We start from the raw sequence: 115,343 nt of genomic DNA, 5'->3' as shown, positions 1-115,343 counted from the left end.
TCTATGGCTTTATCAAGCAGATACTTACCAAGTCCATGCCTTTGGAATTTGTTCTTTATATAAATCCTCTCTAACTCAAGTGATTCATCACCCATCTCCTCAGACTGAGCCTCATTGGTATTGACCTTTAAATAGCCAGCAACTTCATCGTTGTAGTAAACAAAAAAGAATTGGGAGGAAATATTGGATAATTCTTTTTTTAATTGTTTTAAGTTAAATGCCTTTTCCAGATAGTTTTTCATATTTTCGGGTGAATTCTGGTCCTTAAATGTCTCATCAAATGTTCCATAACTAATTTCATGAAGTATGTGTAAATCTTCAATTGAGTGACCCCTTTCTCGGATAAACAAGGATGAAATTAAAATAAAGATTTAGTAGACTATACCCTATCATCCGGAATTTATCTTTGAACGAGTATATCTATCTCATTTCCATGTTTTTTTTAAAAAAAGAAACCCTTGTAATCGTACGAAGATGAGTCAAGGCACGCTAAGGCTATAAAGCTGGTCAATAAAACTCCACGTCCTGAGGCTGCACATTGTCCACTTCACCAAAAATGACCACCAATTTGATGGTCATTTTCGCTTATGTTTTTATGCTGTAATTGGCAATGAAACCCGCTCTGTTGAACTAAATTTTTTGATAAACGTTTGTGTTACTTATATTCATACCTCACCCGTTCAACTTCATCTATTTTCTCACCATCTTGATCAAATCGAACTGCCCGGTAATAGGCATCATGGTAAAAGGTATACCATGCCTGTTTCTCATAACCCAAATTCATCCATTTTTCCTTTTCATGGACAGATGTTACTGGATAATCATCATAGGCAAGCGCCCATAGTTTATTCTGGTGGCCGTGTGTTGGCATAATATCAGCCATGTGGATAAAGCATTCATCCCCTTCTTCAAAAATAAGAATACAATGACCATCACTATGCCCCCCTGTATGAATCATCCGAAGTCCAGGAACAATTTCAATTTCATCTTCAAATGTTTTCATCTGGTCCACAATTGGCTGCCAGTTCATTTCCCAGTACGTGTTTCTGGACCGGATATTGGGATTTCTCATTTCATTCCATTCCACAGCTGACGTATAAATCGCTGCATTTTCAAAAACAGGTGCGTATGTATCCCCGGTTTTTTTCGTCAACCCACAGGCATGATCAAAGTGAAGATGTGTCATTAAAACTGCATCAATATCATTAACAGTCAGGCCAATCCCCTCAAGTGATTGTTCAATGGAGGACTCTTCCAGAACTCCAAAGTTCCGTAATTGCTTATCTGTTAACTTGTCATTTCCCATTCCTGTATCAATCAGATAATTTCTTCCGTCAATCTGTAGTAAAATCGGGTCTGTGCGTAGCTCAATCAGGTTTTTATCATTATGTGGATACTTCCTGCTCCACAATGCCTTTGGCACAACACCGAACATTGCTCCGCCATCAAGGAAGTTAACTCCCCCATTGAGCCATGTTAAACTTGCTCTTCCTACCTGAAGTTTCTCCATTTATTCATCCTCCTTGCTCTCTATATAAACAGTTTATAGCAAAGTCGACTATTTCTGCAATCGCTGTCATTGTTTTTCGGTAAAACGACATACCGTTTAACGCACAAATAGTACATCCATTAACATAGTTAATAGCACTCCTATTTTTGTTGATATTTCAATGTTTTTAAAGGAAATATAATAGAGGAAGTATAGCAATTAGCACCCTTAACAGCGTATTGACAATGGATATTGTTAGTGTGAGGATAGGGATGCTATTTTAGTTGTTAATTGGTATGTCAATTCTGACCAAATTAAAAATTCAAGAGTGATATCATTTTATGTTAAAATATAATAAAAGATTTTGAATATTATGTTCTCCAACTAATGCTGATTGTTTAAGAGGATTTTTAAAAAGGGAAGGGATGTTGAGATTGTCAATTACCTCCGAAAGACTGTTATTTCGCCCATATAATGATAATGATTTTGAATTTCTTATGTCATTATTGTCGGACCCTGAAGTAGTGAGATTTATTGGAGATGGAAAGACGAGGGATAAAAACGGTGGGAAGAACTTTTTGAATTGGATATATAGTACATATGAATTTGGTGAAGCTATGGGATTAATGGTTTTAGTTAATAAAGAAGATAACACTCTAATTGGACACGCGGGTTTAGTTCCACAAACAATTGATGGTAATAAGGAAATAGAAATAGGTTATTGGATATCCCGTAAATATTGGGGAAAAGGATATGCAACAGAAGCAGCTAAGGCACTATTGAAATACGGAAATAAACATCTTGATAAACAAAGATTTATTGCATTGATTCAACCTAATAATTTGTCTTCTCAAAAAGTAGCAAGAAAAATAGGAATGGAGTTAGATAAAGAGATTGTATTAGGCGAACAAGACGTAAATGTTTATTCCAACAAATAACGAATGTTTCTTCAACTAACCGCCCATTAACAAAAGAAGCGATATTGAGGTAACTAGCAGTTTAGTGGAAGACCGATGTTTAACTTGTGTTCCACAATCGGGCCGTTTTACGGAATAAATAACCTATACTGAAATGGGGTGCATAAAGTGAGTCGGCTAATTGGTAGTGTGGTTATAATTATTTATTTAATTGTTATAAATGGGTGTAGTGGGGATGAGGGGAATGAGAAATTTAAAATTTCCGATGGAGATCCAGTTGTTTTGACTCACGATATAGAAGGCGGTATGGATGAAGAACTTAAAGGTGTTCTTGAATACGATAATGAAACGAAATGCTTGTATATTAAGAGCACCATCAAAGATGATTTAAATAAAATGAAGGTACCCATTTGGCCAAAGGGTACTACTGCATATACAGAAAATAATCTGCATGGTGTTAAAATTCCAGACCATGGAACCGTCCTTGATGGAGATACTGTAGAAGGTGGTGGTGGAGTTGATGCTTCGAATTTAGAAAGTGACTGTCTGGAAAAAGGTATAACTTTTGGAGTTACAAGCATCAATAAATAAAAAGTATAGTTCCAGAATCCGGTTCTTTAATTAAAGAACCAACAAACTGCATTAATGTCAAAAAGCTTGAGGTTGAAAAATTCCCTCAAGCTTTTTTGTGTGCTATTTGTATCGTAAATTGGATGGCTAATTCATATGCTATTTATCCTGTGATTTAGGATTTTCTCCACGTTTTCTGAACTACTTGGATAAATAACTAACCATTTCATTCCAGTATAGTAACCGTTACTGTCCTCCTCCCCCAGCTATATGCTTCACTTTTAGTTGGCAGATGCACATCGATTCGATTTCCATTAATTGCCCCGCCTGTATCAGCTGCAACGGCATAGCCATAGCCCTCCACATACACTTCTGTGCCAAGTGGAATTACATTTGGATCAACGCTTATAACTTTTGCATGTGGATTTGCTTTCAAATTAACACCAGTTGCAGTGATCCCTGAGCATCCTGCGCAATAGGCTGTGTATGCTGTTGCTTCAACCGAAAACGTTCTGCCCTCAGGCTCTGACTGTTCACTTGCCTCCTCTTTCTTTTCCGGTTTTATATCTTTCTTGCTTGGTTTCGTTTCAAGATTGCCGTCTGTTTCGTTAGACTCAGACTCTGAGCTTGCAGTTTGTGCTTTCTTTTGACTTTCTTCTTTGACAGGCTTCTCTTGTATAACAACTTTACCTGCATCTTTCCCATTAACAATAAGCTGCTGACCAGTTATAATTAAATCTGAGGTGAGATCATTCCATTCTTTCAATTTCGCAACCGTTACATTATCATCATATGTCTTGCTGATTTCGCTTAATGTATCTCCTTTTTCTACTATGTAATACTCTATTTCATTTTCATTTATTTCCAATTCCTGTTTTGGATGAATTACTGTAGATTTCAATTCATTTAATTCCATGATATCTTCAACCGTAGTATTATTTTCAATCGCTATATCCCAAAGGGTGTCACCTTTATTAACCTCATAAGAATCTGCGGAAACGGTAATGACAGAAAAACCAAAAATAATTAAACCTACAAATAAACCTGCTAATTTTTTCATTATGTAGTCCCCCTTTTAATTATCAAAATAATCGTAACATGTAAACTGCCTCCCTGTGGTTACAGCATGTTTAAAAGAGAGTGACATAGATTACAAAATAGTGGGACAATATTAAATATTAAATAAATTATAATTTATTAGTTCTACTTGTACCAGTTGCTGCATAGAATATAATAGAGCCTTCTACGGAATGCTTTATTTTTATGGATTTCAGTCCCGAGAATGATGTTTTTTTTCATAAAAAAACTCCGGAAGAAAGAAAACCTCCGAAGTTCTAATAGTTATCTAAGTTTATTCACATACTGCCGCTTATTATCAGCTATTCCTGCCACACAGATTGCTGCAGGATCCTTTTCTATATCAAGTTCCATTGCTGAGCCATCAACAGGCAATGTATCCTCAAAAATTTCTTCGTATTCAGCTACGGTTACTTCCTGCCTGGTTGAAAATAACTTCCTATGCTGGTCCACCTGCAGAGATTTGCGGTAATCTTCTTCCAAAATTCCTGTAAAGAATTCTCCTACCGCTCCGGAACCATAACTGTATAATCCAATTCTTGAACCTGGTTTCAGATCCTCCTTCAGCTCAAGTAGTGACAGCATACTTAAATACAGTGACCCCGTATAAATATTGCCAACGTTTCTATTATAGGTTGTACTGATCTTATAATTTTCTGAGATTCGTTCCTTATCTTCCTCCGTACGCTCATCCCAAATTGTCTGCAAGGCTTTTTTTCCCATCTTCGTATATGGAAGGTGACAGCAGATAGCTTCAAAGTCTTCCAATCCCAATCCTGATTTCTCTTTATACTGCTCCCAGACTTTTGAGAAAAAAAGGATATACTGTTCGTTGGAGAATTTGCCGTCAACAAAGGCTTTATCAGAGTACACCGGACGCCAGAAATCCATAATATCATTCGTCATGAACGTGCTATGTTCCTCGAGCGCCATAATTTTAGGATTGGCACTGATCAGCATGGCAACAGCGCCTGCTCCCTGTGTGGACTCTCCCCCAGTTTTCAATCCATATCTCGCAATATCAGAGCCGAGCACCAGTACTTTGCTTTCCGGGTTCAGTGCAATATGTCCTTTTGCCATTTGAATACCGGCAGTAGCACCATAACATGCCTGCTTCACTTCAACTGTCCGCGCATATGGATTGATGCCAAGCAGATTATGTACATAAACTCCCGCAGATTTAGAATTATCAATTCCAGATTCTGTTCCAAAAATAACAAAATCAATCTGCTGCTTATCTTCTTCACTCAATATTTCCAATGCTGCATTTGCTGCCAGTGTAACTGGATCCTGTGTAATCGGGGCAACCGCCATTTTTTCCTGCCCAATACCGATAGTAAATTTCTCCGGCTCCACATTTCTCTCCACCGCTAATTTATTCATATCCAAATATAAATGAGGTGCAAAAAATCCTATTTTGTCGATACCTATTTTCATGTGATTTCTCCTCACTAGCCTAAAGTTTTACATGATGCAACTGTTTTGAAGGCAGCACGTGAAGTACTGCACAATATAATTGTCTCTATTTTACACCAATAGTACAATAATAATATAAAGCCGTATGAAAAACAATTATATAATATGCAATATATTAGAACGCTAAAATACTTTCTTTCTTATTATTCGTTATACCCCTGTTTTTCCAATAATGCCATAAAACGTTACAAAACTCCCACAATACAATCTAGCCAGGATATAACTTTAGCCTTTCCACTTTACCGTACATGATGCATAAACTGTACTAAGGATTCTGCTTCACAAATCAAAGGGGGTGGTTGTCATCAAAGAGATTGAGTCAAGACAAAAGGATACAGAATTGGAAATACATGAGCTGAAAGAAAGAATACAAGAATTCGAGGAAAGCATTCAGGAAAAATCAGCTGAAAATAAAATGCGTGTTTCGTTTGAAAAATTGATTATGGATAAGCAGCTCATTACAAAATCTGAGCTCGACAGATATGAAGAAAGAATGCGTACCCTCGTTCAGGAAAATCAGGTGAAATTATTGAAATGGATTGTGGGTACAGGTCTAAGTACAATCGCAGCAATCACCGGCATTGTCGGCATCTTTTATCGATAGGGCCTTGTTTAGTCATTTCGGTAAAAGATGTACGTAGCAGAATCCTTATTTGATGAGGACTAGTGAATGAAGTGAGCAGTAACTATAAAATGCGACATAACTGCTCTGTAGATTTCAACTTCGGACGGATGTTTCGCTGGTTGAACGGATTATCAGGAATTGGGTACTTCTCTAAGCCCAAATAGCATGACACAAGTAGCTAACGGGCACATAGGCTTCATCTCTATGCCCAAACAAACTGAAACAAGTAGCTAACGGTCACATAGGCTCCATCTCTATGCCCAAACAAACTGAAATAAGTAGCTAACGGGCACATAGCCCGCATCTATATGCCCAAACAAACTGAAACAAGTAGCTAACGGACACATAGCCCGCATCTATATGCCCAAACAAACTGAGATAAATAGTTAACGGTCACATAGGCTCCCTCTCTAAGCCAAAACAATCTGAAATAAGTAGCTAACGGTCACATAGGCCGCATCTATATGCCCAAACAAACTGAAATAAGTAGCCACCGGTCACATTGAGGATATTTCGGTGTATGGCTGATATGATAATGGAAGTATGGTTATATTTCCTGAGCGGCCGATGGAATTATCATCGTTAATTTTACTTCGCAGTTCCCATCAACTACCAATCCAGATAATCCATACACAAAGAGCCAAAAGTAAATCGGCCATTTCATCAGAAAAGACCGGTTTACTTGTTACTTAACCATAAAGTTCGTCCTGCTGAAGCCTTCCTTTGTTTTCTTCACCTCAAGAATTGCCGGGAACATTGCTTTCAATTCCTGTACGTGCGAGATGACTCCAATCATGCGGCCGGATTGCTGCAATTCAATGAGCGTATCAATGGATTTCGTTAACGCTTCTTCATCCAGTGAACCAAAGCCCTCATCAATAAACATCGTGTCTATTGCTATATTGCCCTGGAAGCTTTGAATGACGTCAGACATCCCGAGCGCAAGGGACAACGAGGCATTAAACTTCTCTCCGCCGGATAATGTTTTCACATCACGTGTCTGTCCAGTATAAGCATCGTATACATCAAGTGATAGGCCGCTCTGTTTGCCACGGGATTCCTGGCGCTCACTTCGGATCAGATAAAATTGTCCATTGGATAAACGTCTGAGTCGTCCGTTTGCCGCCTCAATGATTTGTTCCAGATATTCAATTTGCAGGTATCGCTCAAAGGAAATTTTTTGGCTGTTATTTCCTCTGATCACATCATACAAGTCTGTTATCATGGAAAGCTGCTTTTCATGTTCAGCTGCTTGCTCATTTGCATGGATGATATTTTCTTTTAACTTGATAGCTTCTGCATGATTTTCTTTAGAAAGATTCAATTTATTTAATGCAAGCTCATAGGCCTTTTTTAAATTATCTAATTCCTGCTGCTGATTATCTAAATCAACGCGCGTCTTCTCTTTCAATGTTTCCTTTAATTCAATCACTTGCTGGTTCAGCGCTGAAAGCTGCTGATTAAAATGCAAAATTTCTTCCTTGCCCTTCTGCTGGTCTGATTCAGGCATTTTTGCATGCTGATAAGCTTCCTCTGATTCAAATTCTGCTTTCTTTAAGCCCTCTTTAAACTCATTTTCTGCAGATTCACGCTTCTCTTTCGTTTCCAGCAGCTGTTTATTTGCGTGGACTTCATCCGAGGCTGCTTTGGTTTGTTCCTCTTTTGCTTTTTGCAGCATTTTCTGAACTTCTTCCCATGCTTTTTCCAGCTTTACTTTCTGTTCTTTTGTTTCACTGATCTGTCTCTCTAATTCAGCCAGCACCCTCGCCTCTTCTGGGATGTTTTTCAATCTTTCCTGATAAACTGCCTGAGAGGTTTGATAGGTATTTATTTGTTCATGATACGTGTTTTCAAGCTGCTCTTTCTTAGGTTCCAGCTGCTTGATGTCTTTGGTCAGCTGAGCTTGAAAATCCTTTAGCTTGCCAAGCTCTTCCTGCATTTTTTTCAGCTGAATTACTTCCTGCTTCAGCTCGCCGCCTGCTTTTATCAGATTATCATTGAATGCTTCCACATCCTCTAATGGGATCTGAAGATTCACAATCTCTTTCTCTTTATCCTCAATGGAATTACGGTTTGCTTTCAACTCTATTTTTGCATCGCTGAGGAGTTGGTATTTCTCTTCCTGCTTTTTCTTACTTGCCTCAAGCTGCTCTTTTGTAAGCCCATCATCTCCTGCAGCTGCTTTATTAGGATGCTCCAGACTGCCGCATACGGGACAAGCTTCCCCATCATGCAAATGATTAGCTAAAACGATGGCCTGATTGTTCAACCATGCTTTTTCCATTTGTCGATATTCGTTGTTCAGCTTGTCATAATCTTGCTCTCGTTTAAGGACATTTCTTTCCAGAACCACCTGCTTTTTCTTCAAATCTATGTAAGAATTCAATAGATTCACTTGATTTCCCATTTCTTGCAGACGCATTTTTTTATCCGGCAGCTGGCTGACCTTCTCATCAAAATGTTTGATCTTCTCATCATTCTCATCAGACGTTTTATTTTTTTGACTTATATCCGACTTCATTTTTTCCAAATCTCCGGCGGTTTTTTTACCTTTCCTCATAAGCTCTTCCAGTTGTTTTTTTCGTTCATCAATATCTTTTACAACCGGCAGGTGCTCCTGCAGCCGATCAAGCTTTTTCGAGGTTTCTTCACGCAGATCCCTTTTCTTTTCTTCTTCCTGATAGTTTTTTTCTGTGTTCAACAGCCGTTCATCGGAGGTTTTCTTTATGCGCGACGTTTCCTCCACCTGTTTTGATTTCACATCTTCTTCATTTCGCCAATTCTTTGCCTGTTTCTCATAAAATTCAATTCTGCCCGCACGCTCTGCTGCCTGCAGCTTTCTTTCCTTTTCAGTATAAACAGAGGTTTGATTTTGCAGATCCTTTAACCTGTTTTCTTTATTTTCCAATTCCTCAAAACGCTCATTCAATGCCTTTGCCTGGTGGAATTCTGATTGTTTTTTGGAATGCTGATTGTATGCTTTCTCATACGTTTTACGGTCTAATTCCATTTGATTCAGGTAAAATTGAATTTCTTCTTCCAGTCCAGAAATGACTTGCCCTGTGTTATAATGCTCCGCTGAAAGCACCTGGAACAACTGGGAATCCTCTCGCTGTGGCAGGCCTTGTCCAATATGCTGAATATAATTATCCCTCACATGCTTCACCTGGTTAAAATCTTGCTCAACGGCACTTTTCTTATTTTTCAGCAGCTCACTCATCTGTTTATAACTCTCTGTTTTAAAAAGTCTTCGCAGGATCGCCTCTTTATTTTCCGTTTCAGAAGTTAATAGTTTGCGAAATTCTCCCTGTGGCAGCATAACAATCTGTTTGAACTGATCCTGTGTCAATCCGATAATCGCTTCCACCTTACTGTTAATTTCCGAAACCATTTGCCTGTCCACACAAGGGACTTCCCGTCCATCTGCTTTTTCATAAAACTCATATCGTTCACCGGTCTTTGATTTATTCCCCTTCTTCACATGCCCCAATTGACGCAGAATCCGGTAGATGCGGCCATGCAATTCAAATTCCAGCTCAACAGATGTATGAATATCATCCTCAGCAAAGTGACTGCGAAGCATCCGGTTGTCTTCCCGGTCTGAACCACTGGCACTACCATATAATGCAAAACAAATTCCATCAAAAATCGTCGTTTTACCGGCACCGGTGTTTCCGGAAATAACAAACAGATTGCTCGCTTCAAGCTCTGAGAAATCAACTGTTTCCGTATTTTTATAGGGGCCAAATGCGGTCATTGTTAATTTTAAAGGTTTCACGTTTTTTCGCTCCTTTCTCCCTGAAATGTTTAATTCCGGATATATTCCCGCTTCCGGCTTATCTTTCCGGTCTCATTCTCTTCTTTTAAAAGCTCATCCAGAACTTCTTTAAAGATTCCTTCCGTTTCCTCCGTCACTTCTTCCCCTTTTACTTCTTTATAGAAAGCTTTAAAAAGCTCCAGGTCACTCATTTTACTGCGATTGACTGTTTTTCCGCTTTCATTGGACATCGGAGAAAGTGAGTGGTTTTTACGCTCAACATGCATGGCATTTGGATAAACGGAGCGAACTTTTTCCATCGGTGAAAGTACTGGTGCCTCATCCAATAAACGAACAAAAACATAATCCTCATTGATTGGCTGGTTTAATAAATCCTCCAGTGTCGTTTCAACTGTTCGAATATCTCTTCTTGGGGCAAGCAGCTTTTTTTCAAGCGAAACCTCACCAGCAGCATCCATTTCCACAATATGATAGCCCTTTTTATGATTTTCCTCTGAGATGGAATATTTTAAAATAGATCCAGAGTAACGAATCGTTTCATCCAGTACATGATGTGCCTGATGCAGATGGCCAAGTGCTGTGTAATGAAATGGCGAAAAATGATGGGCATCGACATATTCTGCACCGCCAATGGAAAGCGGCCGTTCCGAATCACTCGTATTCTCCTCTTCCTCACCAAATGGCGTCACAAAAGCATGTCCTACAAATACATGCCTGCTGTTCGGATCCATTTTGCTTCTTATTTCCTCCACAATCTTTCTTGCAGCATCATTATGTGTACGAACCACATCATCTTCAAATACAGTCCGAACAATACTCGGGTCACAATATGGAATCAGATGAAAATGCACTTCGCCATGCTCATCATGCAACACAACAGGTTCCAGGTCTTTGGTAAGATTCCCAACAATATGAAAGCCATTTTTCTTCATGATTCTGCTTCCAAAATTTAAACGGCTTGGGCTGTCGTGGTTCCCAGCTACCGCAAGCACCGGCGTTTTCAGTTTCATGACAATTGTCTCCATGACCTCATCCAATAAATGGACTGCATCCGTAGGTGGAACCGCACGATCATACAAATCCCCTGCAATAATGACAGCATCCGGTTTCTCCTGTTCAATTGCCTGTACAAATTGTTCGAGCACATAGCGCTGATCCTCAGTCATGTATACACCCTGAACCAGTTTTCCCAGGTGCCAATCCGCTGTGTGGAATAACTTCATATATCTCTCCCCTTTTGATAGGTAGTTTTATAGAATTGATTGTTAACTTCGCTGGCAGTTTTCTCTACTATATATTTTAGCATGTTTGGAAGGTGATTTGGTTTGGAGATTTCAGGGAAGGAATATACTGTTACGAAATGGTCACAATTAGCTATTTTACAAATGAAATAATTTCAGATTGATGCTTAGTATGTGTTAAGCTGAAACTACGTAAATGTTGAGAGGAGGAGTCACAGGACTTATCTCTGTGCAGACAAACATGAAAATAATTGTAACCGAACAGGCAAATAAATGGTTTGAAGAAGAGTTGGAGCTGGAAAAAGGGGATGCCGTCCGTTTTTACGGCAAAGTATATGGAAAAACAGAAGTCCATGATAATTATTCCGTTGCCATGCAAGTGGCAGAACCGAACGATGTATTGGCTAAAGCAACAGTCAACGGCATTACTTATTTTGCCGAAAAATGGGATGAGTGGTTCTTCAGCGAATACGATTTTAAGATTGAATATGATGAAAAAGCGGATGAAATCAGGTATCGGTTTTTGAGCTGAAACGGCAAAGTGCACCTTAATTGGGGTGCATTTTTGTTTATCACCCATCTATAAGAATTTGTTTCAATTCCAAGCTCACACTTGCAAATTCATCTTCCAATACTTTAATTTCAGGTTCAACCCATGAAAATCCATCCTTTAAAAACCGAGGAATAACATGCATATGATAATGCTCGACATCCTTAAATATTCCATTATCCTGCATAATCGTAATGCCATCCGTATCTAATAGCCTCTCAAGAGCTTCAGCTATTTTTTGGGCTGTGAGTATAACCTGGCTTAAACTCTCCTTGTCAACATCCGTAAATTCCGGATAATGTTTCTTTGGAATAACCAGGACATGTCCCTTGTTTATCGGATATTTATCCAGAAAGCAGCATACATGCCCATTCTCAAATATAAAATATGCATCTGCTTTTTTAGAAATGATGTCACAGAAAATACAATCCATAATCATGTTCCCGCCTTTCGCTAGGGCATTTCAGCGCAAAATTCTTTTTAGAATAATACGCCTTTATATAAAGATCTAAGATTCCCTTTTATTCTCCTCTTGAAAATCCTTGCCATATTCAATTTTTTTCATTTCTAACTCTACCTTTCTTTCTTCTAATTTTAATTCTTTCTCTTTTAAATCATAATCCCTTTTCTTAACATATCCGTAATATATTAAGGAAAATCCAACAATAATCGTAATGTAAAAGAACATATCCACAGCATCCACCTCCCTGATTATCTTCCATATTATTTTCTCACTTTGTCGTCCTCTGCATTAATTCCGCATCTTCAGTGCCGTCTTCCCGGTAAAAGAACTTCTTATTTGGCTTCAATACGTAAACTGAAAAGATGAAGGATGAGAGCAGCATCACAAGTGCCAGGGTGACAATTGTAATCCGCAATGAAACAATATCTGCCAGAAAACCAATTGCCAGAATAAATATTACCTGAATCGCACTTTGAATAAGCTGATAAATGCTCGTAACTCTTCCCATTATTTCAACCGGCACATTATTTTGATAGAAAGTCATAATTCCTGCATTTAAAAACACATTAAAGAATCCTAATATGACAAATCCTGCAACAATTGATGCAAATGACCAAGAAAATGCATAAATCACATAGCCAAGCGTCATCATGGTAAGGCCAATAACGATCATAAATCTTAGTGAAAGTTTATTTGAAAAAAATGACAGTAAAACAGCACCTGCAACAGAGCCGATTCCAGTTATGCTGATCAACAGGCTGTACTCCATTTCGGAAAGGCCGATGACCTGCTGTGTAAATACTACTTCCTGTGCATCCATTGCAAAGGAAAAAATCATCACCATAATAAAGCCAAAGTAAATAAAAGCTGCATATTTATTGGCTGACATGAATTTCTGAACAACCGTAAAATCGCGAACCACCTGTGAAAAAGTCAATGCTGGAATCGTTTCTTTATCGATGTTCTCTTTTTCAGGGAGAAATAATAATAAAATTGCTGAGAATACAAAGAATAAGGAATTGATCCATAAAGCAGTTTCAACAGATGCTGCTAATATAAGTGATCCACCAATTGCGGGACCGATAATAAATGCTCCAGAACTTGCAAAGGAACGTATCGAGTTGAACCGTTTTCTTTGTTCTTTCGGAATGAGAATTGCGACATAAGTCATGGATGATGGATTAAAAAATGCCTTTGCGACACTTAAAATTACCAGAATCCCGTAAATCACTGCTATATTTGGTGCAAATGGTATCAGGCAGATGAACACTGCCCGAATTATGTACGTTGCGACCATTACTTTTTTCTTGCTTCGATAATCGATAAAACTACCGGTCCAGAACTTCGTTGCAATATTTGTAAATGGCCCAATAATCCAAAGTCCTGCAACAGCTGCAGCAGACCCAGTCAGTTGATACACAATGATATTAATCGCAACCAAGTAAATAAAATCTCCGATACTTGAAATTCCAATTGAAAATAATAAAATCGCTGGATCTTTCCAGTTTTTCATCATGCAAAATCTCCTATTTTGTACAATCATACGTTAATATGAAACTAATTATAATACTAGAAAAGTATGTGGAACTAAACTCATTTAATGCTATTTCATCATTTGATCTATAGAACTTCATATGATAATTCCTCACGTTACTACAAGCTTCGACATTAAAAGCGTTAATCCTTCTCTCTAATGGAACTTTATTACAGTAAAATATATTTACTTCGATAAGAAATATGCGAGATTGTCTATATAATCTTCTGCACATGCTGAGGACTATGCGATATGGTTTGACGAGGAGAATCGTGCCTTAAGGTATTGATTTTGCTATAATGACCACAATGTAGCTTTAATTTTAAATAAATAAGGAGTGGTATATTGGAAAATAACGTTTTTGAACAGCTAGCAAAAAGATATGATACGGAAGAAAGAATGGCATTGGCTAAAGTTATCGTTAAGGAAGTAAGACCGGAATTACAAAATAGTAAATCAAAATCTTTAATCGACTATGGAAGCGGTACGGGGCTAGTTAGTTTAGAATTATCAGATTTAGTGGACTCTATTTTGCTGGTAGATTCATCCGAACAGATGCTGGAAGTTGCGAAAGTTAAAATCTTAGACAAAGGAATTACCAATGCTAAAGTACTTTATTCAGATTTTACTCAAGAAACTCCTGAACTTAAGGCAGACATCGTTTTAATGTCACTTGTCCTTCTCCATATTCCTGATACCAAAAGGATTTTACAAGCACTGTTCAACATTTTAAATAATGAGGGCAAGCTAATTATTATTGATTTTGACAAAAACGATAAAATAAGTCATCCAAAAGTTCATAACGGTTTTTCGCATGAAGAACTGAAAAAAGGATTATCAGAAGCTGGTTTTAAATCAACTGAAATCAAGACATTTTATCATGGAAATCGTATTTTTATGAATCAAGATGCTTCAATGTTTATATCCAGCAGTATAAAGTGATTTCTTGTTTCTGAACTGCACCTCCAATTGATGGACATATTCTAACAATTGGAGGTGCAGTTTCTCTATGGCAAAATATGTGTTGATGAAAACCCTTGGCAGTTACACGGTATTTGGAAGGTATAGAAAGTTCTGACATTTGACCTGACGTTGTAAGGTGCTATATAACAATTTCTCCACCACTTAGACTTTTCTGTAAATTTAATGGAGCTATTCCCTAACTTATCACAAATAACATAAAATAGACTTTTCGATCCAATAGGTAAATACCGTATCAGGGCTCCGTTTTTCATATGTTTTCATTTTTAAATACATATCGATTCCATCAGAGACATCATGCCATAAATCTGTAAATGCAAAGTCGTATTTGCCCTTCGCCATGTGTTTTTGTGCATATTCAAAGGCATCGGCCTTGATAATCTTAATTTTGTGCGCATTTTTGAATTGTGGCAGGATATATTTTTTAAATAAATCAATTACATCCTCATTGCTTTCAACCACTGTAATCCCCTCGACATTATCCTTTTCCGAAACCATATAGACATAATAGCCAAGCCCAAGTCCAAATGTAAGTACACTGCCAAATGCCTTGTCAACCGGTTCTCTCATCGTTTCTATTTCATTCGGTGTAATCGTCATCCAGATTCTGTCATTTTCCAAAATTGCCGGGAACTTAAATTCCGCATCAAAAAATCCGATTTGCGGGATTTGCCTGCCAGCTTTGGTTTGGATGATATCATTACAGACAAAACCTTCAAATGGCTTATATTTTTCATACTTCAGTTCACTATTGCCGATATTTATTGCTGGTATTTTAATGTTTTTATAATAAGGATTGTTATAATAGTCATTTGCATCCAGTTTATGAATCATCTTATTAAAATAATTGTAGAAAAACTCCTTTTCATCAGCTTTATCTACAATATCGAGTCCGAAAGCGGCAGCTAAAATCACACCAAAAGCATATTCGTGCGAGACTCCGGTTTGAATGAGATCATCGATTTCTTCTTCATCAATAAAGTCAGGTGCATGATTCAAATAATTGCTCAGTAATGCAAAAACTTTATAATTATCTTCTTTTATCATTTTATTGCCTTCCATTTCCTCACCTGGTCTTCTCATGTTTTTATCGTTTACAGTCAATTATAGCAAAAAAATGACCACCAGCTAAGTATAGCAGTTGATGGTCGTTACCGGTTCTATATTCAATTTGTTTGCTGAAAAACTCCCAAAACAGCGTACTGCTCCTGAATTTATGAAAATATGTCATGCACTTAGTTTGATCATGCTCTTAATTTTTGCGGATATTTTATCATAAGATGTATTCAAGGATGCAGCGAGTTCATGGAACATAATATTTTGAGTTTGATCTAAGAGCTTCTGATCCTGGACGCTCATTTTCTTTTGGTTTTCGCGGATCTCTTGTTTTTTCCTCATTAACGTGCTTATAACTTTGGTAATATCAGTGCGATCACCCGTATTTACAAGGCTGGTATACTTCTTTATTCGCTCTCTCGAATCATCGATCCATTCAATACCCGGAGTCTGGAACGATTGCAGCAGACCCTCCGCTTCCTTTTTCTCCATAATCGCCTGCATATTCTTATTGCCAATATCTATCGGAATGCTGATCGTTAATTCTGGATCATCAACCGGATGCATCACGTAATAGGTTCTGGAAACATTTTTAAATTCTTTATCACAGATGTCAACAACCTCACATAATCCATGCGTTGAATAGATAATCAAATCTCCAACATGAAACATTTAGACAGCCTCCATTTTCAAATCGTCAACTTAGTTTACAATATAAGTATACTCCTTATTAACTAAATTGTCAATTCAGTTGACAACATAGCACTATTTTTTGTATAGTATTTTTCGAAACAATCGGGGGAGTGATTACATTGAGTTCAGAATTTGAAAATCTGGATTTACTAGATGTATTAAGTGAACGTCATCTGCAGCTGCGTAATATAATTGAAGAATTATGGAATGACCACAGTGATATGAAACTGTCAAATTCTGAGTGGTTCATTATGGCAAGAACATATAAAAAACAGCCCACCATTGCGTATGTCGCAAAGAATGTAGACATAACCAGGCAGGCAACACACAAATTTATAAAAAAACTCGAAACAAAAGGGTTAGTAGAAATTAGTAACGTGAAAAACAATAAAAAAGTTAAATCCATTCGATTAACTGAATTTGGAGAAAAATGCTATGAAAAAAATCAATCACTGAAGGCAGATCTGGAGAGAAAAATCGCTGAAAAAATCGGTGACGATCAATTACAGTTTTTTAAGGATATTTTGAAATCAGATTGGGGATTATAGCTGGCTGGTGAATTTATACAACAGCTATAGTTCCCGCTTCTCAGCTGTAATAGCCGATTAAGTTGAGAAGGATAACTCCAATAATTGTAACACCCAATCCAGCCAGAAATACGATACCTGTCGATTTAATTCCTTTTGTTTCAAACCAAACAACAAGTGTAATGATTAATGTAGAAATAATCCCGAAAAATATGGAAGCGAAAGGATTGGTTGGCTGAATCCAGTCATACCAGTTTATGAAATCCATAGAATCACTCCATTTCAGTGGAATTGTAAAGGTTAGTTTAAAAAGAAACCTTGTATGGCAACAAAAATATTAAAGAGCCCGACAATAACCAGCAAATACCCGATCGCCTTTTTCCCGGCTTTCAGCTGCTCTCCTCCCATTACTAGCAGCAAGATCCCAAGCAGAGGAATTGTCATAGATGTCACATCTGACTCGGGATTAAATATTCCATATCCTGATAATGCAATAACAATTAGTGCTAAAATAATTTGAATGATGTTCATAAAAGTCCTCCTGCACGTCAGTACCGCGTCTTATAATTGATAATAGTTACGTTCACTTTTCATACGTCTTTAGCAAGTATAAGTTTCATTAATTATTAGTCTGCGAAGTCTCCGTCATCTCTGTATTCCAAAATATCGCCAGGCTGGCAATCCAAAGCTCTGCAGACAGCTTCCAATGTTGAGAATCGAACCGCTTTTGCCTTTCCATTCTTCAAAATGGAGAGGTTAGCCATTGTTATTCCTACCCTTTCAGATAATTCGGTTACACTCATCTTTCGTTTTGCCAGCATCACATCAATGTTGATTATAATAGCCATTATTCTCACCTCAGACCGTTAAATCATTTTCCGATTTAATTTCTATCGCATTTTTCAGCAAATTTTCAAGAACAGCAGCAAAAACTGCAATAACAATGGAAGCAAACGTAATGGTAAAGCCAATCAGTGCAATTCCAGGATGCAATGCATTTAATGCAATGAGAATAATACTGCCCGCCACATATAAACCACTTATTGTATATGCACAATATTTTATACCTTTTATAGCGTTAACAGACTGCTCCGCAAAAGCACTCTTAACCCCAATATAATTTAACAGCTTAAAAGCCTGATACAAAGCAACGAAAAATGGAATAGCCGTTAAATATAAACCAATTAATACAGGAAATTGCAGATATGCAAACTCCGGAGCTATTTCGCCTGCTTCATTAGAGAGCCAGGGTAACCAAAACATGCACAACGCTAGTACCGTAACCCCGATTAGAACAACAGCTATTTTCAATGAGAGAATTGTTAACTGTTTCAAAAAAACACCCCGTTTATTTTTATCGTTTGTTTAATTATATACTTTTATTTATCGATTATCAATAAAATATTATTTATTTTCAATATAATACTTAACAAAAAAAGCGCCACAATGTAATAACCTTTTACACTGTGGCACCTCTAACAAAAATAAGAATTTTATCCTACTCTTCCATCATCGAATTCATTAGCTCTTCCGCTAATACCTTTGCTGACAGGACACCGCCAAATACTGGCGTGTCTCCTGGGATGTGATGGGTGTTGCCTTCTTTCACAAAGCTCAATTCTTCCCACACCGGATTTCCTTTCAGCTGATTTTCAAAAACATTATCGTCATCTTGCACAACATACAGAAATTGCATACCATCCTTTTGGAAATTTTGCAGTGCCTCTATTCCAACTTCGTTAAAGCCATATTGGGCCGTCTGATCTGTTTTATAGGCATTTTCAAAACCAAGTTTCCCCATTACCTGGGACACAATCGAATTTTCGGTATACAATCGCAACACAGGTGAGTTCTGTGTAGAGAAAGCAAGTGTCGCTATGTATTCCGCACCCATCAATCCTGCTTCCTCCACCTTTTGCTTTTGATCGTCATAAAATTGATCCAGCTCATCAAGTTCTTTTTCTGCTTCCTCTTCCTTATCCACAATTTTGGCTACCGTTTTAAATTCATTCATCATCTCATCATAAAGATTTGCCGATCCTTCTTCGCTGTACGGTGCAAAGGTAACAGTTGGGGCAATTCCTTCTAACTGCTCCAATATATCCTCATGCCGGAACTTCGCAGCAATGATCAAATCAGGGTCCAACCGGGAAATCGCCTCCAAATTCGGCTCCGCACGTGTACCAACATCCTGAACACTCTCATCCAGATCCTTATCAATATTGATCCAGTTTTTGTACTCATCAATATTCGGCACACCTGCAGGCTGCATGCCAAGTGCGAGTAAATGCTCTGCAAAGAACCACTCCAGCACAACAATCTTTTTCGGTGTACCCTTAATAGTTTGTTCCCCCATCGCATCTTCTATCGTAACCGTTCTTTCTTCCGCCCCATTTTCATTGGTACCTGAATTGTTCTCCGATTCATTATCACTGCCCCCACAAGCCGCCAGCAATGTAAGCAGGAACAGACTCCCGATAATCATCCATTTCTTCATATGTACCCTCCCTTTCAATTCCCCGTATTGTCAAATTAGCACTTGATAATGAGAATCGTTTTCATTTATAATAAAACTACACTATGCTTTTAATGTCAACTGTCTTATTAAAAAAATTAAAATTACATAGAAAATACAATTAGTTGGAGTGAGCAATTTGATGGATAACGAATGCTTTGACGTAACGATAATCGGAGGCGGTCCTGCTGGATTATTTTCAGCCTTCTATAGTGGTTTACGGGAGATGAAAACTAAAATAATTGAATATCAGCCATATCTTGGCGGTAAAGTTCATGTATATCCGGAGAAAATAATTTGGGATGTTGGCGGCCTGCCTCCTGTCCCGGGCTCTCAGCTAATTGATAATATCGTTAAACAGGGACTTACCTTTGATCCAGAAGTTGTCCTGGAGGAGAAGGTGACTTCCATAGATAAAAATGATAAAGGAATATTTGAAATTCATACTGCTTCAGGCTCGGTGCATTTAAGCAAAACAGTCATCGTTGCTGCAGGTGGCGGGATTTTGAACCCGGTGAAAATTCCACTTGAGGGTGCCCAAGCGTTTGAATTAACAAATCTCCATTATACGGTGAAATCATTGGCTCGATTTCGCGGGAAAACAGTCATCATTTCAGGTGGAGGAAATACTGCCATTGACTGGGCGAATGAACTAGCTCCACTTGCTGAAAAGGTTTATCTGACCTATCGCAAAGATCAGCTGAATGGACATGAAGCGCAAATATCCAAGCTCCTGACCAGCTCTGTAACGTGTCTGGCCAATACCGCTATCACAAAACTGATTGCTGGCGGTAAGCACGATTTAATTAAAAAAGTAGAAGTGACCAATAATCAAACTGGGGAATCAGAAGAGTTGACGATCGATGAGGTTATCGTCAACCATGGCTATGAACGTGATATAGATTTACTGGAAAATAGCCCGCTGGAAATTGAACGAAAAGACAATTACTTTATCCATGGAAATGCAATGAGTGAAGCATCGATTGATGGCCTTTATGCTGCTGGAGATATCCTGCACCACGATGGCAAGCTGCATTTGATTGCAGGTGCATTTCAGGATGCAGCGAATGCAGTGAATCATGCAAAGCAGTTCATCCAGGGAGACGCTGAACAAATTGCCATGGTTTCCTCACATAATGACAGATTTAAAGAAAAAAATAAAAAAATTATTCAGGAAATGATGAAGTAACCCTGTAAGTCGCGCGGCTTGGCTGAGAGTATGCAACTCTGACTGACTGAATGTCGCGCGAGACTGGCTTAAAGTCGTGCGACACCTCAATTAAGTGGTGATATTGCACGACTTTTTCTGGTTATTGCACAACTTTCCCTAGTTATCGCGCGACTTTCTCCGGCTTTCGCACGACTCTTTCTGGCTGTTGCGCGACTTACCACAGCCGTTGCACATCTCACAATTTAGCACCAGTAATTAGCACTTCGGCAGCTGGTTTTACTCAAACATCGACAAATCAATCGATTCCGCCATTTTCTCATACCCTTCATCATTCGGATGCAATTGGTCCCCGGAATCATATTCAGACTGGAAACGTTCCGGGTCTTCCGGATCTCTTAATGCTTCATCAAAGTCGATCACCCCGTCAAATTCTCCACTCGACCGGATCCAGCTGTTAACCTCTTGCCTGGTCCTTTCCCCTTTTGCAGAATACATTCCAGATCCTTTAAAAGGTGTTAATGTTGCACCATAAATTTCAAGCCCCTGTGCATGAGTAGTGTTTATAATCTCCTGCATCCGCACAATAATCTTTTCCGCATCATATTCCGGGTGATGTCTAATATCGTTAAGTCCTGCATGCAGAATAACCCCCTTAATTCCAGATTGACTAAACACATCACGATCAAGCCTTGCCAGTACATGCTCTCCTTTTTCCGGCGGGCTGTTGAGCAATTGATTTGCAGTAATTCCTGCATTTAGAACAGACATGTTTATATTAGATCCCGCATGATTAAACCGTTTTGCTAGAAAATCAGGCCAGCGATGATTCGCATTTAATGTTGAATAGTTCCCATTTGCAATCGAGCTTCCCACTACTGCAATAGCTCCCTTCACGGATGAATCAGGAATAACATCCACTCCGTCCAGCCAAAACCATGCTTCTTCTTCCGTATCAAATTCTGAAGCATTATTGTCCCGAGCATGATCGCCTGAACTGATATAGCTTGTTTGAATTGACCGCGGATGCCAGGATGCTGGTCCGGATTTTTCACGGACATATATGCTGACTGCTATCTCCTCATCACTGTCAACCGCAAAGTCAATCGGATCACTAAATACTTTTTCGCCAGAAGGAATGGTTACTTTCTTATCGGCTTCAAAGGTAAGCTGTTTGTTCGTGCCCTGGACAGTTTCAGCTCCATCTTTTGAAACCGCAATATGAACTTCATTTATGGTCAGTGGTTCTGAACCAAATACATTTGACAATCGAATTCGCATCGCTTGTCCATCTATATGGGGTTGTATGATGAATCTTAGCGTTTGATCTTCAAATCCCTCCGCAGAAACGCCATCTTCAAAAGGGGCCTGCAGACTTGCGGTCCATGCTCCCACCCATTTTTCGCCACTAGATTTTACGATATCTGATTCGGTTACACCTGGCTTTTCCTTATTAATAGCTATCCATTCCCGTAGACCATACATACTTATGGAAATAATAATAATCACCGAAATAACTATATATATAAAACGCTTCATGAGATTCTCGCCTTTCATGCTGTTGTTAATTGCTGTCAATATAATATATCATTTCGGAAATTTAAATGAAAATGATGGTGGGAACCTTTAAAGAGCTGGTTTTCTTTTCGAATACCAGCTCTTTAAATTCTTCAACAACAACTATATTATACGTTTCTTCACAATCAAAAATCATGTTTCTATTATGGCCGCTTTTCCCAAGGCTCAATTTGGCCAATGATATGTACGCTATCTTTCTTTATTATCGCTTCGATAACACCATCGGAAATCTCCTTATTTGTTAACCACCTGGAGTTGCTTTCTTCATCAACATAGCCTAGCTGAATTTGATAATAAGAATAACTCGGAGCTGCATGAACTTCTTTCTTAATTTCCCCTAATTCGGAGCTGCTTCCTAAGATATGAAATAATTCCCATTCCGTGCTCTGATATGAAACCTCTTTTGTTATTAGTTGAAGCGCACGTTCTGAATTAGAGTGAATCCATGCTATAACCATATCAATATTTCCAAGCTGATTCATGGCTATATTTACTTTCTCTTTTAATTCAGTATCATTTCTATAATCCACGAGTATTGGGGTTATATGCTCTCTAAAACTTGATCTTTCTACAAGGCTTTCCATTCGTTCAGCATTCCTGGCAATGATCGATACATGAAAGCCACTTTCCAATAGCCAGAGTGATACCCCTGACAGCATCCCTGTTCCACCAACAACTAAAGCGTGCTTCATATGCCATTCTTCCTTTTCTTCTCACGAACGGATAGAATAGGGGACGCTGCACCATATTTATCACGAAAGTTTTTCCTTGCTTCTGCTGGTGTTCTGGCGATAACGCAGCTGATTTGCTCTCCCTCGTCTGCTTCGATTTTAACGAGAAAGCATTTTGCTCCACATCTCATTTGAATACCACCTTATTATATCGTCAGACGCAAATTAACGTCTGAATATTCAGAAATATCGAGAACGTCCTCATGCTTCCTGCTTAACCTTTTCCATTTCTTCTTTACTGAGCCCAGTAACCTCTTTAATTAATTCCTCTGGCAGGCCTTTACTTAACATAGCATGAGCAATGTTCCTTTTTTCCTCTAACTTACCTTCTTCTCTTCCTTCTTCCTTTCCTTTTTCTTCCCATGAAATTGGCAGCTCAAAGATTTTCTCTGCCTCATCCAACTGTTTAATATTTTCCATCAGCTGTTCCTCCTCCCTTTTCTCCAATGTTAAGTACTGCTCAAAAAAACCATAAATCAGTCTCGTTTTTGCTGGATTTAATTCCATTCTGGTCATCATACGCAGAAATTCTAATCTTACCTGTACCCTTTCTTTCATGCTGAAATTCATTTTACTTAATAATGCCGCAGCAACCGGGTTGTTTGAATCGATGTATTCCCGGCAATTCATTTTTCTCACTTCCAGCTTTAAAAAATTAAACGTTAAAACTTTAAAAAATGGAAATTTTATTGTAAATTCATCCTGCTCATTCTTATTTTCATCATAACTGAAAACTGCAATTGGCAAAATGGGCTTTCGATACCTATTATACAAAAGACTGAAATAATGATACATACGCTCATTGAATTCTGGTTGTGTATAACTCTGTGGTTCTACATGAATAATTAATACAGTATCTTCCCCTTTTAACTTTGTTTCAAGAACAATGTCTGCTCTTCGGCTCTCGCCATCGATCAAGTCTGTGAATACTTCTTCAGATAATGGTTTAATTGCGGTATAGTCTATATGGTGATGTACTTCCGGAAAGAAAGCTTCAAGAAATTCCGCAAAAAAATTGATCGTGGTGTGTATACTCGGAGGATTTTTCTTTTACTAACGTGGACAGTGACATGTGAACACATCCTTTATGGGGTATTGGAGGACTTACGGAGGAGTTTCTCTATTTATAATATATCAAGATAATATAATACAGACAATCTTTATCACATAGGATCCGGGAGAGGCATGGGATCCACGCTTCACGCCTCTATCATCCCTTCAAGTGTTTTCGGCAGTTTCGCATTTCCACTAAGCCATTCACCAAATCGAAGTACATATGGCTTACAATCTCCACCAATGCCTATAATCACACTTAAATCGTCCGGACAATAAACAACCGTATGCAATGTACCAAAATACTCTTTATAGTATTTGAAAAACAATGGAGAACTCTCATCATTAAAGATTTCATATGCAGTAATTGGTGTTACATTTTCATTCTCTAATGATTGCAAATACCTTTTACGATGCAATGATCCATCGATATACTCTCTGTTTTTATTCGTTAAACTCTCAGACTCAAAGTGGTTCGTGCAGACAAGCGGAGACATGTATCGAACTATCTGCTCTTCAGGAGAAGCCTCAACTTTTGCCATGTTCCCACTTTTATCCATAATGGAAAAATTAAAGCAATACTGGTGTGGCACCTGTTTAATGAGTGCTATTGCTTCTTCTGTTGTGGCACATTGATCCAGAATAAGCCGGCAAATGGCAGTTGCCAGAAAGCCCTTTTGTGATATGTTTTCATTCACCAAATGCAACCCCACCACAACTCCCTGCTCATTCATACCGTCAAGCCTGCCGATAATCTGCTGACTAAATCCAATGCTTGCATATCCATGATCTGGCTTTGAAACTACCAGTCTTGCATCATACAAATCATCACTGAAGTCATAATTTCGCGCATAGAAAGCAGCATTAGCCAGTGTTGTGCAGCCCATTGCAGGCATTGCGATATCATATCCGCTCCACCGTTGAATTGATGTATTTTCCTTAACCCCAAGCCCTGCTGCTAACCCTTTTAACTCCATCAATAGACTTGGCGAAACCTCTTCCAAATGCTGGCTTGCTTCTTTCACATCTGAATGTGTTTTTAATTCAACTCTTTCTATAAAATTTGGGTCTGACTTTAGAATAGAACCTTGCTTAACCCCTATCCCATAGGGACTGCCAATTAACTCAATCACTTCTGCCTGCAGCCTTTTTCTTATACTCATTGTTTTCCCCCATTTGTATGACCGGTATTACGATATCTGCTGCATCTATCTGATCACCACGATACCATTCAAGAATCGAACCAGCAGGAGTAAAATCATGCTCCATGCAGTACTGAACCAATTTGCGGTATGCAGCCTCAATCGTTGAAAAATTATCCTGAAAAGCAAGACCGATACATAGACCTTCCTTCATTTCCTCTGAAATTGCCTCAGGTATACGAGAATTCACCCGACTCGGCACACCAAAGCCAATTTCTGCCTGAATTAATTTTCTATTCCCTGATAAATATCTTAAATACGTATTCTCAACTGGAATATTGCACTGTCTAAGCTGCTCGCGCCTAAACATTAATGCAGGGCTAAACTTTCCAGGAGGGGATTGGGCTTGAAACCAAATTACTTTTTCTGCATTTCGCTTGAATATATAAATATCTTTTTCGGCCAAATCGCTTTCTAAATAGCGGAGGCTCATTTCCAGCTGTTTCTGATTTTCTTTTATCGTTTTGATCCATTCCTGCTTCATTTGTTTCTGTGTATTCTCATCTGCTTTTACATAAAGCTGAATATCCCTGATCGCTACATTAGCTGTACGCAAACTCGCAATCAGCCTGGCAAGCGGGACTTGTTCCTCTGAATACATACGATAATTGCTTTCATTATTTCGTATGGGCATCAAAAGCTTTTTCGCTTCATAAAAGCGCAGTGTACTTTTGGGTATTCCGCTCATCGTCGAAAACGCTTGAATCGTCATAAAGCTGCTCATTTCACCACACCCTTGTAACTCAACATAAACCTTAAAGCAACTTGAATGTCAAGTACCTTTCGGAAAATTTGTTTGCTGCACATGCAGCCTTATTGGAATAATGATTCTTTTTCTCTCTAATGCTCCAAACGAGCTTTTAAGAAGGAGGTATAGAATGGGGAAATAGGATCGAACAAAAAGGATTAACCTATTCGTTAATCCTTTTTGTTATGATCAATTTTTCCGGTTATATAATATTTTCAATCTCTTTTAAAAGTTCATAAGCGCCTTCTGATTCATTGGAACAGACTACGATTGTCGTTTTCGTGTCAGGATAATATACTGCACGAAAGTTTACACCTGGATCATATCCCATCTGAATAAACTTAACTACCCTTTCATCATCGTCCAATTCCATATAACCGCAATAGCCATAATATATATCGTCCTCAGCTGCAACTGCTTCACGCGGTTTCAATAATGTTTGGGTCATCTCTTTGGACAGCAGCTGGTGGTTCGTTAATGCCTCCCAGAATCTGAACATGTCTTCAGCTGTGACATACGCTCCCCCATCTGGTCCGCCTTTTGCTGGCAATGAATAAATATTTGTTTTCCAATTCCCCTCCGAATCATCAATATAGCCCAGCGCAGTCATTTCTGGCAAACGATCTATTTCGAAGTATCCGGAATTCCTCATGCCAGCTTTATGAAAAATTTGTTCCTCCACGAATTCGGAAAAACTGCATTTAGCCACTTGTTCAACAATTAGACCCAGCAATATATAACCAGTGTTGTTGTACTGAAACGAACTGCTGATAGGTGCTTGCATCCTTTCATACTGAAACATGGGCAAGAAATCTTTTGGAGAACGAATCTGATATACTGGTCGCGATTTCCACAGCAATTCGAAATCATCCATTATTTCTTCATTAAAATAATCATGCACACCTGACGTATGTGTCAGTAAGTGGTGGATGGTGATATTCTTGTCAAAATACGGAAAATCTATATCAAGGCAATCCTTTAACCTTGATTTAAATGAAATTTTTCCAGCCTCAACCAGTATACATATAGCAACTGATGTGAATATTTTACAGCCAGAAGCGATCGCAAATCTCGTATTCAACTGATTATCAATTTTTTCCGAACGGTTGGCAAATCCACTGCTTCCTTCCAGGATTTCATTGCCTTTTGCAGCGTAAAAAGTGCCAGAAAAACGGAGTTCCTCCTGTTTTTCTCCTAAATAGTTCAATTTGTTTTCTTCATTCATTATAATTCCTCCTGAATTCCTCTTTATTTTTTCTGCATTTTTTTAAAGGAATTCAGTTAATTTGTTCACACCATATAACGAATCACATGATCTCCTCCTTCTTAGCTGAATCTTAGTTAAATTGTATATAATTATTTAATAATTTGCAATTCAAATTTTTAGTCATTTAAGCTGCTGCCAAACCCCTGGTGAGCCGGATCGATCATGAACTTCTGTTTCCTTTCCTCTTTTTAAAAAAATTGGCTTATCGAGATTTGATAAGCCAATTCCTGAAAATATGATGCTATTTTGATAATGCGATTTTTATATGTTCCAAGTGATGCTCTTCATGCCAAGCTAATTTTGCTACTTTTGTTGCAACTGTTATTTTACCGTTTATCTGGTGAGTAAAGATGCGATCTAGTTGCTCCTCAGTTAAACGATGACCCAAAGATACAATGCGCTCATTTATGCCTTCCAGCATTTTAATAGAACTTTCTACAGGAAGCTTTGTATCAGGTTGAACAGCCCACTTTTCTTGATCAAAAGCTGGTACTATTGGATTCTCATCTGTTAAAGCCAGTTTCAAACGTTGATACATGTTCAACTGGGAATCTGCGATGTGATGAACAAGCCCGCGAACTGTCCAGCTGCCATCACGATAAGTTTTGCTTAATTCCTCATCACTTAATGTGTCGACAGTTTCTCTTAAGCGAATTGTGTAAGTTTCGATTTGCTTTAACCATTCTTGAATATTTTCAAGTGTTACCTTTTCGGGTACTTGCAATTCGCCAATTGGGTATCTTACATCCATTCTCCATCCTCCTTTTTCCTATTACATTATATTTCGGTATTAACCTACAATATACCTAATCTACTTATCTCTTGTAAACTAATTGGCGTAGTCCGGAACCTGCTTGGACAATTCCTATTTAATTATCACTTCTTATTAGTTGAAGCAGTTTATAATTTCAGAGTTACTTTTCAAGACGATTAGCTTGCTATCATAGGGGTTTAACATATCAAAAATTTCTGGCTTGCTTCTATATTCAAAAACAGTATTGTACTTATATAGATCCTTTAAAATTTTAAAAGTTGGTTTATAATTTGCTTTTTCCAGACCTATTTTCTGCATAAAAAACCTCTTAATTATTCGAAGTCGCCTTGTTGACATTCTAGTATCTAAAAATAAAATAACGTCAGCATTTTGAAAGCACGGAGAAACCCATTTATGATGAACTCCTTCAGTAATCCAGTTATTAGAGTTAATGATTTTATTTAAATATTCATCTCGTTTTTCATCAGTCCGTCTAATATCTCCAGTTTTAAACCTTTCCCAAACAACATTATCTAATTCATAACAGGGAATGTGTAACTGAGCAGAAAGCATCTTGGCCAAGGTTGTTTTTCCACTTCCAACCGAACCTATAATATGTATTCTTTTAGGAATCGCCCTTTCCATATAACCACCCCTTTGCTCAATAAGGAAAGGTTCTGCTTAACAGTTGAATTTTCACCTTTTTCACCAGTTTGTTTAATTAAGTGCTGGAAGAGGGAGACTTCTTTCGAAAAGCTGTTAAATACTCATTGCCTTATAAAAATAATAGTTGCACCAAGTTTTAAAGGTGCAACTATGTTTTCTCAATAACAAAATGTTTTTTTTATTAATCCATCTAACTCAACTTTGCGAACGCTACTAAAGAACCCTTATCGCAAGATTGGAAACCATTCTTTTCATAAAAATGTCTTACATCAGGTGCTTCTTCGGTTAATAAAACTTTTTTGGCGAACATTTTTGTATTTTTTCAGAACCTGTTCCATCAGTTGAGTAGCAATTCCTTGATTTTGATAAGCATTTAACACAAGAATATCTTGAATATAGATTATTGTTAAGCCATCACCAATAATACGAATTAACCCAACTAATTCTTCACCATTCCAAGCAGAAATAACTTCTAATGACTGTTCTATTGCGTGTTGAAGAACCTTTAAATCTTGTGTATAAGCATACCATTCTACATCATTATACAATCTTTCTAATTGCTCTTTATTTATATTTTTACTATTAATAAAATTTATCGTCATTCATTTTCCCTCCTCAAAATATATCATTTCGAAGAGTTGTTCCATAATTTCTCCACTTTCTTATGCCTCCTTTCGATCTATTGCCGTATATTGTTGTATATTACTATTTCGACATTAATCATCATATTCCTGCTTACTGCCAAAGAATTATCTTATTGATACGACCATTAGCATAATCCAGTTAAAATCGAAGGTACTCCCTTCAATCGATCAATTGGTCAATTCCCCTTTCCCCAAATCCACAAACCGCCCATACTCCTTCTGAAACGCCAGCTCCACCGTACCAGTCGGGCCATTTCGCTGTTTTGAAATAATCACTTCGATTTTACTTTGTTTCTCCGTACTGGACTGATAATAATCCTCCCGGTACAGAAAGAAAATAACATCCGCATCCTGTTCGATATTGCCGGACTCCCTTAGATCAGACATAAGCGGCCGTTTATTCTGACGCGATTCCACACCGCGTGAAAGCTGGGAAAGCAAGACAATCGGAATATTTAATTCAATCGCAAGCAGCTTTAACTCACGCGTTATTTCCCCAATCTCCAAATCACGACGCTCGCGTCTACTCGCCGTAATCAGCTGTAAATAGTCAATGATGACAAGATGATTTCCATCCGGGTTGTCAAAAATTTTCTTCCGAATGGCTGAACGAATGTCGAAAACTGTACGTTTGTTGTCATGAATCCACAGCTTCCATTCAGAAATTTCGCCAATTGCCATCATTGCCCGTTTAAGGTCATCAACCACAAAAGACATATTTCGCCATTTTTGCCCATTAAGCCGTCCCTTTGCCGAAATCATGCGCTTCAGTAAGGATTTTGTTCCCATCTCCAAACTGAAAATCGACGAGGCTCCCCCATTTTTGCAATGTGCAGCGGCTAAATTGAGTGCAAAGGCAGTCTTCCCAACAGATGGTCTTGCAGCGACAATTAACAGATCCCCACGCTGCAAACCGCCAGTCATTTCATCCAGATGTTCAAACGAGGTCATACAGTTTGCTTGTTCCTCAGGGGGACTGCTCATTTCATTCGTGATCTCAACCAAATAATCAAATGTCTCCTTTTCCTGTGTGACTGCACCTGCGTCGCGGTAGTTCTGCAAGCTGGAAATCAGCTCAGCCAAATCCGCTTCACTTGGATTATCACTATATCTGATCGCAGCTTCCCTGGTTTTTCTCATGCGATATGCATCAAAGATCAGCTGTTCATGTTGTTCGATATTTGCTGTACTGGCCACGGCTTCAGCCAGGTTCAGCAAATATCCGGTTCCCCCAATCTGATGGATGGCATCTCCCAGATTTGTTGTAACAACTACCAGATCGATAAATGCATCACGCTCATCTGCCTGCTTCATTGCCCGAAGGATTAATCGGTGCCGGGAATCATAAAAATGATCTTCCTCGACTGTCAGCTGTCGGATAAGCGTTCCATCAACCAGGACTGCCCCAAGCACTGCTGCTTCTGCCTCGTAATTCTCAAGTCTCATGACAGGACTTTTCCTCAATTAGTTTCAGCAAAGCTTCTCTGAACCGCTCCTTAATCTCCACGGGCACCTTTGCAGCTTCTCTTTCCCACATTTTCATCTCCTCCAGGTGGGGATTTTCTGCTGAAGGGAACACAGCAATTTCCGCAATCGTTGGGGGAAAACGACTTTCAGCAATATAAGCATCCAGCTTCTTCATTACTCCTTCAAAGTCCATCTTTTCCAGCTGCGGCATCAGGATATCTCCCTTTTTCTTTGTAAGATTAAATGTTGGATAAACCCCGTCAATCATGTCCAGAACATTAAGTGCCTCTTCTTTTGTCATAATAACCCATGCTCCCTTCTCATTTCGTCAATCACACGGCTATCTCTCTCACCAGTTCGTTTGGCAAATGGAATAGTATTCTTTCTGTTTGCAGCCTTTTGCTTTTCATATGCCAGCACCTGGTCCAGCGATCCCAGCTTGGCATTTGCCCATTCATTTAAAATTTGCTCAATGTATCCAAACGTATATCCGCCTTTTTTGATTGTAAGCCGCATCCCCTCAATCACAACATCATCTCCAAGTTCACGGCACCAGCCGATTAATGAATCTTTTACAATTGGACGCAGTATCCCAAAGTTTTCTCTGTAGATTTTAAAAGGATTTTCACTCGCATGCGTGCTGCTGCTTTTTTGTTTGGGTTTTTGTTTATATTTAAGTATGTTCCCGGTATCGGTCCCTGATGGATTCCTGAATTGATCCTCATATTGATCTCCGGATTGGTTTTCAAATTGGTTTCCTGATTGGTATATTGATTGGTTCATTATATTTGCAACGGAGACCATTTCATAAACAGGTGCTTTAACTTTCGTGCCCCTATGGTAAATAATCAGTCCATTATCCAGAAGCTGTGAGCGTGCTTTGGAGAGACTGCTTTTGGATAACCCTGTCAGTTGGAATACAAGTGAATTAGTTGCATTAAATTCCTTCTTCCATCCGGCCATATTGTTTATGGACATTAATACATGCCACAATAGAGTCGCTCCACTGGATAGTTTGTTTAACATCAGCCAATTTCTGAACGCATTCAATTCCTTTATATAATTCATTTAATAAACAACCCCTTCTACTTTTCTACATCTGAAAAATTCAGCGTATCATCATAATAATTCTTAAGCTCCTGCTCTCGAATCCATGCCTCTACGATAACTTGTGAGAAGAAAATCTTTCTGCGGATCTTATAATGCGGCACTTCATTCAGACGCACCATTTCATACACTGTGTCTGTATGTACTCCCAGATATACAGCCATTTCCTTCACCGTCATTGCTTTTCTTTCCATTAAAAAAACCTCCCTTTTTGTTCTTTCAATCTTACAATCGAAAGAAAAGGAGGTTATGGGGTGCTTTCGGTTTATTTTTTAAAAAACTATTTTCGAGGATGCTTTTATAACTTATATTTCTATTATCGAATCAGCGGTTTTGCCTGGCTGTTTCATGTCAGGATGAATAATTCCTCTTCCAATTACTCAAATTAATTCTGGGAGGTGTATCACTTTGGGAAAAGATCGCCAGGAAAAGAAATTACGTGAAAGCGGCCGTGTCGAATCCGACCGGGATGTCAATCTCCGCTATAAAGGAACAGCAAAAATGTCCGGGCCAGAAGAAGCCAGGAAATTGAATGATGGAAGGAAGTAGCGGGAAGTGCATGGGAGCACGGGGACAGATCTCTTGCCTCCATGTACTTCACTTAAAAATGAAGCACGAGAAGCGTTCCACTTTTTCTCTTGGAATATCGATTATGGTTTAGTAAACTTTGTGTTGGGGTAAGATACAGTATGTATTATTATCTGTCATTCGATTTACATAGTTAATACTAAAAAAAATTTTGGGGGATGGGAAGGTACTTTATGAAAAAAAAGGAATCGTATAAGAATCCGGTATTTTTTATTTCAGCAATAGTCGTTGGGTTATTAGTTATCATCGGGGCATTCACGCCGGAACAATTTGGGGCTGTCGCCCAGACACTTTTCGATTTTACAACGCTTAATTTCGGGTGGTTTTATTTATTTGCAGTATTTATTATCATTCTGTTCCTTGTTGGCATTTCGGTTAGTAAACACGGGAAAAGGCGTTTAGGACCTCCGGATTCGCGGCCGGAATATCCATTTTTCACATGGGTTGGCATGCTCTTTTCAGCAGGATTTGGGGTTTCCCTTATCTTCTGGAGTGTCGCAGAACCGATGAGTCATTTCTTTATCACTCCATTTCCTGAACTGGAAGCTCAGACAGAAGAAGCAGCAAGAGTAGCAATGGGTTATTCCTTTTTTCACTGGGGGATTAGTCAGTGGGCCGTCTTTGCACTTGCAGGGTTGGCGATAGCCTTTCTCCAGTTTAGAAAAAATAGAAGTGGGTTGGTCTCTGCTGCTATAGAACCAGTAGTAGGTAAAAACAAGGGAATAGCAAATACGGTTAATATTTTGGCGGTAATTGCGACTGTCATGGGTGTTGCGACAACCGTCGGCCTCTCGTTTATTCAGCTGAACGGCGGGTTGTCGTCTGTATTTAATGTACCAAATAATATTGGAGTACAGGTAATTATAGCGCTAGTCATGCTGGTAGCATATCTGGCATCCAGTGTTACAGGGCTGGATAAAGGAATTAAGTGGCTGAGTAATATCAATTTAGGGCTGGCTCTTCTTATAATGGTAATCGTATTTTGCTTAGGGCCAAGTGTATTCATTTTAAACTCCTTTGTACTTGGCATGGGTGATTATATCTCCAGTTTTGTACAGTACAGCTTGCGCCTGTCACCATATACCGGCGGTGATTGGGTTTACCAATGGACCATATTCTATTGGGCATGGGCCATCGCCTGGTCACCATTTGTAGGGGCATTTGTTGCACGTGTGTCCAGGGGCAGAACCATCCGTGAATTTGTCGCTGGTGTAATGGTCGTACCTCCGGCCATTGCCTGTATCTGGATTGCAATATTTGGCGGTACTGCTGTATATAGTGATTTAAACAACGGAACACAAATTGCCGAGGCTGTAAACGAAGATGTAACAGTAGCCCTATTTGAAGTCTTAGGTGTTGTACCGTTTTCAGACATTCTATCCATTATATCGATAATACTTATTTTCACATTCATGGTAACATCTGCTGACTCTGCTACTTATATTTTAGGCAGTATGACATCTAAGGGAAGCCTGAATCCAGCACTGATAACCAAAATTATCTGGGGTGTCCTTATCACAGCAATTGCCCTTGTATTATTATTTACAGGTGGATTGGAGTCACTGCAAACTGCATCATTAACAGCAGCATTGCCATTCACAGTTATACTTCTGATCATGACTGTTTCAATATTTAAAGAGATCAATAATAAAAATAGCGAAAAGTAAGGATAGAAGCAGGCAAAAGATGATTCTTTTGCCTGCTTCTTTTCTGTTTGATTTGGGGATGATGAGACTGGCTTCTTATGAGGAGTGGTGCAGCCCTTTGTAGGTACGGATATGTATGATAAATTAAGATTGATGATTTCCTTCGGTATGTTGACCAGCATTTATCTAGTCTAATAAAAAAATTATAATCCTTCATGCGATAAATGAAGCTCGAGAACGTCCCTCTGCCTCTCCCTTTTCCATCTACTTTTGATGCTCATAGCAATAAATTTTACCTTTGAACTCTTTTTTAGAAGAGCAAAAATCAACTACTTTTTGAGATACTGGCTTATTGCATACTGCACATTTTGATTTACTGTCTTTCTTAGTATTATTTTCTATTATACTGTCTACATGCATCTTTCTTATTTTTGGATCCGTAATATTTGCCTTGGCAAGCGTCTCGTAGATTGCTAAAATTTCATCCTGGCTAAGAAAAGCTTCCGTGCTCTTAAGTTTAAGCATTGATACTTTTCTAAGTATGGTTTCAGTCAAATAAAGGTCGTAAATAACTAACTCTTCTGAATGAATATCCCGCAAGTCCAAATCGATTTTTAAATTACAGCGCTTTGTAAAAGATACTAAAGATAAAAAGCTCCTATGAAATTTTTTATCAACAAATCTTTTAAGAGCTTGGATATGACCATAATTTTGTATCAATGGATTCGGCATTTTAAACTTCCCATTAATTAGCCATGTTTTTCTGTTCCTACCTCCATAAATACTTCCTTGATAATTTTTGGTTTCAATAACAAAAATTCCATAAGGGGTCAGAACCACATGATCTATTTGAGAAAAGCCAGAAGCTGTTTTTGTATTTTCAATCATTAAATCATTTAGATATTTATATTCCTTTGGCAGCTGAGAAAGCTGAATATCAATTTTATATTCGCCAATTTCCCCTTTTCTATTTGCAACGTGTTCTGTGTTTTTATTCTTCACAGAATTCTTTGCAGGTTTTATTTCCTTCTTCTTTTTAAATAAATTCAAAAGAGCAAGCATAGTAAACACTCCTATATTATAAGTTCTATACTTTTTATCGGTTATAATTTATTAACTTAAAGCTATATAGCTGATTATAAAGCAATTGAATAAACAGCTGTTTCTATGCCCATATTGGATACTGAGGTGAAAATTATGGAAGTATTAATTATATTTGTTGAATTTCTTATAATTGGCGGATTAATCTGGTATATAAAAAAGCGTAACGAACATGATGCATCTTTGATCGCACAAAAAATTGAATCTGGTCAAAAGATCAAAAGAACCATGGCAATGGGATTGGCCTACAGATTTAATTTCCCAGTAATCAAAAATGATAACAATGAAAGGTTTTTTGAAAAATCTACAGAGTTATTTCTTAAAGAAACTCAATATGAATTTGAAAAGTTTGTCTCAGACATAATGGCAAAAAGGTTTGGAGGTACTTCCTTTACAACTGTAAAAACTGGGGATTTCGGTGTAGACTTCGAACATAATCGAGAAGAAGGCTTATACCTTGGTCAGGTAAAAGCTTATAAAAATGATTTGGGTTACCAGCCGATAGCTCTCGTACACTCTAATATGATTAAGAGAAATGCTAAAGGCGGGTATGTCATAACAACAAGTGATTTTACTGCCTCAGCCAGAAGCTATGCCAGAGGTTTAAATATTGAGCTAATTGATGGGGTGGATCTAGTTACCTACTGGTTAGAAACAATGGATTTAAAAGTTTATGTACCAATTAATGAAACTATTTAGACTTAGAGTTTTCGAAAAAAATCACCCTGCGGCTATTAGACCACAGGGTTCATGAAAGTATTTTAAATCATAATTAAAGACTCAAATTGAACATATCCAATTTAATTTATTTAGATTTAATTCATATTCGTACACGAATCCCTCTCTACTGACCTCCGTGATTATTAAGTCCTGATTTTCCTATATTCTTCACGTATTTTGTATTTTAACAGTTTACCTTGAAGACTGCGCGGCAATTCCTTTACAAATTCTACAGCATGCGGAATCTTGTATTTTGCTAATTTTCCATTACAAAATTCAAGAATCTCAGTCTCTTCAGCAATTTCATCATTGTTTAAGACGATAATTGCAATGGGTACCTCTCCCCATTTTTCATGGGGTACACCAATGACTGCGACATCAGCAATTTTTGGATGTTTATGCAAGACTTCCTCTATTTCTGTAGGATATACATTGATTGCACCCGAAAGAATCATGTCTTGCTTTCTATCCACGATATAATAAAAACCATCTTCATCCTGAACGCCCACGTCACCTAAGCCTAACCATTCTCCACGAAATGCTTCTTTTGTAGCATCAGGCCGTTTATAATATTCGTCACACAACGTAATGCCTTTAACATAAAACGCTCCTGAGTCACCCTGATCGACTTCCTTCCCCTCGTCGTTGAGCAATTTGACTTCCATCCCCAGCATGGGAAGACCAACGGATCGGTCTTTATTCTGCTGATCTTCAGGAAACAAGTTTGCGGCACCGCCAAGTTCAGTTGCACCATAAAATTCATTCAATTCCGCAGATTTAAAGAATGATAGAATCTTTTCCTTCGTACCTGTGTGAAGAGGGGCTCCTACGGAAATCAAGCCTTTCATAGATGAAACATCGTATTTGTTCTGAATATCCTCCGGAAGTGAAAAAATTGCGTCAAACATTGGAGGAGCCAGGAAGGTGGTGGTCGGCTTTTCCTTTTCGATGGCCTGTAACACTTCGACCGGATGAAACTTTTCCACGATATGGACCGAGTTTCCGACATAAAAGTTCGGTATGGATATTCCAAATGCCGCCGCCCCGTATAAAGGCCCTGCAGCCAATCCTTTTCCATTTCTTCCTATCGCAAACTCGATGCTGAAGAGCAATGCAACCAAATATAAGCTTCGATGGGAACGAACCGCACCTTTCGGGTGTCCAGTCGTTCCTCCCGTATACATGATTGAGATCATGTCCAGCTCATTCAATGGTTCCGAAGGCGCAGGTTCTTCAACAGAAAATCCCGAAATCCATTGCTCGTATTCTAAAGTATCCGCATCATCAACCTCTCCCACACTTATATAATGGTGTTCTGTTTTCACTTGATCATGAATAGACATGATTTCTTCAGAGAATCGACGATCGAAAATCAATACAATGGACTCCGAATCATCCAATACGTGTTTGATCTCTGGGCCAACGAATCTGGAATTGACCGGTACAAACACGGCTCCGATTTTGCCACAAGCGTAAACAATTTCAAAAAGCTGGTTGCAATTCATTAACATGAAAGCGACTTTATCGCCCTTTTTAATCCCAATATTTTGTAAGGCATGTCCCAATTGATTAATCCGATTGTTAAATTGCTTGTAAGTAAATCTTTTGTCTTTAAAGGAAACAGCCTCTTTTTCCCCATAGCGAATTGCATTTAACTTAATTGGATCACTAAATAACATATGTTGCATCAATAACTCCTCCTTGTGTAATTTTGTATACTTTTTCGCACTTTTACTTATTTCCGGTCGGAATATACTAAACGTTGAGTTTTAAAATTTTACTGTACACCGCCCTGTTGAAAGCGTGTTCATATTTTTCATTGCTAAGATGCCTTAGGCAAATCTTGCGGAAAGAAACTGGGAATTGATTACTCAAACATACCCGCCTTAGTCCTTTTTTTTAATCCAATGTCGAACAGTAAATTCTTAAATTGCTTAATCTCTTCCTCATCAAATTCTGACAGAAGTTCCTTGTCCAATTCGTTCATCTTCTGACACAGAGGCTGCTCTAAAGATTTTCCTTTTTCCGTTAAAAAAATCTTTTTATTACGACGGTCACTGCGATCAAATCTGCGCTCAATAAAACCGCCTTGTTCCAATCGATCTATAATACCTGTCACCGTAGCACTGTCTAATTGAAGTCTCTCCCCTAATTCAGAACCAGGTTGTCCATCTTTTTTCCAAAGGAAGTATAACAATCCAAATTGAGCTGGAGTTACCCCATAAGGAGATAATTTTGCTTTACTGACTTGTTTTACTCGTTGTAAAGCTTTTCCTAAAATAAAATGCAAACAATCGAACCTATCCATCAATCACCACCATCCTTGAATTATTCTAGTTTTATATAATATTCAAAATATAACATGTATACAAGTATCTTGTAAACAAGTTGTTTGGAAAATTACAAATTTTCAAGATGTAACTCTACCCCTGCTTTGTTGTTCAATCTAAATTTATTTTTAATACTATCTATTTTTTTCGCCTTTCATGCACTTCTATCCATTTTCCTCAAGCAATATTTCCCTGATTTCCAGCTTTCTCAGCTTCTTTTTCACTTGTTTTGCCCAGCCTTTAACAGCTTCCAGTGTTGTATTTTCCTGTTCAGCAATCCTTTTGTAAGGTATGTCTTCGATAATTGAATTACAGAACCATTTCTACTGATTCTCTGTTAAATGGGATTTCAATTTTTCATATGGATTTTTGTATTCAAATACCATTTCTTCAAGGGAATAAAATGCCGGTTCATGAAACACAGGATATTCCTCCAAAAAGCTTACCCTTTTCGAATGTTCCTGACTTCGCTTTCTAATAAAATCAATCAGCCGGTTCCGAATGATGAAATTGAAATAGGTTGACATAGGACCTTTATCTCGGTCATAGGATTTATATGCCTGCCATAAGGCGGTAAGTCCTTCCGAATAGTATTCCTGGTGAGGGTCTTTGATGTTTAGCTGATGAATATGGTAATGGATTCTTCGATGATTTTGGTCGTAGATGTCTTGAAATGTGAAATTTTCCATGGTGGATCGGTCTCCTTATTCTAAAATTATAGTTTTTACAAATTAATCCTCATAGGTAAATTATCCTATGGAATTTATAATTCTAGAATAGGATACACCCCACATTTCACTGATAGTTGTTACGGTTTTGTGAAGTTTTAATAAAAATTCCTCCTTCACCATCAACTTAGCGTTAACAGTAAAAGAGGATCATTAGAGTATTAAAAATCGTATTGTTACAAACTCTGGTAAAATAATTTTATCTTATCAGCCATCAATTTTCTTCGTTCTTGCAAAAATTCAGTATAGTTGTCAACATTCATTTCAAATATAGAAGCGGGAATGCAATTCATTTCCAGATTCAATCTTAACTGCTCCATGTCGTTAATCTCACCAATTTTAATTTTTGACTCATGTATTTGGTCCTTGACATCTTCCATATAAACATCTGGAGCAAGATATGATCTTTAAAATGAATTTGCGCCATAACAAATAAGTTAAAATACGGACTGCTAGTTACAGATGTATTCAAATTAGTCGGAAGTATATTATCCCAATATGCATCTGATAATTCACCTGCTTCAACCGACTTAACGTATTCTTTAGGGTCCGAATAAGCAGCAAACCTTTTTATATCGTAGTCAAACGTTGATTCAGGTGAACCTGAATATCTTTCTGTTAAAATAGAGGCAACTAACCACTTTCTTACAATCAAATTAATTTCCGATCCATTAATTCCCTTTTCACGTAAAAGCAAAAATAATGCATAGGCAAAATTTAACGCATTTTGTGACCTAATTAGTTTTCTATGAATGATGCCGGCTGATTTCAAAATCATAATGAAACGTTTAAAATTGGTTTCATCAATAAACTTTAGAACCCCATCATTTAAATTAGAAAATGAATGCTCGATTATTTCTTCTTTATATTCTCTTGTCTCAAAATCTCTTCCAGAAAGTAAACTCACTAAATTTGAAATAGGTCCGCGTAGAAATTTAAAGGTAAAGGCTACACGCAGTACATCGGAATAGCTTGGTTCATAAATATTTGTATTATATCCTTTTACCCACTTAATCTTATTAAAATTTTCACTATCTGCAAATTCACTATCGTTTATTCTAATATTATCGTAAATAGCTGGACTTTTAATTAAATGGGAAAAATAATCAATTGTTTTTCTGATTAGTGGGCCATCATAATTATCGTTAACAGATATTTTAGACATAGCAAAGTCTGCCTGGCTCAAATTTACACCAGCTGAATTAATTCTAATAAAAATTTCAGTGACCCTCTCAATATCCAATGTATGAGCCAGTTCAATAATACCTATGGAGGAATTCTTTATTTGGATTAATTTTTGAATAACATTACTGATAACATCTGGGTCCATATCTGAATTAATTTCACAATAATGATTGATGAACTTATACATACTAAATTCCGGTTTAAATACCTCTGCTATATTCGGAATCCATTTTTTATTTTTTCGAATTGCAGGGTTTTCCACCTCAAATTTTTCTTCTATTGGGTTAAATGCTATATTTATAGGTTTTTTCTTATAATCCTTATCAACAACCTCTTTATCAGATATCGCTGCCATTAAAGCCGTTATGCGTTGTTGCCCATCGATAAGTATTCTCTTACCATGAGAAAAAGTTCCATCTTTTAATCGTGCATCCGGATTTTGCCATGTTATGATGTAACCCACTGGATAATCCTTATACAATGAGTCTAATAGATCCCTTACCTTGGAAGGTTTCCAAACGAATGGACGTTGGATTTCTGGAATAGCTACAATGTCTTGCTCAATCCAACCTAGCAAAACATTTACGGTACTATTACTAACATTATAATTTGACATAAAATCACCTCAAGTATTTCTAATAAATTGCAATAGGATTGATTACAATCGTATAAATTATATTGTAACAAAATCTATTGACAAATAATTGTATCTGATAATTTTCTTAAAAATTAAATCTATCTTCATTTGCTAGATTATACCTTTTTCTATAAAATAAAAATAACAACAAACATAGGAGCGATAATATGTCTACATACAATAAATTAGTCCGTGACCGAATTCCCGAAATTATCAAAAAGTCCGGAAAAGAACTAAAAACAGAAACACTAAACCAGGATCGCTATATTCTGGAACTAAAGAAAAAGTTATATGAAGAGGTGGAAGAATATCAGACTGCAGCAACCAATGAAGATGCTAAGGAAGAATTGGCTGATGTATTAGAATTGATGCACGCACTTGCATGTGTTCATGGTTCATCTATTGAAGAAGTGGATAAAATCAGAGAAGAAAAGGCTACGAAACGAGGGGGCTTTGACGATAAAATATTTCTAATCGAGGTTGAAGATTAATGGCTGATATTTCGTTACATACAAATGATCTGCATAAGCAATTAGTAGAAGATATAAATAATTCCTCAACCATTTACATCCTTACCTCATTTATTATGAAGTCTGGTGTAGATGTTATTTTTGATGTGCTTCAGGAACGGTTGAAAGACGGTGCTGATGTAAAGATTTTAACTGGTGATTATTTGTATGTAACGCAACCTAAAGCTTTGCAGAGATTATTAGATTTGCTGGGTGATAATCTCGAAATCAGATTATGGCGAAGTAATGGTATTTCATTTCATCCAAAAACATACATATTCAAACATCGTGAAGAAGGAGCTATAATCGTCGGGTCCTCTAACCTTTCACTCTCTGCTTTAACTGGAGGGATTGAATGGAATCTTCGAATGCAGCGAAATGCATCCATGGAAACTTTTAATAAAGCCATAGAATTATTTATTGAATCTTTTTATGATAACCAAACAATTGAGATTAACCATGAATCTCTTAAAATTTATCAGAAAAATTATGATGACTTCCATATCAGAAATTCAAACCTTATTTCTACCTGGACAAAACAGGAAGAGATAGATTTAACTTTACCCACAGAAGATGTCCCACTCGATGAAAATATTATAGAAGCACCCGCCGGCTATATTACAAAATTGGAACCACGCCCTGCTCAGCTAAATGCATTAAAAGGTCTAGAGGATACCATCGAAGAAGATTACAATAAAGCAATGGTAGTAATGGCAACAGGACTTGGAAAAACCTATCTAGCTGCCTTTTTCGCACAGCGTTTTAAAAAGATACTATTTATTGCCCACCGTGAGGAAATCCTTAAGCAGGCTAAGAAAAGTTTTGAGCAGGTGCTGGGAAAATCGGGGGGGTTATATTACGGATTTGAAAAAGATCCAAACCATGATATGCTGTTTGCATCTATTTTTACCCTAAGCATCCAGGACCAATTGCACCGATTTACCCCGGAAGAATTTGATTTAGTTATCGTTGATGAATTTCATCATGCAGCAGCTAAAAGTTATCAAAAGGTTATTGAATACTTCCAGCCAAAGTTTCTTTTGGGCTTAACAGCAACCCCTGAACGTACAGATGGTCAGGATGTATTTGCAATCTGTGATGGTAACGTGGCTTATGAAATAACATTTATTGAGGCAATCCAGCATGGCTGGCTCACTCCTTTTATATATCATGGGGTAAAAGACGATATTGATTACTCAAATATTAAATGGCTGGGTAAACAATATGATCAGCATGAGCTGATGATACAGCAGCTCCAAGAGGATCGGGCAAAGCAAATTTATGAAAAATGGAAGGAATACAAGCAAACTCGTACCCTTGCATTTACCTCCTCCATCCAGCAGGCAGAATTTCTGTCTGATTACTTTACTGAACAGGGAATTAGATCGATCACGTTGACTTCAGCTACCAGAGATATATCACGTGCTGAAGCAATACGAATGCTCGAGACTAATGAAATAGAAATTATCTTCACGGTTGATTTATTCAACGAAGGTGTGGATATTCCATCTGTAGATACTTTATTATTTGCGAGACCAACAGAGTCATTGGTAGTATTCACGCAGCAAATTGGCCGTGGTTTGCGGAAATATGCTGGAAAAAATAACTGTGTAATCATTGACCTTATCGGAAATTACCGAAATGCTGATACGAAGCTTCAAGTATTTAATGAATATAAATCAGATCCTACTAAAGCACAAGGAAGTATTTTTCCAGTTGTACCAGATTCCTGCTCAATTAATTTTGAAACAGAAGTAATCGATCTGCTTGAAGAATTGAGAAGAAAAAGAAGCTCGCGAAAAGAAAGAATTTATTTTGATTATCTATCTGTGAAAGAGCAATTTGGCAGAAGACCAACTTATAAAGAAGTTCATCTAAACGGAATAATTAATTCAAAGGAATATCGACAGGCCTTTGGAGGATATTTTGCATTCTTAAATGAATACGGGGAACTTACAGATCACGAGTCAGATATATACCGGAAACATTATCGCTGGTTCAATAAGGTAGAAAAAGAACAAATGAGTAAATCATATAAAATGGTGATTTTGCAATTTTTGCTTGATAAAGGACCAAATGAGTGGCTTAACAGTATTACACCAGAAGATACTGCTTCCTATTTTCATCAGTTTTACATGGAAAAGAGTTATCGCAGAAACACTGACTTTTCAAATAAAAACACAAAAAAGCTTTGGAATTATGATGAAGCTAAAATTGCTAAACTAATTGCTGACATGCCGATGTCAAAATGGGTTGGTAAAGATGAGCTGGTTTATTTTGAGGATAATCAATTTGGGGTGAATTTTGAAGTTGATACAAGTGATCGGGATGTCTTGCATGAGATGACCAGTGAGATTTGTGAATATAAGATGCATGTTTATTTTGAGAGGAAGGGCAAGGGGTGACTTATCACCCTTACCCTTTATTTATTATTCATTCACAATATAATTATAGAGCTTATTATCAATAGGTTGTTCCAAAATCATATTCATATGAACCACTGGTATTTGCTTCCCTTTTTTATCTAACATTTTATCCTGTTCAACAGTATCCTTAACAGGAGAAGCTTCCCCTAAATAATAAAAACCGCTGCCTTCATCATCATCTTTCTTTATAAATAAATGAAGATCTATGTTATTTTCTTTTGCATAAATAATTTTTTTAACTTCATTTGAATCCAATGTCCTGTTGCTACGTGTATACCATTTAAAAACCTGTGGGCTGATAAATTCGTCACCATAATCTACACTTGATTCTACTTCTTCATTTTTATGATAAGTAACAAATATAGGACACGTTTGATGTTTAGGTTTATATCCATACATTGTTGAACTTTCATCGTTTTTCCAATTTAAAAACTTACAGGCATCTTTTCTCGTGTATTTCGCATACCGAGTAAGCGGTTTTGACGCTTGGTACTTTTCATTCCTTTGTTTTGCACTTTTTACCACATCTATAACCAACGTCTTAAAAAAAGGATTTGAGAGCAAGCTCTTCTGTATTCTAGCATTAAACATATAAATGTTGTCCGTATTCAATACAATAATTGGATCATTCCCATATTTCTTTTGATCTGTTTGAGTAAAAAATGATAAATTAAACATTCGATGTACAGATTCTATAGTATTTTCATCAACAATACAGTCAGATATTTGTAATCTAGATAAATATTCGTCATATGATACTGAATTTTTATCTAGTAACATTTCAAGTAAAATATGTTCATGTCTACGTTTACCATCCAAGACTTCTAAAGAAAGCATCGTTAAAATGCTATTTTCATAAACATTTATTGCTGGAATATCTTCTTTCATTTTCTGCAGAAAAGCAAAATAATTTTTAAATTTACCTGCAATTACTACTGGATCAATCGAATGATTCGATATAAAATCATATAAAAGTGGCATTCTGCCAAACCGATTTTTCAATTCCAGAAATGCATCTTTAAATATCTTTATTGCCGTCAAATTGCTAGCATTTATTGATTTGAATATTTGTTTCTTAGCTACTTCTTCAAAATTAACTGTAGATACTCCCTTAATATAGCTAGTTTCTGTTGCCTTCCTACGAATATTATCTTTATTCTGCGATTTGTCACCAGAAAGAGCCATAGGGATCATATAATTATTTTTATAGTTACCAATAAAATCAATGATTGTAACGAAATCCTTTGTATCATGCTTACGAAGTCCACGACCTAATTGTTGAATAAATATGATACTTGATTGGGTCTGTCTTAACATGACTACCTGATTTACACTTGGAATATCAATACCTTCATTAAAAATATCCACGGTTATAATATAATCCAATGCACCGTTCTCTAAGCGATCAACTTGATACATACGCTCCTCTTGAGAGTTATCCCCGGTTAAGGCAACCGATCGAAAATTCCTATCATTCAGAGCAGCTGATAGTTTAATAGCCTCATCTTTTCGACTACAGAACATTAACCCTTTTACAGAATCACCTGAATGGCCATAGTAATTAATCTTATCAATAATATGATTTACACGTTCGTCTGTAACTAATTTGGATAGCATGGTAGAATCATCAATTATTTCTCCATCATACTCAAAATCGGTTACACCAAAATAATGAAATGGACAGAGCATATCTTCTTCTAATGCTTCTTGCAATCGAATTTCGTAAGCGATATTATAATCAAACAACTCATAGATATTAAAATCATCTGTACGTTCTGGTGTTGCAGTCATTCCGAGCAAGAAATTCGGTTTGAAATAATCTAGAACTCTTAAATACGAGGCAGCACCTGCTTTATGTACTTCATCAATTAATATATACTCAAATTCTTCTGGGTTAAATTGTTGTAGGGTTTCTTGTTTTGAAATGGTTTGTATAGTTGTAAATAAATATTTGGCCTCTTTTTGCTTAATCGAACCGGAAAATATTCCAAACTCTCTTTCTAGCCCTCCCAAAATACGTTGAAAGTCGGCCTTTGCTTTATGTAAAATTTGCTCACGATGAACCACAAATAACATGCGTTTAGGTGCTACTCGGCGTACATCAAATGCCGATAAATATGTTTTCCCAGTCCCAGTTGCTGATATGACAAGCCCTTTATCATGGTTAGCATCCCTAACAAGTTGTATTTGCTTTAATGCTGCTTCTTGCATTTTATTTGGTTTTATACTTAAAGCCGTCTCTACAGGATTAACTTCATATTCTTTTGGTAATTCTAACACCTTAGTAGTTGCTCGATAATCGAATGGTTTATATTCTTTTTCATAAGATTCGATCCACTTATTGGTTAATTGACTTGACTCTTCCCACACTTCTTCAAATTGTCTTTTAAAATGAGATATTACCTCCCCATCTTCGTGTGACGTTAGCTTCACATTCCACTCATAATTTACCTTCAAAGCCTGAGCTGTAAGATTTGAACTCCCAACGATTAAAGAAAAGTATTTATCATGTTCGAATATATATCCTTTCGAATGAAAACCTTTCAAATCTGTTAATCTTACGTCCACGTTAGTAATCTTCAATAATTCTTTAAAAACCTTTGGCTGATTGAAATTTAAAAAAGTAGAGGTCAATATTCGTCCTCGAATCCCTTTTAGTTTTAAATCAAGCAAATGAGATTTTAATGTAGCAAGTCCACTTTCCGTAATAAAAGCAACAGAAAATATAAATGAATTACAATGATCAAGTTCTTCGACTATAGATGTTAAGACATCCTCATTCTCTCTTATATTATTCACTAAGAGTCTTGGTTTATATGTCTCTGACTTCCCATAGCTTTGATCTATAAAGCCTTTATGTAAGGAATCCTCCAGGTCTCTAAGAAAATTTTCCATCAAATCACCACACAAAAATAAATTATTTTCCTTTACATGTTAACCATTTGCCAACTTCTCTACAGCAGGAATGTCTGCGGGAGCCCAGTCGAGTGTTGTAAGCTCTTCTCTATGCAACCATTTGATTGATTGATGTTCAGTTAAAACTGGTTCTCCTTCGATTAAAATGCAATAAAAAGTAGTTAAATGCACGATCCCGAAGTCATATTCGTAAACTGTATGATCAACTTGCCTTCCTACTTCTATATGACACTCCATTTCTTCTTCAATCTCTCGCTTTAAAGCTGCTCTTTCAGTCTCACCTTGTTCGACCTTCCCTCCTGGAAACTCCCATTTGTGAGAAAGTGTTTTTGTATTCCCTCTTTGCGCACAAAGAATCATGTCATCATTAACAATAACAGCACCAACTACGTATATATTCTTTTTCTTCAATTACTTCGCCACCTATAAATTACTTTGATAATTAATTATACAGGAATGTATGTTGATATTAAAACTTTTCCTGCAATAGAGATTGATTGGTACATGAATGGCAACGACAATAGTCATTCTGACTGAAACACTACTGAAAGTTGCCAAATTACATTTATTAAATGCCTTTAACAGTAAGCTCTTCTAAACTTCCCACTCCCTAACAAGTTACACCACCCTTTTTAGATTCTATTTTTTTGATACTTCTTCTTATTAAAATTACTATCATAGTCCTTAATATTAAACTCCCTAATAAACTGTGATATTTGAATCTGCTCTGCTGCAGCATAATAAATATTCAATTCATGCTTGGCCCTGGAACATGCAACATACAAAACCTTTTTCTCATCATTAAATATTTCATCAAAATCTTTCACATAATTACTATCAGTCCATTTTTGACCACCATATTTTTTATTCAAGTTCTCAATCCTTTGTTGAGATGGATAATGATTCCTATCAAAATGGATTAAAAATACATAATCAAACTCCAAACCTTTTATTTCAAATGGATCAGTAAAGAAAATCGGTTTTTTAATCTTAGTATAATCGAATTTCGACCCGTATTTTTCAATTCCAATAACATTAAATTCCCTGTCTAGCACATCTTTTAATGTCCCATATTGATGCAGTTCTTCTTTAGTGTAACGATGTATTATCGCGATTGTCTTATCTGGATTACTTCTGTGAACGGCTTTGATATTTCTAATAATTTCATTCGCCATCCGATTCTCAGTGGAGAAATGCCTGATTTTAGGTCTATCACCTTCTCTGAAAAAGTCCTGATCATCTTCTCGAACATTTTCTACATCTGTAAATTCAATCGCACTTGCCAAGTCCATAATTTGCTTGGTGGAACGGAAATTCTTTGATAACTTTTGATTGGTGCGTCGAGTCATTTTTAAGTTGATTTCCCTGTAGGATACAGGCGTTCTTTTGTAAATCCGTTGTTTGTCATCCCCGACCAATGTAATAGAATCTTTAGCTAATGCAACCAAGCTTTTTATCTGCATTGGCTGCAAATCCTGAAATTCGTCTACAAGAATATGGTCAAACTTGAAATTAGCCCTAGGATTGATGGTTAATTCATTTAGCAAATATAGAGCATAATCTTCCATGTCTAGCAAAGGAACTTTAAAATTTGTCTTCATGAAGTTATTATATTCTTCAAATAAATAAAAAATAGTGGGTCTTTGTTTTCTTGTCACATTTGGACTATGTCCTCTTCCCGTTCTTTCTTTCTTGAAATATTCTTCTTTTGAGGTAAGTCCATTAGCTTTCATCCAAAAAAATTCTTCCATTAGAAACCTTGCTGTATGTGTTTTAAAAAGTGGCTCATAATTTTGAATATCACCCGATTCTTCAAATCTTGTTTGAACCACCTTAATTCTTGCTTCAATTAGAGCTTCATGATCACGAATTGCAGATTGATTCATTCTAAGGCGATTTATCTCAGGAAAACCACATTCATGCATTAATATATTACGAACTAAATCATGATAAGTTGTTAATTTAACCTGATGTTTTCCACTCAATTGGTTATATTTGTCCGATAGCTCCAACCTCTTTCTTGTATCCTGTATTAATGTTTGGTTGAAAGTGACGTACAAGATTTTTTGTGGAGTTTCAGCCTGCTCCATCATTTTTATTAATCTGTATGCAAGCATAAGGCTCTTCCCACTGCCTGCTGAACCTCTGATAACTAATTGTTTTTCACTTGATTGAACAACCTGTTTTTGTTCGTTGGTAGGTTGTATACCAGGAATCAATCCATCCAGAGAAAAATAATTCTTCCATTTCCGCGCATACCGTTGGCCGAAATATTCCAATTTTTCTTTGCGACTAGTTAATGATGTTGTCAATGGCATACATTCCTTCCGTACAATTATTCAAATGTGGACACATTTTGCAATGGTTTCCTGGTTCTGCTTTTATATGATACTTATTTACGTTTTCTGAAAGCTGTTTAATCAATTCCTTATCATTGAACATTTTATCTTTCCGATATTGGTTTCTTGCTTTCGTGCGGCGATTTTCCCTATATACACTCCTTAAAATTTGCAGACTCTTCATTTCCTTAGGAAAGGAGATGTTCTCATAGGTTTTATACCGTCTTAAGCTAGTTTTATATTCCAAGTCAATCAAGTTATCCTTTTTTGTATAAGTCCAATGTGGAAATAAAGGATAAACTAATTCTTTAAATTCTTCTCTTTCCGATTTTGAATATGAAAATAACTTGCCAATCTTGCTAAAAAGAAATGATTGGTGATAGTCTGATTCATAGACAGGCTGTTGTTCAATAACTGTTGAAAGCAAAAATTTCTTCGAACAAAAATCATGATCCAACCAAAATAAGCCTGCAATTTTCCCCTTTAAACCATCTAAATTTATAGTAGTTTTCAAATTAGGAGTGATATCTTTTAATTTGTCTTTATAACCATCATTGCTCGCTTTACACTCCACTATTTCTCCATCGGTATATAAATCTGCCAATATATCAAGAAAAATATTTCTAAATCCATCTTTTTGCAAGTGTTTTATCCAGCTAAATATAACTGGTCCCTGATGGTTTTCAAGTACATTATAAATCTGGTATACTCCCAGTTTTTCAAAATTATTACTAACCTCATAATCTGTCCACAAAGAATGCAGAAGATCTGAAGTATTCAACGAGGCCGAATGGATACAGTTTTTAAAATCAGTATAAGTAAAAATTTCCGATATAACCGCTTGGTGACTTTCGGGAAAATTCATTTGTGTTAAATTAGTTAGATGCAATTTTGTTGAATTACTGGATTGTATAATTTTTTGCTGAATTGACGGAAGCGAGAGAAGCTTTGTGTCTTTATCAAAATTAGATTCTGCATTTAAATAAATCAATTGCAATAACTCATGGATAGTAAATTCCCAGTCGGAAGGATGTTCAACATTAAACACATTATTCCAAAACTCTTTTACATCCGATTCATCTATTTCTTTACCCAATACTTCCTTCCACAAACTGAAATAATTATTAACGTTAACTAAATCATTTTCCTCAGAAATTAGTAGCCTGCATTTTTTTTCTACAATATTAACTAGTTCAATTAATTGGTTAATGGTTATCAGATATCTATCCTGATTAACAAAAGAAAATGTTCGGAATGGATTCAACATATATCTTTTCAAACGATTTCTGCCCACATCTTCCTGATTTTCCTTATCAAAACTTCTGGATATCAAATCTAGTTCTACTAATCGGTTTAATCTTTCTTTTATTTCTTCTATGCTACTTGTACCACTCATATATTCCTGAAGATCCATCATCAGGGAAAGAGCTTTTTGGCCACTTATATTTTTTGTTTTCACCCAACTGCTGGTAATCAGTTCAATTAATGTTTCAAAGCTTAACTTTAGATTACCTTCCTCGATACTGCAAAATTGAATATAATAAATGAATTTCCCTACCCCATTCTCATACATTGGAGATTTTTCATGTTCAATAATGGGAAGCACTTCATCAGTATCTACTGAAACAAATTTATCTGGATTATTCTCATAATAATTTGCGAAATCATGTGGTGATTCAAACTCTAAAATGCTAACATCGTTCCGTTCCTGAACAGGCAAATCATTATTTTGCATAAAAAAGCCAAATCGGTTGCCACCAGGAAAATTTTCATTTGCATCAGAGGAAAGACTGGAATAATTAGTTACTACACTATAAACTTGTTCCCAAAATGTGAAAGTATTTGAAAATTCAATTTTATATGGAATCCGGAATTCAACTATAAACCCTTTTGATTTTAACCAATGAATAAAATTCATTCTTCCAAAATTCAAATATTCAATCTCATAAAAAATTATTTTTTGCAGATTAGAATGGGCTATCATTTTCTTGGAAATGTTTGTTTTTGTATATTCCTCTTTTCTATAGAAGTATTCCATAGTTATCTTTTTCTTTAGCATTTCATTTATTATAGACATTACTTCATTTTTTCTTGAATCAGTAAAAGAAGAATTTATTTTAGTTAACCCTAAATCAGCCAATAAATAATAATCTCTGACAATAGAGTCTAAACGATTCAGTAGATATTTCTCATTATCAAAATTGCCTTTATTGATTATCTTTCTGCACTCAGACTGTAAATAAATCTGAATCCTGGCAGTTCGAAAATTTGGGAATAAACTCCGAAATAATTCATCTATACTCATAGATGATATTCGTGATTCCTTTGTTGCAAGGTTAGCTAAGCCGCTGGTACCAAATATATGAATTTCTTTATGGTTATGTTCTATACGATTTAAAAACTTTCTCAGGGAAGCATACGATTTAATCGGAAAATAAGGTTTCGTAACTTGAGGTTTCTGAGAATCCTTTTGCAATTAAATCACTCCAATTTTTAACAGTATGACTATTTGTCTCAATAGGTGCCTCTGCAAATATTGCTTTCTTTGCACGGGTTAAAGCAACATACAATAGTCTTGTTTCTTCTCCGATATTTTCTAGCCGTTCTTCTTTGTTCAATTTCTTATATATATCATTTGTGTAAGTTTTCCCTTTATTGATATAAGCTTTATAACCAATAGAATCCTGATTCACAATTACATCTGTTTGAATGGAACTTATAAAGAGTTTTTTTGTTTCAGGTAAGTAAACTTGATCAAACTCAAGCCCTTTTGCTTTATGGACTGTCATTATTGATAATCTATTGATATCTGGATCAACTTCATGAATTGTTGACATTGTTTTATCTGTCTGCATTTTAATTGATAATAATTTTTCAATCTTAAACAAGCTTGGTATATTGTCTTTCAATTCTTTCTTCAACTGATACAACAGTTGATTTAAATTCATTTGATATTCAAGTCTTAAAAGTTTCACTTGCTTATCAGTATACTGGTTTTTCTCACTCTTATTGACAGAAAATCTTTGTGCATATACAGTCGCGGGATCCACATTTTCAATTATTTCTTGAAACACTTTAAATGGTGACATTCTATTAAATCGTTCTTCGAAATTGCTAAACTTCGTATCTAACTCCATTAATAAATTGTGAGAGGTTTTTTCCGTTGAAAAATCAGCTAGAAGCTTTTCTATTTCAAGAACCCTATCACCATATGAGGATAAGTGTAATGTGTATCTATTTTTCCAGTTATTTGGACGTGTGAACCTTCTCAATAACTGGTAAAATTCTCTCACCGGAACCGATCGATAAAAATTACCATCCTGCTCAGAACTGTGAAAAATATTATTTTCTTCACAAAAAATAGAGAAGTCAGTTACTTCTTTATTTGTCCTTAACAATACTGCTGTATCCGTATTTTCAATTTCTTTGAGAAAATTTACTCGGCCAATACTTGTTTGAAATTTTTTACTGATAAAATTGGTTTCATCCGATTCTTTTGAATCAAATCCACTTAATAGTTGATCTGTGTCGTTGAACCTGAAGGCATCAACGTACTTTGGCCAAACTGCAAAAATACTATTTAAATTGTTTAGAAGTTTAGTATCAGTACGATAATTTTTTTGTAAAAAATACTCTTGAGGAATCACAGTCTGGCTGGCTAGTTGTCGAAAAGCGGTGTAATCAGCTCCCCTAAATCGATAAATACTCTGTTTCACATCTCCTACCACAAATAGATATAGAGAAAAGCGGTTTGCCAAATATGCAAAAAACTTTGTCTGAATCCGGTCTGTATCCTGAAATTCATCAATAAAAAGATATTTAAATGGAATGATATAATTTTCTTCTCTATTCATAACTCTATCCAGAGCAATTATTAAATCATTGACATCCATAGAATTAGAATCATTTTTGTAGTCCTCTAAACGCATACAAGTTTCTTTTACTAATATATCGTATAATATATGAGAATCATCTTCTGATTTACCAAAGTTCATTTGAACAATTCTCTCCACAGGTATAGAGAAATTGCTAATTTGATCAATTATATTTTCTACTGATTGAATAATCCGGTATTGTTCAATATATTTAAATTTCCTAAACAGATCGGGATAATTCAAATTAAAATCGTCTATTACCTCTTCTATTATTTTTCTTCTTTTATATCTGAACTGACTGATATGTACTTCCCTATATTCAAACAGCATTTCTTTGTTTAAGTGAAGAATTCTTTCAGCAAAAGCATGGATTGTGCCAATTGTCATGTTTTTTAATTCCTGTATCCAATTAAGGTATTTCAAATCCTTGGTAAAGTCGAAATATACTTTAAGTTTATTAATTAACTTTTCCCGCATGTTTAAGGCTGCTTTATTCGTAAAAGTCACAAGGCCAATTTCTGAGAATGATAGATTAGGTATATTTGTTTTTAAATAAAGAATTCTATTTATCATAACAGTTGTTTTACCAGTTCCAGCACCAGCAGATACACTGATATTCTCCTGGAGAGGGGCGTGTTCAATTATAAATTGGTCTTTGTTGAAATAAACAGCATTCTCACTTAAAAGTGTTAATTCAGTTTCCGGTATTGTTCCATCATAATAAATAAAATCTTGATTTAAAGAATCATTGAACTTCACTTCGTATAGAAAAAGCATCTGTTCCTTAATAGCCTTTTTCAAAAAAGTATTTTCACTTATCGAATCAATTGGATCATATGTAAAAAAATGTATTTTAGTCCCTCGTCTCAACGTGTTTTCTAGTTGTTCAGGAGTTTCATTATCGACATCCATTTTAAAAATTAGATTTGAATAATGGAACATTTGGAAATCTCCTTTCATAAGTCAGAGTGTTTAATGCACTTTTATAGTATAATTTTATCATATTAGCAGATTCTTCTCACAACAATTCATTTTTCTTTAATCTTCATTGTAAATTTAACTTTAGCAAACAGGCCGTACAAATTTATGTTAAGTACAAGTGTTTGGCATTCCAAAAAAGAAGAGGACCTTTTAATACTTATCGGTAAAAAAGCTTGTACTCTTTAACCAATGAGTACAAGCTTTTCATATATATTAAAGTTCAATATGCATGCTGATTGACCTTATAAAACCCTCCCAATATAATTCCCAAACCCCTCCAAAATCTCTAATCCCTGATTCATCAACTCTAACCATATTTTCCTGTCAAGAGAATAAGGACTCTTACCCTTCAACAACTCAACCTCATCCTTAGTCAGCTCCATCTCATAGTACTTATCCCCATTTTTCACAACAAACACATAATCCCTAAACTTCATAATATTAACCGCATACCCCTCATCCCATTCCTTCAACTGATCTTCAATACAAGTCCCAACATGAATTAAAAAATCCTCCCCACTATAACTTTTAGACATATAGCCCCTTATCCATCCACTGTTGTTCATCATTAACCATCCCTCTCCAATTTATTTTTTCATCCAAAACAAATCGATAACAAAAAAGCCCTTCATTGCAAATGATCGCAACAAAGAGCCCTAGTCGTTTGTCATCATTCAAAGCAATGCTTTGCTGGTGGAAGCACCTTACCGCTTGGCAGGTTGCTGTGAAGTCATGGAGCCAGTACTCTCGTTCACTCTTGATAACACTATTCAGTTATATTCTATTTTACATGCATTGGTGAAATTTTAAAGGAAACATTTATTTCCCATGTCACGGATAATTTCTATCGCTTTATTATCATCCATGGTATACTCTTGTATTTTTGATGAATGATCAAATTGTTTTGAAATAATACATTAATTACTTTTAATGCTGGATAAAGTCACCAAATATTGCCAAAACCAGCTTACTTGTTTTATTCCGGGCCTTATTGGGAAAAAATATATGGAGCATAAATCAAAGGAGAGTTGTATATGAGTATTCGGATTTTTATCAGTCCCGCTAAATATGTCCAAGGAAAGAATGCGATAAAGGATATTGGAGAATACGTGAAGGTACTTGGTGAACAAGCCGTTGTCATTGCGGATGAAACGGTTTGGGAGATTGCCGGCAATGATGTCGTCGAGCAGCTGAAACAGGAAAACATCAAAACAGAAGAAGTTTTGTTTAACGGTGAAGCTTCCAAGACGGAAATTCAGCGAATTGCAGAAATCGCCAAAAAAGAAAATGCATCTGTTGTAATTGGTGTTGGCGGCGGAAAAACGCTTGATACTGCCAAAGCCGTATCGGATGAGGTGCAGGGCTATACGGTAATTGTACCGACAACCGCGTCAACCGATGCGCCAACAAGTGCCCTTTCCGTTGTTTATTCAGATGAAGGCACCTTCGAAAATTATCGTTTCTACAATAAAAACCCGGATCTGGTTGTGGTTGATACAAAAATTATTGCAGGCGCACCCCAAAGATTTCTTGCATCCGGAATTGCCGATGCACTGGCTACATGGGTTGAGGCCCGCAGTGTGATAAACGCAGGCGGTAAAGCAATGGCAGGCGGTATTACAACAATTGCTGGTCAGGCAATCGCAGAAAAATGTGAAGAGACTCTTTTTCAATATGCCCATCTCGCCTATGAATCCAACAAGGCAAAATCAGTCACACCAGCACTTGAGGCGGTCGTGGAAGCAAATACATTGCTCAGCGGGTTAGGCTTTGAAAGTGGCGGACTAGCAGCAGCCCATGCAATTCATAATGGTTTCACTGCATTGAAAGGCGAAATCCATCACCTGACACATGGTGAGAAGGTCGCGTTCGGTACACTTGTTCAGCTTGCACTGGAAAACCACAGTATTGACGAAATCGAACGTTACCTTGAATTGTATATCAGTCTTGACCTGCCGGTTACGCTTGAGGATATCAAATTAAAAGATGTTTCAAGAGAAGATATTTTGAAGGTGGCTGAAGCCGCAACAATCGAAACGGAAACAATTCACGAGGCATTTGACATTACAGCAGAAGAAGTTGTTGATGCCGTCTTTGCAGCAGACCAATATGCAAAAGCCTATAAGGAAAAAAGAAATAAATAATGAAAAGGTAACAGTCTCCCACCGTTAAAGCGGTGGGAACTGAAAAATTAATCTTCCTAAGAATCAGCAGTCAGCCAATCAGCTATTTTGTGTGCCTAGTCACTCCCCGAATTTAACGACGTTCTATATAATTTAATTTCTTCAAAATGGGACGCAAAACCTGTCCCCATGTCCCTGCAGCATGGGACGGTTTTTAAAATTACTCAGGTTTGGTTCATCACTACCCAAGCTTCAATAATTAACGCACCCAGAATTATCCAAAGCATTTCGTTATCTGTATAAAAACTGCCGATCGTTGTTAAATTAGACGTATATCATCTATACTCTTAACTAGAACTGTAAAAGAGGTGTAACGATGAAAGCATACCAAATCAAGATTGATATGATTGATTCTGAACCTTCGATATGGAGAAGTGTTGTAATGCCGGCTGGTGCGACTTTTAACCGGCTGCATGATGTAATTCAAACTGTTTTAAACTTTCAGGATTACCATCTGTTCGAGTTTGATCTGACAAAAGACAAAATAAGAGTTACGAACGATGAAGAAGCCTATCAGGAACATCAATACTTTAAAAAGAATCAAAAGGAAATGGAAAAGCAGATGGAAGAAGTGCTTCCTGAGTTTGCTGAATTTGAGAAGGCACGTCTGGAACAATTAAAAAAAGTCGTTCGAAAACCAAATGGCATCAAAATCGACAGCTATTTGGAAAAGCACGGTGAACTTTATTATATCTATGATTTTGGTGATGATTGGCGAGTACTGGTCACATTGGAAAAAGTCATGGAGAATTATCATTATGGTTATCCAACATTGCTGACTGGTGAAGGAACTGCCCCTCCAGAAGATGTGGGTGGCTTCATGGGGTACAGCGAATTTCTGAAGATTTATCATGACCCAGATCATCCCGATCACGAGGATATGAAGACTTGGGCGAATAGCCAACTTTACAGGGAATATGATCCAGAATTTATAAGCGGAATGCTAAAGTTCGTGAAATATAAGAAAACAGAATGGGATAATCTTCGGTGAAAAGATTCTATGATATTAGGTTGAATCGTCCCTCACCATATTGACATATATACTACTGCTGGTACTAAGCCTATAAACCTGGAATCTGCCAAAGTGGCTTATCCAGCGAAAACTGTGGTAAAGATGAAAAATTATGACATATTAAGATTATGTGTTTACGTTTCATGAAATTGTAACGTCCGAGGCAAAAAAATAAGCCTGCCCTAAGCATGCTTTAATTAATTCGTTGTTGAAGAATGGATATGTCCGCTTTTGCATCTAATAATTCAGCGGAGAGACGGCCAACCTTTTCATCTATTTTACGGATATCATTTCTCATTTCTTTCATTTCATTTTCTATATTTGCGACTCTGTTTTCTATACTGGCAATTCTGTTTATTTCATTAACCGTTGCTGTTATTTCTTTAATCGCAAGGAATAAATCATCATTCGATACTCCAGCCATTTTGTTCCTCCCCGTCTTCTTTATGTTTTAGTTTATCATGAAGGCCTTACTTGGACAAACCAGCACCTTAATCAAGGCTTCATAATTACTAAATGCAATCCTCTTTTTTTATTATAAAAAACATCATATCAACGAGCAGCTCCCAACAGAGTCATTGTATGAGTAATGATTTAAGTTGGACTTCTTCCCTTAATTTACCCCAGGCTATAGCATTATTCGAATGGATGATTCAGCTTGGAGACTCAAGAAACTTTTGAAATTAAAACGAAACTTCAAGTGAGGTTTTTACTGCCTGCTGCACATGCTGGATAAATACCTAAAATATGCACAACCTATAATCGTATAAATTTGAGAAATGGAGGTTGAAAAAGATGGAACATGTGAAGGCTTTATTAATAAAATTTATTATGATTACTGCAGTGTTGTGGATCGTATTAAGTGGCTTCTATGACGTGGCATTTGCAGACATGCTCACGATCAGTATACTGCTTACCGGGGCTTCCTATATAATTGGAGATTTATTCTTTTTACCGCGTTTTGAAAATTGGGGTGCCTCGCTGGCTGATCTTGGCATGGCTTTTGCTGGAATTTTGTTCGTTGGATCCTTCCTGGTTGAAGGAACTATTGATTTGGGAAGTGCAGCTATTGTATCCGCACTGATCATTGCCGCAGGAGAATTCTTTTTCCACAAATATATGGCAAATGAAGTATTAACTGGAGAGGCAATCCGATCAGACGAAGAAAAAGCACTCATCCGGAAATACCAAACAGAACATAGTCAAGAATTGGACGGCGATGACGAAAGTGATAAAAAGGAATAGGGACATGGGACGGTGAAGTTTCCCATATCCAACTGGGTAATTTGAAGAAAAAGCCATCTATCCATTCCAGATTACCTAACCGGAAACTCCACCACTCTCCCCTTCTTCTCATTAAAAATCCCCTTCAGCCTAGAAATAACCCATGCACCAGATGATCCCATAATACGCAGCACATAATTCACTCCAGCCACATCTCCAAATATCCAGCAATCCAGTTCCTTATCATCATATTCCGGATAAGACAGCTGATAATAAATACGGAGTCTTATCATTTCACTCATGAGATTATCACCTGCTGCATCATATATATACAAAGCATTGAAATGTTTGTTTTTGACGACACCAAGCCCAAGAATTTTAATTAAACCATAATCAATCCGATGATTATCCACACCATACAGCCGCTCCACTATGTCATCTGCAAATGTTGTATTTGTCATCACCTCAAAGTCCCTGTCCATTATCAGTTCCGTTGCATCAAGATAGAACATTTCCTTCCTTTTCGATATCATACAAGCCCCTCCTAAGACGATTTCTATTATTTATATGCAAGTCTAGCAGATGGGCTGCACATCTTTACGCTCAGGACAGGTGTTTGGTTCTACCATTATAACTCAATGATTAAGCATATATCATCCCCTACGTACATTCACCAACCTCACCGCATAGTATAATGTGAATATAGGTGAAGGGATGGAACGAATTTGTACTATTATCCATACATGTACCCGTATCATTACTACAACCGTGCTCCAATGTATAACTACGGAAGACAGGCTGCATACCCGGCTTATCCGAATCCGTTAGAGTATGCGGGACCTAACGAGTATTGGCGTGCATCAAATGAAGGTGCGAGGATTGATTTAAAGGATTATGGCAAACAGCCGTTTGTGGTTAATATTGAAGATGCTGCGGAAGCGAATAATACATTTCGCACAGCTTTATGGACAGGAGACCATTTGCAGCTGACAGTGATGAGCATCCCAGTTGGCAGCGATATTGGTTTGGAGGTTCATTCTTCTGTTGACCAGTTCCTGCGGATTGAAGAAGGTCAAGGTGTTGTACAGATGGGTGATACGGAGAGTAATTTAACGTTTCAGCGAAATGTATCAGAGGATTATGCCATCGTAGTCCCTGCTGGTAAATGGCATAATTTAATTAATACTGGTAACAAACCGCTAAAGCTGTACACGATCTATGCACCACCTGAACATCCATTTGGCACAGTTCACCAAACGAAGACAGAGGCGATAGCTGCTGAGGGGCATTAATACTCACAAAAAGAAAGGTGTCATCCTCAAAAAAATTTTACAGCTGTTTTTAACCCTCTGTTATTTGTCATCATTTTAGTCCAATAAAATTTGCATTTTTCTTCTGCTTCAAGTAATACTAAAGATAGTTATTACCAATACATTTTCAAAAGGAAGCGGAGGGTCATTTTTATGGATAAAATTGAAGTTGGCGAAGTTTTTACCATTAGTGATGAAACGGTAGAGGATCAGGAAGTAGAAGTGCTTGCAAAGGTTACACTGGAAGGTACAGACTATGTGGCTGTCTGCTTTGTAGAAGATGTGCAGGAAGACAGTGAAGATGACATTGATCTCTATTTCCTCAAAATCGATGAGGACGGAGAGCCCGATGCGATTGAAACGGATGAGGAATTCGATAAAGTATCTGAAGCATTTGATGCCATTTTAGAATTAGAAATGGAAGAATAAGACTACGAGCGATCATCTTCTTCAATTCAGAAGATGATCGCTTTTTCATGAGTTTGTTATTTATTTTAAAATGCGGTACCTTAAATGCGTAACATTCTTCCCGTCAATTACCTGCTGGATTTCCAATTTCTTTTGGTCTAGCTCTCGCCCGCCGAACAGTCGGATTCCACCGCCTAGAAGAACAGGTGAAACATGCAGAAAAACTTCTTCTAAAAGACCTGCTTTTATAGCCTGCCGAATAACAGTTGCAGTACCAATACTGACATTCTTGCCCTGTGCAGCTTCCTTTGCCTGTTTAATAGCAGAATCTATGCCATCTGTTACATATGTAAAGCTGGTATGCCCTTGCGGATAATTTTCCGGAGGTTCATGGGTCATGATAAAAACCGGAACACCCGCAACTGGATGACTTCCCTCCCAGCCATTTACAAGGTCATATGTCCTTCTGCCGACAATCATCGCACCAGTTTGATCAACAGCTTCATCATATACTTCTCTGTTCAGCTCTGAAAGCTGGAAAAAGTCATTATGCTTGCTTGGCTTGTCCCCGCTGAACAGCCAGCTGTGGAGTTCAGTTCCCCCCTCTCCAAGCGGCAGCTTCGGATTGTCATTCGGACCAGTGATAAATCCATCGAGTGACATAGAAATATCAGCAATTACTTTGCTCATTTGCAATTCTCCTTTTTTCATTATCTTAGCATTTCAGAGAAAAGAAAATTTATCTTATCTTGCTATTTCATATACGCCATCAGCCAGCAATCCCTGTACGCCCCTTCATGAAACTCATGCTTTGGCAGAAGCTTCACTTTCTTAAATCCACACTTTTCATAACACCGGAGTGCCCTGTGATTCGTGACATGCGGATCCATAATAACCCGGTCCGCTTTTCTTTCTTCCACCAAATAGTCCACCATTGAGCAGACAAGCAATGTGCCAATTCCTTTATTCCAATAAGCCAGCTCCCCGATAAACTGATCAATTCCGTAAATAGTTTCGTCCTCATCATAATGATTGATGATGCTCGTCTCAGGAGTCACCTGGTAATACTGGATATAGCCAACGGGAGTTCCTTTATACTCCACGATACACTTTTTCACATCTTCATCCGGAGAATAGAATTCCTTCTTTACTTTTTCCGTATCAAAAGGATTGTCCCTTCCTTCGTAAAACTCAAGTACGGCCGGATCCGAAAGCCATTTTACAAGCAGATTCTTATCTGCTTCCTCTAAATACCTTATCGTGAGATTCTCTTTTTCAACCAGCATGACCTTCATCTACCTAATACACCCCCAGAATCAGAAAAACAATTGGAAAAACACTGAATGCAATATTCACAATGAAATGACAGGTGATCAGCGGGAACTTCAACATCCGCCACTGGAATATAAGCCGTTCCAACCCTTATCAATTTTTCATCCATCAGCCGCTCCTCCTCTTTTAATCACATTCGCGAAAAAAGGAGCGATTCCTTTATTTTTAAAATAAATGCCAAAGCGGAAATAGGCAGACCTTTACACTCCCCCGGAAAGCTTCTTCACTTTCCTTTTTTCTCTTATCAATGTTGAAAGCAAAAGACAGATTAAAGCTAGTACGGCCATCACAATAAGCGCATACGTTGTTCCCCAATATGTGCCAACTTCATATGAAGAGTCCATGATTGATGTGGTAACACTAATGATTGTTGAAAGAACGATAATCCCAAATGCCATTCCAAATTGCCTTATTGTATTTACAATGGCAGATCCATGGGAAATATCTGCATCGTTCAGTGCATTCATACTCATGGTAACAAGTGGCATAAGTGTTAATCCAAAACCGGCCATAAATAAACAAAAGTGGAGCATGATCCAATAAGGCGAACTCTCCATGCCGACTGTGATTAACAAAAGTAAAGCTATTAATGTACAGGAAAAACCTATGACGGATATTTTCTTTCCACCGTAACGATCATACAGATTTCCTGAAACAATTGTTATAACAGATAGGAGAGCTGTTCCTGGAACAAGAATAAATCCGGATAAAAATGCACTTGTTCCAAGAACATCCTGTGCAAACATTGGCAATATTGTTTCCGCAGATAACAGAAGCATCATATTAATAAAGACTAGAATCATAGCTAAACGAAAGGTCGAATTACGAAATAATCTTACATTAAGTACTGGCAAGGTTAATATCAATTGACGACGTACAAACATGACAAGGGCCAGAACACCAATTAATAATGGTACAATGACAAGAATATCTGTAAATCCTGTTACACTGATTTTACTTAAACCAAAAATAAAAAAGGAAAATCCAATTGCAGATAGAATGATAGAAAAAGGATCCAGCTTCTCCGCCTGCTTCTCCAACACATTTTTCATAACAAATATTGCTGAAATTAAAGTACCAAGCACGAGAGGCAATATGATCCAATGAAGCGACCGCCAACTGAAAAAATCAATAATCATACCTGATATTGAAGGTGCACTGGCTGGCGCTACATTGACAACAGCCCCCAAAAGTCCCATTGCAAATCCTCTTCGTTCATGTGGAAATACGTTCAATAATATTGTTTGGACAAGTGGCAGAATGATTCCTCCACCAATAGCCATAATGACTCTTGACAAAATTAATGTGCTGAAATTTGGTGACCATCCTCCGATTACTGTACCAGCTGCTAAACATGAAAGTGAAAAAATCACAAGGACCTTTGCTGAAAAAACATTCGATAAATACCCTGTCATTGGAATAAAGACAATTGTTGTAAGTAAGAAAGCAGTAGTCAGCCATTGGATTTGAGTTGCATTCACAGCAAATTCATTCATAATCGTTGGATATGCCGTGATCAGCAGGAATTGACTGAATGTAAATAAAAACGCTGTTGCAAGAATAACAACAACGACACCTTTATATTCTGATTTTCCTCCCATTCATGTTTTTCCCCCTTCATTGAACCCTCCGTTCATCGTTTGGTTAATTCACTTAAACAACTTCAAAGTATTCTTCATGCCCAGAGACCCCAGTATTTCATACCACTTTTACAAGATTATCTTTATTTCCACCATCATAACATGTATGTCCAATAAAACGTTTGAAAGGCTGCTATGAAGTGAGGTGAAATTATTTCATGAAAATTATTTTTTAGAATATAGAAATTGAGTTGCATTTTATATTGAGATTTTAATTAGTTCTTGCCATTTTCCTTTCTAATTTATCAATTTCCCTGCATTTTGGCCCTGAAAATCAAATTTCCACCCTCAGACACTTCCTTTCAAAAATACCTGTCATCGGTTATAATATGTTTAAATAGGAGATGAGACAAGATGGAACAATCAGGCTTTCAGCAAATTTTAAAAGCATTAGAGCTTCATTCAGAAACAATCGACAAAAAAATGGATAATATGCAGTCAGGTTTAGAGATTCGAATGGATACGATGCGATCAGAATTAGAGAACCGGATGGACAATATGCAGTCAGGTTTAGAAAAACGAATGGACGAGGTGGAAGTAAGATTAGAAAATCGTATGGATGACATGAAATTAGGGTTAGAAAATCGTATGGATGAAGGATTTAACCGTGTTGATAAGCGCTTTGACCGACTTGAAAAAAAGGTTGATGGCATGAGGGTTGAACTAACAGAAACACAGGAAACGGTTGATTTTTTATCAAGCAAAACAATCCAGCATGAGAAAAAGCTCCGGCAAATCTACGAATAGAATAATAATCTTCGCGAATTGGAAAACATTAAAGACCCACCGCTTTCCAGCAATTCGGATTAAATTTCCATTTTAATAGGAAGCGGGAATTAAATGCAGACCCCCGCTTCTTATAGTATATAAAATAAAGTGTTCAAGTTAGTTCCAATCGGTGAAAACCTCCACTTTCCGATTCGACCAGGCGCTCATTCTTAAAATATAAGCTCCCTTTATCATCAATCCCATAACCGAGTGAAGCATTAACTCTTTCCATGGCACGTTTTACATTTAGCCTTTCTTTCCATTTCGAATAATGAACACTGATCACACAATCTCTTATCAGGCCAAGTCCAGCAAGAAAAAGGAGTTGATTCCTTGAATTATCCTTTGGAGAAATCACACAATGCTCTGGACAAATCAGTGCACCAGCTGAAAACCCGGCAATTGGAATCCCAGTTTGATACATTTTTTTAATTTTCACACCTAATACCGTATCAACGATATAATCACGATAACGTTCTGTCTGCCCGCCACAAATAATGACTCCGGTACAGGAGCTTAATTCCTGTAAGAGGTTGCCTTTGGGATTGGCAGACAATGGGATATGGACAAATTGAGTCAGACCATTTTCTTCTAAAACACTGGTATACTTCGGCATGTACTGCTTCCAGCCATCTCTATTTATGTATAAAATTGCAGCTTTACTATTCCCTTTTAAGGCATAACCAGCAAACCGCCTTCCAAGTTCTTCATTAAAAGGCGGACTTCCGCCAAATAAAAACAGATGCCGATTCATCATTTTTCCACTCCTTATCCCTTTGGATTGCAATCATTTAATGATCCATATATATACAAAAACACTATTATTTCAATAGTAATTCTTTTCCTGTCATAATTTCAAATGTAATCGTTTGTTGCGTTCTTGCCTTCCCTTAGTCCCAAGACAACCCACTTCCGAATAGTATAAAAACAAATCCAATCTGTTTCACTAAAAACTAGAAAGGATATGTTTAAAACATGCCGACTGATCTTGGATTGTCTTTTCAGAACCTGAGTCAAAAGCACATGTCATTTGAAGAAGTATTTAAACATATTACCCAATTTATGGAAAAAGATGCAGCTGGGAATTACTATTTGATGTTTGGAACAGACTCCCAGGTGCATGCGAATCACACGATTTTCATTACAGGAATTGTGATCCAGCGAAAGCAAAAAGGTGCCTGGGCATGCATACGTAAAGTAGTCATTCCAAGACAGATGACAAACCTTCATGAACGAATTTCCTATGAAACAACGTTAACCGAAGAAGTGGTTTCCCTGTTTACAGAGGAAAGAAAAAATCAATTGATTGATATTGTTTTACCACATATTTATCAAGGTGCTTCATTTGCCATTGAAGGCCATATTGATATCGGATCAGAGAATAGGAATAAGACCCGTATTTTCGTGAAAGAAATGGTATCGAGGATGGAAACATTGGGCCTGGAACCAAAAATAAAACCAGAATCATTTGTCGCAAGCAGCTATGCCAATCGGTTTACGAAGTAGGAGCAGAGCTCGAATCAGTCCTGATTTCCTCCTGCAAAAAACGCTCAGACAAGTAATCTGAGCGTTAGGCTTACTCACTAAATCAAAACGACGGTAAATTTTCCAGATTATTCTCTTCTATCCCATCCGGCTCACTTCGAATTATATCCCTGCCGTACTTATGAAACACATCGATATGAGCAATTTTCCCAGCCTTAGCTTCATCTAATGCAGTAATATAATCCATTTCGCGTCCAGATTTCGTTTTAAAAGCAATGATATTGCCATCCTCATTTTTCCGGACCGCCACAATTTCTTCTTTATTCATTTCTTTGCCTGCTTCAATCTGGGTTTCGTTTTGATTCCGGTATTGATTGTAAATACCCTCAAAATCTTTTTCACTCATATCCGGAATCACCGTCATTTCCGAACTGCTGATTTTTAAGCCTCACCGACTCTGCATCCGTATCACTATAAATACCTGTGCCATGTCCACCTGTCTTCTTTGCCAAAAATTCCTTTGCTTCATTATAGGACATGCCGGACTGTGCATTCTTACGTTTTACCGATTCTATGTCAGTCCCAGCAGCAGTATATCTGCCTGAATTATTGTTTTCTTCCTTCATATTGGCACCTCTTTCTTGGTTCCCCTTATTTTTGCCAAATGAATTGTTTTTATTAATTTTTGAAAGAAACATAGGACTTCAACAAACGTTTCTCCTTTTAAATAAATCAAAGCCAAATCTCTCAAAGAAACCCTAAATATTCCTTTACAAGAATATTCCATTTATGGTATATTTAACTATAATAAACTAATTCTAACAATTTAATAAAGGGGACAAAAGAGATGAAATCAACTATGATGAAAGCACTCGGGGAACCGAATCGATTACAGATTGTCGAGCTTCTGCGCAGCGGTCCCCTCACCGTCGGAGAAATTGCAGAAAGTCTGGAAATCCGTCAGCCACAAGCTTCAAAGCATCTTCGCATACTGAACGAAGCAGGAATTCTTGAGGTGCAGGCAGTCGCAAATAGACGCATTTATAAACTTAGGCAGGAACCATTTCAGGAACTGGACGACTGGCTTACCAGCTTCCAAAGTATCTGGGAGGAAAAACTGGATCGATTGGATGCGTATTTAGAAGAACTCCAGAGCAAAAAAATTGACCAGGAAGAAAAGTCATAATTCCTTATATTCTAGCTTCTGTCAACAGTGCAGAATGCTATGAATCAATAAATAACAAGGAGGACATTTTCATGTCTAAAACGGAAAATTCGAAACTGACTTCAAGAACAGAAGGTCGGGACCTTATACTGGAGCGTGAGTTCGACGCACCGCGAGAACTCGTATTCGAGGCCTTCTCCAAAGCGGAGCACCTGAAAAAATGGTGGTCACCAGAGGGCTGGTCTACTCCAGTCTGTGAGACGGACTTCCGGCCAGGCGGAACTTGGCGTTATTGTATGAAGTGCACCGATGAGAGTCAGGAAGAATACGGAATGGAATCCTGGGGAAAAGCAGTTTATCAAGAAATCATTGAACCGGAAAAGATTGTACAGATCGACTCATTCACGGATTCAGAGGGGAATATTGCAGAAGAAATGCCATCAACCAAAATGACAATCAATTTCATCGAACAGGATGGAAAAACAAAGCTCATCAGCCGCAGTGAATATGCATCTGCCGAATCACTCCAGGCTGTCCTTGATATGGGTGTACTTGAAGGAGTCACTGAAACCTGGGGCAAACTTGCAAATGTAGTAGAAGAACTGAAAAGCAGGTAATCCTTCGCGGGGCTGGGACATATGTTGAAAAATATGTGATTCTTGTACAAACCGTAAATATAAACCGCATGATATCAAGATAGTTAAAATTGATTTCATGCGGTTTATTCATTTTTTCAGGGTTTTGTTTCAACCTCCACTTGTTTTTATGTTAACTAATATTTATATATATTGATGAACTACATTGATCACAAATCGCTCTTTCTTGAATTGCAACAGGAATCCGATTTAAACGAGTGTTCATATTCGTCATGACGACGAAGCCATGTCTTGCCATTGCCGTCGCTGCGCCCAGATGGCTGTTCCCAGTCCTCTTGCCTGCCGAGTGCTGTTAAATCGAGGTAGTTGAACATACCAATTAGCAGATCAGTTCCACGGGCGTAAGTCGTATACGTGTGAAAAATTTTTTCACCATCGCGAAGAAAGGTGCTCACGCCAGGTACTTCCATTGACTGCCCGGAATCAACTGGTACGCCCTTTTGAACAAGCTCATCCTTGGTTAAGTAATTGTATTCGATTGGGGCGACAGATTCGTCCAGCGTAGCGTGAAAGTCATAGTTGAAATCGCTATCGAAGGATGAGTACCAAGGAATGTCCCAACCCATGCGTTCCTTGTAGCGCTGGAGCTTAGGTAGTGGCGCACGGGATACCAGGGCCAGCGACGTGTTGCGTGCATGCAGGTGGGCCAGATGACCGATGTTGTCGGCAGCCAGTGAGCAAGCCGGACAACCCTCGTTCCAATCCGGATCGAACATGAAGTGATGCACGATAAGTTGAGGGCGCCCCTCAAACAGATCAAGCAGACTGGTCTTACCGTGCGGACTCTCGAAAACATAGTCCTTATCAATTTCTACCATTGGGAGTCGGCGACGTTCGGCACTCAGCGCATCTCGCGCTCTAGTGAATTCCTTCTCTTTGGCCAGCAGTTCCTTTCGAGTCACAAGCCACTCATCTCGTGACACAACTTTCGGAAGCTGAATATGATTTTGCTTTTTTTCCATATCATCTTCTCCCTTCTTAAGTTTTTTTAGCTTATTACACACAATGCCTATAAAGTCTTCTTCTAGATTGCTAAAACAATTCCTTTATTTTTCTATTGTTTATACCTCTTAACCATCTTAGGGCATAATGGTGAAATTACACATTGACGATTCAATCGAAGCATAATCCCTGAAGACTTGGGGATGATAATGTGTAGATCCGTGTGGAGGGAAGTGGAACAAATGACTGATAAATTGTACGATATAATCGGGATTGGGATAGGCCCATATAATCTTGGATTAGCTGCTCTCTTGGATACTACTCCTGAACTTAATGGCTTATTTTTTGATAAGACGCCAAAATTTGAATGGCATCCCGGGATGTTAATTGAACGGATGAATTTGACCACTCCTTTTTTAGGGGACCTTGTCACATTCGCTGATCCAACAAGCCGGTTTACCTACATCAACTATTTACATGAACACAATCGTCTGTATCAGTTCTACTTTTTCAGCAAGTTTCAGATTCCCCGTCAAGAATACAACCAATACCTGCAATGGGTTGCCGAACAATTGGAACAGCTCAACTTCGGTTATGAGGTTGTCGATGTGATAGATCATGAAGAAGCTGATGAGCCTCACTATGAGGTGATCGTGGAAGAAGCCTCAACTCAAAAACGATCCTCATACTTTGCAAAAAATATAAACATGGCAACTGGCAGTGAACCCTTGGTACTGGACTCCATGACAGGGCACCCAAATGAAGATGTTTTACATACCAATCGATACATGTACGAAAAGGAAAACTTAGTCGAATCCCCTCACATTACAATAGTAGGTTCTGGTCAGAGTGCCATCGAGGTCCTCCTGGATCTGTTAAAAGAACAGGAAAATAAAGTGTTTCAATTGACGTTATTCACCCGTTCCAGTGGCCTATTTCAATTGGAGAAAGCCAAATTTGGCCAGGAGTATTTTTCGCCCGATTTTGTGGATTATTTTCATTCGCTTGGCTTTAAGCAGCGCCTCTACACATTGGACACTTTAGGAACGCTCAGAAAAGGGATTAATCCTCAGACACTGATGGAATTATACGAAACGCTTTACCATAAAACAATTGGCCAAACGAAACAGCCGGTAATCATCCAGCCCAATACAGAGGTCAAGCGCATAAGCCGAAACAATGACAAGTACGTATTGAACTGTCATCAGTGGCAAAAAGAAAATTCCTTTGACTATGAAACGAATAAGGTTATCCTGGCAACAGGCTATAAACCACATATTCCTGCATGGTTCTATCATCGTTTTAAAGATAAAATTATGTGGGAAGACGAAGACCGCTATAAAGTTACCCGAGATTATCAGCTCGCGTTTAATGATCAGCGAGACCACCGTTTTTTCACCATGACCAATTTGGAGCATTCTCATGGCACGGCAGCCACCAACTTGGGATTGGCCGTTCAAAAGAACATACAAATCATAAACTTGCTTGCCGGACAGGAAGTATACAAGAACAGACGTGACACCATCTTTCAGCAGTTTACAATGGAAAATGAATAAACCTATCCGAAAATAGGAAAATCTCTTGTCACTCGATGTGCTAGCACAATATCCATCGGGGTACAATAATTACAGCGAGAACAGTAAATTCACGTGTATTTAAATGTTTATAATTTTTCTATGTTAATTAGACTACGAAGCCAATTTTTTACACATTTTATTGTTACATCTTTTATCATTAAGTAAGGGTGCAATCCCAAATTAAGTTTAAGGCCCAGCTTGTTTTAATATAGTCATTCACAATCTTTATTGATAAAAAAATATATGTTATCCTCTTCGCTTTTCGTGCATGTATTTCATCCAGTTTTTTAACTTAAAACTGTAAATAAAGTATCCGACACCAGAGACGGCAGACACCCCGACGGAAAGCTGTAAGATTAGTTGGTGAGAAGTATGTATCCCTATCCCAATTCCTATAATACCAAAGAGTGTTAATTGAAATAATTGTTTTTTGTAATTTTCATATATAGTAAATTGAAAATGTCTTCGTTGCTCGGTTTCCTTTATATCATCCAGTTTTTCAGGTAGTTTTAGAAACTCTGTAAAGGAATGGAAAGTCTTAAATAAAGGCTGTGATTGCAACCAAAACGAAAGAAACGACCACTTGTTATTCCCTTGTTTCCTTAACCAATTCATAAATACTGGTTTTAATACGTTAATGAGTTCATCTTCTGATGCCAAGCTGCGTAGCATTCCTTCCATTGTAATGAAAGACCGACCTAAGAAAACAAATCTCGTGGGTACTTGAATTGGAAGTGCTTGAATTATAGCATTCAATTCTAATTTTAAAGCTATAAGATCCATTTCATTTAATTGTGTAGATTGAAAAGACAATATTTCAGCCAGCAACCTTTCCATCGTCCTTGGGTCTGCTTCAGGCAGCAAGAACCCTAGATGAGTCAAGCATTCCACAGCTTTAGGGTAATTTTTTGACAGCAAACTCTCAATTAATACTTGAAAATAAGTCGCATCCTTCTTAGAAATTTCCCCTACCATTCCGAAATCTAGTAATATGATTTGTCCATCCTTTGATACAAATACATTTCCTGAATGAGGATCAGCATGGAACATACCAGGTTCAAGCCACTGTGGAAGAAAAACTTCAATGAGATGCTCAGCCAATTCAGATCCGTTAACCTCTAATTGACTTATTCCTTCTTTATCTGTCAGCTTTATTCCATAGACCCATTCCATTACCAATACCTTTGGTGTACTTAGCTCGGAATACACGTCTGGAATTTTCACTCTGTCAACATCCTTAAAACGTTCTTTAAAATAGAGCAGATTATTTTTTTCCTGCGAAAAATCAAGCTCCCGTACAATAACTTCCTTGAGTTCTTTAAACAAAACCTTTAAATTTATAAATCCTTTTGGCATGGGAACAAAATGATGGGCAAACCAAATAATAATACTTAACGTACGGAAATCCGTTTGTATGATTGATTGGATATTTGGGCGTTGTACTTTAATGGCAACTGGTTTGCCATCTTTTAAAACCCCCTTATAAACTTCCCCTATAGAGGCAGAAGCTATCGCATTTTTTTCAACGTGAAGTAAGAATTGATCTAGGGGACCTCCCCATTCTGCTTCAATAATCTCCTTAATTTCCTCCCAATTAGAAGGGGGAACTTGATCTGTAAGGTCTTGAATTTGACGGATAAACTCATTTGGAAGCAAGTCCTCTCGAATGCTTAATAATTGTCCCATTTTAATAAGTAATCCTTCTAATTCAAATAATGTTTTTCGAAATCTACTCCCTATTTCTCCCCATAATGTATCCCAATCAGCTTCAGATTTTTTTCTAACTTTGTACCAATAAATTTGAATGAAGATGACAAATGCCATTGATAATACCTTTGACATTCGTTTCAATTTACTCATAGATTTCATCAAATCACTCATTTCTTTATTATTCCCTATTAAAAGTATCCTGCCCCCTATATTCAGTCACTATAAACAAATAATAACATAACGCTTAGCAGTTTAATTGAAATTTCTGAAACTTGTAAATTAAGATAAAGACCATCATTCGATGATCTCGCATGGCTTAGTTAATTGGAAAATATTCATTCGAATATTGATATGCCAGTATTTTGCACGTTACAACCTTCTATACTCCTTTTTCTTCAAAACGTTTTAAATTCTTGACATGCCCCATTACTATCAATATATCCCCTATCAAGATGATATCATCAGGCATGGGTGAAATGTTTACATTTTCCTCTCTCCTGATAGCCAGGATTGTACAACCGAACTTTGCACGGATATCTAAGTTTACCAGGGAACGATTCGATACTCTTTTTGTTGCAACCAACTCAATAATACTATAGTCTTTGGACAGTTCAATATAATCTGTAATTTTCCCGGAATCCAATTGGTTTGCAACACGTATTCCAATTTCCTGTTCAGGGTGAATGATACGATCGGCACCGATTTTTTCTAAAATTTTGTGATGTTTCTCATTTTTGGCTTTAACCCAAACATTTTTGACTCCCATCTCTTTTAAAATTAATGTAGATAGGATACTTGGTTGAATTTTTTCTCCAATCGAAACAACTGCATAATCGAAATTTTTTATTCCTAGTGATTCTAATGCTTCTTGGTCTGTTGCATTTGCAACCGTTGCGTAAGACGAGTTATTCATTACTTCTCTTACATTCTCTTCATCTATGTCAATTGCCAGCACTTCATTTCCTAAATGATATAATTCTTTGCAGACGGTGCTGCCAAAAGTGCCTAATCCAATTACTGCAAATCCCTTTTTCACGATTATCCCCCTTTTCCAGTCCATACACTACATGAAGTAAGCTATCCTTATTTCAATCATGTTTATGATTATGTATCACTTTATAAATAATACTAACTCCCAAAAAGGTTAACCCAAGTCCTCCTATCAAAAATATGAGTGCATAGGTAAATAATAAAAAAATCTCCAAATAACTCACTCCATTTTCAAAAAATTCATTCACTAATTACCTTATAAAACAATAGGAAAAGACCAACACAAAAAAGACCATCACAAATAAGAATGGTCTTAGGCTAAACCTTTGACCTTTCTCCCGAAACAAATAAACAGAACGCTTACGAGGTTAGCTGTCGGATTAGGGACTGAGAGTATCCCTTCTTACAAGGTAAGATTCACCCCAAGATAGCTTTTCATCTATCAAAATGGTTCCCCCGCTCAAAAAAGATTCAGCGAATAAAAGGTGTATGGATATTTTATTATTATAAAATACTCCTATTCTATTCAATTGTCAACAGTCTCTACTGTTCTAAAAAACAGATTTCACTCAAATAAACACTCGCATTGTTAACAACAGAAGTTATCAAGTTTCATTCTATAAAACGTCGTTCAATTATTCTCATCGATAAACTCTAACTGGAATTCCAACTCGAGTGAAGATATGTCTTTTCCTTACTACTCTCTTCTGTTTGGTGCAAGACCTTTAATTAGCAATTCTGTCCACTCTGCTGTGTATGGTACAACTTTTTCATATATCTGCGGATTAGAAATACCTTCAACAAGGGTCCTGAAATAAAGCAGCAGAAACTCATCGGAGTATTTTAAGTCCACCTTTCCTTCTTTACGCCCTCGATGGAACAAATCTAACATCATACTATAGCTTTCTTTGGAGAATTTATCCATCATCAAAGACAATCCGTCGTCCCCTTTCTCTGTAATATACTCCATCATATCCATATAAAATGATTGATTGATTTTATTTAGATAATGGATCTTATTTTTGCTCATCGCAAGAAGTGTTTCTTCAAAAGGTCCATTCTCAGCCATGATCTTTTTTGCTTTTTCACCCATCTCATCAAAAAAACACGTAAAAACTTCATGGATAAGATTTTCTTTCGTACCAAAATACTTAAATACAGTTGTTTTTGCTACGTTTGCATGCTTTGCAATCTCCTCCATGGTTACATTTCTCCCGCTGGCATTTGTGTTCATCAATTCAAAGGTTGATTCTAAAATCTGTTTTTTCTTTTCCTCTGTTCGTTTTTGAAAGCCATTCAAATTTAATACCCACTTCCTATATGTCATGAAAAATATTTCATAAGATAATTGTATTCTTTCCTATATTATATACGAATATTTACGAACTATCAAAGATATAATAGTATAAAATTATATTGACTGCAAGATGATAAAAGTATATTATGAACTTAAATATCCATTATAGTTTAAAATTTTGCCTAAGAAGAGAAAATATGAATCAAAAACATATGGACAGTTTTCTTTATCTGATGTTTTTACTTCTCTTCTCTTTAAACAGAAAGTACCTTACTTGTAAATGAAGTTCAATTTATTAACGAAGGAGTGTCTGTATGGTGGAAAAAGTAATTAACTTAAAAGGTTTGAAAAAGAAATTTGGTAAATTTCAAGCATTAAATGATGTGACGTTCTCTGTAAATGCTGGAGAAGTTATTGGTTTTATTGGTCCAAATGGTGCTGGTAAATCTACAACTATCCGTACTTTATTGGGAATTATCAGGCGCGATGACGGTCATGCAGAGATTTTTGGAAAAGATGTTTGGAAAGACAGTATTGAAATTCATAAACGTATTTCCTATGTTCCTGGAGATGTCTCTCTTTGGGGGAGTCTCACAGGGGGGGAAATTATTGATTTGTTTATTAAATTGCATGGTGGCGGAGACAAACAAAAACGTGATTATTTAATTAAACGCTTTGAATTAGATCCTAAGAAAAAAGCGAAAGGATATTCTAAAGGAAATCGGCAAAAGGTTGGTTTGATTGCAGCGTTATCTGTTGATTCGGATTTATATATTTTTGATGAGCCGACTTCTGGTCTGGATCCTTTAATGGAAGCAGTCTTCCAAGAAGAAGTGGAAAAAATAAAAGAAGCAGGTAAAGCAATCTTGCTATCTTCCCATATTTTAAGTGAAGTAGAACGCTTGGCGGATAAGGTGGTTATCATTCGCCAAGGTGAAATTGTGGAAACGGGCACCCTTGATGAATTACGTCACTTGACACGCACTACAGTAACCTTGGCAACAGAAGGAAATGTGGCTGAAATTTCAGAAGTAAACGGCGTATATGATTTCGAACAAAGTGATAATCAAGCTACATTCTCTGCAGATAATCAATACCTCAATGATATCTTGTTGGCAGCAACCAATCTGGGGGTTAAAAAGTTTGAAGCTGTACCACCTACTCTTGAGGATTTATTCATGCGTCATTATGAGGGCTAAGCTTTAAAAGGAGGGAAGAAGCGATGAGGGAGAAATTTGCACGTTGGGATTCACTGTTTGCACTATATTTGAAACGTGATTGGAAAAAAATAATAGTTTGGATATTAGGAGTTGGGCTGTTTTCAGCAGGATTTGTTTCAGCCTTTGAAGAAATAGCAAAAGGGCAAGGTTTGGCGGGGATGTACGAAACACTAAAAAACCCTGCAATGATAGCCATGGTAGGTCCTACACCAGTAGAAACAGCAGCGGATTATACGTTAGGCGCAATGTATGCGCATGAAATGTTACTATTCTGCGGATTATTTGCGATGATAATGTCTGTTTTACACGTGGTCAGTCATACCCGTAAAGAAGAGGATCTCGGCCTTACTGAGCTTGTACGCTCCTTTCAGATAGGTCGTCAAGCAAACTCGCTTGCTTCCATGATTGAAACCATTGTCATTAATGCCTTACTTGCACTTTTTATTGGTGGAGTAATGATGAGCTTCGGTGCCGATACGATTTCTGCTGAAGGTTCCCTTTTATTTGGAGCCTCCATCGGATTTGCCGGGATTGTCGGTGCAGGAATTGCACTTGTTATGGCCCAAATTATGCCGTCCTCGTCCAGTGCAACAGGTTCAGCACTTGGGATAGTAGGATTGCTTTATATTGTTCGTGCAGGGACAGATGTCTCCAATGTTGATTTATCTATAATCAATCCACTTAGTTGGACTTATTTAACGTATCCCTTCACGGAAAACAACTGGATTCCGCTTATTTTTGCTTTGATTTTTAGTGTAATCGCAGTGATCGTTGCATTTTCTCTTGAAGGCGCACGTGATATGGGCGCAGGCTATCTTCCAGAGAGAGAAGGTCGAGGAAATGCAAAAAAATCTTTATTATCTGTTCGGGGGTTGTTTACCAAGATTAATAAAGGAGTGATGATTGGCTGGTTGGTTGCCTTTGTAATTATGGGGGTGGCCTATGGTTCAATTTATGGAGACATGCAAACTTTCCTTGAGAGTAACGAAATGATGAAACAGATGTTTTCTCAATCAGGAGTTTCTATCGAAGAATCATTCACTGGGACGATTATGATGGTCATGATTGTTTTGGTTTCTATTTTGCCAATAGTTATTGTCAATAAACTTTTCACTGAAGAAAGCCGCTTGCACTTAAGTCAGATTTATGCTACAAAAGTGACTCGCGGCCAACTTTATTGGACCAGTATTGGTTTAGCGGTTTTTTCAGGCTTAGCAGGGATTTTATTAGCTGCCAGTAGTCTTGGGGGCACAGCCATCTCCGTAATGGGAGATAGTGCAACAATGGATATAGTGGATTTTCTTACTGCTGGTTACAACTTCTTACCATCCGTATTATTCTTTACTGGTCTTGCGGCTTTAGCTCTCGGTTGGGTACCGAAACTAGGTAAATTGGTTTATTTTTATCTTGGCTATTCCTTTGCCCTAAACTACTTTGGAGGTATATTAGACTTACCAGAATGGTTTTCAAAAACAGCCATTCAAAGCTGGATTCCACAAATGCCAATGGATAATTTTGATGCTCCAATCTTCATTACAATGACTGTGATTAGCATCGCTTTAATGGTAATAGGTTATCTTGGTTATAGTAGACGGGATATGGTTGAAGGAGCTTAATATTAACCAATTTGGAAGTGAAGTTAGTTAATGACTTAATGCCAACACCTATATAGCATTAGCGCCATTATTGAACAACAGTAAATAACTATATATTGAAATAAACCGCATTTTTCAACCGAAGAATGCGGTTTTAAGGGTGACCAGACATGCGTATATTCTCTAGGTTTGAAGTACCGATCCACGAAGGCATTAGTAGTGGTTAGCTTAAGACAAGGGTATCTGGGGGATTCAGAAGCTGGAGGGGTGACTTTTTTCTCCCAGACAATAATTATTTGCCCCCCTGGAATAAACCCGTTCAGATGAGAGCAAGTATTATTCCAGATTTACGCCCGTTAAATAGCCTTTTTGTATCAGCGCAAATCTTTATTACAGAAAAGCACCATATTGTTAAACAGCGCAGGTCTTTATTGCTTCGTCCTTTTTAAAAACACCAATCAACAACATAATAAGTCCTATCGAAAAAATAATTGGAAAAGCATAAAACGTCATTAATGCAGCCCAGGGATTTCCTGCAATTTCAGCATAAGTTATACCAATAGAATAAGCTAAGGGTAGAGAAATCAGGAGCATAATAGCAATCCCCCATAACTTGTATTTTCCTTTTTTCGGCTTACCTCTGCTAAGTAAGTAAGCTATGAGGACAGTTAACAAAGTAATTAAATAACCTAAAGTCTTCGGAGAAATATTGATATTCTTTTGCGCAAAAAAATTATCAGGAAATACTATAAACACTAAAAATCTTAACCAAGGTATAACAAGAAAAATTAATGAAATGGTGAGAACAGACAATAAAACTATCCGTATCTTCTTGCTCATATTTACGCACCTCTCTATTAGTCTCCATAATAAAATTCAATAATGCTGCCCCGTTATTTAATAAATTCAACAAAAAAGGGTGCTTCTCCTTCTTTAGAAAAACACCGGATCACAACTAAAGGATATTACAGTTTCGCTAACCCTAAAAGTGGAAACAAAAAGAATGATAGCTAAATTACTACAGTCCGCGGTATTGTGCCAACCAGGTATTTAATTCCTTGAAAGGGTCGATTGCAGCTTTTAGCTATTATTCTTTTACCACATCCATTTGCGGCGTAGGAATGGTGATTAAAAATAGCTTTAAAATAAATTTTTTAGTTCTATTCTAACTTATAAATCTTTTGAAACACTGAACCTGCTGGATCGATGTACATATAATAAGCACCTTGAGAATCATCCACATTTACAATAAACGGTAAATCAAGTGTCAATGACTCACTTGGTTTGATGTCAGTCGTAAGTTCTTCTGAAATCTCACCATCTAGCATATAATTAAACCCTTCTCTTTCAGATTCAAGTAGAGAGATATTTGAGTTCTCTTCAAATTTGAAGGTTTCACTACCGTTATTAGTCACAGTAACATTTACTATGGCAAGATAGAAAGCTGAATCCTCTTCAAAACCAATAAGATATTCCTCCATCGGTTCTCCTTTAAATTCCCTTGTTATTGTAAAATCATTCACTGTTAGTGCGTATGGCTGATTAATCATAATGGATTCCTCGAAATAAGCAGTATCCCCTACATAATAGTATTCTTTTTCATCATTTTCAGATTCATTATCTGGCTTTTTTGGAGTAGCGTTAGCTTCCTTATTTTCCGTTGAAGTTTGTTCAGATTGATTTATTTCTTCCTCTGAGATGCTTTCTGTCGACTGTTGCTGTGATACATTATCATCGCTGTTGCACGCTGCCAATACAATGCCAGTCAACAAAATAATTAAAATTTTTTTCATCTTCCCTCTTACTCCTCTCTACTTTCAAGTAACGAACATTGGATATTTCATCCAAATTTTAATTATATCATTTTGATTTATCATCAACAATAGAACCAGATGCTGAATTATCACAATCCGTTACGAAAACTTAATTATATCAACTCTTATAAAATTACCGAACTTTATTTAAAATGATCACCCTTCATTATAGACTAGCAAACTTTGGTTCAAAGCCAAATTTACAAAAAAAACGATCAAATTGATGACCGCCTTGTTAAACTCTTGCACCCGTTAACGCAATAAGAAGTGAGCTACGGGCTAGAATTAAACCTTCTTTATTCTTTATTAAGTAAAAGTAGGATAGCCTTTGAACTTGTTCATCCAACAGGGCTTTGTTTCTTTGTTTAAAAACCTCAAAGTTATAGTAATCATCTCCACGGCTCGGAACCATTTCCTCAAAGTAAGCTCTGTTTTCAAGTTCAAATTCAAATAAATTCTCTAGATCTTCAGCTTGTAATTTCTTAATCATAATATTCATCAAAATTACCACCGATCAGTTAATTAATGTGCTATCCTTCTTTAAGATAAGCACCCATTACTTTAAATTACAACTCTGTTATTCTAATTTAGACAGCCCTAATTGTATTATCATCACTTGTCATTCCGACAAAATTGAGAATTAGTATATAGAACGGATAAATTATCAATCCACCTATTGCTAAAAGACCAATAACAGGATTGGGGGCATCTCCGCCATTAGTTATTGGAAATAAAGATGCGAATACATAGATAAAAAGAACAAAGTAGGGTATCCAAAGGATGACTGTCCAAAAGTTTGCTTTTCTCCTTCCCAACCATTTTTTTGTTAAGAAATGGATTAGTATTGTACCACCTATAATTCCGATAATAAGCGTTAAACCAGTCAAAATATTTACCTTACCTATTTCCCAAATTGTTAGCCTTGTTATTCTATACACATTTAACATAAGTTCAAGAGGAACAAATATCATTAGAGCGTACAGAATACTAACAACATTTAATTTCAAAAAATATTTCATATAATAATCCTCCAATGATTTTCTCATATTCAAATCTACTGCCACAACTTAATGCCTATATAAATCAATACTAACATAATAATTCAAATATTTAATTTTCCATAAGAAAAAGGCAATCATTGGCTTCAGCCTCCGTTCTGCCGAATCTACCTGTACTTCAAACCCCTTGACCTGTCAGTTAAGACGCATGCAGGAGTATTGACGGGATGATTTCAAGAAACATGGTTCTATCATTCCCATCCTTAGTTGTAAAGTTAAGATTAATCTTAGATAATCTTCTGTTTTTCACGTATATAACGCTTATAACAGAACTTGTCGAGCGGCACCAGTTAGTCGAACTAGAATTTTTTAGTTAAATTATTTTCTCCATAATTCACAGTCATTTTATTTGACAAAATAATTTATTTATGCTATAATTTACAGTTATCATTTTATTGTGTATAATAAGATTCTCCTGGCCAGGGGAATCTTATTCTTTTATATATGGGAGGAAAAGGGTATGAAACAAAATGAATCCAGTTTAACTTCCTTAGTATCGGCTTTCGGTCGTGCATATCATAATAAATATGACACACCCAAAATTTTTGATGATTTTTTGGCAAACAATTTAATTTCCGAAGAAGAGTTTTCAGCTATCAGCAGTAATATGATTAACGGTATACAGTTTTTCAACAGAGATATTGGGAAAAAATTTAAAGATGATTCAGAGGAAATTTTAAAATGGATTACACAGATCCAACTTTCCCCAACACCCTTAGCACGCTCTGCCTATTGCGAAAAAGTATTACTTAATGAAATTAGGTTAGGTGTAAAACAATATGTCGTACTTGGAGCAGGCCTAGATACTTTCTGTTTCCGATATCCAGAGTTAAAAAGCAGCTTAAAGATATTTGAAATTGATCATCCAGCTACACAAGAATTTAAAAAGAAAAAGTTAGAGGATGCTAAACTTAATATCCCGAATAATCTACATTTTGTTTCTATGGACTTTACTACTAAATTTTCCCATCAAGATCTAGCTGATGAAGGGTTTAATAACAAAAAAACTTTCTTTAGCCTCTTAGGTGTTTCATATTATTTAACTAAAGAGGAAAATAAGGACTTGATCAATCATTTATTTGCTAACGTCCCACCTGGTAGCTCCATTGTTTTTGATTATGCAGATGAAAAACTCTTTAAAGAAAAAGGAATATCTAATAGAGTTGAAAATATGGTAAAAATGGCTTCAGCAAGTGGAGAACCAATGAAATCGAATTTCACTTATAATGAAATAGAGAATATGTTAGAAAAATTAGGTTTACTAATTTATGAACATTTATCACCAACTACGATAAATGAGCTTTTCTTTAAAAATAGGACGGATTATTTGTCTGCATTCGAGACAATCCATTTTATCCACGCTGTAAAGAAATAATTTTCTAATTTGAAAGCCTCTCAATGATAATGGTGATTGAGAGGCTTTTACTATTTCAATGCGACATTCAATTAATATCGCTTATTAAATTATTCTGCCAAATAGCACAATAAAGGCGATTGCTCTTATTGCGCTATCGCACCAGTTACTTAAGAAGAACATGGCAATAGCCAATTATAATTCATAACACTATATTTACGATATTATCCACCCATTCAGAATCTTCCCGCACTCCCAATGTATCACAAAGAGAACGATGAACTTCCTTGAACTCGAGAACAATGCTCTTCATAACATCAAGAATTTCGACTGTATCTCTTCCACATTCCCAACTTTCAAGCAGTGATTTCTGCCAAACCTCCAACTCACTTCTACTGCCTTCATATTTTGCCCAATCACCAAACGTATTTGGTTGATTCCCAGAAATCATATACCAAGCAGTTGACATGGATAGCCTCAACTTATCAATACAATTTAAAGCATAATAATACTCTCTTCGCATCGCTCTTCTATATGCTTCATGTAAATACGAAAAATACTTTGTTCTCCATATTTCAAATTCTTCTACTGATGGTTTCCATCGATCGTGTCAGAGTATCAGCCATCATTCCATTCGTATCCTTTATAATCTTTATGTTTTTTAACCATGTAGATGGTTGAATATTTTCTGGAGTGTAATAAAAAATATCGACTTTAACAAAACAATTATAGTGAGCAACAGTATAAATGGAGGACGGATATAAGTCTTCAAAATAAAGAACGTCTCCCCAGTTCTTTGCACGTTCATTTTTATTTGCAATATATTCCTTTATGTAGTCAGGTTTGACAACTACCCTCAAGTCAATATCCGAGAAAACATCTGTATTTCCATTCCCGATTGATCCACCATAAAAAAATGCCAGGACCTGATCATCGGCTAATAAATCCCGTTGAATTGCATCTATTAATTTTTTACGATTATTGGGCAATACTGAGTCTCTATCCTTATGATCACTTACAAATCTACACATTAAAAAAACAATCCCTCTTATAAAGTATTTACAGTTATATTTCTATAAGGATTCACTATATCCTTCTTTAACTAAACTGCCATTTAGCATAAAAAGCGATAGGAGTTGCCGAAATGACAACTCCTTCTTCCGTTTAAGCACCAGTTAGCTTACTATTGAACATTTAATAACTCGATTAATTCTATGATTTCTTCATCATCTCTTGGCTCAATAGACACTAGCTCTGTATTTTCAATAATATCTGTGTATAAACTTTTATCCGCAGGGTAACTGCCATCCCAACGTAAAGGAACATTGTATACATTAATCGTGCCATCCCCATTACCACTATAAGTTACTGAACCATCTACTAATCGAGAACCTGCTAACTGGATCACATCTTCTGGATAAGCAGCACTTGTGTCATCATTAGGATTGATGGGTTCTTCAGAAGAAATATGTCGAACATTCAATTCAGCAATCTCCTGATTTGGTCCAAGCTGAGACCAAACTCGAGCGTATTCAATTTGCTCATTAGAGTACTGTGATAGTGTTTCTTTGGCTTCCTTATCGCTTACATTAGTGCCACTATTTTCAGATAAGGTACTATCCGAATCACCTTCAACAGATTCTTCTGAAGAAGTGTCATCCGCATCATTTGTATCTGATTCCTCTAACTCGCTTGCAGACGCAATTTCATCTGTTTCGTATGTATCTTCTTCTGTTGATTCTATAACTGAACTGTTTTCTGAAGGGTCACTTGAAGAATCTTTGTTTGCATTACTTCCGCATCCTACTAGCAAAAATAAAGCAACACTTAAATAAATAATCTTTGTTAGTTTATTCATTCGTCATACCATTCCTTTCATTATTGTAAGCAATACATTTAATCTCTTAATAATCTCCCGCCAGTCATTTAATAATGATCTCCCTCAACAATGTTACCATATAAAAAGAATATTCCTCGAATAAAGCTTTTTTTAAAAGTGACTTTATTTGAAATAGAATATATAACATTAAAATCATAAATCACACATAATAAGGCTTAGAGAAATTTTATCTCCAAGCCTTATTTTTCATATATTTTCTCCAATAATGCACCGTTTGTTTAATAAGAGAAAATTCGTCTTTAATATAACGATGTATTGCTGTTAATTTCTACTTTAAGTTTCCCCATTTCATCAACAGATTTTATATTTATGACTGCCTTCCCAGAATAACCTTTTTCAAAGTATCCAATAACATATTCTGTCTGTAAATTTCCCTTGGTATCTTTATATTCTAATTTTAATGATGCTTCATCAAAATTCTCATTTGGATTAACATTAAGTGTATATTTTTCACTTGGTGCAATAGATGGTATCTTAATATCCAATTTAATATTGTCATAGGTTAAATATAAACCTGATACTTTTTTATTCGTTTCATTTTCCACACTAATATCAAATCCATCCTGTGCCAGCTTGAGAGTTGCAAACCCTAAAGCTCCTATTATCACGACTATTACAGAAACTAAAATTATTTTTTTCATTTTACCTCTCCACAATCCTTCTCCTATATATTGAAAATGTTCAACTGCGAATGAGTATCTTAATATTTAGACTAACTGTCGAATCAAGAGTTTCTTTATTACAATTCCTCTTTAAGTAAAGCACCAGTTTGTTTAATACTGATAAGTATTAAAACAACAATCACTCAACAAATACAAAAATCAATAAACTAATTGCAAATAAAATATATGCGATTTGAATGATTATGTACATTGTAAATTCAAAAGTTGAAAGTTTATTTTGCTTTTTAGTTTTCTCCAAATGCCGTAAATAGAAAGCAGAACTAAAAACAAGTATTACGATAGAAATAGTACGTAAGGCTTCTGCAAAAATTATCAATCCTATGTACTCCTTCCCCTGCTTATTCAAGTAGTCGAGTAGAAGGGAACCTCTCTACCTCGCGGTAGATTGTATTCCTCCCCCCTCACAGAACCGTGCTTGCGCAATTAACGCACACGGCTCCTCCTAGTTATCATTCACATAATGTAGCTAATTTCCTTTCTTAAGTCGTATATATTAACCTTAATTCTTACGTAAGGTAATGGATATTTATTAAGAAAGAGTCTGAATTTATCCCAAGTAAAAGATTTCCTTTGACTTCTTCTATTGAGCCATTTAAACAGTAAGTATCCGATTTTGTCTCTGAATTTGTTTACACTTTGGGTATTATCTGTGATGCAATAATAATTGTAATAACCTTTAAGCGAGCGTCTAAATCTATCCATAATTATATGAATATCTTTATTTCTGTTGAACTTCAACCATTCTTTAGATTCTTTGAGCTTGCCTTGGATTTTCTTCCTGCTTGTTTTCCGTTTCACTCGGAATTTTCCTTGTTTACTTTTTCCACAATAGTGTGTAAAACCTAGAAAATCAAATGTTGCTGGTTTACTGTTTCCCTTTTGGTTTGCATCCTTCTCCGCAAACTTTCCGAAGGGAATAATTTTAGTTTTATCCTCAGCTATCTCTAAGTTGAATTTCTTTAATCTCCATTTCAATGATTGAAAGAACTGTTGAGCTTCACTTTTAGATTGAAAACAACAGACAAAATCATCTGCATATCTCACCATGAATGCTTGTCCTCTACACTGTTTTCTAACCCTCTTCTCAAACCAAAGGTCGAGGACATAATGGAGGTATATATTAGCCAATACTGGAGAAATTACGCCACCTTGCGGTGTATCATAATCTGTTTTGTATTTCTTGCCTTCCTCTATATACCCACCTTTAAGAAACCTACCAATAATTCTTAGTAGGCTCGGGTCAGCTATTCGCAGTTTTAAGAACTCCATCATCCATGTGTGGTCAACGTTGTCAAAGAATCCTTTAATATCTACATCTACTATATAATTTATTGACCTCTTTTCAATATAGTGGTTCAATATTTTCAATGCATCATGGCAATTGCGATTGGGACGAAAACCAAAAGAGCAGTCTAGAAAATCATTTTCATAGATGGCATTTAGTATTTTCGTAACGCTTCTTTGAACAATCTTATCTTCATGTTCTGGTATACCCAACGGTCTTTTCTTATTTGAATTAAGCTTTGGTATATACATTCTTCTTACTGGAACAGGACGATAACTTTTACTTTTAAGCCTATTTATTAACCCCTCTATGTTTGCTTTTACGTTCTCACTGTATTGCTCTTTGGTTGTTCCGTTAATCCCAGTTGCCTTTCTGTTTGGCAATTCATAGTGACATTTCACTAATGATTGCTCATCTAATAAATGTGCAAGAGATGTAAATTTCATTTTAGGATCAGATTTTGCTAATTCTGCTATCCTTAGTAGTTTTGTTTCCATTTATTATCCCTACCTCTGTGTGTAGTAAATGTGTCCCTAGTCAGGGTGATAACTGGTAGCTAGCCTTTCCTCCATCGGCATTACCCGACATCATTGGTACTACGCTGCTATCCGACTCCCTACACGGCATTTGGTTTCCTTGCTTGTTATCGCTTGTACACCATACTCTTCTAAAATAAAGAGACCGGTAGGGTCTCCCGAGTTGCCGTATCATATCAATGTATAACGTGCCAAGGTCTCTGACTCCAGAGAGGCTTTACCCTTCTTGCCTATAACAAAGGATAAAGTATAGCTTTCTGCTGCGCTTAAGGCATCAGCCCTCTCGATTTACTAACATTATGGAGCTCAATCCCTTCAACCACTTGGCTTTCGGCCCGCCACCTAACTGTCTACGCTTAAAGGCTAATGTTACCATCAGCCCTCCAAGACTCGCTACGAGTGAATGGCTAGTTCTTTCTCGACGGGAATCCCACCCGTTATATGATACGACCTAGGCTCGGCCGCACAAGCACCAGTTAGGTCATCATTATACTGAGTGAATCAGCTTTGTATTTATTCCCCGAACGATAAGAATACAATTAAATACAAAACTATAGATACCACATATAAGTAGGGTAATTTAAAATTAAAGCGTAAACAAAAGTTCCTAAAATTATTTGTAATTTTATTATTAATAAGATTTGTGAGAAGAAAAATAATAACTAATACAAATATCAATTGAAGGAAAAGGTTAGTTAAAAAAAACTCAAATATAGGAAGTAACCTACTAATGAGTAAGAATGCCGAAAAGTACAAAAAAGATTCATACGGTTTTGTATTATGTTCAATTTCATTTACTTTTTTCAAATTAATCCCTCTTTTTATGAGTTATGTTTAAACACAAGATTTCTTGTTTTATCCAACTTTATATCTGCTCCATTGAACTGCCAATTACTAAAAATCGTCGCCACTTATTGTAGTAACGCACCCGTTTGTTTAATAAGGTAAGTATTTAAAAGACTACTTTTTTATCATTAATTTATTTGTATTTAAAAATAACTAAATTACATTTTTCACATCTATATGCTGGGATTTTATTTATTTTAAAAAATGCATCATTTATTAATACTTCACTTCCAAAGTCAGAAAAGATTGAATCAGCCGATTCTGACCAAGAAATTCGACGAGGAGAAAAAATATAGCCTTGCTTTACCTCATTACTGCATTCAGGACATTTTACAGCATCGTTCATATTTAGTCACGCCACCTTTCGCATCTCCTTTTTATTCATCTATTATTTTCCTTCGTGAAGTAACTTGCCACAATAGCTCAAAAAACTTAACATAATATTTTAAACGATTTTCTAAAAAGAAATGACGATCAATTTGATGACCGCCTTGTTCAACTTTTGCACCCGTTAGTAAAATTAGCATATTAGATTAGATTTCTATACTACTTTTTTTCCAATCCAATGAGCAAGTAAAGCAACTGGGATAATTAAGAGACAAAAAGGTAAACATAGAAAAATAATTTTCAATGTAATTACTTCATTCACTAATAATGAACGAAATAAAACTAAATTGTATGGAATGATAACAATCAACGAAGTGACTGCACCCGGTGTAACGGAACGAAGAATGATAGATTGACCAATATGAGTAAAAGCGTGTAGAAAAAAAGCCAATGTAATAATGGCGAAAATGTAAATATTACCAAGTATTCCTTGAATTACATATTGATTTGCCATAATGGTAGCACTACTTACGAATAGAAATATAACTAATACGGCAACTGCAAACTGGGCTGTTGACATAGAAAATTGTTTAATGACTCTATCCGCAATTTTTTCAGGCAATTTGTTATATATCACAGTTGAATTTCTTTGCATCCACTTTTCAACCATAATAATTTCTTCAAAATCATGAAGGACAAACATAATTGGAAATAACCACATAAGTGTTTGAATATCAAGCCATTGTTCCATAATCCTCCTCCATCCATTCGATAGATATTTAGTTAATCCTCAACTATAATCACCTAATTTCTTGAGTCTTGTTGGTAACATATATTCTAGGATTTTGTCTAACATTCCTTTTTCAACAATCTGGCAGATAGCGAAATGGTGCTATCCTTTATTCAAGATAAGCACCAGTTACTTTAAGTAGATTTATTCACAATATTTAAATTCAAATTTTTTAATATCATTATTAAATTCCTAATTTCCTCTTTCCTACTAAAAAATAAATCAAGTAACCAATAACATTTAATAAGGCAAAAGCTAAAATCCAACCAATGTTTAATCTTTTATGGTGATACGCATTAACCGTTGCCCAAATCGTGAAAAGTGTAGCATAAACCGCAACGCCAACAAATAATACTAAAGTCATAAATGAACTAAAGTGTCTGGTTTCCATATCAACATACCATTCTGAATCGCCATTTCCATAAGGGAAAAAGTCAACAAGTAACCATTCAGGAGCCCATACAGCTCTTTGATATTGATAGTTTGGTTTTGCCTTTTTGACATATTCGAATATGGATGAGTAGTTTTCAGATTCTCTTTTTACGTCTTTAACATTAAAAATTTTTACTTTCGAAATTTGGTCTGTTTCCTGAATATAATCTTTTATTTCTTCTTCCATATCTTCTGAAATTGTTTCTTTCCCTTCCAACACATCAAAAATATTAGTCGCAACAATGGAATTTTCATGTGAATTTTGTTCTTCCATTGCCCATATAACTCCAAATACAGTAACAGTAGTGATTAAACAAATTACAGCTAAATTAAGCACCCATTTTGCAAATATCTTTTGTGCTTTAAATAATTGACCGATAACAGAACGCATTTCTTTTTCCCCACCAAAGCGTTCAATAGCAATTTTAATTGCTTCTTTTTCCGATTTTCCTTCTAATTTCAACTCATAAACAGCTTCTAGTAAATGATTTTTCATTTCTAATTTTAACTCTTGTATTTCTTCTTTATTACCACCTACACCTTGGTAAACATCATCAACAAACGCATCAATTTTTTTCATGTTTTTCGCTCCCTTCTAAAAATGAATCAATCATTTTTTTTACAAATTGCCATTCCTTACGCTTTTCTTCAAATCCTTCTTCGCCCTGTGGTGTGAGTTTATAATATTTTCTTCTTCCTCCTGGTCCTTGTTCATCACCCCAGTAAGATTCAATCCATTTATTTTTTTCCAATCGCTTTAAAGACAAATAAAGCGTACCCTCTTTTAATTCAAATTGTTCATCACTTTTTTCTCGAACCAATTTAGCAAGTTCATATCCATACATATCCCTGCTATGTAGTAACGATAAAATAATCGTATCTATATGACCTTTCAATACCTCTTTGTTAATTTCCAATATGTTCACCCCTATTTAGACTATAAATAATAATACTATATAATGCAAGGTATTATTTTAAAAAAATAATTGATTTCTTATTAAATTAAACTGCCCTATAGTTTAAGTATAAAATTTCACAACCTCTGTATATCTCTAATACTATTTTAACATAAATTGACAATTACCTTTATTTCTACTAATGATTCATATAATAAATAGCGGAAAAATCCCTTTATACCAATAAAAAACACATGGTGAATCCCGATGTGAATTCCAGTGCGTTTTCCTAGTTATTTAATTGTATGCACCCCTGAAATAAACCCGTGAAATGAAATCAATAAGTTTTTAATAGGTAAAAGGCACCTGCACTCATCCCAATTCTTTGTTATTCCACCCAATAACGTTTACAATATTCCCAGAAAGGAGCATCTCGAATGAACTACAACTTACCAGATAATATCTCTAATATACTTGAATCAAATAATAGGGAAACCAACGAAAACTTAAGTGACTTAATCAGACAGGGCGGCTATGTTCCGCCAAATATGGATCTTCTGATTGACGCCATTTCCGCCCTTAGCATGGGCAAAAACATTCTGCTGAAAGGCCCTACCGGATCTGGAAAAACCAAGTTTGCTGAAACACTATCCAACCTGTTCAATCAGCCCATGTACAGTGTCAACTGCTCGGTAGATCTGGATGCAGAAAGTCTGCTTGGCTTTAAAACCATCGGATATGAAAATGAAAAACAAGTGATTGAGTTTATACCTGGTCCTGTAACAAATGCGATGAAAAATGGAACCTTTTTATATATAGATGAAGTAAATATGGCAAAGCCAGAGACATTGCCGCTCATTAATGGCGTTCTTGACTATCGGAGGACGGTTACCAATCCATTCACAAACGAAATAATCACTGCGAAAGATGATTTTAATGTCATTGCTGCAATTAATGAGGGCTATATCGGAACGGTTCCATTAAATGAAGCATTAAAGAACCGCTTTATCGTCATTGATGTGCCGTATATTGAAGGAGACCTGTTAAAAGATTTGATTCAAACAAACACAAATCTGACAGATGAAAAGACGATCGATTTATTTGTAAAACTGTCTTCAGATCTTATCAGTGCAGTATATCAGGGAAAGCTATCAGAGGACGCCGCATCCATTCGCGCATTGCTGGATGCTTGTGATTTGAGTACGCTTATTCCACCAGAACGGGCCGTTTTAAGATCAATCGTTGATAAACTTGACGAGGAACGTGAAAAGGAATTTGTAAAAAACCTGGCAAATACGTTGTTCTAAAGGAGGCTGCAAGATGAAATACAACCGGTGGGATGACTCCAAAGTTGATACGGATCTATTTCTGCAGCTGCAGGATTTATCCAGAGTATTATCAGATCATCCGGATTTAGACTTCGAATATCACTATGGTTCTTATATTGATATCATTCATAACAAAATTACCGGGAGCCGTCTCTGGGATGTTTTTAAGTATGAAATCAAGGAACCTGGATATAAAACAGATGTATTCCTGCGCGCACTTGGAACATTGCATCACACGCAAGTTCAGGAAATGAAACAATTTACAGCGGATATAAATAACTGGAAGCTCCATAAATTTGCTGTCCAGCTTGTTACACTGCTCGAGGATCTGCGTCTGGAAGAAGCTATCAAAAAGGAAAGACCAGGAACGACAAAGGATTTTGCAGTCCGAAAAAGATACCTGAAGCATTATTTCAGCACACAAATGGATACAAATGTGACAAGGAGCTATCCCCTGGATGAATTATTTTGCTTGATTTACCTGCTGCTTCAGGCAGATCAGCCAGACCCTGATTTCCCTCGGGCGAATGAAAGACAGCTGTACCGGCTCGAGAAATTAAAACCATTGCTTTATTCCATTTTTGAAGCAAAAAGTACAAAGGCCATCATTTCTTTAACGGAGCAAATTGTTCAACAGCTGGAACCGGCCTATAACGACATGATCAATGAATATTTTACGTTTCCAGTCACCAGCATCGAAAAGTTCACCAAGAATACATTATTTGATGAGTTAACAAGAACGGATGATGTTGCGAATGATGACAAAGAAGAAGTTGATGAGGATAAAAATGAGTATATTGATGAGCGTTTTTCCACCTGGCACCGGGAAAATCAGAACAGTGACCGGAAGCAGACCTTTCTTCAATTTGAACTCGATGTTGGCACGAAAACTGATATCATGGGCGGCGGAACAAGAGAAACAGAAGATGCAGATCAGGCAATGGGTGCCATTCAGGGTTTTTCCGGACAAAGCAAAAAGAATGATTTTTCCAAGCTGGATACACTCGAGAAAAAAGAAGCAAATCAAAGCGGCGGACAGGATGAAAGCCCCTATGGCGAAGAAAATAAAGATGCTGCAATAATCGTTAAAAACGCGGAAGCACCAACTTCGCAGGAAATGGAGCAGTATCAGGAATTTGTGAGCGGGATTGAAGCATTTAAACGAAAGCTTGCAACTACAATTGAAAAGACCTTGGAGCATAAAAAGAATGCACCGCGAAAGGATTTAGTCATCGGACGATTATCCAGAAAACTGCTGCCACTGGTAATCGACGAAAATCCGCGGGTATTTTATAAGAAAAACCATGAATCCAATGAAATTGATGCAGTTTTCACCTTGCTGGTCGACTGTTCTGCTTCCATGCATAATAAAATGGATGAAACGAAGCGCGGCATTGTGCTGTTTCACGAAGTATTGAATCAATTAAGAATCCCCCATTCCATCATAGGATTTTGGGAGGATGCCAATGAAGTGAAAGAACATTACCAGCCGAATTATTTTCACATCATCCACGCTTTTTCCGATTCATTTTACCAAAATGATGGATCTAAAATCATGCAGCTTGAGCCACAGGAAGATAACCGGGATGGCTTCAGCATTCGCGTGATCACAAAGGAACTTGCTGCCAGAAGAGAAAAAAATAAATTCCTGCTCGTGTTTTCAGACGGAGAACCTGCAGCCGCGGATTATGATCAAAATGGGGTTGTGGACACACATCTCGCCGTTTCCGAAGCACGCAAAAAAGGCATTGAAGTGATTGGCATGTTTCTGGCAGATGGAGAAATCGATGAGAGAGATGACGGAACCATGGAGAATATTTATGGCAGAGAAAGACTCATGATTCCAAGTGTGGCAGAGCTTCCAGAGCACTTCGCTCCACTGCTGAAACGGCTGCTGCTAAAGGTTATTTAAATATAATTCCCCATAGGAAAAATAACCCCTCATGTGCTTTAGCCCAGCAGTGAGGAGTTATTAGCTCTAAACTGTGCCATCCCCGTTTATGGGGTTGGTCAATTGTACTGTTCCATGTTACCAGCATGGAGCGGTTTTTAATATTGTATGAATTTATACTTACATTATCCCACAGATGTCAGAAAATGAAACAATTGCTTGCGTTTAGCCCAGCACTTTTTCCACTCTAATGCCTAGTTTTCCTCTTTCACTCTAAATATAGCATTTGTACAATTTAAAAAACTGAATAAAGCCTTTCACATCATTTCTCGTTTCATTAACAAACCCATTCCGGTATAATGAATTTATATAATTTTTTAAATTTTTGAATCAGGAGGAATTATATGCTAAATAAGGCATTGATCGAAAATGTATTATCCGCAGCACTTACAACAGGTGGAGATTTTTCTGAAGTATTTGTCGAAGACCGCTACACGAATAATATGCTGCATCAGGGTGGCAGATTGGAAAAAAGCTTATCTGGCCGGGATTTTGGTGTTGGGATTCGTATCTTTAAGGGCCTCCAAAGTGTATATGCATACACGAATGAATTTACCGAGGAGGGTCTTCTAAAGGCCGCAAGAGCAGCGGCACAGGCAATTGAAGGAAACAATACTGAGAAAAACATCGTATTGCCAATGGAAAAGCAAAGCCTGCTATCGTCACATCCAATTCAATTCATGCCAGCAAGTGTGGAAAAATCTCGTAAATTAGCTGTTTTACGTAATGCGAATGAAATTGTAACAAATTATGATTCATCTATTTCACAGGCAATTTTAAGATTAAGGGAAGAAGAACAGCATGTACTCATTGCGAATTCAGAAGGAACATTTGCTGAAGATAAACGGGTAAGAAGTTTATTAGCCATTACTGCCGTTGCTTCCGATGGAAATGATATGCAGACAGGATCATATGGACCTGGAGCACATAAGGGCTTTGAATTTATCGAAGGATTAGACCTTAATCATTATGCAAAAGAAGCAGCACGTTCTGCTGTCACGATGCTTCATGCAGACCCTGCTCCGAGCGGGAAATTTCCAGTTATTCTCGATAATGAGTTTGGCGGAGTAATTTTCCATGAAGCATGCGGCCATGGATTGGAAGCATCATCGGTCGCAAAAAACAACTCTGTTTTTGCTAATATGGAAGGAGAAAAAGTAGCTTCAGATTTTGTTACATATATTGATGACGGCACACTTACCAACGAATGGGGTTCCATCAACATAGATGACGAAGGTGAAAAAGCACGCAAAAACGTACTGATTGAAAATGGTATTTTAAAAGGTTATATGATTGATAAGTTCAATGGACGAAGAATGGAAGCAGCGTCAACTGGTTCGGGACGCAGAGAATCCTATAAATTTGCTCCTACTTCCCGGATGACTAATACGTATATTGCACCAGGAAAATCAACACCGGAGGAAATCATTGCTGACACTGAATATGGAATCTATGCCAAATATATGGGTGGCGGCTCTGTAGAACCTGCAACTGGTGATTATAATTTCGCTATAAACGAAGCCTATTTAGTGAAAAACGGAAAAATTGATAAGCCCTTACGTGGAGCAACACTAATTGGCAATGGGGCAAAAACAATTCAAAAAGTGGATATGGTCGGTAATAATCTTGGTCATGGAGCCGGGATGTGCGGTGCATCCAGTGGCAGTATTCCAGTTAATGTTGGCCAGCCAATGCTCCGTGTCAGTGAAATTACAGTTGGTGGAAGGGAGGCAAAGTAAATGGAATTAACAGCATTTCGCAACAAACTTTTTGCAGAAGGTGAAAGTCTCGGACTTACAGATATCGAGCTATATTATGAAAAACAGGAAAGCTTCTCCTGTCAAATCTTTAAAGGTGAAATAGATGAATATGAATCATCAACTGTAAACGGTGTATCCGTTCGTGGCCTTTATAATGGAAAGATGGGCTATGCCTATACAGAGAAGTTAGATGAGGAATCGGTTCAATTTTTGCTTGAGAGTGTACAGGAAAATGCAGTCTTAATTGAGGATGAGCCTGAAGAAATATTTTCTGGAGATGCAAATTATAAGGAAGTGGACTACTTCTCCCCTTCCCTTTCAAACATAACTGCAGAGGATAAAATTGCATTTTTAAAAGAAGTTGAAAAGAAAATTTACGCATACGATCCGCGGGTTGTCCAAACCGATTATGCTGCCATTCAAGATCAATCATTTGAAAAAGAGTTATTTAATAATAAGGGCCTCACGTTGAATGACCGGAACAATTTCCTGTCCATCATCTTTTCAGTTGTCGTCAAAGAAGAGGATGAAATCAAATCCGATTTTTATTTTAAAATAACAAAGGACTTTGATTCCCTTCATGCTGACGAAATCGCAAAAGAGGCCGTTGAAAAGTCATTGAGCTACCTTGGTGGAAGAACCTATCCAAATAAGAACTACCCGATTGTTTTTAAAAATAGTGCTGCAGCAGCACTTGTATCCACCTTTGTTTCATCCTTTTCCGCAGAGGCGGTTCAAAAAGGGCAATCCCGATTAAAAGGCAAATTGGAAGAAAAAATTGCCTCAGATCAAGTCAGCTTATCAGATGATCCATTTTTGCCTGATGGAATTCGAAGTGGAACATTTGATTCAGAGGGTGTGCCGACAAGAAAACTCACTATTGTAGAGAATGGGAAACTAAAAACATATTTCCACAACTTAAAAACTGCAAAAAAAGAGGGGATTTCCTCAACCGGACATGGACATAAACCTTCGTACAAGGAAACAATCGGAGTTAGTCCTTCCAACTTTTTTGTCATACCAGGGGAGAAAACATACAAGCACCTATATGAAAATCTGGATGAAGGGATCATCATCACTAACTTAGCTGGTCTGCATTCCGGGGCAAATCCAATTTCCGGTGATTTCTCACTCGCAGCCAATGGATATTATGTCAAGGATGGCGAAATTGTTGGTCCAACCAACCTTATGACGATTGCTGGAAACTTTTTTGAGGTTCTTAATGACATAGAACAAGTTGCTTCAGACTTGGAATTCTCACCAATGGGCGGATCTGGATATATTGGATCTCCATCATTAAAGGTTAAGCATTTGGCAGTTACAGTGGATTAACGTGATTAGAGGGGATAAGGAACAGTATCCTTATCCCTGACTTTTTGAATATATAAGTGGGACGGGGCCAGTTCTCATAACTTTCAAAAGGCTCCTAGTTACCCTCACCTATTTCTCCACCCTGATACTCCCATTATTCGTTGTTAGTTTAATAATGTTATCACCATCCCCAACTACCGTATCCCAGTTGGAGTTTCCAAATATTTTAATGCTTCCATTATCCACTCTTACATCAAATATAGCATTAGTTGGTTCTTTTTCTGTTTGAATGTTAATCGCTCCATTATCGGTATCAAGTTCAAGCGCGCGATCCAGGCTTTCGGTTACAAGTGAAATTTTTCCATTATTTGTTTTGCCGGTAATCTCTCCCTTAACATGGTCGAGTTCTATTTTCCCATTACTTGAATTCACCTGCACCGTGTCAGCACCAATATTCTTCAGAGCAATCCGCCCATTTTCCGTCGCAGCATTTATATCAGTTATATTTAAATCCTCAGCTTCCAGACTCCCATTATCAATTTCTACCTTAAGTGATTCATATACTTTTTCAGGTAAAGCTACTGTTAACGTTAAAGATTTAGTAAAAAAATCAAAATCGAATAGCTTGAAGTCCCGACTTTCTGTTTCGATGGAAAGTGTATTTCCTTTTTCCTCTACTTGAAATTTATCTTTTTTATCATTGCTTTTGCCTGATAGTTCAACTTTTATAGTTTGTTCATTAGATGGAATTATTTCTACCCTTTCGTTATTTGAAAGAATTTCAATCGCAGTAATATCCGTTTTATCAATTTCTTCTGCTTGTGTAACAGAAGTTGGTTCCTTGAAATTAAATGTGATTACACTCCCAATTACACCAAGTACGATTAGAATTGCTGCGAACATCGCAATTTTTTTTACATTATTCATGTTTCAGCCCACCTTTTACAAGTTTAGCATTAAAGTTTAAATATCGGACAAATCCAGTTGCAATGAATCGGGTTGCATACAGCATCCCAATCGCAATCAATAGGCCAAGACCAGTGAGTGCAATTGAAAAGAATAAATCAAAAAACTCAAATGTTCCAGGGGATATTGCCAGATTAATCAAAACCATTAGTGGCGAAACAATGAACGCAGCTCCTGTGATCCACCCCGCTAAAATAATGGCAAGTAAAGCAACAAACGGTCCAAGTACGATCACTAAATTGAAAAACCCCAATCCAATTACTGCCCATACAGCACGAAAAATATTGCTGGCTGAATAATCGTTCCCTGCTTTCTCTAAATAATGTGTTGCCAGTAATTCCTTCCCGATTTGACTTGGTGATCCTAGTGATTTAGAAATTTCCTCTTCTGTTTTTCCTTCACTTTTGCCGATATCAAAATGCTCCTGAAAGTCCTCTAATATGTCTTCCTGTTCTTCGTGTGGAAGTTTTTTTAAAGACGCATTTAATTTCTTTAAAAATTGCTCTCTATTCATCGCCAACACCCTCCCTTATTAAATGATTCACACCGTTTGAGAATTGCCGCCACTCCGGAATAATCACCCGAAGGTATTCTCTTCCTTTATCTGTAAGCATATAATACTTTCGTGAAGGTCCTTCCGAGGATTCCTGCAAATATGTCGAAACATAATCCTCTTTTTTCAGCCTTCTTAACAGCGGGTAGACAGAGCCTTCTGATATGGTAATCTGTTCAGAAATTTTTTGAACAAGTTCATATCCGTATCGATCCGTCCGATCCAATAATGCAAGCACACAAAGCTCCAGCGCGCCTTTATTGAATTGTATATTCATGAAGCCATCACCCTCATTTTCCATTTTTACTATTATATAATGAATAGTACTGATTTATGTCAAGTACCTGATATTAATAATATACCATTCAGTACTATTTAATGCAAGGTACTGTTTTAAAAATAAAATTGGTTGTACTCCATTTAAGGAATACAACCAATTTTATTTTTGATTATTCCGAGAAAGAAAGCCAACGATAAGCCTACTGGTTTTGATTCCAGCTTTTCTGCAGCTTTCGAATATAGATGATTTGTCCAATGTGATAGGCATTATGGGAGGATATATTTGCTATTATATCTCCCCACTTTGCAGCTGCGGGGAAACCTTCTATCTCCATCCCTGCTTTTTCTTCAGTTAGTAAATCCTGCCATTTCAGCAGCACTTCCAGCAGCATCTCTTTCAAATCATTGAATTTCTCTTTCTCCGGCACTATAAACGTACTATTATTATCTACCGTAGAAACAGCACCGAAATGAGACTTCTCATATCTTTTTTGCCACGTTTCATTCCAATAGAGTAAATGCTGCACAATTTCAGCGATGCTATTGCAATCATCATTAGGCTTCCAAAATGCTTCCTCCTCTGAAAGATTTGCTGCAGCGTCTGAAAAAGGAAGATAAAAACTGGGATCGTTCGCATTTGCCAGCAGCTGATCGGCTAATATCTCTTTCGTATGAAATATAATTCTCACTCTCCTTTATTAATAAATCTTATTTCTTACCAAATCCCTAAACCTTTCCGCATCATCCACCCGAATGGAAACCTGATTATATTGTTTTTTAATTCCCATAAAAAGGGTTGCTTCAACAGGATATTTAAGCTTTAATATGACATCCGGGTGCACTTCTTCAAAATCCCGTGCAATGAATTCAATTGTATCTTTTGAAAGCTTTTTCTGTAACATCTTTGGTTCATCAATCACTTCTTCGATATCAGACCACCTGATTTCCATACGTTTCATAAGACCGAGCGAAATATACATCCGTTCATCAGTAACTTGCAATGGATTTAATCTTACTGCCTGTACGTCGGCAATCAGCAAAATTACCGAGTATATATTTAAAATTAATAAAATGACTGACAAAATAATCGACTTGTCATGCAGCCACCAATGAATCCCAATCGTTTCGAAAATGATTGCATGGATCAGCATCAATTGCAATGCAATTAAGCTGGACTTTTTATGCAACGTATATGTATCGTCATTAAGCATAGGCCGTTTTCTAAAACTGGCAAATGCATAGTAAAGCACGAGTATTTCTGAACAGATGATTCGAATAATTGGAGCATCACTTACTTTTCCATGAACTGCTTTTGGAAAAGAAAAAATCACTGGCAATGAATTTTGTTTCACAGAACGAATGATTCCCGGCAAATATTTAAAAAGTGTCACAAGGAGCAGGATTTCCAGCAAAATAAGCAAACCCTCAACAGCAAATCCAATCCATGTTACCGCTTCAAATGGTGCTAAAAAGTTCATTGGGATAAGAAAACGGGCAAGTATTAGTCCCATCGCTATCGTCACCGCGATATATTTCCAGTTCCTCTTTCTGCTCCACGCAATAAATAAGATTGGTGAGACTATTGCCAAATCAAAAATTGATCCTGCAACCACACCGTTCGTATTTACAGGCATGACGCTCATTCCAAATGCTGTATGATACAAAGCAGCATTCGACCCTAACACAAGCAGCAATAAAACGAGCCAGACATGATGAAGTAAATTTCTTTTTAACACCATAAGAGCTCACTCCTAATTTTTTTAGCATGTCGATTAAATTAACATTTGCAAACCATTAAATGATTACCATCGGGATCTTTAAAATTAAAATAGTGATTATGCTGAATGTCAGTAAGTAATTGAACATCCTTTGTTTTCATATAATTATATGATTCTTCGATGTTTTTTGTATTGAAGTGAAATGCTGGAGTTTCAAAGATTGTATCCTCTGAAAATATCTTGCTGTCCAATACAATTCCCGTTCCATCCATAGGCAGAACATATAGATGACCATACTGTATTTCTCCATCCGCTTCCAGGCCTAAAATTTTGCAATACCAGTCTCTTGCCTTTTCTATATTGCTTACGGGTATAAAGATAGCTCCGATTTGATTTAAGATGGGATGATTCATGAAAACAACTCCTTGTAAAACATATATATTCTTGTAATTCTGTTTTCATTTTCTCAAAACATAGAGAAAATGAATATATTAAATAATGGCCACTGGTGGTACACCAACGGCCATATACAATCTGACATCATATAAATAAATTATAACAAACATGAACGACTTTTCCTATTTTTTTGAAAACAAAATCAACTTCCGACTTCTGCAGATCTCCCCTCTTCCATCTTCCTGTTTTGCAGCACTAAATCATTCCCTTGCGCTCCAGCTTTCCTTCTCTGTTGAATCAATACTACTAACAAAATAATTGCAATTCCTAATCCATCAGAAAGTAATCCTGGATACATCATCATAAAACCACTCAAAAGCAATGCACTACGTTCAAAAATAGAAGCTTTTACAGCAAGCCAGCCAATTAAACCGGCGGCTAATATCATTACACCAAGTAATGCAGAAATAAAAGCAATGACAATTTCATCTATAGAACCTTCCATTAGCAATGCCGGTTCCAGCACAAAGATAAATGGAACAATAAAACCTACCGAACCCAGTTTTACAGCTTCCAGCCCAACCTTATTCGGATTGGAATCTGCAATGCCCGCGGCAGCATAAGCTGCCACTGCAACCGGTGGAGTTATTGCAGAAAAAATAGAAAAGTAAACGATGAATAAATGTGCTGCTAATGTACTGACGCCTAATTCAATTAAAGCAGGTGCAGCGAGCATTGCTGTCAGAATATAAGCTGCAGCTACAGGCATTCCCATCCCTAAGATGATACAGATTACCATGACAAGCAGCAATGTTGGCACAAGCATCCCTTCTGTTAATCCCAGAACAATACTTGTTAATTTCCCGCCAAGCCCTGTTGTCATGATTCCGGCAATGACAAGACCTGCAGCTGCACAGGCAGCTGTCACAGGAATAGCTGATCTCGCACCATCTACCAGCGAATCAATAATGGCTCTTAGTCCCATTCTGGAATTTTTGCCAAGCCAGCTTACAGCAACAATGGATAGAATTCCATAAAAGCCGGTTCTGGATGCACTATATCCTTGCAGCAGAAAGAACAGCAATACGACTAAAGGTATAAAATAATACCAGCCTTCTCTCAAAACCTTCGTGAATTTTGGTATCTGTTCTTTAGCAAGCCGCGGTATATCTGAACGCAATGCTTCAAAATGCACCATCGCCAGCAGCGAAGCATAGTAAAGAATCCCTGGAATAATTGCTGCTATTACAATCGTTCCATAGGACATTTGGGTAACTGCCGCCATTAGAAATGCCGACGAACCCATTATTGGCGGCAATATGCTCCCACCAGTTGAAGCAGCCGCTTCGACCGCTGCGGCAGTGGAAGATTTATAGCCAGCCTTTTTACTGACAGGAATGGTAAAGGATCCAGTAGTTACGACATTGGCAGTCGGGCTTCCTGAGATCATGCCAAAAAAGGCACTCGTTAATACCGCAACCTTTGCCGTCCCTCCCCTTGTTCTTCCAGCTATGGCAATCGATAATTTATAAAAGAACTCGCCCGCACCTGCTTTTTTCAAGAAAGCACCAAACAGCATGAACATAAAAACAAATGAAGCCGCTACAGATATTGGTGATCCCCAAAGTCCGTTAAAGCTGAAAGCGAGCTCATCGAGGAATTCCAGAACAGACAGCTCACGATGCCCCCACAAGCCCTGTAAATTATGTCCAAATAACGTATAGATAAAGCCAGCCATTACAATAAAAATTATTGGAAACCCAATTGTTCTGCGTGCCGATTCAATACTTAAGGCTACAAAAACAGCTCCAAATACAATATCCCAATTGGTTAATGGATCCATAATCGGAATTCGTACAGCAAAACGCTCCGCATGGATGGTAAAATAAATACCTGCACCAATTGCCGCTAGTGCTGCAGTGTAATCAACGAACCCCGGTGCATGCTGTTTGCCGGTTCTTTTAGAAAATCCAAACAGCAAGAATGTTAACGCAAGAATAAGTGATAAATGAATCGCCATTTGATTCATGGGATCCAGTTTTCCCCATACGACCGACCAGATCTGATATATAGATAAAATGGCAGCAAAGCATAAAAATAAGTTTAAATGGGCTGACTGCAATTCCCGTTTGTATCCTTCTTTGAACAAGCTGGCCAACCTGCTTTTCACCATTATAACAACCCTCTTTCCTCTGTCCTTCAGCAGAAATCGTTATTCAATTAATCCCATCTCTTTGTAAAACTTTTCTGCACCAGGATGAAGTGGTACTTTTCCTGCATCCGCAAAATTTTCAGCAGTTAAATTTTTAAATTCCTCATGCACCGTACCTAAATAATCGAAACTCTCATAAATGGACTTCGTAACCTGATAGACCTCTTCTTCCGAGATATCCTTATGAACCATTAAAATCGCCGGTGTACTCACTGTATCGATATCTGTATCAAGAAATGAATAGCTTCCTGCCTTTATTATGCCAGCTTCCATTCCCAGTTTTTCAGAAACAGTTTCAATGGTTTCCTGATTGAGGGAAAGCATTTTTAAGTCCATAGCTGTGGATGCTTCCAAAATATCACCAGATGGTACAGACACTGCATCTCCAGTGGCATCTATACGATTATCAGCCATCAGCTCAAATGTTTTAGATCCACCGAGATGATCAATGCTGCCGCCCCAGGAGATTATATCTTCATAAGTGACACCATACGATTGTAAAATATTCCGGGTAATTATTTCCCCTGCTGAACCTTTCTGATCCAGTGCCAGTCTGACTGGCGCTTCATTTTCAATGATTTCGTCGATGGAGTCATATGGCGTGTCGGCTAACGCAAGAAATTGATAATAGTTTGCTGGTATCACCACACTGACTGCCCGGATATCTTCAAATTTCTTATCATATGGCTCCTCTCCCATATATGCGGCATAGGCAGTCATCGAATAGGAAATGCCATAAGGGATTTTTGCTGTACCGACAGCTGAAGGATTCTCTACAATTCCGCCAGGTTCTACTGTAACCAGTGCATTCTCATTTTTCTTCCGGATGGATTCTGCGATACCTTCCGTAAACACGGACCACGCACCACCTGTTCTGCCGCCAATGATTGTCGTTTGAATTTGCTGATTTCCTTCAGCTGCAGCATCCTGTGATTCTGAAGAGTTGTTGCTTCCATTTGCCCCACTTCCACATGCAGCCAAAAGCCCTGATAAAAATATTATGATTGCAGCTACGCTAGATTTTTTAATCACTTTGGTTCCCCCTGAATTTACTTCTTTACTCCTTCTTTAACCTGCAAACTTATGTCCAATGCTTTAACGGAATGAGTTAAATAGCCCAGTGAAATATAGTGAACACCACAGTTTTTATATGAGGCCAGATTTTCCAGGTTAATTCCCCCGGAAGCTTCTGTTAAAATATGTTCTGGCACCATCGCAGCATATTCCTTTACCACTTCTGGACTGCAATTATCGAACATGATGATATCTGCACCAGCATTAACTGCTTCTGCCACTTCCTCTTTCTTCTCCACTTCAACTTCTACTTTTACCACATGGCCGATTTCCTGACGTACCGCTTCCACTGCTTTTGTAATCGATCCAGCGTATGATATGTGGTTATCCTTAATCATGACCCCATCATACAGGCCATACCGATGATTCCTGCCACCACCTGCGGCAACTGCATATTTATCAAGCATTCTCAATCCCGGCACTGTTTTTCTTGTATCGCAAATTTTAATTGCCGGATCATCCAGCAGCTTCACACATCGATTTGTAATGGATGCAATACCACTCATTCGCTGCAGTAAATTTAAAATAACTCGTTCCCCTGTCAGCAAATACCTTACAGGTCCATAAACTTTTGCGATTGTTTCTCCTTTATTTACACGCTCCCCATCAGAAAAATGGAGGTTAATTTCAATACGAGAATCCAGCAGATGATATGCCTCTCCGATAATATCCAAACCTGCAATAATTCCAGACTCTTTGGCGATTAGCACCCCTTTTCCTATTTGCCCTTCAGGAAAAATCGCATTACTGGTTAAGTCCGTATCCCCAATGTCTTCAAGTAAAAAGGATTGCAGCATCTTGCGTAATTTAAGCTTGTTCATTTTCTATTCCCCTTTATGTTAATAGTTTCACATTAATAAGATGAGTCATAGAATGACCGGCTTTATGAAATTATACTGTTCTCACTAAATAGCAAAGATTTCATTTATGATTTACCTTCGTTTGTGAAAAAAATCACATTCAAAAGCCGGGTCACTTTGTGTGTTCAACTGTCTTGACACCTATATTTACATAAATCGATAAGTTTAGCAAGATATTTTTTTTAATTTGATTGGAAACTAATATGGCTTTTTTTCAATAAACCACAATTCACCTGTCTTGATGCCTTTTAATGCGGAATGTTCATTATTTTTATGATAAGCTAATTGTATGGAATACTATCTTGGGAATAAAAATTTCTTCCTTCACAAGAGGTGCTTATAAGAATGAGTGATCAAACAAAGATGGCTTCTGTCAGTCGGCAGAAGCTGATTATAACACTGCTGAAAGATGCCAGTTCTCCAATTACCGGCAGTGAATTTGCCAAAAAAACAAATGTTTCCAGACAGGTTATTGTACAGGACATTTCCATTTTGAAAGCTAAAAATGAACCAATTGTTGCAACGAGCCAGGGATATATTTATTTAAATAGCGAAAAAGAGGATAACCTGCATCAGAAAGTAGTTGTATGCAATCATTCTCCTGACCAAACTCTGGAGGAGCTTTACCTTATTGTAGATCACGGTGTGACAGTCAAAGATGTCAAAGTGGAACATGCCGTTTACGGTGATTTAACCGCATCGATTCGTGTCAGCAATCGAAAAGAGGTCGAACAGTTTGTTAAAAAAATAAAAGAAACAAAAGCATCCTATTTAGCCTCTTTAACAGGTGGAATTCATCTCCACACACTGGAAGCTGATTCGATAAGCAAAATCGAAGCAGCTTGCAAAGACTTGAAAAAGGCAGGTATTATGATTTAGAATTTCACTAGATTAAAGAAAATGTTTTCTTAAAAAGTTATATATTCTAAACGATTAACAATAAGGAGGAAACTAATATGACAAATAGCAATAATAAGGAATTGTCACTGGAACAAACTGAAGAATTACTCAAAGTATTGGAAGCCCGTTTTGAGGAAAACATGCACCGCCATAAAGGTCTTGATTGGGCTGATGTCCAAGCAAAGCTGGAAGCTAATCCTGAAAAGCTGTGGTCGCTCAATGAAATGGAGGCAACTGGCGGGGAACCAGATGTTGCTGATTATAATAAAAATGAGGACGAATACATTTTTTATGACTGTTCAGCGGAAAGTCCTAAAGGCCGCAGAAGTGTTTGTTACGACCGCAAAGCGCTGGAATCGAGGAAGAAACATAAACCAGAAAATAACGCGATGGATATGGCAGCTGCCATGGGCATTGAATTGTTAACCGAAGAAGATTATCGAGCACTGCAGGAACTTGAAAATTTCGATAAGAAAACGTCAAGCTGGGTGCAAACCCCTTCTGATATTAGGGAACTCGGCGGCGCGCTTTTTTGCGATTTTCGCTTTGGACACGTCTTCGTTTATCATAACGGTGCGGATTCTTACTACGGTGCCAGAGGATTCCGCGGCTCGCTAAGGGTCTAAATTTTTACTATAGATATAAATTTGAAAACAGATAACTTTGAGTAAGGCTTTAATTATCATGGTGCAATTGCTGAAAGCAGATAGAACAACCTACACAAAAAACGCAAGGAGCTAAATTTAGCACTCAGCCCCTTGCGTGTTTTATCATCTTTAATCATTTAACAAACCTTGCCCTGCACCGATAAATAACCTGCCCCTTAGCAGAAAATTTCTCTTCATACTCCGTCATCACATTTTCCGGATCCTCAATCGCATGTAAATCCAGATTCACTTCTTCCAGCTTCATCCCGTAATTCGAAAAGCTGACAAGCGAATATTCAAAAAGACCGCGATTATCCGTTTTGAAGATAATCTCCCCAGAAGGATCAAGGATGTCCTCATATTTTTTTAAAAAGGAATGAAACGTTAACCTTCTTTTTTCGTGACGGTTCTTTGGCCAGGGATCGGAGAAGTTTAAATAAATCCCATCAATCTCTTCTTCCGCAAAAATCTCATGTATATCTTCTGCATTTTCATTCAACAGCAAAATATTATCCAGTTCTGAATCCATAACTTTCTGTGCTGCTGTTACAACAATGCTTTTGGCAAGCTCAATGCCTATAAAATTAATCTCCGGATACTGTTTGGCCATTCCTGTTAGAAACTGCCCTTTTCCAGTACCTATTTCTATATGAATCGGATTGTTATTTCCAAAAATAGACTGCCACTTATTTTTATGTTCTGCTGGGTTTGGAATGATCAGCTGTGGATTATTTTGCAGAAAATCATCTGCCCATGGTTTGTTTCGTTGACGCATTTCTTACACCTTTCCTTCAGAGGATATGAACATACTCTCACTGTGAATTATTGTATATAAAAATTAATAATGACGAAAACTAAGCCTCGAGGTGATTTCGATGACTTTAACGGTAAATAATCAATTGACGCTGCTGCTGGACCTGTTGGATGAACAGCAATTAGACAGCAGTGGAAATGTATCTGAATATCAGCAAATAAAACGGCTGGTCAAATCCATGCTGGCAAATAACAGCATTACAGATGAACAGCTGCTGCAGCTGCTTCCGGAAATATATAAATATGGACAACAGGGAGAAAATACCCAAAATGTCCCTGAACATATTCAAGAAAACGAGCAAAACATTAATAATTGGATAAGTGCGATACAGCAGACTAATTTAGAATAGATGTACCTATATGCTCATTCAGTTCATTTAGATCCTTTAATCGTTCCATTACTTTATTCGGCTCATTCCGTTCACTGTGCCAGCTTAAATAATTTAATCCATCAAGCAGCAAATACCAGTACATTCGCTCAATCAGGCGTTTATCTCTTGAAAGTCCATAGTTATCCAGCCAGTCATTCCAATTTTCTTTTGGAACATACCACTGAAGAACCATCCCATAATCTGTTACAGGATCAGCAATCAAAGCATTTTCCCAGTCCACCAGATATAATGACCCTTCATTTGTCAGTAGCAGATTGTTATGGTTCAAATCGCCATGACAAACGACCTGTTTCTGATCTCTGGTTATAGGCAGTAATTGCTCCAGGTAGTTTAAAGCCAGATGCACATCGTCGTAGGATGTAATTAGATCCGTCTGCTTAAGACGATCGCGCATCATCGCAAAACTGGCATCAGTTGTAACTGGTTTTTTCCCCATCCGCATCAGCATATGCAATAGTTCTGAGGAATGGTGAATTTTATGAAGCAATTCAGCAACTTGAGGGTGCTGCATTTCAACTGCCTTAAGCTCTCTTCCATCAAGCCATTCCTGTGCAGTGATGACATCCCCATTTTCCATTCGTCTTGTCCAAATAAGCTTGGGAACAATCCCTACTGCAGACAATACCGCAAGAAATGGCGAGGAATTTCTTTTTAAAAATAATCGGTCATTATTCTTTGTTGCAAAATAAGCATCACCAGTCAGACCGCCGGCTGGCGTTATCTCCCAGCCTTTTCCCAGTACTCGCTTAAGCCAATCCACCATATATTCTTCACATCTTTCAAAATTAGCATTCAATAATACATTTTATAGTGATTACGAAAAAAATACAACCTTGCAGGTACATTAAGCGCCTGCATTTTTACTATATTTATGTCCCATGATATAAATTTCGTCTGTTTCCTTCTTTATAACTGCTTCTCTGCAGCTTGCTGTCTGGCCATCCACCTGATAGGCGATATTCCTATTTGCAATCAGCTTTAATGTGGAAGCTTCAAGCAGTTCCACCTCTTTGAAATCGATATGCTTGCCTGTAAAAACAGTCATAAAAAGACCCAGAACTTTCCATTTGGATATACCATGAATGATTAGTACCGGAAATCTTCCTGATTGAATTTTTGCGTTTGGAATAATTTTCATTCCTCCACCATAATAAGGATGATTTGAAACGGTGACCATCCAGCAATTATTGATTATCTGTCTCTTTCCATCTGCTTCAATCGTTATATCCTCAGGTTTAAATGTAAGTAAAACATGGATAAGTGCAATGACATAACTGACCGTACCTATGCGCAGTTTATTCAGCAATACTTTATACCTTGAGCGATTAGCTTTTTCAGTTATTTCTGCATCAAAGCCAAATCCCATACTATTAACAAAAATCCGTTCTTCCTGTCTGTCCAATTTATATTTTCCAAGCCAGTAGGCTGTTGTGTTGTTACCGGCAATTGTTTCCCGAAGAATATCCAGCGGCTTGCGCTTCATCCCAATTCCTCTGGCAAAATCATTTCCAGATCCTCCTGGAATAAAGGAAACCGGAATCTCCTCATCCCCAAGACCATTCATGACCTCATGCAATGTTCCATCCCCGCCAATCACAATTATCCCTGACAGTTGGTCCTTATAATCTATTTTAATTTGTTTTGTCAGCATCTCCGCATGTCCCGCATATTCCGAGTAAAAATAGGTGCTGTTTAGCTTCTGATACAATTGGCTTTTCATAAGTTTTGTAAAAACCCGCTTCGCACGTCCATTGCCGGCCTCGGGATTTACTATAAAAATATACATGGATTAACCCTCTTCGGAAAAAGAAAAATCATTTGTATCCTCTTCCCATTCCGGACGTTTTACAGATGTTGTCTGGCAATGCTTCAATAAGGCTTCTGCCGCCTTTAATTGATTGCTTTTTAATGGTGACTGGAGCTTCCGTTTAGTATGAAACCAATCCTCATAATTCTTCTTACCAATAATAGAAGTATTATAAGGTTCATTTGAGAAAACAATATTATTTTTGCGGGACAGCACGGTTTTCTTTATGGAATAATCTACATCTGCAGAATTTAATATGCTTCGGACAATTTGCTCGGTTCTTTTTAAGGAAATCAGCGGGCTTAAAATTTTCGTATGATGTGAATCAATTTCAAGTGTCCATGTACGATCATCCCCTGCCATAATAACCGCCTCTGGATTATCCTCAAGCAAATGAATAATTTCAATTCCAACTGGACTTATCAAAATAATTTCTCCATCAACAGGAGCTTTTTTTATATTGAATACAGGATAATACATGATTAGGTAAATATCCGGAAATCGCTGCAGGAAGTATTTTAATAATGGATCCTGATAATAGCTTTTGTTCATAAAAGATGTGTCTGTAACCGTAGACGTAGCCCATTTCAGCTGAAAACGCAGAATTTTATCCAGAAAATATTGCTTTAATTCTTTTTCTGTATCAGGCAAAACGTTTTCTTTCGTGGAGGTATCCTCATCTTCCTGCTCTTTTTCTTTTTTCAGGAAGCTCTTAACCTTGGAGAAACGCGATACTTTTTCTTCCGGCTGCATTTCCTCTTCAGCCTTTTCTTCCGGGTGGCTCCAAATATAATGCAGCTTTTTCCAGTTATCCTGCTTTAATCGTATATATTGGCTTGGATAGCGATATGTATTCCATTCATAACGGGAAATATAATCCCGTAATTTAATCAGTTGGGCCATTTAATCATCCCTTTTTAGCATATACTTTTCAATCACTTCATATTTTGGAGATTTTTGCGGGTGGATTTTATAAATAACAATATGATTAATCAGGATTGTTTGCCTATCGGTATAATCTGATTTTATCTGATCAATGGAAACAGAAGCAGCGTCCCCAGCCCATTTTTTTGCAAGTGTAATATGCGGACGATAGGCACGATTTTCTTTTTGAAATCCAGCATTGTCCGTAGCTTCCTCAACTTTTTCATAGAGACTGGATAATGCTTCAGTCTTCTCAGCATCTGCCCATAACACTCTTGGTTTTACCGGATTTCCAAACGTGCCAATTCCCCCAACATTAATGGAAAACGCTTGATGATTCTTTATGGTATGAAGCTCATTTTTCAGTGCTGTTAATTTATTATCGGCAACTGGCCCTAAAAACTTTAGTGTAATATGCAGATCCTCCTGATACGGCCATTGCTTATAAGGAATTTTTCCTTTTAATTCTTCCTGCCATTTTGAAAATAAAATTTGTATTTTTTCAGGAAGTGGAATTGCAATGAAATAGTGGGCAGACATGGGAAGCCTCCTTTAACTAATGGTTTATACTAAACTGTTGATGTAAATTGCGGACTAACATCAACGATGATAATTCCATCGTCCGCAAAGAGGTGCTCTATGTGCCCGATGGCAACTTATTTCAGGTTGTTTGGTTACAGAGAAGCACTCTATGTGCCCGATGGCAACTTGTTTTAGGTTGATTGGTCACAGAGAAGCGCTCTATGTGACCTGTGGCTATTGTTTTCCAGCTATTGGGCTCAGAGGAGTACCCCAAATCCGGATAATCCGCTCAATCCGCGAAACATCCGTCCGAAATTGAAATCAACAGGGCAGTTATGTCGCACTTTATAGAAACTATGATGTAATGAATGCTGTAAGAATCCGGTAAATTCTATTTTAACGAAAAACAGTACTTTAATTCATTTTCGTTCAGCCGCCGATATGTTCCAAGCTGTAAGTTCTCATCCAGCACAAGCTCCCCCATACTTTCCCGCTTCAAATAGACTACCTTTTTCCCCACGGCTTCAAACATCCGCTTCACCTGATGATATTTTCCTTCTGTTATTTTCACTTCAATTTCAGAAATCTCTCCACGGTTCAATATGGCAAGGTCAGCTGGCTTCGACTTGTAGCCATCATCGAGAACGACTCCATCTGCAAATTTCCCAATATCTTCCTCTGTCACCCTGCCACTAATCCTGGCAAAATACGTTTTAACAATATTTTTCTTTGGCGAAACCAGCTGATGGGCAAGCTCTCCATCATTAGTAATAAACATCAGGCCCTCCGTATCCTTGTCAAGTCGGCCGACTGGGAAGGGCTTAAAAATTTGCAGATCTTCCCCAAGCAAATCAATAACCGTTTTTTCCCTGTCATCAACTGTTGCCGATATGACCCCTGGCGGCTTGTTCATCATAATATAAATATATTTTTCATACTGTACCCGTTCATTGTTTACTTCTATTAAATCCATGTCAGGATTAATATGACTGCTTCCGTCTTTTACCACTGTATCATTTACAGTGACTAGCTTTTTCTTCAATAATGCCTTTACATCTTTTCTACTGCCAAATCCCATATTTGCAAGCAGCTTATCAAGACGCATTGCTTCATCCTCCTTCTACCTTCCAAAAATCCGGTCCAGAATTCCGATCCGTTTTCCAAGCACGTGTTCAAGCAAGGTTGATTTATGAGCAAGGAATAAATACACCACTCCACCAGTTCCAACACCGGCAGCAAGCATTAGAATTGCAGCCCATCTTTCCTCATCAAACGGAAGGAAAATGCCTAATACAGCTTTTACGATCCAAATTGCTATAACCATGATAATAACGAAAATACCAATCAGCATCGTACGTTTATTAACCTGCTTAAATGGAAAATGAACGGTTGCTTTTACACGCCAGATGTTTAATGACACCGCTATTCCTACCGCAAGCATCGTACCGATAATAGCACCCTTCGCACCAAACATATGGATCAATTGGATATTGAACAATATTTTCACTAAAAGTCCTGCAGACAGGCTGATCACAGCAAATTTCTGCTGATTGATTCCTTGCAGCAATGCTGAGGAAACGGTAAAAAGTGAAAACAGCAATCCAACCGGTGCATACCATTTAAGCAATGTTCCGGTAGTATCAATTTCATTCATTCCATATAAAGCACCATACGCTTCATGAGATAAAACAGATAGTCCAACAACTGCCGGGATAACAAGCACCAGAACAATTTGCAATGCCTGATTAATTTGCTTATATAGCAGCACGCGGTTATTTTCGGTGAATGTTTTGGTTAATGCCGGTAAAACTGCTAATGATAATCCTGTAGCGATCGTTCCTGGAATAATAACAAGCTTGTGACCGTATAAGTTAATTGCAGAAAGAGAAACTTCCCAGATATCTTTGAGTCCTGCTGCGATCATTGCCCGCTCAAACGTAAAGCTGTCCACTAATTGATATAAAGAAGTTGCAAGACCCACGATGATAAATGGCCCTGCATAGCTGAATAATTCCTTGAATAAATCTTTTCTAGGGATATCATTTGTGTAGGTTTGCTGTTTTAACAGCTTATCAAGACCTGGTTTTCTTTTCTTCCAGTAAACCCATAGTATTCCTGCAGAGGCAATTCCCCCAATACACGCTGCAAATGTTGCAAAACCGACTGCAGTGGAAATTGCTCCGTCCATCATTACAACAATAATAAATGCTGCAGCGAGCAAAAATACAATCCGTACAATTTGTTCAACGACCTGTGAGACCGCTGTCGGGCCCATGGATTGATGCCCCTGGAAAAATCCCCTGACAATACTCATGGCAGGTATGACAATTAACGCAAAGCTGACCATGCGTATAACCATCGTTAAATCGGCCACGGTGATATTTTCAGGATTGTCACTGGTAATCATAAGTCCAGCAAGCCACTCCGCACTGAAAAATAATGCCAGAAAGGCTAAAAACCCTGTTACCAGCATTAACGCTATTCCTGCTTTAAACATCCTTCTGCCTGTTTCGTAATCTCCAAGTGAATTATATTTGGAAACAAATTTAGAAACAGCGAGAGGTACTCCTATTGTAGAAATACTAAGAATTATATTATAAGGGGTATATGCAAAACTGTACAAAGTTCCCCCTGTTCCGCCAACTAATGCATGAAATGGAATAACATAAATTATTCCTAAAAACTTCGATAAAAATGTTGCTCCAGTGAGCAGCATTGCTCCTCTTACGATCGTATTCGACATTTTTTCACCTTTATTTCTTTCGTTATCTATCCAACCGTTATTTTATCACACATAACCTGATTACAGATAACGATTCTATTACAATTCATCCACAGCTATTTTAGTGATGGGCTAATCGATACTTTACATTGAGTAAATACACCTCTTAATGATAAGATACAAACGAAAGGAATGAACCGATTTGAACTATGATGTAATTGTTATCGGCGGCGGACCATCTGGCTTAATGGCAGCAATTGCTGCAGCCGAGAATGGTGCCAGAACATTGTTATTGGAAAAAGGAAAAAAATTAGGCAAGAAACTGGCTATTTCAGGTGGCGGGAGATGCAACGTTACCAATCGCCTTCCACAGGAAGAAGTGATTAAGCATATCCCTGGAAATGGAAAGTTTTTATACAGTGCATTTTCTGTATTTAATAATTACGATATCATCGATTTTTTTGAGGGATTGGGTGTTGGTCTAAAGGAAGAGGATCATGGCCGCATGTTTCCAGTATCCAATTCAGCAAAAACAGTGGTTAATGCATTGATCAATAAATTGGATGAATTGCATGCTGAGGTTCGGTTAAATACTCCAGTAGAAGCAGTCCATTACGGCGAAGAAAGACATACCATTATTTTGGAAACGAAAGAAAAAGTGGATACAAAAGCACTTGTCATTGCTGTTGGCGGAAAAGCTGTTCCACATACAGGCTCTACAGGTGATGGCTACAGCTGGGCCAAAAAAGCAGGTCACACGATAACAGAGCTCTATCCTACTGAAGTGGCTCTGAAATCCAGTGAAGCCTTTATAATAGATAAAAGCCTTCAGGGACTGTCCTTACGAAACGTTGCCTTAAGTGTATTAAATAAGAAAAACAAACCGATCATTACCCATCAAATGGATATGATTTTCACTCATTTTGGCATATCCGGCCCTGCAGTCCTTCGCTGCTCCCAATTTGTTGTAAAAGAACTGATGAAAGGGAGAAAGCAGGTGCCAATGGTACTGGATGTTCTGCCAGATGAAAATGAAGCTGAAACCATCAATAAAATTTTAAAATCAATGGAAGAAAATCCCAAGAGATCAATTAAAAATTTGTTGAAGGGAATTGTTCCAGAACGATTGCTCACATACCTTTTATCTAAAAATAATGTACAGGAAGAGCAAAAAGCTGCTAATATTTCCAATGAAAGCATTCGTCAGCTTGTCCATGACATGAAACATTTCAGCTTCTTTGTGAATGGATCACTACCGCTAGAAAAAGCATTTGTCACTGGCGGCGGTGTTTCAATTAAAGAAATTGTCCCAAATATGATGCAATCAAAAATAATGCATGGACTTTATTTTTGTGGAGAAATTCTGGATATTCACGGATATACAGGCGGATATAATATTACATCAGCATTAGTAACCGGAAGACTTGCCGGCTGGAATGCTGCAGATGAAGCTGTGCGATATGCTGGAATATGATACCTAACATTTTTTTCATCTATGATGCCATCCTAATAATGTCTGGGACATAATATAGAAAGGGATGGTCGTATATGCAAATGCAAAAGAATGGAATGTGGTTACCATTGATCGCCTCCGTCGGTGTCGGAGCAGCAACTTTTTATACAATGACCAAAAATAACCAGGGGATGGGCCAAACCATGCAGCAAATGGTTCCATTTATATCGCAAATGGGCGGAAACCAAGGCCAAAGCCAAAATCAAAACCAAAATCAAAATCAAAGCGGTGGTAATAACAGTGGCGGCTCACAGCAGCTAGGTCCATTTGGCATGAGCTAACAATCTGGTTATTCTTTCTTAATCTCAAGACAAAAAACGTGCCCAAGCGGCACGTTTTTCAATAAATAAAAATATATAGACTATTTTTGACACGTTGTGTAGAATGGAGATATTCTATTAATACATAAGCATCAGGAAGGGAAGGAAAACACCAATGAAAAGCTTTGGATTATTAGCACGAATCGTTGCAGCAATTATTTTAGGTATAGCTATTGGTTCGATTTCAAATGAATGGCTGATTAAATTATTTGCCACATTTAATGGACTGTTTGGCAATTTCCTTGGATTTGTTATTCCGTTAATTATAATCGGATTTATCGCACCAGGAATTGGTTCCATGGGCCGGGGTGCTGGAAAGCTTCTTGGGCTGACAGGAATTATTGCATATGGTTCCACGATTATCGCAGGAATAATTGCTTTTCTTGTTGCAAAAAATGTTTATCCAACTTTATTAAGTGGACAATCTCTAGAGTCTTTTTCAGATCCTACTGAAGGATTAAGGAGCGGATTTTTTGATGTTGAAATGGCACCACCAATGGAAGTTATGACAGCATTGCTTCTGTCATTTGTTCTCGGTCTTGGTATCGCAGCAATCAAAGGAGACACGCTTCTGCATCTTACGGAAGATTTTCGTGACATTATACAATTAGTTATTGAAAAGGTAATTATCCCGCTACTTCCAATTCACATTTTTGGTATTTTTGCCAATATGACATATGCAGGTCAGGTAACGACAATACTTAGTGTGTTTGCAAAAGTCTTTGTGATGATTATCATTTTGCATCTTCTCTATTTAATCTTGCAATATACAATTGCAGGATCAATGAGCAAAGAAAACCCATTTGCTATGCTGAAAAAAATGACACCAGCATACTTCACGGCACTTGGAACGCAATCATCAGCTGCAACAATACCAGTAACATTGGAAAGGACAAAAACATTAAAGGTGCGCGAAAGAATAGCAGATTTTACTGTCCCACTACTTGCTAATATCCATTTATCTGGGAGTACCATTACATTAGTAAGCTGTGCACTTGCAGTAATGTTCCTGCAGGGTGATATGGCTTCTTTCGGTTCGATCATGCCATTCTTATTAATGCTTGGTGTAACAATGATTGCAGCACCCGGTGTACCGGGCGGTGCTGTCATGGCAGCAATCGGTCTGCTGGAATCCATGCTGGGATTTGGCCCTACTATGGTATCATTAATGATTGCTTTGTATCTGGCACAAGACAGTATCGGAACAGCATGCAATGTAACCGGCGATGGAGCAATTACATCCATTGCTGACAGCATAAGTAAACGGAGAAATATAACAGAGACAGATAAGGCAGAAGCTTTTTAGAATGACGTTTGAGGCGGCACAACCATTTAAATGGTTGTGCTATTTTTTTATAGAATAATAATCCGTAAAGTTTATAGTGGATATGAAAAATTTAGGTATAGTAGTTCTCTGAATTTTTTTCTCACTGGATAGCTGTAATGTGGAAGATAGTCAAAAGGCAGCATAAAAGGATCCAATGTTACCTATCATTCGTATTTCTAATTGTTTTGGGTCATAGAGCTATTCTATATATATGACATCTCAAACAAAATTCCTTATCATTTTGGATCATAGAGCTATCCTATGTGCACTTTTCAGCTGAACATCTTGATTCGTTGGGTTCTTATAGCTGCTATCATAATCTCAGACTAATAAACCTAACTTCTATCCCCTTCACATAAGGTTTACAAAAAAACCTTCTACATCATATTCCAATTACCCATAAAAAAAGCGAAGAAACAAATTAAATTGCTTCTTCGCTATTATGTATTTGCCTGGCGGCGTCCTACTCTTGCAGGGGCAAAGCCCCAACTACCATCGGCGCTGGAGAGCTTAACTTCTGTGTTCGGGATGGGAACAGGTGTGACCTCTCCGCTGTTACTGCCAGACAACTTTATAAGGTATTTGTACCCTAAAAACTAAATAAGAGTGTTATCAACGATCATCAAACAAGAAGTTAGTTAAGTCCTCGATCGATTAGTATCCGTCAGCTTCACGTGTCACCACGCTTCTACCTCGGACCTATCAACCTCATCGTCTCTGAGGGATCTTACTCACTCGAAGTGATGGGAAGTCTC

Annotated in this window: 118 protein-coding genes, 2 rRNA genes and 2 riboswitches (1 of these 122 running past the window's edge); of the genes, 35 read left to right on the top strand and 85 right to left on the bottom strand. The window is 37.3% G+C overall.

The genetic code is table 11. From position 1 onward, the window contains the following. Together paiA and CIL03_RS00585 are read right to left on the bottom strand one after the other, a co-directional pair. Positions 1-350 carry the 5' portion of a spermidine/spermine N(1)-acetyltransferase gene (gene paiA, locus CIL03_RS00590; RefSeq protein ID WP_094883272.1) on the bottom strand. It extends 169 nt beyond the left edge of the window, so 350 of the gene's 519 nt are visible here — the first part of the coding sequence; it begins with the start codon at positions 348-350; its stop codon lies off the left edge, out of view. Between the two features lie 305 nt (positions 351-655). Next, positions 656-1,510, bottom strand: a complete 855-nt coding sequence (locus CIL03_RS00585; protein WP_094883271.1) for a YtnP family quorum-quenching lactonase — start codon at positions 1,508-1,510, stop codon at positions 656-658. Between the two features lie 413 nt (positions 1,511-1,923). Between CIL03_RS00585 and CIL03_RS00580 the strand changes: the two genes are divergently transcribed. Together CIL03_RS00580 and CIL03_RS00575 are read left to right on the top strand one after the other, a co-directional pair. After that, positions 1,924-2,427: a GNAT family N-acetyltransferase gene (locus tag CIL03_RS00580; RefSeq protein WP_420855372.1), complete on the top strand. Its 504-nt coding sequence runs from the start codon at positions 1,924-1,926 to the stop codon at positions 2,425-2,427. A gap of 147 nt (positions 2,428-2,574) precedes the next feature. After that, complete coding sequence (locus CIL03_RS00575; RefSeq protein WP_094883269.1) at positions 2,575-2,997, top strand: hypothetical protein; 423 nt, start codon at positions 2,575-2,577, stop codon at positions 2,995-2,997. A gap of 205 nt (positions 2,998-3,202) precedes the next feature. Here CIL03_RS00575 and CIL03_RS00570 read toward each other — a convergent pair whose 3' ends face one another. Both CIL03_RS00570 and CIL03_RS00565 read right to left on the bottom strand, forming a co-directional pair. After that, positions 3,203-4,036: a 3D domain-containing protein gene (locus CIL03_RS00570; protein WP_094883268.1), complete on the bottom strand. Its 834-nt coding sequence runs from the start codon at positions 4,034-4,036 to the stop codon at positions 3,203-3,205. 281 nt (positions 4,037-4,317) lie between these two features. Then, complete coding sequence (locus tag CIL03_RS00565; RefSeq protein ID WP_094883267.1) at positions 4,318-5,490, bottom strand: hydroxymethylglutaryl-CoA synthase; 1,173 nt, start codon at positions 5,488-5,490, stop codon at positions 4,318-4,320. Positions 5,491-5,824: 334 nt separating this feature from the next. Between CIL03_RS00565 and CIL03_RS00560 the strand changes: the two genes are divergently transcribed. Further along, entirely contained in the window at positions 5,825-6,133 is a 309-nt protein-coding gene (locus CIL03_RS00560) for a hypothetical protein (RefSeq protein WP_094883266.1), read from the top strand. Positions 6,134-6,839: 706 nt separating this feature from the next. On the opposite strand, the gene CIL03_RS00555 is transcribed toward CIL03_RS00560, so the two are convergent. Then, complete coding sequence (locus tag CIL03_RS00555) at positions 6,840-9,932, bottom strand: AAA family ATPase (RefSeq protein ID WP_094883265.1); 3,093 nt, start codon at positions 9,930-9,932, stop codon at positions 6,840-6,842. Positions 9,933-9,961: 29 nt separating this feature from the next. Next, positions 9,962-11,155 (bottom strand): exonuclease SbcCD subunit D, encoded by a 1,194-nt coding sequence (locus CIL03_RS00550; RefSeq protein WP_094883264.1) that lies wholly within the window; start codon positions 11,153-11,155, stop codon positions 9,962-9,964. A 214-nt stretch (positions 11,156-11,369) separates the two neighbouring features. Between CIL03_RS00550 and CIL03_RS00545 the strand changes: the two genes are divergently transcribed. Further along, on the top strand, positions 11,370-11,705 hold the full coding sequence (locus tag CIL03_RS00545; protein ID WP_206207658.1) for a HesB/YadR/YfhF family protein: 336 nt from the start codon (positions 11,370-11,372) through the stop codon (positions 11,703-11,705). Between the two features lie 40 nt (positions 11,706-11,745). On the opposite strand, the gene CIL03_RS00540 is transcribed toward CIL03_RS00545, so the two are convergent. From CIL03_RS00540 to CIL03_RS00530, 3 genes are all read right to left on the bottom strand, one after another. Further along, complete coding sequence (locus tag CIL03_RS00540; RefSeq protein ID WP_240507974.1) at positions 11,746-12,156, bottom strand: HIT family protein; 411 nt, start codon at positions 12,154-12,156, stop codon at positions 11,746-11,748. A gap of 75 nt (positions 12,157-12,231) precedes the next feature. Beyond that, complete coding sequence (locus tag CIL03_RS00535; RefSeq protein WP_240508001.1) at positions 12,232-12,411, bottom strand: hypothetical protein; 180 nt, start codon at positions 12,409-12,411, stop codon at positions 12,232-12,234. A 43-nt stretch (positions 12,412-12,454) separates the two neighbouring features. Continuing rightward, complete coding sequence (locus CIL03_RS00530; protein ID WP_094883261.1) at positions 12,455-13,702, bottom strand: MFS transporter; 1,248 nt, start codon at positions 13,700-13,702, stop codon at positions 12,455-12,457. Positions 13,703-14,065: 363 nt separating this feature from the next. Between CIL03_RS00530 and CIL03_RS00525 the strand changes: the two genes are divergently transcribed. Next, entirely contained in the window at positions 14,066-14,662 is a 597-nt protein-coding gene (locus CIL03_RS00525; RefSeq protein ID WP_094883260.1) for a class I SAM-dependent methyltransferase, read from the top strand. A gap of 225 nt (positions 14,663-14,887) precedes the next feature. Here CIL03_RS00525 and CIL03_RS00520 read toward each other — a convergent pair whose 3' ends face one another. Both CIL03_RS00520 and CIL03_RS00515 read right to left on the bottom strand, forming a co-directional pair. Next, the gene (locus CIL03_RS00520; protein ID WP_240507973.1) at positions 14,888-15,748 is read right to left on the bottom strand and encodes a spermine/spermidine synthase domain-containing protein; all 861 of its coding nucleotides are present in this window, start codon (positions 15,746-15,748) and stop codon (positions 14,888-14,890) included. A 180-nt stretch (positions 15,749-15,928) separates the two neighbouring features. Further along, positions 15,929-16,429: a CarD family transcriptional regulator gene (locus CIL03_RS00515; RefSeq protein WP_094883259.1), complete on the bottom strand. Its 501-nt coding sequence runs from the start codon at positions 16,427-16,429 to the stop codon at positions 15,929-15,931. Positions 16,430-16,569: 140 nt separating this feature from the next. Here CIL03_RS00515 and CIL03_RS00510 point away from each other — a divergent pair, with 140 nt between their 5' ends. Beyond that, positions 16,570-16,998: a MarR family winged helix-turn-helix transcriptional regulator gene (locus CIL03_RS00510; protein WP_094883258.1), complete on the top strand. Its 429-nt coding sequence runs from the start codon at positions 16,570-16,572 to the stop codon at positions 16,996-16,998. A gap of 40 nt (positions 16,999-17,038) precedes the next feature. On the opposite strand, the gene CIL03_RS00505 is transcribed toward CIL03_RS00510, so the two are convergent. The 5 genes from CIL03_RS00505 to CIL03_RS00485 form a co-directional block, all read right to left on the bottom strand. Beyond that, entirely contained in the window at positions 17,039-17,245 is a 207-nt protein-coding gene (locus tag CIL03_RS00505; RefSeq protein ID WP_094883257.1) for a hypothetical protein, read from the bottom strand. Between the two features lie 32 nt (positions 17,246-17,277). Continuing rightward, positions 17,278-17,508 (bottom strand): DUF3953 domain-containing protein, encoded by a 231-nt coding sequence (locus CIL03_RS00500; protein ID WP_094883256.1) that lies wholly within the window; start codon positions 17,506-17,508, stop codon positions 17,278-17,280. 95 nt (positions 17,509-17,603) lie between these two features. Then, complete coding sequence (locus CIL03_RS00495) at positions 17,604-17,825, bottom strand: helix-turn-helix domain-containing protein (RefSeq protein WP_094883255.1); 222 nt, start codon at positions 17,823-17,825, stop codon at positions 17,604-17,606. Between the two features lie 10 nt (positions 17,826-17,835). Next, positions 17,836-18,312, bottom strand: coding sequence for a DUF2975 domain-containing protein (locus CIL03_RS00490; RefSeq protein ID WP_094883254.1), 477 nt, complete (start codon positions 18,310-18,312; stop codon positions 17,836-17,838). Positions 18,313-18,475: 163 nt separating this feature from the next. Next, positions 18,476-19,474, bottom strand: a complete 999-nt coding sequence (locus CIL03_RS00485; protein ID WP_094883253.1) for an ABC transporter substrate-binding protein — start codon at positions 19,472-19,474, stop codon at positions 18,476-18,478. Between the two features lie 160 nt (positions 19,475-19,634). On the opposite strand from CIL03_RS00485, the gene CIL03_RS00480 reads away from it, so the two are divergent. After that, positions 19,635-20,681, top strand: coding sequence for an NAD(P)/FAD-dependent oxidoreductase (locus CIL03_RS00480; protein ID WP_094883252.1), 1,047 nt, complete (start codon positions 19,635-19,637; stop codon positions 20,679-20,681). A gap of 258 nt (positions 20,682-20,939) precedes the next feature. Here the strand turns inward: CIL03_RS00480 and CIL03_RS00475 are convergent, their stop codons facing one another. From CIL03_RS00475 to CIL03_RS00415, 14 genes are all read right to left on the bottom strand, one after another. Then, the gene (locus CIL03_RS00475; protein ID WP_094883251.1) at positions 20,940-22,199 is read right to left on the bottom strand and encodes an SGNH/GDSL hydrolase family protein; all 1,260 of its coding nucleotides are present in this window, start codon (positions 22,197-22,199) and stop codon (positions 20,940-20,942) included. Between the two features lie 182 nt (positions 22,200-22,381). Continuing rightward, positions 22,382-22,930, bottom strand: coding sequence for a short-chain dehydrogenase (locus CIL03_RS00470; RefSeq protein ID WP_094883250.1), 549 nt, complete (start codon positions 22,928-22,930; stop codon positions 22,382-22,384). Next, positions 22,927-23,100 carry a hypothetical protein gene (locus tag CIL03_RS19710; RefSeq protein ID WP_165767872.1) on the bottom strand — a complete coding sequence of 58 codons (174 nt, stop codon included), beginning with the start codon at positions 23,098-23,100 and terminating at the stop codon, positions 22,927-22,929. Before CIL03_RS19710 ends, CIL03_RS00470 begins: the two co-directional genes overlap by 4 nt. A 70-nt stretch (positions 23,101-23,170) precedes the next feature. Next, on the bottom strand, positions 23,171-23,887 hold the full coding sequence (locus CIL03_RS00465) for an RpnC/YadD family protein (RefSeq protein ID WP_240507972.1): 717 nt from the start codon (positions 23,885-23,887) through the stop codon (positions 23,171-23,173). Between the two features lie 281 nt (positions 23,888-24,168). Beyond that, positions 24,169-25,185, bottom strand: a complete 1,017-nt coding sequence (locus CIL03_RS00460) for a C45 family autoproteolytic acyltransferase/hydrolase (RefSeq protein WP_094883249.1) — start codon at positions 25,183-25,185, stop codon at positions 24,169-24,171. Then, positions 25,148-25,948 carry a MerR family transcriptional regulator gene (locus CIL03_RS00455; RefSeq protein WP_094883248.1) on the bottom strand — a complete coding sequence of 267 codons (801 nt, stop codon included), beginning with the start codon at positions 25,946-25,948 and terminating at the stop codon, positions 25,148-25,150. The genes CIL03_RS00460 and CIL03_RS00455 overlap by 38 nt, the downstream gene beginning before the upstream one ends. 226 nt (positions 25,949-26,174) lie before the next feature. Beyond that, positions 26,175-27,197 (bottom strand): serine hydrolase domain-containing protein, encoded by a 1,023-nt coding sequence (locus CIL03_RS00450; RefSeq protein WP_094883247.1) that lies wholly within the window; start codon positions 27,195-27,197, stop codon positions 26,175-26,177. A 283-nt stretch (positions 27,198-27,480) separates the two neighbouring features. Continuing rightward, positions 27,481-27,990 (bottom strand): YfiT family bacillithiol transferase, encoded by a 510-nt coding sequence (locus tag CIL03_RS00445; protein ID WP_094883246.1) that lies wholly within the window; start codon positions 27,988-27,990, stop codon positions 27,481-27,483. Positions 27,991-28,125: 135 nt separating this feature from the next. Then, positions 28,126-28,638 (bottom strand): AAA family ATPase, encoded by a 513-nt coding sequence (locus CIL03_RS00440; RefSeq protein ID WP_094883245.1) that lies wholly within the window; start codon positions 28,636-28,638, stop codon positions 28,126-28,128. Positions 28,639-28,928: 290 nt separating this feature from the next. Continuing rightward, on the bottom strand, positions 28,929-29,261 hold the full coding sequence (locus CIL03_RS00435) for a GNAT family N-acetyltransferase (RefSeq protein WP_240507971.1): 333 nt from the start codon (positions 29,259-29,261) through the stop codon (positions 28,929-28,931). A 210-nt stretch (positions 29,262-29,471) separates the two neighbouring features. Continuing rightward, the gene (gene dnaB / locus CIL03_RS00430; RefSeq protein ID WP_094883244.1) at positions 29,472-30,749 is read right to left on the bottom strand and encodes a replicative DNA helicase; all 1,278 of its coding nucleotides are present in this window, start codon (positions 30,747-30,749) and stop codon (positions 29,472-29,474) included. Continuing rightward, complete coding sequence (locus tag CIL03_RS00425) at positions 30,739-31,071, bottom strand: replicative helicase loader/inhibitor (protein WP_094883243.1); 333 nt, start codon at positions 31,069-31,071, stop codon at positions 30,739-30,741. Before CIL03_RS00425 ends, dnaB begins: the two co-directional genes overlap by 11 nt. After that, the gene (locus tag CIL03_RS00420; RefSeq protein WP_094883242.1) at positions 31,068-31,838 is read right to left on the bottom strand and encodes a DnaD domain-containing protein; all 771 of its coding nucleotides are present in this window, start codon (positions 31,836-31,838) and stop codon (positions 31,068-31,070) included. Before CIL03_RS00420 ends, CIL03_RS00425 begins: the two co-directional genes overlap by 4 nt. A gap of 17 nt (positions 31,839-31,855) precedes the next feature. Then, entirely contained in the window at positions 31,856-32,071 is a 216-nt protein-coding gene (locus tag CIL03_RS00415; RefSeq protein ID WP_094883241.1) for a helix-turn-helix domain-containing protein, read from the bottom strand. A 214-nt stretch (positions 32,072-32,285) separates the two neighbouring features. Between CIL03_RS00415 and CIL03_RS00410 the strand changes: the two genes are divergently transcribed. Next, entirely contained in the window at positions 32,286-32,426 is a 141-nt protein-coding gene (locus CIL03_RS00410; RefSeq protein ID WP_094883240.1) for a YpzI family protein, read from the top strand. Between the two features lie 212 nt (positions 32,427-32,638). Next, positions 32,639-34,132, top strand: a complete 1,494-nt coding sequence (locus CIL03_RS00405; RefSeq protein ID WP_094883239.1) for a BCCT family transporter — start codon at positions 32,639-32,641, stop codon at positions 34,130-34,132. A gap of 243 nt (positions 34,133-34,375) precedes the next feature. Here CIL03_RS00405 and CIL03_RS00400 read toward each other — a convergent pair whose 3' ends face one another. Continuing rightward, positions 34,376-35,173, bottom strand: coding sequence for a nuclease-related domain-containing protein (locus CIL03_RS00400; protein WP_094883238.1), 798 nt, complete (start codon positions 35,171-35,173; stop codon positions 34,376-34,378). A 135-nt stretch (positions 35,174-35,308) separates the two neighbouring features. Here CIL03_RS00400 and CIL03_RS00395 point away from each other — a divergent pair, with 135 nt between their 5' ends. After that, positions 35,309-35,911: a restriction endonuclease gene (locus CIL03_RS00395; RefSeq protein ID WP_240507970.1), complete on the top strand. Its 603-nt coding sequence runs from the start codon at positions 35,309-35,311 to the stop codon at positions 35,909-35,911. A gap of 164 nt (positions 35,912-36,075) precedes the next feature. Here the strand turns inward: CIL03_RS00395 and CIL03_RS00390 are convergent, their stop codons facing one another. The 4 genes from CIL03_RS00390 to CIL03_RS00375 all read right to left on the bottom strand — a co-directional run bounded on the left by CIL03_RS00390 (position 36,076) and on the right by CIL03_RS00375 (position 40,791). After that, positions 36,076-37,620, bottom strand: a complete 1,545-nt coding sequence (locus CIL03_RS00390; protein WP_094883237.1) for an AMP-binding protein — start codon at positions 37,618-37,620, stop codon at positions 36,076-36,078. 179 nt (positions 37,621-37,799) lie between these two features. Further along, positions 37,800-38,240, bottom strand: coding sequence for a MarR family winged helix-turn-helix transcriptional regulator (locus tag CIL03_RS00385; protein WP_094883236.1), 441 nt, complete (start codon positions 38,238-38,240; stop codon positions 37,800-37,802). A gap of 345 nt (positions 38,241-38,585) precedes the next feature. Then, on the bottom strand, positions 38,586-38,951 hold the full coding sequence (locus CIL03_RS00380) for a sigma factor (protein WP_240507969.1): 366 nt from the start codon (positions 38,949-38,951) through the stop codon (positions 38,586-38,588). 346 nt (positions 38,952-39,297) lie between these two features. Then, positions 39,298-40,791, bottom strand: a complete 1,494-nt coding sequence (locus CIL03_RS00375) for a GmrSD restriction endonuclease domain-containing protein (protein ID WP_206207657.1) — start codon at positions 40,789-40,791, stop codon at positions 39,298-39,300. Positions 40,792-40,979: 188 nt separating this feature from the next. Here CIL03_RS00375 and CIL03_RS00370 point away from each other — a divergent pair, with 188 nt between their 5' ends. After that, positions 40,980-41,303 (top strand): nucleoside triphosphate pyrophosphohydrolase, encoded by a 324-nt coding sequence (locus tag CIL03_RS00370; RefSeq protein ID WP_094883235.1) that lies wholly within the window; start codon positions 40,980-40,982, stop codon positions 41,301-41,303. Further along, positions 41,303-43,726 carry a DEAD/DEAH box helicase family protein gene (locus tag CIL03_RS00365; protein ID WP_094883234.1) on the top strand — a complete coding sequence of 808 codons (2,424 nt, stop codon included), beginning with the start codon at positions 41,303-41,305 and terminating at the stop codon, positions 43,724-43,726. The genes CIL03_RS00370 and CIL03_RS00365 overlap by 1 nt, the downstream gene beginning before the upstream one ends. A gap of 24 nt (positions 43,727-43,750) precedes the next feature. On the opposite strand, the gene CIL03_RS00360 is transcribed toward CIL03_RS00365, so the two are convergent. The 6 genes from CIL03_RS00360 to CIL03_RS00335 form a co-directional block, all read right to left on the bottom strand. Further along, complete coding sequence (locus CIL03_RS00360; protein ID WP_094883233.1) at positions 43,751-46,642, bottom strand: DEAD/DEAH box helicase; 2,892 nt, start codon at positions 46,640-46,642, stop codon at positions 43,751-43,753. A 39-nt stretch (positions 46,643-46,681) separates the two neighbouring features. After that, positions 46,682-47,074, bottom strand: a complete 393-nt coding sequence (locus CIL03_RS00355) for a (deoxy)nucleoside triphosphate pyrophosphohydrolase (RefSeq protein WP_276281605.1) — start codon at positions 47,072-47,074, stop codon at positions 46,682-46,684. A gap of 221 nt (positions 47,075-47,295) precedes the next feature. Further along, a complete protein-coding gene (locus tag CIL03_RS00350) occupies positions 47,296-48,975 on the bottom strand; it encodes a UvrD-helicase domain-containing protein (protein ID WP_165767871.1) in 1,680 nt (559 codons plus the stop codon). After that, positions 48,956-51,478 carry a hypothetical protein gene (locus tag CIL03_RS00345; RefSeq protein WP_094883231.1) on the bottom strand — a complete coding sequence of 841 codons (2,523 nt, stop codon included), beginning with the start codon at positions 51,476-51,478 and terminating at the stop codon, positions 48,956-48,958. The genes CIL03_RS00350 and CIL03_RS00345 overlap by 20 nt, the downstream gene beginning before the upstream one ends. Beyond that, on the bottom strand, positions 51,426-53,819 hold the full coding sequence (locus CIL03_RS00340) for a UvrD-helicase domain-containing protein (RefSeq protein WP_165767870.1): 2,394 nt from the start codon (positions 53,817-53,819) through the stop codon (positions 51,426-51,428). Before CIL03_RS00340 ends, CIL03_RS00345 begins: the two co-directional genes overlap by 53 nt. A 281-nt stretch (positions 53,820-54,100) precedes the next feature. Continuing rightward, on the bottom strand, positions 54,101-54,427 hold the full coding sequence (locus CIL03_RS00335) for a hypothetical protein (RefSeq protein ID WP_094883229.1): 327 nt from the start codon (positions 54,425-54,427) through the stop codon (positions 54,101-54,103). 95 nt (positions 54,428-54,522) lie between these two features. Next, a riboswitch (SAM riboswitch) is annotated at positions 54,523-54,625 on the bottom strand. A 267-nt stretch (positions 54,626-54,892) separates the two neighbouring features. On the opposite strand from CIL03_RS00335, the gene CIL03_RS00330 reads away from it, so the two are divergent. Together CIL03_RS00330 and CIL03_RS00325 are read left to right on the top strand one after the other, a co-directional pair. Next, positions 54,893-56,002: a glycerol dehydrogenase gene (locus CIL03_RS00330; RefSeq protein WP_094883228.1), complete on the top strand. Its 1,110-nt coding sequence runs from the start codon at positions 54,893-54,895 to the stop codon at positions 56,000-56,002. 355 nt (positions 56,003-56,357) lie between these two features. Further along, positions 56,358-57,032 (top strand): plasmid pRiA4b ORF-3 family protein, encoded by a 675-nt coding sequence (locus CIL03_RS00325; protein WP_094883227.1) that lies wholly within the window; start codon positions 56,358-56,360, stop codon positions 57,030-57,032. Positions 57,033-57,246: 214 nt separating this feature from the next. Here CIL03_RS00325 and CIL03_RS00320 read toward each other — a convergent pair whose 3' ends face one another. Beyond that, entirely contained in the window at positions 57,247-57,477 is a 231-nt protein-coding gene (locus CIL03_RS00320; protein WP_094883226.1) for a hypothetical protein, read from the bottom strand. Between the two features lie 371 nt (positions 57,478-57,848). Here CIL03_RS00320 and CIL03_RS00315 point away from each other — a divergent pair, with 371 nt between their 5' ends. Next, positions 57,849-58,298 carry a YndM family protein gene (locus tag CIL03_RS00315; protein ID WP_094883225.1) on the top strand — a complete coding sequence of 150 codons (450 nt, stop codon included), beginning with the start codon at positions 57,849-57,851 and terminating at the stop codon, positions 58,296-58,298. A 71-nt stretch (positions 58,299-58,369) separates the two neighbouring features. On the opposite strand, the gene CIL03_RS00310 is transcribed toward CIL03_RS00315, so the two are convergent. Continuing rightward, a complete protein-coding gene (locus CIL03_RS00310; protein ID WP_094883224.1) occupies positions 58,370-58,810 on the bottom strand; it encodes a hypothetical protein in 441 nt (146 codons plus the stop codon). A gap of 192 nt (positions 58,811-59,002) precedes the next feature. On the opposite strand from CIL03_RS00310, the gene CIL03_RS00305 reads away from it, so the two are divergent. Together CIL03_RS00305 and CIL03_RS00300 are read left to right on the top strand one after the other, a co-directional pair. Next, positions 59,003-59,569 carry a cupin domain-containing protein gene (locus CIL03_RS00305; protein WP_094883223.1) on the top strand — a complete coding sequence of 189 codons (567 nt, stop codon included), beginning with the start codon at positions 59,003-59,005 and terminating at the stop codon, positions 59,567-59,569. A gap of 171 nt (positions 59,570-59,740) precedes the next feature. Beyond that, positions 59,741-60,016, top strand: a complete 276-nt coding sequence (locus CIL03_RS00300; protein WP_094883222.1) for a DUF1292 domain-containing protein — start codon at positions 59,741-59,743, stop codon at positions 60,014-60,016. Positions 60,017-60,076: 60 nt separating this feature from the next. Here CIL03_RS00300 and CIL03_RS00295 read toward each other — a convergent pair whose 3' ends face one another. The 4 genes from CIL03_RS00295 to CIL03_RS00285 all read right to left on the bottom strand — a co-directional run bounded on the left by CIL03_RS00295 (position 60,077) and on the right by CIL03_RS00285 (position 62,928). Beyond that, positions 60,077-60,685, bottom strand: coding sequence for a dihydrofolate reductase family protein (locus tag CIL03_RS00295; protein ID WP_094883221.1), 609 nt, complete (start codon positions 60,683-60,685; stop codon positions 60,077-60,079). Between the two features lie 62 nt (positions 60,686-60,747). After that, complete coding sequence (locus tag CIL03_RS00290) at positions 60,748-61,281, bottom strand: GNAT family N-acetyltransferase (protein ID WP_094884389.1); 534 nt, start codon at positions 61,279-61,281, stop codon at positions 60,748-60,750. Positions 61,282-61,286: 5 nt separating this feature from the next. After that, positions 61,287-61,436 (bottom strand): hypothetical protein, encoded by a 150-nt coding sequence (locus tag CIL03_RS19705; protein WP_165767869.1) that lies wholly within the window; start codon positions 61,434-61,436, stop codon positions 61,287-61,289. A 91-nt stretch (positions 61,437-61,527) separates the two neighbouring features. Then, a complete protein-coding gene (locus CIL03_RS00285) occupies positions 61,528-62,928 on the bottom strand; it encodes a DHA2 family efflux MFS transporter permease subunit (RefSeq protein ID WP_094883220.1) in 1,401 nt (466 codons plus the stop codon). A gap of 393 nt (positions 62,929-63,321) precedes the next feature. Between CIL03_RS00285 and CIL03_RS00280 the strand changes: the two genes are divergently transcribed. Further along, complete coding sequence (locus tag CIL03_RS00280) at positions 63,322-63,714, top strand: hypothetical protein (RefSeq protein ID WP_094883219.1); 393 nt, start codon at positions 63,322-63,324, stop codon at positions 63,712-63,714. Between the two features lie 133 nt (positions 63,715-63,847). Here the strand turns inward: CIL03_RS00280 and CIL03_RS00275 are convergent, their stop codons facing one another. Beyond that, positions 63,848-64,492 carry a Type 1 glutamine amidotransferase-like domain-containing protein gene (locus CIL03_RS00275; protein WP_094883218.1) on the bottom strand — a complete coding sequence of 215 codons (645 nt, stop codon included), beginning with the start codon at positions 64,490-64,492 and terminating at the stop codon, positions 63,848-63,850. Positions 64,493-64,710: 218 nt separating this feature from the next. Between CIL03_RS00275 and CIL03_RS00270 the strand changes: the two genes are divergently transcribed. Beyond that, positions 64,711-65,241 carry a ribonuclease H-like YkuK family protein gene (locus CIL03_RS00270; protein ID WP_094883217.1) on the top strand — a complete coding sequence of 177 codons (531 nt, stop codon included), beginning with the start codon at positions 64,711-64,713 and terminating at the stop codon, positions 65,239-65,241. Positions 65,242-65,323: 82 nt separating this feature from the next. Here CIL03_RS00270 and CIL03_RS00265 read toward each other — a convergent pair whose 3' ends face one another. Further along, positions 65,324-65,626: a DUF3892 domain-containing protein gene (locus CIL03_RS00265; protein ID WP_094883216.1), complete on the bottom strand. Its 303-nt coding sequence runs from the start codon at positions 65,624-65,626 to the stop codon at positions 65,324-65,326. Next, positions 65,619-65,846: a gamma-type small acid-soluble spore protein gene (locus tag CIL03_RS00260; protein ID WP_094884388.1), complete on the bottom strand. Its 228-nt coding sequence runs from the start codon at positions 65,844-65,846 to the stop codon at positions 65,619-65,621. Before CIL03_RS00260 ends, CIL03_RS00265 begins: the two co-directional genes overlap by 8 nt. Positions 65,847-66,067: 221 nt before the next feature. Here CIL03_RS00260 and CIL03_RS00255 point away from each other — a divergent pair, with 221 nt between their 5' ends. After that, positions 66,068-66,406: an ArsR/SmtB family transcription factor gene (locus tag CIL03_RS00255; RefSeq protein WP_094883215.1), complete on the top strand. Its 339-nt coding sequence runs from the start codon at positions 66,068-66,070 to the stop codon at positions 66,404-66,406. Between the two features lie 71 nt (positions 66,407-66,477). Continuing rightward, positions 66,478-67,002, top strand: coding sequence for an SRPBCC domain-containing protein (locus CIL03_RS00250; protein WP_094883214.1), 525 nt, complete (start codon positions 66,478-66,480; stop codon positions 67,000-67,002). 188 nt (positions 67,003-67,190) lie between these two features. Here CIL03_RS00250 and CIL03_RS00245 read toward each other — a convergent pair whose 3' ends face one another. Beyond that, entirely contained in the window at positions 67,191-68,003 is an 813-nt protein-coding gene (locus tag CIL03_RS00245; RefSeq protein WP_094883213.1) for a DUF899 domain-containing protein, read from the bottom strand. A 222-nt stretch (positions 68,004-68,225) separates the two neighbouring features. On the opposite strand from CIL03_RS00245, the gene CIL03_RS00240 reads away from it, so the two are divergent. After that, positions 68,226-69,539, top strand: coding sequence for a lysine N(6)-hydroxylase/L-ornithine N(5)-oxygenase family protein (locus CIL03_RS00240; protein ID WP_094883212.1), 1,314 nt, complete (start codon positions 68,226-68,228; stop codon positions 69,537-69,539). 267 nt (positions 69,540-69,806) lie between these two features. Here CIL03_RS00240 and CIL03_RS00235 read toward each other — a convergent pair whose 3' ends face one another. From CIL03_RS00235 to CIL03_RS00225, 3 genes are all read right to left on the bottom strand, one after another. Continuing rightward, complete coding sequence (locus tag CIL03_RS00235; protein WP_240507968.1) at positions 69,807-71,441, bottom strand: ABC1 kinase family protein; 1,635 nt, start codon at positions 71,439-71,441, stop codon at positions 69,807-69,809. A 208-nt stretch (positions 71,442-71,649) separates the two neighbouring features. Further along, entirely contained in the window at positions 71,650-72,330 is a 681-nt protein-coding gene (locus CIL03_RS00230; RefSeq protein WP_165767868.1) for a potassium channel family protein, read from the bottom strand. A gap of 272 nt (positions 72,331-72,602) precedes the next feature. Beyond that, positions 72,603-72,747: riboswitch (cyclic di-AMP (ydaO/yuaA leader) on the bottom strand. A gap of 210 nt (positions 72,748-72,957) precedes the next feature. Then, positions 72,958-73,560, bottom strand: a complete 603-nt coding sequence (locus CIL03_RS00225) for a TetR/AcrR family transcriptional regulator (RefSeq protein ID WP_094883210.1) — start codon at positions 73,558-73,560, stop codon at positions 72,958-72,960. Between the two features lie 311 nt (positions 73,561-73,871). Here CIL03_RS00225 and CIL03_RS00220 point away from each other — a divergent pair, with 311 nt between their 5' ends. Together CIL03_RS00220 and CIL03_RS00215 are read left to right on the top strand one after the other, a co-directional pair. Then, complete coding sequence (locus tag CIL03_RS00220) at positions 73,872-74,756, top strand: ABC transporter ATP-binding protein (protein WP_420855371.1); 885 nt, start codon at positions 73,872-73,874, stop codon at positions 74,754-74,756. A gap of 23 nt (positions 74,757-74,779) precedes the next feature. Beyond that, on the top strand, positions 74,780-76,393 hold the full coding sequence (locus CIL03_RS00215; protein WP_094883209.1) for an ABC transporter permease: 1,614 nt from the start codon (positions 74,780-74,782) through the stop codon (positions 76,391-76,393). Positions 76,394-76,783: 390 nt separating this feature from the next. Here CIL03_RS00215 and CIL03_RS00210 read toward each other — a convergent pair whose 3' ends face one another. The 4 genes from CIL03_RS00210 to CIL03_RS00195 form a co-directional block, all read right to left on the bottom strand. Continuing rightward, positions 76,784-77,212 (bottom strand): hypothetical protein, encoded by a 429-nt coding sequence (locus CIL03_RS00210; RefSeq protein ID WP_240507967.1) that lies wholly within the window; start codon positions 77,210-77,212, stop codon positions 76,784-76,786. Positions 77,213-77,532: 320 nt separating this feature from the next. Further along, positions 77,533-78,165: a DUF4352 domain-containing protein gene (locus tag CIL03_RS00205; RefSeq protein WP_094883208.1), complete on the bottom strand. Its 633-nt coding sequence runs from the start codon at positions 78,163-78,165 to the stop codon at positions 77,533-77,535. Between the two features lie 256 nt (positions 78,166-78,421). Continuing rightward, a complete protein-coding gene (locus CIL03_RS00200) occupies positions 78,422-78,685 on the bottom strand; it encodes a hypothetical protein (protein WP_240507966.1) in 264 nt (87 codons plus the stop codon). Positions 78,686-78,773: 88 nt separating this feature from the next. Then, a complete protein-coding gene (locus tag CIL03_RS00195) occupies positions 78,774-79,205 on the bottom strand; it encodes a hypothetical protein (protein ID WP_094883207.1) in 432 nt (143 codons plus the stop codon). Positions 79,206-79,704: 499 nt separating this feature from the next. Between CIL03_RS00195 and CIL03_RS00190 the strand changes: the two genes are divergently transcribed. Continuing rightward, on the top strand, positions 79,705-80,619 hold the full coding sequence (locus CIL03_RS00190) for a class I SAM-dependent methyltransferase (protein ID WP_094883206.1): 915 nt from the start codon (positions 79,705-79,707) through the stop codon (positions 80,617-80,619). A gap of 181 nt (positions 80,620-80,800) precedes the next feature. Here CIL03_RS00190 and CIL03_RS20025 read toward each other — a convergent pair whose 3' ends face one another. The 9 genes from CIL03_RS20025 to CIL03_RS00145 all read right to left on the bottom strand — a co-directional run bounded on the left by CIL03_RS20025 (position 80,801) and on the right by CIL03_RS00145 (position 88,314). Beyond that, complete coding sequence (locus CIL03_RS20025) at positions 80,801-81,067, bottom strand: hypothetical protein (RefSeq protein WP_240507965.1); 267 nt, start codon at positions 81,065-81,067, stop codon at positions 80,801-80,803. Positions 81,068-81,173: 106 nt separating this feature from the next. Beyond that, entirely contained in the window at positions 81,174-81,629 is a 456-nt protein-coding gene (locus tag CIL03_RS20020; protein ID WP_240507964.1) for a hypothetical protein, read from the bottom strand. 152 nt (positions 81,630-81,781) lie between these two features. After that, positions 81,782-82,456 (bottom strand): hypothetical protein, encoded by a 675-nt coding sequence (locus CIL03_RS00180; protein ID WP_094883205.1) that lies wholly within the window; start codon positions 82,454-82,456, stop codon positions 81,782-81,784. Positions 82,457-82,737: 281 nt separating this feature from the next. Further along, a complete protein-coding gene (locus tag CIL03_RS00175; RefSeq protein ID WP_094883204.1) occupies positions 82,738-83,139 on the bottom strand; it encodes a hypothetical protein in 402 nt (133 codons plus the stop codon). A gap of 495 nt (positions 83,140-83,634) precedes the next feature. Beyond that, the gene (ltrA, locus tag CIL03_RS00165; protein WP_094883202.1) at positions 83,635-84,963 is read right to left on the bottom strand and encodes a group II intron reverse transcriptase/maturase; all 1,329 of its coding nucleotides are present in this window, start codon (positions 84,961-84,963) and stop codon (positions 83,635-83,637) included. Between the two features lie 1,018 nt (positions 84,964-85,981). Further along, positions 85,982-86,194, bottom strand: a complete 213-nt coding sequence (locus CIL03_RS00160) for a PF20097 family protein (RefSeq protein WP_094883201.1) — start codon at positions 86,192-86,194, stop codon at positions 85,982-85,984. A gap of 195 nt (positions 86,195-86,389) precedes the next feature. Then, on the bottom strand, positions 86,390-86,926 hold the full coding sequence (locus CIL03_RS00155) for an HXXEE domain-containing protein (protein ID WP_094883200.1): 537 nt from the start codon (positions 86,924-86,926) through the stop codon (positions 86,390-86,392). A 223-nt stretch (positions 86,927-87,149) separates the two neighbouring features. Next, positions 87,150-87,977 (bottom strand): permease prefix domain 1-containing protein, encoded by an 828-nt coding sequence (locus CIL03_RS00150; RefSeq protein ID WP_094883199.1) that lies wholly within the window; start codon positions 87,975-87,977, stop codon positions 87,150-87,152. Continuing rightward, positions 87,964-88,314, bottom strand: a complete 351-nt coding sequence (locus CIL03_RS00145) for a PadR family transcriptional regulator (protein WP_094883198.1) — start codon at positions 88,312-88,314, stop codon at positions 87,964-87,966. The genes CIL03_RS00150 and CIL03_RS00145 overlap by 14 nt, the downstream gene beginning before the upstream one ends. Positions 88,315-88,730: 416 nt before the next feature. On the opposite strand from CIL03_RS00145, the gene CIL03_RS00140 reads away from it, so the two are divergent. The 4 genes from CIL03_RS00140 to CIL03_RS00125 all read left to right on the top strand — a co-directional run bounded on the left by CIL03_RS00140 (position 88,731) and on the right by CIL03_RS00125 (position 94,664). Then, the gene (locus CIL03_RS00140) at positions 88,731-89,600 is read left to right on the top strand and encodes an ATP-binding protein (protein ID WP_094883197.1); all 870 of its coding nucleotides are present in this window, start codon (positions 88,731-88,733) and stop codon (positions 89,598-89,600) included. Between the two features lie 13 nt (positions 89,601-89,613). Beyond that, positions 89,614-91,533: a vWA domain-containing protein gene (locus tag CIL03_RS00135; protein WP_094883196.1), complete on the top strand. Its 1,920-nt coding sequence runs from the start codon at positions 89,614-89,616 to the stop codon at positions 91,531-91,533. A 383-nt stretch (positions 91,534-91,916) separates the two neighbouring features. Further along, positions 91,917-93,311 (top strand): TldD/PmbA family protein, encoded by a 1,395-nt coding sequence (locus CIL03_RS00130; RefSeq protein WP_094883195.1) that lies wholly within the window; start codon positions 91,917-91,919, stop codon positions 93,309-93,311. After that, complete coding sequence (locus CIL03_RS00125) at positions 93,312-94,664, top strand: TldD/PmbA family protein (RefSeq protein ID WP_094883194.1); 1,353 nt, start codon at positions 93,312-93,314, stop codon at positions 94,662-94,664. Positions 94,665-94,772: 108 nt separating this feature from the next. Here CIL03_RS00125 and CIL03_RS00120 read toward each other — a convergent pair whose 3' ends face one another. From CIL03_RS00120 to nadC, 9 genes are all read right to left on the bottom strand, one after another. After that, positions 94,773-95,570 (bottom strand): DUF4097 family beta strand repeat-containing protein, encoded by a 798-nt coding sequence (locus CIL03_RS00120; RefSeq protein WP_094883193.1) that lies wholly within the window; start codon positions 95,568-95,570, stop codon positions 94,773-94,775. After that, the gene (locus CIL03_RS00115; RefSeq protein ID WP_094883192.1) at positions 95,563-96,123 is read right to left on the bottom strand and encodes an HAAS signaling domain-containing protein; all 561 of its coding nucleotides are present in this window, start codon (positions 96,121-96,123) and stop codon (positions 95,563-95,565) included. Before CIL03_RS00115 ends, CIL03_RS00120 begins: the two co-directional genes overlap by 8 nt. After that, entirely contained in the window at positions 96,116-96,439 is a 324-nt protein-coding gene (locus CIL03_RS00110) for a PadR family transcriptional regulator (protein WP_094883191.1), read from the bottom strand. Before CIL03_RS00110 ends, CIL03_RS00115 begins: the two co-directional genes overlap by 8 nt. A gap of 202 nt (positions 96,440-96,641) precedes the next feature. Beyond that, positions 96,642-97,121 carry a DinB family protein gene (locus CIL03_RS00105; RefSeq protein WP_094884384.1) on the bottom strand — a complete coding sequence of 160 codons (480 nt, stop codon included), beginning with the start codon at positions 97,119-97,121 and terminating at the stop codon, positions 96,642-96,644. A gap of 18 nt (positions 97,122-97,139) precedes the next feature. After that, positions 97,140-98,180, bottom strand: coding sequence for a beta-carotene 15,15'-monooxygenase (locus tag CIL03_RS00100; protein ID WP_094883190.1), 1,041 nt, complete (start codon positions 98,178-98,180; stop codon positions 97,140-97,142). Between the two features lie 38 nt (positions 98,181-98,218). Further along, positions 98,219-98,572, bottom strand: coding sequence for a VOC family protein (locus CIL03_RS00095; RefSeq protein WP_094883189.1), 354 nt, complete (start codon positions 98,570-98,572; stop codon positions 98,219-98,221). Positions 98,573-98,757: 185 nt separating this feature from the next. After that, complete coding sequence (locus CIL03_RS00090) at positions 98,758-100,728, bottom strand: TRAP transporter permease (protein WP_094883188.1); 1,971 nt, start codon at positions 100,726-100,728, stop codon at positions 98,758-98,760. 39 nt (positions 100,729-100,767) lie between these two features. After that, entirely contained in the window at positions 100,768-101,799 is a 1,032-nt protein-coding gene (locus CIL03_RS00085) for a TAXI family TRAP transporter solute-binding subunit (protein WP_094883187.1), read from the bottom strand. A 17-nt stretch (positions 101,800-101,816) separates the two neighbouring features. Continuing rightward, positions 101,817-102,662, bottom strand: a complete 846-nt coding sequence (gene nadC, locus CIL03_RS00080) for a carboxylating nicotinate-nucleotide diphosphorylase (RefSeq protein ID WP_094883186.1) — start codon at positions 102,660-102,662, stop codon at positions 101,817-101,819. A gap of 378 nt (positions 102,663-103,040) precedes the next feature. On the opposite strand from nadC, the gene CIL03_RS00075 reads away from it, so the two are divergent. Then, positions 103,041-103,580: a transcription repressor NadR gene (locus CIL03_RS00075; RefSeq protein WP_206207668.1), complete on the top strand. Its 540-nt coding sequence runs from the start codon at positions 103,041-103,043 to the stop codon at positions 103,578-103,580. 77 nt (positions 103,581-103,657) lie between these two features. After that, on the top strand, positions 103,658-104,227 hold the full coding sequence (locus CIL03_RS00070; RefSeq protein WP_094883184.1) for a DUF4256 domain-containing protein: 570 nt from the start codon (positions 103,658-103,660) through the stop codon (positions 104,225-104,227). Between the two features lie 154 nt (positions 104,228-104,381). On the opposite strand, the gene trmB is transcribed toward CIL03_RS00070, so the two are convergent. Next, a complete protein-coding gene (gene trmB, locus CIL03_RS00065; protein WP_094883183.1) occupies positions 104,382-105,023 on the bottom strand; it encodes a tRNA (guanosine(46)-N7)-methyltransferase TrmB in 642 nt (213 codons plus the stop codon). A 100-nt stretch (positions 105,024-105,123) separates the two neighbouring features. Between trmB and CIL03_RS00060 the strand changes: the two genes are divergently transcribed. Beyond that, positions 105,124-105,411, top strand: coding sequence for a YtzH-like family protein (locus CIL03_RS00060; RefSeq protein WP_094883182.1), 288 nt, complete (start codon positions 105,124-105,126; stop codon positions 105,409-105,411). Here the strand turns inward: CIL03_RS00060 and CIL03_RS00055 are convergent. The 6 genes from CIL03_RS00055 to CIL03_RS00030 all read right to left on the bottom strand — a co-directional run bounded on the left by CIL03_RS00055 (position 105,398) and on the right by CIL03_RS00030 (position 111,449). Then, complete coding sequence (locus CIL03_RS00055) at positions 105,398-106,216, bottom strand: phosphotransferase family protein (RefSeq protein ID WP_094883181.1); 819 nt, start codon at positions 106,214-106,216, stop codon at positions 105,398-105,400. The two genes, CIL03_RS00060 and CIL03_RS00055, sit on opposite strands and share 14 nt — an antisense overlap. Positions 106,217-106,297: 81 nt before the next feature. Continuing rightward, a complete protein-coding gene (locus tag CIL03_RS00050) occupies positions 106,298-107,239 on the bottom strand; it encodes a diacylglycerol/lipid kinase family protein (RefSeq protein ID WP_094883180.1) in 942 nt (313 codons plus the stop codon). A 3-nt stretch (positions 107,240-107,242) separates the two neighbouring features. Then, entirely contained in the window at positions 107,243-108,163 is a 921-nt protein-coding gene (locus tag CIL03_RS00045; RefSeq protein WP_094883179.1) for a hypothetical protein, read from the bottom strand. After that, the gene (gene thpR / locus CIL03_RS00040) at positions 108,164-108,724 is read right to left on the bottom strand and encodes an RNA 2',3'-cyclic phosphodiesterase (RefSeq protein WP_094883178.1); all 561 of its coding nucleotides are present in this window, start codon (positions 108,722-108,724) and stop codon (positions 108,164-108,166) included. A 373-nt stretch (positions 108,725-109,097) separates the two neighbouring features. Next, complete coding sequence (locus CIL03_RS00035) at positions 109,098-109,811, bottom strand: pseudouridine synthase (RefSeq protein WP_094883177.1); 714 nt, start codon at positions 109,809-109,811, stop codon at positions 109,098-109,100. 15 nt (positions 109,812-109,826) lie between these two features. Next, on the bottom strand, positions 109,827-111,449 hold the full coding sequence (locus tag CIL03_RS00030; RefSeq protein ID WP_094883176.1) for a putative polysaccharide biosynthesis protein: 1,623 nt from the start codon (positions 111,447-111,449) through the stop codon (positions 109,827-109,829). A 181-nt stretch (positions 111,450-111,630) separates the two neighbouring features. Here CIL03_RS00030 and CIL03_RS00025 point away from each other — a divergent pair, with 181 nt between their 5' ends. From CIL03_RS00025 to CIL03_RS00015, 3 genes are all read left to right on the top strand, one after another. Next, a complete protein-coding gene (locus CIL03_RS00025) occupies positions 111,631-112,902 on the top strand; it encodes a BaiN/RdsA family NAD(P)/FAD-dependent oxidoreductase (protein ID WP_094883175.1) in 1,272 nt (423 codons plus the stop codon). Positions 112,903-112,976: 74 nt separating this feature from the next. Further along, a complete protein-coding gene (locus CIL03_RS00020) occupies positions 112,977-113,222 on the top strand; it encodes a hypothetical protein (RefSeq protein ID WP_240507963.1) in 246 nt (81 codons plus the stop codon). Positions 113,223-113,376: 154 nt separating this feature from the next. Continuing rightward, complete coding sequence (locus CIL03_RS00015; protein ID WP_094883174.1) at positions 113,377-114,567, top strand: dicarboxylate/amino acid:cation symporter; 1,191 nt, start codon at positions 113,377-113,379, stop codon at positions 114,565-114,567. 471 nt (positions 114,568-115,038) lie between these two features. On the opposite strand, the gene rrf is transcribed toward CIL03_RS00015, so the two are convergent. Beyond that, positions 115,039-115,154 (bottom strand): 5S ribosomal RNA (gene rrf, locus CIL03_RS00010). Positions 115,155-115,222: 68 nt separating this feature from the next. After that, positions 115,223-115,343 (bottom strand): 23S ribosomal RNA (locus CIL03_RS00005); the annotation flags it as partial.

The organism is Virgibacillus indicus (assembly GCF_002266285.1).
In the GTDB taxonomy this organism is placed as follows: domain Bacteria; phylum Bacillota; class Bacilli; order Bacillales; family Amphibacillaceae; genus Virgibacillus_K; species Virgibacillus_K indicus.
This window is presented reverse-complemented; position numbering and strand designations above follow the sequence as displayed.

Coding starts and splice junctions, on each gene's coding strand:
- CIL03_RS00585 (WP_094883271.1), bottom strand. CDS start 1,510: ATGGAGAAACTTCAGGTAGGAAGAGCAAGTTTAACATGGCTCAATGGG.
- CIL03_RS00570 (WP_094883268.1), bottom strand. CDS start 4,036: ATGAAAAAATTAGCAGGTTTATTTGTAGGTTTAATTATTTTTGGTTTT.
- CIL03_RS00565 (WP_094883267.1), bottom strand. CDS start 5,490: ATGAAAATAGGTATCGACAAAATAGGATTTTTTGCACCTCATTTATAT.
- CIL03_RS00550 (WP_094883264.1), bottom strand. CDS start 11,155: ATGAAGTTATTCCACACAGCGGATTGGCACCTGGGAAAACTGGTTCAG.
- CIL03_RS00545 (WP_206207658.1), top strand. CDS start 11,370: ATGTTGAGAGGAGGAGTCACAGGACTTATCTCTGTGCAGACAAACATG.
- CIL03_RS00540 (WP_240507974.1), bottom strand. CDS start 12,156: ATGGATTGTATTTTCTGTGACATCATTTCTAAAAAAGCAGATGCATAT.
- CIL03_RS00535 (WP_240508001.1), bottom strand. CDS start 12,411: ATGTTCTTTTACATTACGATTATTGTTGGATTTTCCTTAATATATTAC.
- CIL03_RS00530 (WP_094883261.1), bottom strand. CDS start 13,702: ATGATGAAAAACTGGAAAGATCCAGCGATTTTATTATTTTCAATTGGA.
- CIL03_RS00520 (WP_240507973.1), bottom strand. CDS start 15,748: ATGATAAAAGAAGATAATTATAAAGTTTTTGCATTACTGAGCAATTAT.
- CIL03_RS00515 (WP_094883259.1), bottom strand. CDS start 16,429: ATGTTTCATGTTGGAGATTTGATTATCTATTCAACGCATGGATTATGT.
- CIL03_RS00505 (WP_094883257.1), bottom strand. CDS start 17,245: ATGGATTTCATAAACTGGTATGACTGGATTCAGCCAACCAATCCTTTC.
- CIL03_RS00500 (WP_094883256.1), bottom strand. CDS start 17,508: ATGAACATCATTCAAATTATTTTAGCACTAATTGTTATTGCATTATCA.
- CIL03_RS00495 (WP_094883255.1), bottom strand. CDS start 17,825: ATGGCTATTATAATCAACATTGATGTGATGCTGGCAAAACGAAAGATG.
- CIL03_RS00485 (WP_094883253.1), bottom strand. CDS start 19,474: ATGAAGAAATGGATGATTATCGGGAGTCTGTTCCTGCTTACATTGCTG.
- CIL03_RS00480 (WP_094883252.1), top strand. CDS start 19,635: ATGGATAACGAATGCTTTGACGTAACGATAATCGGAGGCGGTCCTGCT.
- CIL03_RS00475 (WP_094883251.1), bottom strand. CDS start 22,199: ATGAAGCGTTTTATATATATAGTTATTTCGGTGATTATTATTATTTCC.
- CIL03_RS00470 (WP_094883250.1), bottom strand. CDS start 22,930: ATGAAGCACGCTTTAGTTGTTGGTGGAACAGGGATGCTGTCAGGGGTA.
- CIL03_RS19710 (WP_165767872.1), bottom strand. CDS start 23,100: ATGAGATGTGGAGCAAAATGCTTTCTCGTTAAAATCGAAGCAGACGAG.
- CIL03_RS00460 (WP_094883249.1), bottom strand. CDS start 25,185: ATGAGTATAAGAAAAAGGCTGCAGGCAGAAGTGATTGAGTTAATTGGC.
- CIL03_RS00455 (WP_094883248.1), bottom strand. CDS start 25,948: ATGAGCAGCTTTATGACGATTCAAGCGTTTTCGACGATGAGCGGAATA.
- CIL03_RS00450 (WP_094883247.1), bottom strand. CDS start 27,197: ATGAATGAAGAAAACAAATTGAACTATTTAGGAGAAAAACAGGAGGAA.
- CIL03_RS00445 (WP_094883246.1), bottom strand. CDS start 27,990: ATGGATGTAAGATACCCAATTGGCGAATTGCAAGTACCCGAAAAGGTA.
- CIL03_RS00440 (WP_094883245.1), bottom strand. CDS start 28,638: ATGGAAAGGGCGATTCCTAAAAGAATACATATTATAGGTTCGGTTGGA.
- CIL03_RS00435 (WP_240507971.1), bottom strand. CDS start 29,261: ATGACGATAAATTTTATTAATAGTAAAAATATAAATAAAGAGCAATTA.
- dnaB (WP_094883244.1), bottom strand. CDS start 30,749: ATGAGACTTGAGAATTACGAGGCAGAAGCAGCAGTGCTTGGGGCAGTC.
- CIL03_RS00425 (WP_094883243.1), bottom strand. CDS start 31,071: ATGACAAAAGAAGAGGCACTTAATGTTCTGGACATGATTGACGGGGTT.
- CIL03_RS00420 (WP_094883242.1), bottom strand. CDS start 31,838: ATGAATTATATAAAGGAATTGAATGCGTTCAGAAATTGGCTGATGTTA.
- CIL03_RS00415 (WP_094883241.1), bottom strand. CDS start 32,071: ATGGAAAGAAAAGCAATGACGGTGAAGGAAATGGCTGTATATCTGGGA.
- CIL03_RS00405 (WP_094883239.1), top strand. CDS start 32,639: ATGAAAAAAAAGGAATCGTATAAGAATCCGGTATTTTTTATTTCAGCA.
- CIL03_RS00400 (WP_094883238.1), bottom strand. CDS start 35,173: ATGCTTGCTCTTTTGAATTTATTTAAAAAGAAGAAGGAAATAAAACCT.
- CIL03_RS00395 (WP_240507970.1), top strand. CDS start 35,309: ATGGAAGTATTAATTATATTTGTTGAATTTCTTATAATTGGCGGATTA.
- CIL03_RS00390 (WP_094883237.1), bottom strand. CDS start 37,620: ATGCAACATATGTTATTTAGTGATCCAATTAAGTTAAATGCAATTCGC.
- CIL03_RS00385 (WP_094883236.1), bottom strand. CDS start 38,240: ATGGATAGGTTCGATTGTTTGCATTTTATTTTAGGAAAAGCTTTACAA.
- CIL03_RS00380 (WP_240507969.1), bottom strand. CDS start 38,951: ATGGAAAATTTCACATTTCAAGACATCTACGACCAAAATCATCGAAGA.
- CIL03_RS00375 (WP_206207657.1), bottom strand. CDS start 40,791: ATGTCAAATTATAATGTTAGTAATAGTACCGTAAATGTTTTGCTAGGT.
- CIL03_RS00370 (WP_094883235.1), top strand. CDS start 40,980: ATGTCTACATACAATAAATTAGTCCGTGACCGAATTCCCGAAATTATC.
- CIL03_RS00365 (WP_094883234.1), top strand. CDS start 41,303: ATGGCTGATATTTCGTTACATACAAATGATCTGCATAAGCAATTAGTA.
- CIL03_RS00360 (WP_094883233.1), bottom strand. CDS start 46,642: ATGGAAAATTTTCTTAGAGACCTGGAGGATTCCTTACATAAAGGCTTT.
- CIL03_RS00340 (WP_165767870.1), bottom strand. CDS start 53,819: ATGTTCCATTATTCAAATCTAATTTTTAAAATGGATGTCGATAATGAA.
- CIL03_RS00335 (WP_094883229.1), bottom strand. CDS start 54,427: ATGATGAACAACAGTGGATGGATAAGGGGCTATATGTCTAAAAGTTAT.
- CIL03_RS00330 (WP_094883228.1), top strand. CDS start 54,893: ATGAGTATTCGGATTTTTATCAGTCCCGCTAAATATGTCCAAGGAAAG.
- CIL03_RS00325 (WP_094883227.1), top strand. CDS start 56,358: ATGAAAGCATACCAAATCAAGATTGATATGATTGATTCTGAACCTTCG.
- CIL03_RS00320 (WP_094883226.1), bottom strand. CDS start 57,477: ATGGCTGGAGTATCGAATGATGATTTATTCCTTGCGATTAAAGAAATA.
- CIL03_RS00315 (WP_094883225.1), top strand. CDS start 57,849: ATGGAACATGTGAAGGCTTTATTAATAAAATTTATTATGATTACTGCA.
- CIL03_RS00310 (WP_094883224.1), bottom strand. CDS start 58,810: ATGATATCGAAAAGGAAGGAAATGTTCTATCTTGATGCAACGGAACTG.
- CIL03_RS00300 (WP_094883222.1), top strand. CDS start 59,741: ATGGATAAAATTGAAGTTGGCGAAGTTTTTACCATTAGTGATGAAACG.
- CIL03_RS00295 (WP_094883221.1), bottom strand. CDS start 60,685: ATGAGCAAAGTAATTGCTGATATTTCTATGTCACTCGATGGATTTATC.
- CIL03_RS00290 (WP_094884389.1), bottom strand. CDS start 61,281: ATGCTGGTTGAAAAAGAGAATCTCACGATAAGGTATTTAGAGGAAGCA.
- CIL03_RS19705 (WP_165767869.1), bottom strand. CDS start 61,436: ATGGATGAAAAATTGATAAGGGTTGGAACGGCTTATATTCCAGTGGCG.
- CIL03_RS00285 (WP_094883220.1), bottom strand. CDS start 62,928: ATGGGAGGAAAATCAGAATATAAAGGTGTCGTTGTTGTTATTCTTGCA.
- CIL03_RS00280 (WP_094883219.1), top strand. CDS start 63,322: ATGGAACAATCAGGCTTTCAGCAAATTTTAAAAGCATTAGAGCTTCAT.
- CIL03_RS00275 (WP_094883218.1), bottom strand. CDS start 64,492: ATGATGAATCGGCATCTGTTTTTATTTGGCGGAAGTCCGCCTTTTAAT.
- CIL03_RS00270 (WP_094883217.1), top strand. CDS start 64,711: ATGCCGACTGATCTTGGATTGTCTTTTCAGAACCTGAGTCAAAAGCAC.
- CIL03_RS00265 (WP_094883216.1), bottom strand. CDS start 65,626: ATGAGTGAAAAAGATTTTGAGGGTATTTACAATCAATACCGGAATCAA.
- CIL03_RS00260 (WP_094884388.1), bottom strand. CDS start 65,846: ATGAAGGAAGAAAACAATAATTCAGGCAGATATACTGCTGCTGGGACT.
- CIL03_RS00255 (WP_094883215.1), top strand. CDS start 66,068: ATGAAATCAACTATGATGAAAGCACTCGGGGAACCGAATCGATTACAG.
- CIL03_RS00250 (WP_094883214.1), top strand. CDS start 66,478: ATGTCTAAAACGGAAAATTCGAAACTGACTTCAAGAACAGAAGGTCGG.
- CIL03_RS00245 (WP_094883213.1), bottom strand. CDS start 68,003: ATGGAAAAAAAGCAAAATCATATTCAGCTTCCGAAAGTTGTGTCACGA.
- CIL03_RS00240 (WP_094883212.1), top strand. CDS start 68,226: ATGACTGATAAATTGTACGATATAATCGGGATTGGGATAGGCCCATAT.
- CIL03_RS00235 (WP_240507968.1), bottom strand. CDS start 71,441: ATGAGTGATTTGATGAAATCTATGAGTAAATTGAAACGAATGTCAAAG.
- CIL03_RS00230 (WP_165767868.1), bottom strand. CDS start 72,330: ATGGACTGGAAAAGGGGGATAATCGTGAAAAAGGGATTTGCAGTAATT.
- CIL03_RS00220 (WP_420855371.1), top strand. CDS start 73,872: ATGGTGGAAAAAGTAATTAACTTAAAAGGTTTGAAAAAGAAATTTGGT.
- CIL03_RS00215 (WP_094883209.1), top strand. CDS start 74,780: ATGAGGGAGAAATTTGCACGTTGGGATTCACTGTTTGCACTATATTTG.
- CIL03_RS00210 (WP_240507967.1), bottom strand. CDS start 77,212: ATGAGCAAGAAGATACGGATAGTTTTATTGTCTGTTCTCACCATTTCA.
- CIL03_RS00205 (WP_094883208.1), bottom strand. CDS start 78,165: ATGAAAAAAATTTTAATTATTTTGTTGACTGGCATTGTATTGGCAGCG.
- CIL03_RS00200 (WP_240507966.1), bottom strand. CDS start 78,685: ATGAATATTATGATTAAGAAATTACAAGCTGAAGATCTAGAGAATTTA.
- CIL03_RS00195 (WP_094883207.1), bottom strand. CDS start 79,205: ATGAAATATTTTTTGAAATTAAATGTTGTTAGTATTCTGTACGCTCTA.
- CIL03_RS00190 (WP_094883206.1), top strand. CDS start 79,705: ATGAAACAAAATGAATCCAGTTTAACTTCCTTAGTATCGGCTTTCGGT.
- CIL03_RS20025 (WP_240507965.1), bottom strand. CDS start 81,067: ATGTCAACTGCTTGGTATATGATTTCTGGGAATCAACCAAATACGTTT.
- CIL03_RS20020 (WP_240507964.1), bottom strand. CDS start 81,629: ATGTGTAGATTTGTAAGTGATCATAAGGATAGAGACTCAGTATTGCCC.
- CIL03_RS00180 (WP_094883205.1), bottom strand. CDS start 82,456: ATGAATAAACTAACAAAGATTATTTATTTAAGTGTTGCTTTATTTTTG.
- CIL03_RS00175 (WP_094883204.1), bottom strand. CDS start 83,139: ATGAAAAAAATAATTTTAGTTTCTGTAATAGTCGTGATAATAGGAGCT.
- ltrA (WP_094883202.1), bottom strand. CDS start 84,963: ATGGAAACAAAACTACTAAGGATAGCAGAATTAGCAAAATCTGATCCT.
- CIL03_RS00160 (WP_094883201.1), bottom strand. CDS start 86,194: ATGAACGATGCTGTAAAATGTCCTGAATGCAGTAATGAGGTAAAGCAA.
- CIL03_RS00155 (WP_094883200.1), bottom strand. CDS start 86,926: ATGGAACAATGGCTTGATATTCAAACACTTATGTGGTTATTTCCAATT.
- CIL03_RS00150 (WP_094883199.1), bottom strand. CDS start 87,977: ATGAAAAAAATTGATGCGTTTGTTGATGATGTTTACCAAGGTGTAGGT.
- CIL03_RS00140 (WP_094883197.1), top strand. CDS start 88,731: ATGAACTACAACTTACCAGATAATATCTCTAATATACTTGAATCAAAT.
- CIL03_RS00135 (WP_094883196.1), top strand. CDS start 89,614: ATGAAATACAACCGGTGGGATGACTCCAAAGTTGATACGGATCTATTT.
- CIL03_RS00130 (WP_094883195.1), top strand. CDS start 91,917: ATGCTAAATAAGGCATTGATCGAAAATGTATTATCCGCAGCACTTACA.
- CIL03_RS00125 (WP_094883194.1), top strand. CDS start 93,312: ATGGAATTAACAGCATTTCGCAACAAACTTTTTGCAGAAGGTGAAAGT.
- CIL03_RS00120 (WP_094883193.1), bottom strand. CDS start 95,570: ATGAATAATGTAAAAAAAATTGCGATGTTCGCAGCAATTCTAATCGTA.
- CIL03_RS00115 (WP_094883192.1), bottom strand. CDS start 96,123: ATGAATAGAGAGCAATTTTTAAAGAAATTAAATGCGTCTTTAAAAAAA.
- CIL03_RS00110 (WP_094883191.1), bottom strand. CDS start 96,439: ATGAATATACAATTCAATAAAGGCGCGCTGGAGCTTTGTGTGCTTGCA.
- CIL03_RS00100 (WP_094883190.1), bottom strand. CDS start 98,180: ATGGTGTTAAAAAGAAATTTACTTCATCATGTCTGGCTCGTTTTATTG.
- CIL03_RS00095 (WP_094883189.1), bottom strand. CDS start 98,572: ATGAATCATCCCATCTTAAATCAAATCGGAGCTATCTTTATACCCGTA.
- CIL03_RS00090 (WP_094883188.1), bottom strand. CDS start 100,728: ATGGTGAAAAGCAGGTTGGCCAGCTTGTTCAAAGAAGGATACAAACGG.
- nadC (WP_094883186.1), bottom strand. CDS start 102,662: ATGAACAAGCTTAAATTACGCAAGATGCTGCAATCCTTTTTACTTGAA.
- CIL03_RS00070 (WP_094883184.1), top strand. CDS start 103,658: ATGACAAATAGCAATAATAAGGAATTGTCACTGGAACAAACTGAAGAA.
- trmB (WP_094883183.1), bottom strand. CDS start 105,023: ATGCGTCAACGAAACAAACCATGGGCAGATGATTTTCTGCAAAATAAT.
- CIL03_RS00060 (WP_094883182.1), top strand. CDS start 105,124: ATGACTTTAACGGTAAATAATCAATTGACGCTGCTGCTGGACCTGTTG.
- CIL03_RS00055 (WP_094883181.1), bottom strand. CDS start 106,216: ATGGTGGATTGGCTTAAGCGAGTACTGGGAAAAGGCTGGGAGATAACG.
- CIL03_RS00050 (WP_094883180.1), bottom strand. CDS start 107,239: ATGTATATTTTTATAGTAAATCCCGAGGCCGGCAATGGACGTGCGAAG.
- CIL03_RS00045 (WP_094883179.1), bottom strand. CDS start 108,163: ATGGCCCAACTGATTAAATTACGGGATTATATTTCCCGTTATGAATGG.
- thpR (WP_094883178.1), bottom strand. CDS start 108,724: ATGTCTGCCCACTATTTCATTGCAATTCCACTTCCTGAAAAAATACAA.
- CIL03_RS00035 (WP_094883177.1), bottom strand. CDS start 109,811: ATGCGTCTTGATAAGCTGCTTGCAAATATGGGATTTGGCAGTAGAAAA.
- CIL03_RS00030 (WP_094883176.1), bottom strand. CDS start 111,449: ATGTCGAATACGATCGTAAGAGGAGCAATGCTGCTCACTGGAGCAACA.
- CIL03_RS00020 (WP_240507963.1), top strand. CDS start 112,977: ATGCAAATGCAAAAGAATGGAATGTGGTTACCATTGATCGCCTCCGTC.
- CIL03_RS00015 (WP_094883174.1), top strand. CDS start 113,377: ATGAAAAGCTTTGGATTATTAGCACGAATCGTTGCAGCAATTATTTTA.